Genomic DNA, 115,343 nt, shown 5'->3' with positions numbered 1-115,343 from the left:
CTGCTGAAAGAAGCGGGCATGGCAGACGGCTTCTCAATCGACCTGTGGGCAATGCCGGTTCAGCGTCCTTACAACCCGAATGCGCGCCGCATGGCTGAGATGATCCAGAGCGACTGGGCGAAGATTGGCGTCAAAGCCAAAATCGTCACCTACGAGTGGGGCGAATATCTGAAGCGCGCCAAAGCAGGCGAGCACCAGACCGTCATGATGGGCTGGACCGGCGACAATGGGGATCCGGATAACTTCCTGGCCACCCTGTTCAGCTGTTCAGCGGCAAAAGATGGCTCTAACTACTCGCGCTGGTGTGATAAATCCTTTGAGGATCAGATTCAGCCAGCTCGCGCCACCGCCGATCAGGCGAAGCGCATCGAGTACTACAAGCAGGCACAGGTTGTGATGCATGACCAGGCACCGGCGCTGATGATCGCGCACTCAACGGTATACGAACCGGTCAGCAAGAAAGTCTCCGGGTACAAAGTCGATCCGCTGGGCGGACACTACTTTGCTCAGGTAGACATTAAAGAATAATTGTCGCCTTTTCCGGGGTGGCTGCGCGTCGCCCCGGCTTTATCTCCCTGTTTTACTGGAAACGGTAGAGGCGCAGCCTGTCTGCGTCGCGGTCGGGCCTACCCGATCGTCAGATGTAAGCAATAACTACCCTCGCGGCGACGGTCGCGCGGACAAGAGAGAACCCGGATTATGCTGCAGTTCATACTCCGACGTCTGGGCCTTGTCATCCCAACGTTTATCGGTATTACATTACTCACCTTCGCATTTGTTCACATGATCCCCGGCGATCCGGTACTGATCATGGCGGGCGAACGCGGTATTTCTCCTGAACGCCATGCACAGTTAATGGCGCTGTTAGGTCTGGATCAGCCGCTGTGGAAACAGTACCTGAACTACATTAACGGCGTATTACATGGCGACCTGGGCATTTCACTCAAGAGCCGCATCCCGGTCTGGGATGAGTTTGTTCCGCGCTTCAAAGCGACGCTGGAACTCGGCTTCTGCGCCATGATATTTGCCGTGGCCATTGGTATCCCGGTTGGGGTCATGGCCGCCGTGAAGCGGGGGTCGATTTTCGATCACACCGCCGTGGGGATCTCACTGACCGGCTACTCCATGCCGATCTTCTGGTGGGGCATCATGCTGATCATGCTGGTCTCGGTACAGCTCAACCTGACGCCGGTTTCCGGGCGGGTCGGCGACACCGTTTTCCTGGATGACACCATGCCGCTGACCGGCTTTATGCTGATCGATACCTTCTTCTGGGGTGAGCCGGGCGATTTCCACGATGCGGTGATGCACATGATTCTGCCTGCCATCGTGCTCGGCACCATTCCGCTGGCGGTGATTGTGCGAATGACGCGATCGGCGATGCTCGAAGTGCTGGGTGAAGATTACATCCGTACTGCGCGTGCCAAAGGCCTGACGCGGATGCGCGTGATCGTAGTGCATGCGCTGCGAAACGCCATGCTGCCGGTGGTTACGGTGATCGGCCTGCAGGTCGGCACCTTGCTGGCCGGGGCGATTCTGACCGAAACCATCTTCTCGTGGCCGGGCCTGGGTCGCTGGCTGATTGAAGCGTTGCAGCGCCGTGACTATCCGGTGGTGCAGGGCGGGGTGCTGCTGACAGCAGTACTGATTATTGTGGTCAACCTGCTGGTTGATCTGCTGTATGGCGTGGTTAACCCGCGCATACGTCATAAGAAATAAGGGGGCATCATGTCTGTTGTTGATCCCGGCAGCGTTACCGTTGCACCCAAGCCGATGACCCCGTTTCAGGAATTCTGGCACTACTTTAAACGTAACAAGGGCGCCGTTGTGGGCCTGGTCTACATCATCATTGTGTTGCTGTGCGCCATTTTTGCCGATGTGCTGGCCCCGCATGCCCCTGCTGAGCAGTTCCGCGATGCGCTGCTGCATCCGCCGGTCTGGCAGGAAGGCGGCAGCTGGAGCTACATTCTGGGCACCGACGATGTAGGCCGCGATGTGCTGTCGCGTCTGATGTACGGCGCGCGCCTGTCGCTGCTGGTTGGCTGTCTGGTGGTGGTGCTGTCACTGATTTTTGGCGTGATATTTGGCCTGCTGGCCGGTTATCTCGGCGGCGTGGTCGATGCCATCATCATGCGTGTGGTCGATATCATGCTGGCGCTGCCCAGCCTGCTGCTGGCGCTGGTGCTGGTCGCCATCTTTGGCCCCTCAATCGTTAACGCCTCCATCGCGCTGACCTTTGTGGCGCTGCCGCACTATATCCGTCTGACCCGCGCGGCGGTGCTGGTGGAAGTGAACCGCGACTATGTGACCGCCTCCGGCGTGGCCGGTGCCGGTATGCTGCGCCAGATGTTTGTGAATATTCTGCCTAACTGCCTTGCACCGCTGATCGTGCAGGCTTCATTAGGTTTCTCCAACGCCATTCTCGATATGGCGGCGCTGGGCTTTCTCGGTATGGGTGCGCAACCGCCAACGCCGGAGTGGGGCACGATGCTCTCCGACGTCCTGCAGTATGCGCAAAGTGCCTGGTGGGTAGTGACCTTCCCTGGATTGGTCATTCTGCTTACCGTGCTGGCATTTAACCTGATGGGCGATGGTTTGCGTGATGCACTCGACCCGAAACTCAAGCAGTAAAGAGGCACCGAGATGGCGTTATTAAATGTAGACAAACTATCGGTGCATTTCGGCGACGATAAAGCACCGTTCCGCGCGGTTGACCGCATCAGTTATCAGGTTGAGCAGGGCCAGGTCGTGGGTATCGTGGGCGAGTCCGGCTCCGGTAAATCGGTGAGTTCCCTGGCGATCATGGGGCTGATCGATTTCCCCGGCAAGGTGATGGCTGAGAAGCTGGAGTTCAACCAGCGCGACCTGCAGAACATCTCCGAACGTGAGCGCCGCCAGCTGGTGGGTGCCGAAGTGGCGATGATTTTTCAGGACCCAATGACCAGCATGAATCCCTGCTACACCGTAGGTTTCCAGATCATGGAAGCGATCAAGGTGCATCAGGGCGGTAATAAACGCACCCGGCGTCAGCGGGCGATCGACCTGCTGAATCAGGTTGGTATTCCCGATCCTGCGTCACGGCTCGATGTCTATCCGCACCAGCTGTCGGGCGGCATGAGCCAGCGTGTGATGATTGCCATGGCGATCGCCTGTCGGCCTAAGCTGTTAATCGCCGATGAGCCGACCACGGCGCTCGACGTGACCATTCAGGCGCAGATCATCGAACTGCTGCTGGAGTTGCAGCGGCAGGAGAACATGGCGCTGATCCTGATTACTCACGATCTGGCGTTAGTGGCAGAAGCGGCGCACCACATTATCGTGATGTATGCCGGTCAGGTGGTGGAGAGCGGGAAAGCGACCGATATCTTTAAGGCGCCGCGCCATCCTTATACGCAGGCGCTGCTGCGTGCGCTGCCGGAGTTTGCGGCCGATAAAGCACGCCTGGCCTCGCTGCCTGGCGTGGTTCCGGGCAAGTATGACCGCCCGATTGGCTGTCTGCTTAATCCACGCTGCCCCTATGCGACTGACCTTTGTCGTCAGGAAGAACCTGAACTGCGCACCATTCCAGGACGCCAGTCCAAGTGTCACTATCCGCTGGACGATGCCGGGAGACCAACTTATGAGTCATGAAACCACGAAAGATCAGTTCCTGCTGCAGGCGATTGATCTGAAGAAGCACTACCCGGTGAAGAAGGGGCTGTTTGGTCAGGAGCGTCTGGTCAAAGCGCTGGATGGCGTCTCTTTTAATCTGGAACGCGGCAAAACGCTGGCGGTGGTAGGCGAGTCAGGCTGTGGTAAATCCACGCTGGGCCGCCTGCTGACGATGATTGAAACCCCGACCGAAGGGCAGCTTTACTGGCACGGTCAGGATCTGCTGAAACATGATCCCCAGGCGCAAAAGTTGCGTCGCCAGAAAATCCAGATCGTGTTCCAGAACCCGTACGGCTCACTCAATCCGCGCAAAAAAGTAAGCCAGATTCTGGAAGAGCCGCTGGTGATTAATACCCAACTGACCAGAGCGGAACGCCGCGAGAAAACGCTGGAGATGATGGCAAAAGTCGGTCTGAAAACCGAGCACTACGACCGCTACCCGCACATGTTCTCAGGCGGGCAGCGTCAGCGTATCGCCATCGCGCGTGGGCTGATGCTCGATCCGGACGTACTGATTGCCGATGAGCCGGTTTCGGCGCTCGACGTGTCGGTGCGTGCCCAGGTGCTTAACCTGATGATGGATCTGCAGCAGGATATGGGGCTCTCTTATGTCTTTATCTCGCACGATTTGTCGGTGGTGGAACACATTGCCGATGAGGTGATGGTGATGTATCTCGGCCGGTGCGTAGAGAAGGGCAGCAAAGAGGCGATTTTTGCCAACCCGCGCCATCCTTATACCCAGGCTTTGCTGTCAGCGACGCCGCGTCTGAATCCTGACGACCGTCGTGAGCGCATTAAGCTGACCGGCGAACTGCCCAGCCCGCTTAATCCGCCGCCGGGCTGCGCCTTTAATGCACGCTGCCACCGACGTTTTGGCACCTGCGTGCAGTTGCAGCCGAAGCTGAAAAACTATGGCGGACAGGAGATTGCCTGCTTCGCGGTTGATCAGGATGAAAATCAGCCAGTGGGTGCGGCAGAGAAAGTCAGTTGAGCAATCACCTGGCCCCCAGCCGAAGGCTCCTTTCTGGAGCCTTTTTTTATCTCAACTCAGCTGCAAGCCGCACTGCTGGCAGGTCAGCGAGCACTTTCTGGTTATTCCTCCTCTTTTTCCGTTATCAGTCTTAACCTGTTTTCCTTCTGGCGATATTTGCAGTGAAAAAAGATAAATAGCCTCAATCACTTATGGCAGAAATGCGATTTTTTTGCGCCTGCGGCAGCCTGAACGCTCTTTGAAAGGCTGTTTACAGGAGTCAGCCTGGCAGTGCCAGAGGTTGTAAGAGCGGTATTTTCAGAAAAATTATTAAAACAGTGCTAATGAATTTAACTTAAGTATTACTTATTAATTATCAGCGGCAATGACTCAGAAAAGGCTTTCTTCCGCCACTATTGAATCTTTATGATTAAACAATTTGATTGAAATTGCTTTTTTTGTAATCAGGTTTTTCTGACTGATATTAAAGGGATGTGTTATATTCCAGGAAAATTCCCACCTTGTTGCAGGCCATGGCCAATGAAGAATAATTACGATGATTTGCAGCGTTTTAAAGAGAAAACGCAAACGCTCGACATCGACTTTAAAGATATGTCTGGCCAGACGCAGGAAGCGGCGGAACACAGTAAATGGGCATTGATTCGCCAGCTGGCGAAAGAAGAACATCAGACACCGTTTGGCGGCGGCGAGCGTATTGACCTGCCGCAACCTCAGCCGCTGCGTGGTGATGAGTTTACGGCTCCACCGCCTGGGGCTCCGGCACGACATGCCGCACTCACTGCGCAACCGGCAATTGCAGCCCGCACCTCGATTCTCGATAGCCTGTCAGGCAGTAACCTGCCAGCAACCAGCACGACTGAACGCGGTCCTTCATCACTCTTTCCGCCACCGCCGCCACTGCAAAAAGTGGCCGTGGCTGAGCCTGCGACCACGCTGCGTGCTGAGCCGGTCCGGCCTGCCACCGTGGCGGAGCTTCAGCCCGTCGTCGCACCCACCGCCACCCATTCTGAGCCAGGACGATTTGGTGCGCTGTTCCGCTCGCGCGAGATTAATCTGCCGAAAGAAACCTTACTCAAACCGTTACTGGAGAAGATTGCGCTATGCCATTAGTTTGTGTGTGCTCGCCGAAGGGGGGCGTGGGGAAAACCACGCTGGCGGCGAATCTGGCCTGGAGTCTGGCGCGTTCCGGTAGCAAAGTTCTGGCGATTGATTTTGATGTGCAGAATGCACTGCGTCTTCACTTTGGCGTGCCGCTTCATGATGGCCGCGGATTTGTGGCGCGCTCAGAAGAGCAGGCGGACTGGAGCCAGTCGATTCTTACCACTGGCGGCAATATCTTTGTGCTGCCCTATGGCGACGTCACGGAGCCGCAGCGCGAACGGTTCGAAGAGAACCTGATGAAAGATCCCCACTTTATTAAGCGCGGTCTGGATACGGTGCTCAATTATCCCGGTCTGGTGATCGTGGCTGATTTCCCGCCGGGCCCGGGCCCCGCCCTTAAAGCAATGACGGCGCTGGCCGATATGCATTTAGTAGTGATGTTAGCCGATACCGCATCAGTATCGTTATTACCGCAGATTGAAGAGAACCGGATGATCGGTAAGCCTCTCAATAATAAGCAGGGTCACTATTTCATCCTTAACCAGTGTGACAACCGCCGGAATATCAATCGCGATGTCACCGCGTTTATGCAGCAGCGCCTGGGCGATAATTTACTGGGCGTGGTTCACCGTGATGAAAGTGTGGGTGAAGCCAATGCTTCGCAGCAGTCTGTTTACGATTTCAGTCCCGCCTCCGCAGCGGCATTTGATATTGAACTGATCGCGAAAAGGGTCAGCAGCATTCTGAATATCACCGTGGGTAATGGCGAAGTTCAGGCTCCCATCCGCACAAACCACTTTTAGTCGGCTTCCGCCAGGCGACTGACTTACACAGCTCTTCTCAGGGTGAATCATGAGTAAAATCGGGTTTTACCTGCTGCTGCTGCTGGTGCTTGCACCCGTTGCGGCGGTGATCATCATTACGCCAATGGACAGCCAGAAACAGTATATTTTTGGTCTGATCAGCATCGGCATGATGTTTTTATTGGGTTTCAGCAAGAGCCGCAAAATAACGGTGGTGATGGTGGTTCTCTCTGCGCTGATGTCCAGCCGCTATATCTGGTGGCGGACCACCGAGACGCTGCACTTTAATTCCGAAGTTGAAGCTATCTTAGGCATTGGCTTATATCTGGCGGAGCTGTACGTCTGGCTGATCTTAATTCTTGGCTTCCTGCAAACCACCTGGCCATTAAAACGCACCATCGAACCCTTACCGGACGACACCAGCCTGTGGCCGACGGTCGATATTTATGTGCCTTCCTACAATGAAAGTCTTGATGTGGTGCGCGACACCGTACTCGCGGCGCAGTGTATCGACTACCCGCGTGACAAAATCAGGGTCTATCTGCTGGATGATGGCAAGCGCAGCGAGTTTGCCCGCTTTGCGGCGGATGTCGGCGTGGGTTATATCACCCGTGACGACAACAAACATGCCAAAGCCGGGAACCTCAACCATGCGATGAAAATCACCAAAGGTGAGCTGATTTGCATCTTCGACTGCGACCACGTGGCGACGCGCACCTTCCTGCAGGCGACGGTCGGACCGTTCCTGAAAGATCCAAAGCTGGCGCTGCTACAGACGCCGCACTACTTCTATTCTCCCGATCCCTTTGAGCGTAACCTGCGCGCCGCACGCAGCATTCCAAACGAAGGCTCGCTGTTTTATGGCCCGGTGCAGCAGGGTAACGATAACTGGAATGCCACTTTCTTCTGTGGCTCCTGTGCGGTTATCCGTCGTTCAGCGCTGGAAGAGATTGGCGGTTTTGCCGTTGAAACCGTGACCGAAGATGCACACACCGCCCTGAAAATGCAGCGACTGGGCTGGGGCTCAGCCTTTTTGTCGATCCCGCTGGCTGCCGGTCTGGCAACAGAACGTCTGGGCCTGCATATCATTCAGCGTACCCGCTGGGCGCGTGGCATGACGCAGATTTTCCGCGTCGATAATCCGCTGTTTGGCCGTGGCCTGAAGTGGCAGCAGCGTCTTTGCTATCTCAACGCCATGCTGCATTTCCAGTTTGGCCTGCCACGCGTTGCCTTCCTGACCGCACCGCTGGCTTACCTGCTGTTTAACCTGAATATTATTCACTCATCGGCGTCGCTGATCTTTGCCTATGTGCTGCCCCATCTGGTGATGTCGCTCTACGTTAACTCACGGATGAATGGCCGTTTCCGTTACACCTTCTGGGGTGAGATTTATGAGACGGTGATGTGCTTCCATCTGGTGATCCCGACCATTCTGACCCTGTTGTCGCCAAAACATGGCAAGTTTAACGTGACCGATAAAGGCGGCGTGCTGGATCAGGGCTTCTTCGATTTCCACATCGTGCGTCCGCATGTGATTGTGGCGCTGCTGCTGGGCATTGGCATTGTAGCCGGCGTGGTGCGCGCCGTGATGCATGACTATTTTGGCGTCGATCCTTACGTAATCGCGCTCAACGTCGGCTGGGCGATCTTCAGCCTGATCATTCTGATGGCGGCAATTGCCGTGGCGCGCGAAACCAAGCAGGTGCGTAAAACCATCCGTGTTGAAGTGCAAATCCCGGCGATTATTCATTACGCCAGCGGCATTTCATCGCGCACCCAGACCAGCAACCTTTCGATGGGCGGCGCGCAGCTTGATGCACCTGATGGACGTCATGAAACTGATGAGATTGAAGAGATTGATCTGCTGCTGAAATCCGGCGCGATCACTATCCCGGTCAGTCAGATTTCCGGCGATGATGAGAGCATCCGTCTGCGCTTTGAGGCGATGCCGCTGGCGCGTCGTCGCGAACTGGTCCGTGTGGTGCTGGCTCGTGCTGATGCCTGGATTCAGCCGGAGTATAAGCAGGACAACCCGCTGATTTCGCTAGGCACTATTATCCGTACCGTCTTTGAGCTGTTCTGGCTGACCTGGAAAGGCCGCCACGATAAACGTAAAAATGTCGACCCGGTTGCCGCGGCGGCGAAAGAGGATGGGGCGGCATGAAGATCCTGACGCAAACTCTGCTGGCCAGTTCACTGACCGCAGCGTTATGGCTGACGCCCGCTGGCGCGGAAACGCCGGTTGCTACTGATAACAGCAGTGCTGCGCCGGTAAACAGTTCAGCCCCGACGCCGCCTGATGCTGCTTCCACCACGCAGCCTGCCAGTGCGCCGGTAAACAGTCCGGCTCCGATGCCGTCTGATGCTGCTTCCAGCATGCAGCCTGCCGATGCCACCGTCAGTGCACCCGCGACAAATCAGGCTCCGGCCAGCGATGCCACCGTCAGTGCACCCGCGACAAATCAGGCTCCGGCCAGCGATGCGGCATCTGTGGCACCCATAAATAATGGTTCCACCCAGACGGCTGGTTCAGACCAGGTAGCCGCCCCGGTCAGCGGTGGAGAGTCTGCAATGCCGTCAGTGTCACCTGCGGCAAATGCGCCATCTGCGACACCGTCCGCAGAATCTGCACCGGCATCGGCGCCACAGAGTGCATCACCCAATGCCATGGCACCCCCGGTGAACGCCTCTTACGCCCCAGGTAGCGAGGCGACATCACAAACTCAGCCATCTTCAGTGACCGGTGACGCGACCTCAACGCCTCAGACCGCGTCATCGACCGGTGAGGCGGCGGCTTCTGCCCAGACCACCGCGCCGATGGCCGCCACCGGCGCGGTAACCCAGGACAGCAGCGCGCTGTCCGCGGTGCCCCTGCCGCAGGGCCTGAGCAGTGCCGATCCCGCGCTGGCAGCGGCCGCCAGTGCGCTGCCCTACGCGCCAGGTCAGGTAGCTGCACCGGTTGCAGAAGCGCAGCCGCCGATCGCGGCTGCCATCAATCAGCCAATCAGTAGTGTTATTTCAGTGGCCCAGATGGGCCAGTCGCGCGGCATCACGCTGACCGGCGGCCAGCTTCAGTCGGGCATCACCTTTACCCTGCCCGGCGATGAAGTCATCACCAATGCGCGACTTAATCTGACGCTGCGCGTCTCAGCTGCGCTGGCGGCACGCAATACGTCGCTGCAACTGATGCTGAATGGTCAGCCGCTCGGCACGCTGCCGCTGGGTGCGACGGACAGTGATGTCAGCGACTATGAGCTGGATATTCCGGCGGCGATGGTGGTGTCGGCGAACAATCTGAGTTTTAAAATCAATGATGCGGACAAGTTGCTGTGTGAAAGAGAGAGCGCACAGCAGTATCAGGTCACCATTCTGCCGAACACCTCGCTGCACCTTGAGGGTCAGAAGCTCAATATCGGCACCAGCCTGCGTAATTTCCCGCGCCCCTTCCTGGATCCTCAGCGGATGACGGCGTCCACCGTGACGGTGGGCTTTGCCAGTCATGTTTCAGCCGATGCTGTCAGCGCGGCGGCACTGGTGACATCCTGGCTTGGCATTCAGAGTGATTATCGCGGCATCCGTTTCCCGGTGGTGCGCGGCGAACTGCCGGAACACAACGGCATCCTGTTTGGTCATCCTGGTGACCGGATCGGCACCCTGACTTTCCCGGCCAGTAACGGTCCGATGTTGCAGGTGGTGGATAATCCCAATAATCCGGTTTACAAATTGCTGCTGGTCAGTGGCAACAATGAGGAGCAGTTGCGTCAGGCGGCGAACCGTCTGACGACGCAGCCACTGACGACGGATGAGAGTCATCTGCAGGTCCCCGCACAGACTATTGCAAACCGCAAACCTTACGATGCCCCGCGCTGGATTAACACTGACCGTCCGGTACGACTGAGCGAACTGCTGCGTAAAGATCAGAGTCTGACCAGTAGCGGCATCTGGCATGATGCGCTGCGTGTTAACTTCCGCGCCGCGCCTGATTTGTTCCTGTGGGATGGCGACACAGTGCCGGTCAATCTGCACTATCGCTTCCCGTCCGAAAGCTGGATCGATGAGGATAATTCCTTCCTTAACGTCATGCTCAACGGCACTTTCCTGCGCAATCTGACGGTGAACAAAGTCGGCCTGCTGGAGAACGCCTGGCACCGTCTGGGCGGTGATGCGCGTCAGGAGCAGTATCAGCTTAATCTCGAACCCTACCTGATCTATGGCGATAACCAGCTGGCGCTCTACTTCAATATCAAACCGCGGGCTGATGCGCCCTGCGGTGTGTTACTGAACAACAACATCAAGAGCCGGATTGAAGAGGATTCATGGATCGATCTGAGCCATACCCGTCACTTCAGCATGCTGCCGAACCTCTCTTACTTTGTGGGTGCCTCTTTCCCGTTCTCACGTCTGGCCGATTTCAGCCAGACCACGCTGCTGCTGCCGGAAACGCCCAGCGATGCTGAACTGTCAACGCTGCTGGATCTGGCGGCGCGGGCTGGTAAAGCCACCGGTCTGGCGCTGACACAGAATCAGGTACTGTTTGGCCTGCCGACTGGCGGAACCCATCTGGCGCGCATACAGCAGAGCGATCTGCTGGCGGTGAGCACCACCGGCAACAGCGCCTTTAATCAGGCGATGCTGGCGGCTTCCCCTTATGACGCCACCAGCAGCACTTTTGGGGTGAAAGAGCCTGACACGCTGGAAAAATTACGCGGCTGGCTGACCGGTGACTGGAGCCGTCAGCAGCTGGATGCCGATCGTTACTTCTCCTCCAACGAAGCGTGGCGAGGCTTCCTCAGCTACCGATCGCCATGGAACCGCGATCGGCTGGTGGTGATGACGGTGGCAACCAGCGACGATCAGCTGTTGCGACTGCATAACGATTTGAGTTCAGCGCAGATTAACGCCGGCATTCGTGGCGATACCGCGATTATTACCGATGAAAACGGTATCCGCAGTTTCCGCGTCGGCGCGCAGTTCCCCAGCGGTGAGTTGCCCTGGTACATGATGGTGGTGTGGTATGCCAACCAGCACTCGGTGCTGCTGGCAGTGGCGGCGATGCTGCTCTCTGCGCTGGTGGGCAGTGCGGCCTGGGTGATGCTGAAGCGTCACGCCTGGCGACGTCTGAACCCAAAGCAGGACCGTGATTCCGGCAGGAAGTAAGGATAATAATAATGAAAAAAAATCTGTTAAGTGCCGGTATCCGTAAGGCGTTGCTGCTGGGCAGTGCGCTGGCCCTGTCACAGCCGCTGCTGGCGGCGGAAAGCGCCAACCCGGCGTTGCAGGCGCTGTTCGATCAGGCCTCTTACTGGCATCAGAAAGCGCATGACGACCTGGCGACAGCCTCACTGCAAAAGGTGCTGATGGTTGAACCCAACAACACTCAGGCGCTCTACCTGCTGGCGCTCTATTCACAGCAGGGGGGCGACACTGCGGCGGCGGCGCAGTATCGCGCCCGTCTGAGTCAGGTCTCCCCCAACGATCCGCATCTTGGCGAGCTGGATAACGCGCGCCAGATGCAGACCATTCCGCAGGCGCAGCTTGCGCTGGCGCGTCAGCAGGCGCGCAGCGGCAATATTCCGGCGGCGTTACAGACCTGGCGCAACACCTTCAGCGGCAATGCGCCACCACCCAGCGTCGCGGCAGAATATTATCTCACTATGGCGGGCGACCGTACGCTGCTGCCGCAGGCGGTTGAGGCACTGCGCCAGTTTGCGGCTCAGCATCCGCAGGACACCGGCGCGCGGCTGGCGCTGGGTAAAGCGCTGACCTATCAGGAACCGACCCGTCGCGAAGGCATTGAGGTGCTGAGTTCGCTGGCGAGCGGTAATCAGGATGCCGACCGCTCGCTGCGTCAGGCGCTGCTGTGGCTCGGTCCGCAGCCGTCAGATGCGGCGCTCTATCAGACCTGGCAGCAGCGTCATCCGCAGGACTCCGCCGTCATCGACTACTACCGTAAAAACGTCGGCGGCGCAGAAAAAGGGGCCGGATTCAGCGCGCTGAACAGCGGTGACGTCGGCGGTGCGCAGTCCAGCTTTGAAAAAGTACTGGGCGCCAATCCGCAGGATGCCGATGCGTTAGCGGGCATGGGCTATGTGGCCCAGCGAGCCGGACGTTATCAGGAAGCGGCGGATTATCTGCAGCGGTCTGCTCAGCTCGGCGGCGATCAGGGTTCATCGCGTCAGCAGCAGGCTGACGATGCGCGTTTTTATGCACAGCTGGCCAGCGCCCAGCAGGCACTGAAAAGCGGAGATACGGCGCAGGCGCTGACATTAAGCGAACCGCTGGTGCAGGCTGACGGCGAAAAAGGGCTGGCCGCCAGACTGTTCCGCGCCGACGTGCTGCGCCGCACCAATCAGCCGCAGCAGGCGGAGCAACTCTATCGCACTATTCTGCAAAGCGATGCGGATAACCGCAGCGCCAAAGAGGGGCTGTTCTACGTTCTGCGTCAGCAGAATCGGGGCACCGAAGCTAACACGCTGCTGGGGGCACTGCCGGACAGCGTGCGCCAGAGCGTCACGCCACGCGCCAATGAAGCCGACGCACTGCGTCAGCAGGCGAAGCGTCAGCTTGCAGCCGGTAACAACGCCGCTGCCATCGCGACGCTGCAGCAGGGCATTCAGCGCTATCCTACGGATGGCTGGCTGCGGCTCGATTTAGCCCGGCTCTATCGTCAGCAGGGCGACACGCTGCTGGCGGCTAACGTGATGCAGCCGGTGATGCGCAACGGGGCCAGCACCAGCGAACTGTATGCCGGTGCGCTTAACGCCAGCGAAAGCGGCGGCTGGCAGCAGGCCAGCACGTTGCTGTCGCGCATTCCCGCTAACGCTAAGACGGCGGCGATGCGTGAACTGGCGCAGCGGGTTAATTTCAATCTGCAGATGAGCACGGCCGACCAGTATCTGGCGCAGGGCGCGACGGCTGCCGCCGCCAATACCCTGAAGGCGCTCACGGTTAATCCACCCACCAACCCGGTTGATGCCGGAAACCTGGCGCAGAAGCTGGCGCAGGCGGGCGATCTCACCAGCGCCGTTTCGGTGGTGCGGACTAACCTGCAGCGTGGCGTGCAGGGCAATGCGGGCGATTATGCCGCGCAGATGACGGTACTGAATCAGGCGGGCCTCGGCAGTGAGGCGCAGCGCTTCCTCAGCAACCCGGAACTGCAGGCGCGCAGTACACCAACGCAACTGGCCGGTATTCGCAATGGCTATCTGATTAACGAAGTGGATCGTCTGCGGCAGCAGCGTCAGTACGCGGTGGCGTATGACAAGCTGATTGGTGCACTGCAGCAGGATCCGCAGAACCGCGATCTGATGTTCGCGATGGCCCGTCTCTACCAGGACGGCAAGATGAACCGGGATGCGGGCGTGGTCTATGACTACCTGATGACCCAGGATACGCCGACGCAGGATGCGCGCGTCGGGGCCATCAACGTCGCGCTGGCGCAGAACAATGTGCAGCGCGCTAATGAGCTGAGTCGCGGCCTTAACAGTACGACTCAGACACCGGATCGTCTGCTGCTGCTGGCGCGGGTCGCGGAAGCCAATGGCGAGCATTCTCAGGCGATGGCTTATCTGCGTTCAGCGCGCGGTCAGCTGATTGGCCTGCAGGGCGCGCAGCCTGGCAGCGTGCCGACCGTGGGCGGACTGGCGCTGGCGGATAATCCGTTTATCAACCGTGATACTTCGCCGGTGGGACGTTCACCATCCAGCTACGGCACCGTGCTGCCGTGGCAGGCGGCACCGGCGGGCGTTGCCGCTGGCGTGACAACGCAGGGCGAACCGGCCGCGGGCAGCGAAACCGTTGCTCAACAGTCACAGATTCTGCACGACGTCGACACCATGATAGATTCGCTGCAGGAAAAAACCGGCAGCTGGAGTCAGGGCATGGTGCAGGTGCGCGGGCGTGATGGCGAGTCGGGCCTGAGCAAGCTGACGGAAGCCAAAGCGCCGCTGACCTTCTCTACCGTGCCGTTTGAAACGGCGCGCCTCGACTTTACCGCCACGCCGGTCTCACTTACGGCGGGCAGTGGCGCAGCCGATGCCTGGCGCCGTTTCGGCACCAATGCGCTGAGTCAGGGCAGGGTGGTGGCTGCAGGCGGTGCAACGGTGAATGACCTGCCGAACGCCACCACCGATTCGCAAACCGCTTCGGGCGTGGAGCTGAATCTGGCGCTGAAGGGCGACAGCTATAAAGTGGATATCGGCAGTACGCCGCTGGGCCAGGATCTCAGTACTCTGGTCGGGGGCGTACAGTGGTCACCGAAACTCACCGACTTCCTGACGCTGATCCTGACCGGTGAGCGCCGCGCGATTACCGACAGCCTGCTCTCTTACGTCGGCGCAGAAGATAAAACCAGTGGCAAACGCTGGGGACGCGTCACGAAGAACGGCGCTAACGCCCTGTTAAGCTACGACAATGGCGATGCCGGCTTCTATGCTGGTGCGGGCGCGTACAGCTATCTTGGCGAGAATGTCGCCAGCAACAACAACCTGCAGGCAACTGCCGGTGCCTACGTTCGTCCGTTCCACACTGACGATCGCGAGCTGAAAGTGGGCATGAGCCTGTCGTGGATGGACTTCTCGAAAAACCTCAGCTATTTCAGCTACGGTCAGGGCGGCTACTTCAGCCCGCAGAACTACGCGTCGGTCTCCTTCCCGATAGAGTTCTCACGCAAGTTTGACGATTTAAAAGTCAATATTGGCGGTGCAGCCGGTTATCAGACCTACAGTCAGGATAAGAGCGCGTACTTCCCGTCGGATGCCAGCCTGCAGTCAGAGCTGGAATCCCTTGCCGCCAGCGGCAGCGTGAAAGACGCTTACTACTCCGGCGGCAGTAAAAACGGCATCGGCTACAACCTGCACGCCGGGGCGGACTACAAACTCAATAAAGATGTGACGATTGGCGGCCAGCTGGGTTATGACACCTTTGGTGACTACAACGAAAGCAGCGCACAGCTCTATGTCCGTTACCTGTTCGGAGAGAAGTAATGAGTGAGCATTCGGGGGTATCGCATCCGTATCAGCCGGGCTGGTTTGACCTGGTCAGCGTGCTGATTGACGGGATGATCGCCAACGCCGGTCAGCAGGAGGCGGAAGCCTTTCTCTATAAGATGGGGGAATCGCTGGCGACCCGCTATCCTTTGCCAGAGTCGCGTACCGTGCAGGATCTGGAGCGCGAGTGCAATCTGCAACTGGCGCGGTTTAACTGGGGCTTTGTGCAGCTTCAGCCGGAAGAGAAGGCGCTGCTGATTGCCTGTCACGCCTTACCGGCAGGCGACAACATCCACTCTCCGGCTGACTGGCAGGCGGCGTTTGGTGCGGTGATGGCCGGACTTTTTTCGGGCTGGTTGCAGGGCCAGGGCGGCAGCAGCATTGTGCCGGTTACGCTTGAACTCAACGATGGCAGCACGCTGCACTATCGATATCAATAGGATCGGAAATGAAACGTAATCCACTCTGGCGGGTCTGGCTCTGCTCTGTTTTACTGCTGGCCTGCAGCGCGCAGGCGAGTGCCAGCGGCTGGGAGACTTTTAAAAGTCGCTTTGTGACCTCAGAAGGGCGGATCACTGACACCGCCAATAACAACGTCAGTCATACCGAAGGCCAGGGTTATGGCATGTTGCTGGCGGTGGCCAACGACGATCGCGCCACCTTCGATCGGCTGTGGCAGTGGACGCGCAGCCAGCTGCGTAATCCGCAGACCGAGCTTTTTTACTGGCGCTACGTGCCGGGCAGTGACAACCCGGTCGCCGACAAGAATAACGCCGCGGATGGCGATGTGTTGCTGGCCTGGGCACTACAGCGTGCTGCACAGAAATGGCAGGTGGAGAGCTACCAGCAGGAATCTGACCGTATTCAGCGCGCCATTATCAGGCTGGATGTCACGAGCTTTGGCGGCCACACCGTGATGTTGCCGGGTGCGCAGGGCTTTAACAAAGTCAGTTATGTGGTGCTCAATCCCTCTTACTTCCTGTTTCAGGCGTGGCGCGAGTTTGGTGAACACAGCCATCTTCAGGTCTGGGATAAGCTGATTAACGATGGCTTTGATCTGCTGGGTAAGCTGAGCTTTGGCAAAACCGGGCTGCCAATGGACTGGGTCGCACTGAATGCCGACGGTTCGGTTGCCCCGGCCGTCGGCTACTCGAACCGCTTCAGTTACGATGCGATTCGCGTGCCGCTGAACATCTGGTGGTATGACCCGCACAGTCTGGCACTGGTGCCGTTTCAGCGCGTCTGGCAGGGTTACAGCCGCATGCTGACACCCGCCTGGTTCGACGTGCTGGCGAATGCCCCAGCACCTTACCATCTTGAGGGCGGACTGCTGGCGGTACGTGACCTGACGCTGAATGAAACCGGCTATCTGAGCGATAAGCTGGCTGCGGATCAGAACTACTTTTCTGCCAGTCTGCAGTTGCTGACCTGGCAGGCGTTTCAGGAGAAGCGCTGATAACTGGCAGAATGGCGGCACTGGCCGCTATTCTGCCATCGACAGCCACGCGCTCAACAGGGAGCAGGCGCCGCGCCTGACCCGCCATTAACTGCCGGGTCACGGCTCTGCAACCCGGCGGTTACGCGTTACTGCGGATAGGCGACCCAGTCGCCGCCGTTCAGCCTGATCCAGGGTTTGCCCTGATACATTATCACCACTGCACCGTCATTTTCCGACACCACCGGCGTCTGTGGCAGCTTGTCAGTCAGCACCGACATATTCACATTCGGGGCATTAAATACCTGCCCATCTACGACGCGCGACACAATCTCTGACAAGGCCAGCAGGCTGGTCGGCGCATCAATGTTCAATGGCTGAGCCTGATGCGGCGCCTTCATTCCGACGAACTTAATGCCTACCGGTACGTGAGTAATATCCGGGCTGGGAATATCGCGCAGTCCGGACATCTGCATTTTGTCTCCCTGCAGCGCGGCACCGTGCTCGGGCACTACCAGTACCATGACGCGGCGGCCCGACTTCTCCAGTTGCGTCATAAAGGCATCAAGCTGATCGAATAGTAGTTGCGCGCGCGGTTTCCACGGTGCCGTTTTGGTGCTGCCGAGCTCACGGGTGCCGTCGTGTAGCGGGATCAGATTGTAGAAAGTGGCGCTGCGTGCATCGCTGCTTTTGCTGCGATCGTCCAGCCAGCGCTGCATCAGTTGCGCATCGTTGAATACCGGCGAGCCGTCGAATGATGTCAGTTCTGGTGCGATACCCGCCTGTGACATCAGCGGTGCCTGAATATCGCCGCCCTCGCGCACTTCCTTCAGGTAGTTACCGAATACGCCAGTGTGATCCATCATCAACTGCTCTTTAAAGCCCAGCTTCGCCAGATTGTCGAACAGATAGCAACGCGGATCGGCAGGTTTATAGAGATCGCTATGCGAGGTCTGGCCACAACTGGCACGCAGCAGTCGGATACCCGCCGGTCCGCTGTAGCTGGTCGCGGCGTTGTAATTGCTCAGCATGATGTCGAAATGCTGCCACAGCGGATGGTTACGCAGCTGAGAAGCATCCATATCAGACCAGGCGAGCGAACAGATATTGATCACCAGGATGTCGAAAGGCTGCGAATCGGCGGGCAGATTGTCGGGAAAATGCGTCACGCGCTGGCGTTCACTTTCATGAAAGCGGTTCAGCCAGGCGGTGAGATTCGCGCTGGTCGGCGGCGCAGACTGCTCCAGTCCATCCGGCGTGGCGGCTGGCTGGCCGCCGCTGGGTGTCTGATTCAATACGACCTGTGGCGTAGCCGTCCGGGTCGGCAGCAGCGACATCGCCGGGCCAGCAATCGTCAGCACGTTAAGCCAGATCAGCATCAGGGAAACCAGCACCGTGATGCGAACCCATTGTGAAACAAACAGATAGAGAACCAGCAGTACAAAGGCGGCTCCCACCATTTGCCAGTTAATAAAGCGATCGGCCAGGTCGAGCAGATAGGCCGCAGAGAAGCCCGCCAGCTGATCGCCCTGGCTGAGTATGCTGCTGAGTCCTGGCAGCCAGGTGTCGTGCCAGAACAGCGCGATGCCAACCGGAATCGAGATCAACTGGCGGATGCGATGCAGGCGCGCCGAGGGTAACGGAAAAAGCAGCCAGGCGAGAAACACCAGATTGCTCAGGGCGTGAAAATTGAGATAGCCATACCACAGCAGGCCGAACTTCAGTAAAAAGTAGAAATTCCAGCCGCCCAGTCCGCGCCAGGAGGACCAGAAGCGGGAAGAGGAGGCCGCCGCGGGTTGATCAGTATTCATTAATTTTTTCTATCCGTTTCAGAGGATTGACGCTGCCAGTGACCTTCCGATTTAAGCGCGCGCGCTGGCAACAGACGATTCATGATGCCGTTCCAGCGACGGGGTGGCCATTTTTGATATAATGGCTTTAAAAACAGCAGGATAACCAGAATAAGTAGCGCAATTTGTACCCAGTCCATCAGATTCATCAGGCTTTGTTCTCCGGCAGTAAAGTGATGGGCTGCGGTGCAGCGCGTTCATGTGTTTCAGGCCGGCTCTCAACGGCGGCGCGGGCCGTCTCTGATACCGGAGCCAGATCCTGAATTGCCATCGGCGTCAGTTTCTTAATATTGCTGACTTCCGCGAGGATCTGATTATCTTCAAACCAGACCATCCGGTTAGCAAACAGCTCGTCGTGAGGCAGAGAAAAAATATATTTCAATGCCTTATCAAGGTCGTTATAGCGGCAGGAAGAGAGGAAAAGGATGACACGATCTTCCAGTACCGTGACCAGGTCGCCAAAGCGGCGCGGTTTACAGAGCGTCAGGATTTGCTGAGGCTTAAGCTGTGGCACAGGCCGCAACGCGACCAGCAGGCCCTTATCATTTTCCGGCAGCAGGGTATTGCTGATCAACTGGCCGACTGACTGACAGAAGGCATCGAGACGCAGGTAGCCTTTCTCATGCAGAGGCTGCAACGAAGCGGTTAACGCCTCAAGACTGGCGGGAACGCGACGGTTAAACACCTGTCCCTGAAGGCCCTCCAGCGTGGTCAGAAAGCGCGACATTGTGGCGTTGGTCGGGACGATGGCGTTTACACCGCAGGCCAGCAGCAGACGTTCGTCGCTATAACGCAGGCTGGCACCCATCTCGCGCACCACAATTTTCAATCCGTTGCCGCGTGTACGACGCAGGCTGTGCACCATCTTCGCCAGTTCGTTGATATATTCGCTGCGGGTCAGGCTGAAAATCACCGTTGCGGCATTGGCCTGCTGCGCCCGCAACCAGACCTGCTCATTATCCTCGAACAGTTGCCACTGGCGTGAAAGCGGCGGCGCGCCCTCCAGCACGATGTTGTCCGCAAGATAATGCTGCTCATCGTTGAGGCTCAGTGGTTCCTGCTTTTCATTTAAGGTAAAAAATCGCTCATTTTCACAGCCCAGACGTATTGCCCGATCGGCAAGCAGGCGTTCCGCGGCATACCACCAGTTAATTCGATACTGCCAGATATCCTGCTGAAAGCTCAAATGCGCAACGCCATCCAGCTGACGAAAATAACGCTGAAGATGATTACTCAGATTTATTATTGTGGTGCCGGAGGTCACGATTAAAAGGGTGAGCTTTCTTTTATGCAGCGTCTGACGCATGCCCTTTATCCAGCGGGATAATTCTGCGTCATCAAGCTTATCCCATTGCGCTGCGCTGCTATTAAATATCACCAACCCATTTTTACTGCCGAGCGTGCGCAGAAAATCACTTTCCAGCTGCAACAAACTGCCTTTGCTTTTGGAAAGAGAAAACAGCGGAATACGATCGGGTCCGCCAGGTGGGTCGGGCGTCAGCAAATCACGCGGCGGCTGGTCAGCGCTGATCAGCGTTACGGCCTGCTGATGTGAAATTACCTGTCGAATAAAAGTGCGGGCGTCATCCTGCCGCGCACAGGTCACCCAATAACAGCCAGGCGTTTGCAATGCCGTTAATTCAGGCTGAACATGCAACAGCCCCAGCGAAAAAGAATTTTTCATATTGAATTCGTTATTTTTCCAGTCCAGGCTAGCTTATTATAGACAGGCCGGGATGTAACCTGAGAAATTTAAACATTGCTAATCACAGGCCGGCTCACATTGTTCTGCAATTGCCGCGTTTCTGGAAATATTTTTCAACTTTCCTTTACGCGCAGTCGGTCATCCTGAGTGTGACGTTGTTTTATTTTTGGCGAACAGTAATGAAAAACCACAATCTCTATAACCCTGTTGCCGCTGATGGCGATCGTCAGGATGATATTAGCGCGTTGCGCGATGCGTTTTCTTTGCACTCTTTCCGCTATGTCGACATTGCGCGTGAAGAGCGCCTGAAAGCGATCGTGTCGCGCTGGCCGCTATTAGCGGAAACCCTTGCCAGCCAGTCTGAGACCGATCGCTGATGCCACAGATCGCGCTTCAGGGCGTACGGGGCGGCGTCGGCACGACTTCTCTTTGTGCCGGATTAGGCTGGGCGCTGGCGGCACTCGGCGAACGAGTATTGTTGATCGATGGCTCCCCGGTCAGCCAGCTCGGCGTGCATTTTAATCTGCCCGCTCAGCAGGATAATGGCTGGATGAAAGCACTGTGTGAGGGCGGTGACTGGCAGCACAGCGGGCTTCGCTATCCCGATGGTCCTGATTTGCTGCCTCACGGGGTGCTGTCCCATCAGCATGCTTTGACTATTGCCAGACAGAATGAGGCGATCGCCGCGCCGCTGCTCCAGGCATTGCCGGACCTGCGGGCGCGCTATCAGTGGATTATTTTCGATCTGCCTGCCGATACCCTGCCCTGGCATGAAACGCTCTATCCCACGCTGGACAGCCTGCTGTGCGTCACTCAGCCAGACGCGAATTGCCATTTACGGCTTAGCCAGCGCCAGTTTCCGGCGCGCACTCGTTTTATTATCAATCAGTTTAATGCCAACAGTCGTCTGCAGCAGGATCTGCATCAGCTCTGGATGGCCTCGCTGAATCCGCTGATACCGCTGCTGATCCACCGGGATGAGGCGCTGGCAGAAGCGCTGATGATGAAGCAGCCGGTCGGTGAATACCGGCCACATGCGTTGGTCAGTGAAGAGATCATCACGCTGGCAAGCTGGCTGCTGCTCAATCTGAATGGAGTGAGCTCTTGAATCCGTTGTGCTGGCTGTTAACAGCGCCCGCCTGGCAATCGCTGCACAGGGGCTATACCACCGCGCGAGGCAATGGCGCGTCCCGCTTCGCCAGTGCACTCCATCTGTTCTGGTCGGTGCTGGGCCTGATGCTGCTTCGCTTCGAAACGCCGGGCTGGCAGCGGATTATTCAGCAGCGCCGCCGGCTCTATCCGCACATTTCGCCGGAGCGGCCGCGACCGCTGGATATCCTGCGTTATCTGATCCAGACGCTGTGGCTTTTGGTGATCCTGCCGCAGAGCGATCGCGCTCGTGGCGGTTTCCGTGGCCTCGGTGCGCTGTCTGGCTGGCGCCACCATGGCTACCGCTGGCTGGACAAGGCGGTTGCCCAATCACAGACCCAGGGAATCGATGTGCGCATCGAACACTGGCTGAAGCGGCTGTCGCCGCTGGTGCGACGCAGCCTCTTCGCCGTCACTGCCCTGTTTGCCACGTTGCTGGCGCTGCTCTGTATCAGCCAGCCGTTTGGCCTGATGACGCAGTTTATCTTTGTGGTACTGCTCTGGAGTCTGGCGATGCTGGTACGACGCATCCCGGGGCGTTTCCCGACCATGATGCTGATTGTGCTGTCGCTGACCGTATCGTGCCGCTACCTCTGGTGGCGCTATACCTCGACGCTGAACTGGGACGATCCGCTGAGTCTGGTGTTTGGTCTGCTGCTTATTGCGGCAGAGACCTACGCCTGGGTGGTGCTGGTGCTGGGCTATTTTCAGACGCTCTGGCCGCTTAACCGTCAGCCGGTGTCGATGCCTGTCGATCGGGATCAGTGGCCAGGCATCGATCTGCTGGTGCCAACCTACAACGAACCGCTCAGCGTGGTCAGACCCACCATCTACGCTGCTATGGGGATCGACTGGCCGAAAGACCGCCTGAATATCTATCTGCTCGACGACGGCGACCGGCCGGAATTCCGCGACTTTGCCGCCAGCGTGGGTATCAACTATGTCGTCCGTCCCACCCATGAGCACGCCAAGGCCGGCAATATCAATCACGCGCTGAAAAAGTACTGCCGCAGCGAATTTGTGGTGATTTTCGACTGTGACCATGTGCCGACGCGCGCCTTTTTGCAGATGACCATGGGCTGGTTTATTAAAGATCCCCGGCTGGCGATGATGCAGACGCCACATCACTTCTTCTCGCCTGATCCGTTTGAGCGCAATCTCGGGCGGTTTCGTCGTACGCCCAATGAGGGTTCGCTCTTTTATGGGCTGGTGCAGGACGGTAATGATACCTGGGATGCCACCTTTTTCTGCGGCTCCTGCGCCGTGCTGCGCCGCAGCGCGCTGGATGAAATTGGCGGTATTGCGGTGGAAACCGTTACTGAAGATGCCCATACCTCGCTGCGGCTGCACCGGCGCGGCTACACTTCGGCCTACATCCGCATTCCTCAGGCGGCCGGACTGGCGACCGAAAGTCTGTCAGCGCATATCGGACAGCGCATCCGCTGGGCACGCGGTATGGTGCAGATCTTCCGCCTTGATAATCCGCTGTTTGGTAAGGGGCTGAAGTGGGTACAGCGGCTCTGTTATGCCAACGCCATGCTGCACTTTCTCTCTGGCATTCCGCGGCTGGTCTTCCTGCTGGCGCCGCTGGCGTTTCTGCTCTGTCATGCCTACATCATCTACGCGCCTGCGCTGGCGATCGCCATTTATGTTTTGCCCCATATGCTGCATACCAGCCTCACCAACTCGCGTATTCAGGGACGCTGGCGACACTCTTTCTGGAGCGAGGTCTACGAGACGGTGCTGGCCTGGTATATCGCCCGGCCTACCACCGTGGCGCTGTTCAATCCTCATAAAGGGAAGTTTAACGTCACCGCAAAAGGCGGGCTGGTGGAGGAGGAGCATCTGGACTGGGTGATAACCAAGCCCTATATGCTGCTGGTGCTGCTCAACCTCGCAGGGGTTTTGATGGCGTTCTGGCGCATGCAGCACGGTCCGGCCAATGAGGTACTGACGGTATGGGTGAGCCTGATTTGGGTGCTCTACAACATGATTATTCTTGGCGGTGCGGTAGCGGTTTCGGTTGAAGCACGGCAGATCCGTGAGGCGCACCGGGTGGAGATCGCCATGCCGGCCGCCATTGCACGCGAAGATGGTCATATGCTGCCCTGTACGCTGCGTGACTACTCTGACGGCGGCGTCGGGCTGGAGATGCGCGAGCCGGATGCGCTGCGGGAGAATGAAAAAGTGTGGCTGCTGCTGCGTCGTGGACAGCAGGAGTTCAGCTTCCCGTGCCAGGTGCAGCGTGTCTTTGGCCACCGGGCTGGCGTGCGTCTCCATCAACTGACCACTCAGCAGCATATTGAATTTATCCAGTGTACCTTCGCCCGCGCCGATACCTGGGCGCTGTGGCAGGACGGTTTTCCGGAAGATAAACCGGTCCAGAGCCTCGCCGATATCATGATCCTCGGTTTCAAAGGTTACCTGCGCCTGGCGGAATATGGCCCGCCGCAGTTACGTCGGCTGTTTAACCTGCTTACCGTTGGGGTGAGCTGGCTGGCTTCGCTGTTGCCGCAAGGCATCGGACGTGTGCCAGCTTCAAAAAACGCATTGAGTTGATGATATGACGATACCGAGAGTAAACAGGTGGTTTGCCGCTCTGCTGCTGGGCAGTGCAACGTTAAGCTGTGCCGCCGCGCAGGAGGACGCGCCCGCAAACATCAATGGTGTAACGCCTGTGCAATCTTTACCGCAGGATAACGGCGCACCGCTGCGGAACAGCCAGCTGAGCTTTGCCCAGCTGGCACCGCCGCCTGGCAGCATGACGCTGCGTGGCACCCGCACTACCGGACAGATTGAGTTCGGTGTGCGCAGCGATGAGGTGGTGACGCGCGCGTTGCTGAACCTTAGCTTTCGGCCTTCGCCCGCACTGCTGCCGACGCTGTCGCAGTTGAAGGTTTATCTCAATGATGAGCTGGTCGGTCTGATTACCCTGACGCCGGAACAGCTGGGTAAAGAGATCCAGACGCAGCTGTCGATCGATCCGCGTTACATCGCCGACTTTAACCGCGTGCGTTTCGAGCTGGTGGGCCACTACGCCAACGTCTGTGAAAATCCTGCCAATAGCGCAATCTGGCTGGATATCGGCAAACAGAGCGGCATCGATCTGACGCTGCAAAAACTGCCGCTGAAAAATGACCTCTCCCACTTCCCGGAACCCTTTTTTGATTCGCGGGATACGCGACCGCTGACTCTGCCGATGGTGTTCAGCGCCCAGCCGGATGTCACGCAGCAGCGGGCTGCCGCCATTCTTGCTTCCTGGTTTGGCAGCAAAACGGGCTGGCGCGGGCAGCGTTTCCCGGTGCTGTATAACCAGCTACCGCAACAGCAGCATGCGGTGGTGTTTGCCACCAACGAAGCGCGCCCGGATTTCCTGAAAGATCTGCCGCCGGTGACGAAACCCACAGTAGAGATTGTCAGCCAGCCCGATAATCCGTATGAAAAAATGCTGCTGATTCTGGGACGCAACGATGAGGACCTGCTGACGGCGGTTCAGGGTATCGCCCAGGGTGAGCTGCTGCTGCGCGGCGATACCTCAACCATCGACAGCGTTAAGCTGCTCTCCCCGCGCCAGGCTTATGACGCCCCTAACTGGGTGCGGACCGATCGCCGCACCACTTTCGCCGAACTAACGCAATATGAGAATCAGTTGCAGTCTGATGGGGTGCAGCCTAATCCCGTCAGCCTGACCCTCAATCTGCCGCCCGATCTCTTCCTGGTTCGCGCGCGCGGTATCGACATGGATCTGAGCTATCGCTATACCGCGCCTTTCCAGTCGGATGGCTCACGGCTGGCGGTCAACCTGAATAATCAGTTCATTCAGGATTATCCGCTGCCGCCGAAAAATACGACGGGTCAGCAGCTGCTGCATATTCCGCTGATTCAGGGAATGCTGGACAAGAGCCATGAGCTGCTGATTCCGGCGCTGCGCCTCGGGGTGGTGAATCAGCTGCGCTTCGATTTTGATTACGCCAACATCACCATCAGCGGCAACGCGGATGGACGCTGCGAAACTGCAACGCCGATTACGCATCATGTGGTGGTGGACGACAATTCCAGCATCGATTTTTCCGGCTATCGCCACTACATCGAAATGCCGTCGCTGCGCGCCTGGGCGAATGCGGGCTTTCCGTTCAGCCGCTACGCCGATCTGGCGCAAACCCTGGTACTGATGCCGCCAAAACCCGATGCAGAGCAGGTCAGTACGCTGCTGAATACGTTGGGCAATATGGGTGCGCAAACCGGCTATCCGGCGCTGCGCGTTCAGTTGACCGATGACTGGGCCACGGCGAAGAAGCAGGATGTGGATCTGCTGATGATCGGCGTCATCCCCAAAGATCTTCAGGATGACCAGCGGATCCCCGCGCTGGTCGACGCCACCGCCAGCTGGCTGAAAGAGCCTGTGCGACAGATCACTCCGGAGGTGAACCCGCAAAGTCAGCGCGAGCAGGCGGCAGAAAGCACGACGACTATCAGCTCCCGCGGCCCGCTGGCAACGGTGATTGGCTTCCAGTCACCTTTTTACGATCAGCGCAGCGTTGTCGCGTTGCTCGCCGATGGCACGCCGCGCAGCTGGCAGTTGCTCAACGAGGCGATGGGTGACAGCGGCAAGCGTGGCACGATGTCTGGCTCCACCGTGGTGATCCGTGAGTCAGGGGTTAACAGCCTGCGCGTGGGAGAGAGCTACTACGTTGGTCATCTGCCGTGGTGGGAGCGTCTCTGGTCGCTACTCTCCGTCCATCCCTTCTGGCTGGCACTCTGCGCACTCTTTGTAGTGGTGCTGTTTGCGCTGATGACCTGGCGTCTGATGCGAATTATTACCCGTCGTCGTTTACTGGATGAAGATGAATAACGCACAGGTGCTGCGGGCAGGCATGCTGCTCGGCGCACTGAGTGCGCTGCCGGGGCTGGCTGCACCGGTCGACGGATCGGAGGTGTCGCCGGTCGAATGGTTGCTGTCACAGGTACGCACCGGCGAGTCGACCAACAAATATGATCTGGTGCAGCAATCGCTCTACCGGCTTGAGAAGATCGATCCCGATAATCCGCAGGTGCTGGCGGCTCGCCTGCGGCTGGCGCTGCGTCAGGGCGATATCCCTAAAGCGCAGATGCTGCTGGAGCAGCTGAAAAAGGTTGCGCCCGACTCCGCCGCGACGCGTGAATCCGCCGTCGGCCTGACGCTGATGTCGTCGGATGGGCGTCAGCAGTTGCAGCAGGCGCGCCTGCTCGCCACCTCGGGGCGCCTGGCGGAGGCGAAAAGTGCTTACGATGCGCTGTTCGGAGGGGTTTTTCCGGATGCGAACACGGCGCTGGAATACTGGCGGCTGCTGGCACGCATTCCCGGTCAGGAGAGCGTCGCTTACCAGCAGCTACAGGCGCTGGAGCAGCGCTACCCGGGCAATATCGGGGTTGAGCTGCAAATTGCACGCATGGCATTTGATCAACAGCAGCCGGCGCAGGCGATAGCGCAGTTGAAAAAGCTGGCAAACAGCAATGGCGGACGCGCCGCCGCCGCCGATCTCTGGCTGCAGCAAATCAACGATCAGCCGGTCAGCGACAGCAGCGTGGCGCAGTTGAAGGCTTATCTGGCTGTTTTTACCGACGGCGACGCGCACCAGCAGGGCGCGGATGTGCTGGCGAAGCAGCAGGCGCAGCTCGCCGATCCCGCCTATCGCGAGCGGATGCGTGGCCTGGCGCTGGTCGAGGCTGGCGATGTGAATAATGCGATGGCAGCGCTTAGCCGGGCACTGAAGGATAACCCCAACGACGCCGAATTGATGGGTGCAATGGGGCAGACTCAGGCACGTGCCGGCCATCGTGATGTGGCGGTGCTCTGGCTGGAACGCGCCGTTGAGGCGGGCAAGCAGAGCACGTTGATCGGCAAATGGCAGTCACTGCTGCAGACTAACCGTTACTGGCTGGCGGTCGAACAGGGCGACAAGGCGCTGGCGCAGCATGACGTTGAGGGAGCCGAACGCGCCTACCGCGCCGCACAGAAAATTGATAGCACCGACAGCTATGCCCTGATTGGCCTGGGCGATGTGGCGATGGCGCGCAAAGATGCGGCAGGTGCCGAACTGTTCTGGCAGCATGCGCTGCGGCTGGACGCGACCAACACCACCACCGTGCGTCGCCTGGCCGGGCTTTATCAGGCCGAGTCGCCTGCCCGCGTCATGCAGTTTATCAGTACGCTACCCGCCGGGCAGCAGCGCGAGATGGCGGGAACGTTGCGCGCGCTGCGCAGTGACAGCCTGCGCGCCGAGGCCGATGCGCTCGCCCGGCAGAATAAATGGCCGCAGGCGGCAGAGAAGTATCGGGCGGCGCTGGCGCTGCAGCCGGATGACGTCTGGCTCAGTTATCGGCTGGCGAGCGCGCTACGCGACGGTGGGGCCATCCAACAGGCGGATGCGCAGATCGCGACGCTGCAACAGCAGCATCCCGGCGATGCGACCGCGATCTACGCTGCCGCGCTCTACCTTTCCAGCCGGGATAATGATGACGCCGCACTGGCAACGCTGCATCGCCTGCCTGAAACGCAGTGGAACAGCAATATGCATGAGCTGGCTGACCGGCTCGGGCAGGATAAAATTTTTGCCAGCGCCGAAGCGCTTCGTGCGGCAGGGCAGGAGCGGGCAGCGGTGACGCTGCTTTACCAGCAGCCGGTTTCCAGCCGACGCAACCTGACGCTGGCCGACTGGGCTCTGGCTCGCGGGGACGCGCAGCAGGCACTGGAGATCTATCAGCAGGTGCTGTCAGGTGAAGCTGACAACAGCGACGCAGCGCTGGGACGAATCGAAGCGCTGGTCGCGCTCCAGCGCCACAGCGAAGCACGGCAGGCACTTGAGCAGCAGCCAGCCCAGCCCAATACTCTTAATGCCGATCGCCGCGCCGCGCTGGCATGGCAGGCGGTGGGCGAAACCACGCAGGCTGCCGTGCGCTTTGCCAGCCTGAAGCAGCGCGCTGCGTCACTGCCGCCTTCGCAGGATAAGGCACTGGTGTTTCGTGATGCGGCACGGCTGGAGCGCGCACAGCAGCAGCCAGAGATCGCGCTGGCGGATTATCGTCAGGCGATGACGGCCAGCGGTATCGGCAGCGGCGAAAGTATCAGCCGCGCGACACGCTCTCAGGAACAGGATGACTGGCTGAAGCGCAGTATTCGCAGCGACACCGCAGATCTCTATCGTCAGCGTGAGACCACGCTGACGGTGCAGCAGGATTATTCACGTAATAAGGGTACGGCTGGGGTCTCCGACTTTACTGCCCATACCACCATGCTGCAGGCGGAAAGTCCGTTTGCCGACGGACGCGGCTTTTTCCGTCTCGACCGGGTGGACGTCTCGGCAGGGAGTTTTACCACCCGTAACGGCAGCTTCGACGAGCAGTTTGGTAGCTGCGACGACGCCAGTTCCGGCGGATGCAGCCGCGATGCCAGTCAGCGCGCCGAGGGCACTGCGCTGGGCGTCGGCTGGCATAATGACCGCTGGTCAGCGGATCTGGGTACCACGCCGCTGGGCTTTGAGGTGACCAACTGGACCGGCGGCCTGAGCTGGAAAACTGACGTCAGGGATCTTGGCGTGACGCTGACCGCCTCGCGACGGCCGATCGCCAGTTCGCTGCTTTCCTACGCGGGCGCGCGCGATCCATCAGCCAACGGTGGAAAAAGCTGGGGCGGCGTAGTGGCAACGGGTGGCAGCATCGGGCTGAGTTACGATCAGGGCGGCGCACACGGTGTCTGGGGCGACATCAGCGCGCATCAGATCACCGGTAAAAACGTTGCGGATAACAGTCGCGAGCGCTTAATGGCCGGCTACTACTACAAGCTCATTAATAGCGATAATCGCCGGGCCACCGTCGGACTTAACAGTATGCTCTGGCACTATCAGAAGGATCTCAGCGATTACACCTTCGGTCAGGGCGGCTACTACAGTCCGCAGCAGTATCTCTCCTTTTCCGTGCCGGTCACCTGGCGACAGCGGACAGAAAACTGGTCGTTCGACCTGGGCGGCTCGGTTTCCTGGTCACATTCGAAAACCGATGCGCAGCAGCGCTATCCGGTCAATCCCGGCTTTACCCTGGCCAGCAATCCCGTTTCCGCCAGCAGCACCGGCAGCGGCACGGGGTATACGCTGCAGGGCGTGGTTGAACGTCGTATCACGCCCGACTGGTTTATCGGGGTGGGCGTCGATATTCAACAGGCGAAAGACTATACCCCAAGTCACGGGCTTATCTACGTGCGTTACTCTGCCGCTGGCTGGGAAGGGGATCTGGATATGCCGCCACAGCCGCTGACCCCTTACGCGGATTTCAAATAATCCCGACCGGGAAAAAGCCGGACTTTTCAGACGGTAAAAAAGCCAGTTTATGGGATATACTGGCCGGCATTGTACTGTCTGCTATCTGGGCTTTTTTCATCGTCAGGAGAATATTTTTGCGCGTAAGCCGGTCACTTACGATAAAGCAGATGGCGACAGTTTCGCTGGTTGCGGTTATCACCATCAGCATCTTTATCGTCATCCAACTGTTTCATTTTGTGCAGCAGCGCAGGATTGACTACGCCCAGCAGATGGAGAATATCGCACACACCGTCCGCCAGCCGCTGTCGGAAGCGGTACTGCGCGCCGATATTTCTCAGGCCGAACGCATTCTCCATTCACTGAAACCTGCCGGTATTTTATCGCGCGCCGATGTGGTGCTGCCGAATGCGTTTCAGGCTCTGCATGCCGACTTCGAAACGGAGAAACCGGTGCCGCGTCTGGTGGCGCGACTGTTTGAGCTGCCGGTGCAGATTACCCTGCCGCTCTATTCAGTGGAAAATACCGGGATGCCGAAACCGCTGGCCTATCTGGTGCTGCAGGCTAACTCGACACGCGTCTACCAGTTTATTCTCAGCACGCTCTCGACCATGATTATCACCTATCTGCTGCTGGCACTGATCCTGTCAGTGGCGATCAGCTGGTGTATCAACCGGCTGGTGGTGCATCCGCTGCGCAATCTCTCGCGGGAGCTGCAGGAACTGCCGCCGCAGTCGATTCTGACGCATAAGCTGTCACTGCCGCAGAGCCACCGCGATGATGAAATCGGCATGCTGATCCGCAGCTACAACCGCAATCAGCAGGTGCTGGAGTCGATACATGATGAGATGAGCCGGCTGACCACCCATTTTCCCGTGACCGATCTGCCCAACCGTACCCTGTTTCTGGCGCTGGTCGAGCAGTTCATGAGCAGCCCGGAACAGCCGCTGGGGCTGATGGTGATCCGCATTGAAACCCTGCAGGAAGCCAATGGCGTATTGAGCGATGAGCAGCGCGATACGCTGATGCTGACGCTGGTGGAGAAGATCCGTAATACGCTGGATGACCATACTCTGCTGGCGCAGACCGGGACCAGCGACTTTGTTCTGTTAATGAAGCGCGCCAGTAATCCGTTCCGCGCCCTGCGTCTGGCCCGTAACCTGATGATTCGCCTTAATCAGCCGGTCAACCTTTATCAGCTGCAGCTGCGTCCTAACGTCAGCATTGGTCTGGCGCTGCGCGATGATCAGCCGCTGAGCGCTAGTGATCTGCTTGGCCGCGCGACCTCAGCGATGATGTCGGCCCGTCATCAGGGCAAAAATCAGATCCTGTTCTTTGACGCCGCGTTAACCGAGCGCGCGCAAAAACGTCTGACCCAGGAGCATGATATTCTGCAGGGGTTGCACAATGAGCAGTTCGCCCTCTATCTGCAACCGCAGGTCGATATGCGCACCAGCACGTTAGTCGGCGCGGAAGCGCTGCTGCGTATGCGCCAGCCCGACGGCAGCTACGGTCTGACCGAAGAGTTTATTGCCAGTGCCGAAGAGATTGGCGTGATTAGCGCGATTGGCCGCTGGGTGTTTGAAGAGGCGTGCCGCATTCTGGCAGGCTGGCAGCGACAGGGCATTATGTTGCCGCTGAGTGTGAATATTTCCGCTGTGCAACTGCGTGACACGGGCGTGGTCTCTCATCTGCAATCCCTGCTGACGCGCCACCGCATCGCACCTGGCACCTTCGTGCTGGAAGTGACAGAAACGGCTCAGCTTGATGATGCTGAACAGGCGATATCGATGCTGCGGATGCTGCAGCAGACCGGCGTAGCCGTGGCTCTGGACGATTTCGGCATGGGCTACTCCAACCTTAACTACCTCCATCAGCTGAAAGCGTTGCCGGTTAACAAGCTGAAGATGGATCGCAGCTTCGTGGCGGCGCTGCCGCATGACGACACCATGGTCTGCATCGTGGCGGCCATCGCCGAGATTATCCATCTGGAGGTGATTGCCGAAGGCGTGGAGACAGCGGAACAACGTGACTGGCTGCTGGCGCGCGGCATCTCTATCGGACAGGGCTATCTGTATGCTGAAGCGCTGCCTCTGACCCGATTCAATCAGGCATGGATCGAAAACTCCTCACTACCGCAATAATTGCCTGATTCATTGATTTTGCGAGAATTTTAGTTACAAAACCCCCTGCTGAAGCGTTTCAGTTCAGAATTACGATCCCCGGGTTTCCTGGGCGTTTGTCACCCTGTATTAATCACGTAAACAGAGTGTTATTTTCGGGTTACTGTCAGGCGCCACCTCTGTTGCCCGCCAGTCACAATAACGAATCCGACAACATCACCTCACGGCGTTAGTGGACACCTGTTTATGAAAACCTCACTTTTTAAAAGCCTTTATTTCCAGGTGCTGATGGCGATTGGCATCGGCGTTTTGTTAGGCCATTTTTACCCGGAGTTAGGGACCCAGATGAAGCCGCTGGGAGATGGCTTTGTTAAGTTAATCAAGATGATTATCGCCCCGGTAATTTTCTGTACCGTGGTGACCGGCATCGCTGGCATGGAAAGCATGAAAGCGGTAGGACGGACCGGCGCGGTTGCACTGCTCTATTTTGAAATTGTCAGCACCATCGCGCTGATTATCGGCCTGATCGTGGTGAACGTGGTGCAGCCAGGTGCCGGGATGAACGTTGATCCTGCCACGCTGGATGCCAAAGCCGTGGCGATTTATGCGCAACAGGCAGAACAGCAGGGCATCGTCGCTTTCCTGCTGGATGTTATCCCCAACAGCGTGATTGGCGCCTTTGCCAGCGGCAATATTCTGCAGGTGCTGCTGTTTGCCATTCTGTTTGGTTTTGCCCTGCATCGTCTGGGTAACACTGGCACGCTGATTTTCAACGTGATTGAAAGCTTCTCAAAAGTGATTTTCGGCATCATCAACATGATCATGCGTCTGGCACCGATAGGGGCATTTGGCGCGATGGCGTTCACTATCGGCAAGTATGGCGTGGGCTCACTGGTGCAGCTCGGCCAGCTGATTATCTGCTTCTACATCACCTGTATTCTGTTTGTGGTGATCGTGCTGGGGCTGATTGCACGCCTGTTCGCCGGATTCAGCATCTTTAAGTTCATCGCCTATATCAAAGAAGAGCTGCTGATTGTGCTGGGCACTTCCTCTTCCGAGTCTGCGCTGCCGCGCATGCTGGATAAGATGGAGAAGCTGGGCTGCAAGAAATCGGTGGTAGGGCTGGTGATCCCCACCGGTTACTCCTTTAACCTGGACGGCACCTCGATTTACCTGACCATGGCGGCAGTATTTATCGCTCAGGCGACCAATGCGCACATGGACATTTTCCATCAGATTACGCTGCTGGTGGTGCTGCTGCTCTCCTCCAAAGGAGCGGCGGGGGTAACCGGGAGCGGATTTATCGTGCTGGCGGCGACGCTCTCTGCGGTGGGACATCTGCCGGTGGCGGGTCTGGCGCTAATTCTCGGTATCGACCGCTTTATGTCCGAAGCCCGTGCGCTGACCAACCTGATCGGTAACGGTGTGGCGACCGTGGTGGTGGCGAAGTGGGTCGATCAGCTGGATCATAAACAGCTGACCGACACGCTGGCAGGCCGGAATAAGGAGAATAAAGCGTCTGAATCTTCAATTTAATCATTGAATTTAACTTAAATCCCCACAAATGCCCGCTGTCGCTTGCCCTGACAGCGGGCATTTGCATAATAAACCCCACTTGTTTTTTTTGACGTTTTTCACTTCGTTACGCGACATCCTGAGCTTCCTGTGGTCAAACACTTTGTTGTTGGATAACAGCGCGATTCGGCGCCAGCCGATTCGTTAATAACAGCGGCAATATGCGCCAGTGATAACGATATTTGAATTATTTGAGTAGGGGTTCACATGCAGGGCACCAGAATTCGGCTTTTGGTTGGTGGATTAGTGCTGGCAAGCAGCTTTGGTCTCCAGGCAGAAACGCTGCAACCGGATCCGGCCTGGCAGGAAGGCAAGCTGGATAATGGATTTAACTGGCAGTTACTGGCCACACCGCAACGCCCCAGTGACCGTATTGAACTGCGGCTGGTGGTGAATACCGGCTCGCTGGTGGAGAGTGCGCAACAGGCCGGCTTCAGTCATCTGCTGCCGCGTCTGGCGATGGTGCACAACACCGCGCTTGATAACCATCAGCAGCGCGCGCTATGGCAACAGGCGATGGATCCTCAGCATCCGCTGCCACCTGTGATCACCTCCTATGATTCCACCCAATATAATCTGAGCCTGCCGAATAACCGCCCCGAGTTGCTGAAAGAAGCGCTGAACTGGCTGGCGGCCACGGCGGGCAATATGGCCATCACCGAACAGGTGGTTAATACCGCGCTGGCGGCATCGGATCCGGTAGCGACCTGGCCGAAAGATACCCAGGATGTCTGGTGGCGCTACCGCCTGAAAGGCTCCGCGCTGCTGGCGCATGACCCCGCAGCGCAACCACGCGCGCCGGTTGATTTAACCCAGCTCAATGATTTTTATCATCAGTGGTACACCCCGGATGCGATGACGCTCTACGTGGTGGGGAATGTTGACAGCCGCAACCTCTCTGAGCAGATCAATAAAACCTTCTCGGCGTTAACCGGTAAACGAGAAACGCCTGCACCACTGCCCACCCTGTCGCCGCTGCCGCACGAGCCGGTAAATCTGGTCAGCAGCAACATGACGCAGGATCGCCTCTCGCTGGTGTGGGATACGCCGTGGCAACCGATTCGTGACTCCCAGAATCTGCAGCGTTACTGGCAGGGCGATCTGGCACGTGAAGCGCTGTTCTGGCATGTCCAGCGTGCGCTCAGTGACAGCAAGGCACAGGGCATCCAGGTGGGATTTGATTGCCGTGTGCTTTATCAGCGTGCGCAGTGCTCCATCAACCTGGATGGACGCAACGAAAATCTGGCGCAGAATATGAATCTGGTGGCGCGTGAGCTGGCAAACGTGCGTGACAAAGGCTTGCCGCAGGAGGAGTTTGATGCGCTGATGGCGCAGAAGCTGCTGGAGCTGAACAAGCTGTTTACCACCTATGCCCGCACCGATACGGATGTGCTGATGAGCCAGCGCCTGCGCTCCCAGCAGAACGCCGTAGTCGATATCGCACCTGAGCAGTATCAGAAGCTGCGTCAGACTTTCCTGGCCGGCCTGACCCGCGAACAGTTAAACCAGGAGCTGCGTCAGCAGCTGACGCAGGAACTGATGATGGTACTGATTCAGCCGGAAGGCGAAGCGGAAACCAACGTGAAGAGCCTGCAAAACAACTGGGACAAAGTGATGGCACCCCCAGCGGCACCGGCGACCAGCAATGAAGCCAGTCCGCCGGATAGCAACGTCAAAGACGTTCCGCCAGCCGCATAAAGTCAGGTTTTTGCCCTGAGCCACTCGGTCACTAACATCGGCCAGCTGGCGAGGGGCAAATCTGCCACGCCGCGGATACCAAATCCGTGCCCGCCTTTCTGATAGAAATGCACCTCTGCCGGGACCTTATGCTCACGCAGCGCGCCAAAAAACGCCATGCTGTGATTCACTGATACATCATCATCGTCGGCTGCGTGGATCAACAGCGTTGGCGGCACCAGCGGATGAACCCGGGTTTCCATTGAATAAGCGTCAATGGTTTTCTGATCGGGCCAGGCACCCAGCAGGCGGGTTCTGGCTCCTTCATGGGCGATGCCGTCCCGCATGCTGATTACCGGATAGACCAGGACCATCGCATCCGGACGCGGCGAGAAGTTTTCTGCGCCATCCTGCACCGGATAGAGTTTCTCTGCGAAACGCGTACCCAGACTGGCAGCCACATGGCCTCCCGCCGAAAAGCCCATCATGACGATATATTTACCATTCAGGCCGCGCTGCGCCCGTTCACGCAGGACGCGTACCGCGCGCTGAGCATCGGCCAGCGGCGCGTCGGGCCCTTCGTGATGTCCATCATAGGGCAGGCGATAAGTCATCACCGCCAGGGTGTAACCCATTGAGGTAAAGAATGTCGCCAGGGCGCTGCCTTCCCGATCGATCATCACGCGCTGATAGCCACCGCCCGGTGCGACCAGCAGGGTAATCCCGTTTGATTCGACCGGATGCCAGATCGCCATCTCCGGGCAACGCACGCCGGTAGCGGCCCGATCGTAAGGCTCATACTCTTTTGCCATGTCGACAATCTGCGGCTGTGCGCGCGAATCGCTGGCGCCTGGCGCATCACCGTGTGGCCAGATATTAATAATTTCTGTGTGCATAAATAGATCCTGATGCGGGGAATATTTTAATTGTTTTGTTCGCGGCCGGAGAGAACAGCGTCCTGCTGTCTTTTGATTAAAAGATGGTCTTTTTTCAGGCAGTCGTCCATCCGAAAAGGGGGGATCTGACCAGATTCGGACTATGCCTGGTGGTGGATCTGTTTGTTTAACTTATTAATTTTAATCAATAAATTATAAGAGAGATTGAAGGGGGAGACCGCAGGGGATCTGTTATTAACCACAATTTTTCCGCTTAAGGTAAATAGCTGGCACGGCCCGCTTTATTAGCCGCAATTTACCGGATATCACGCTGTGCGTACTTAAGGTGACATAATGATTTTAGCGTCAGGATCACACCGCAACGCTGCAGGGGCTAACGTGCCAGTCTCATCTGGGAACGGATAGCATCGGTTACAGTCACGCAGCCAGACGTTACCAGCAGCCTAAAAAAATGCGCCCTCGGGCGCATTTTCTGGCATCGGCACGATCAGTGCCTGTATCAACGACACTGGCTGCCGCTCTGTCAGTCAGGCATCGCCTCTGCCGGAATAATCGCGCCGCGATGCTGAATCACGGTGCTGGCAGTCAGGTGTCCGCGCTGCGCGGCGACCTCTGCAGAGGCGCCGGTCAGACGGCGAGCCAGATAACCGGCACTGAACGAATCACCGGCTGCGGTGGTATCGATCACTTTCTCTTTCGCCAGACGTACCGCAGGTACATCAATCAGCGGTGCGTCGCCGGTGACCACCAGGCAGGAGTCTGCACCGCGCTTAATCACGATTTCGCTGGCACCCGCCTGACGGGCACGCGCGATAACATCATCCAGCGGTTCTTCGCCCCAGAGCAGATGTTCATCATCCAGTGTCAGGAAGGCGATATCGGTGCAGTTGAGCATGGCGCGATAAGCGGCCTGCGTGCTGGCCCGATCGGCCCATAAACGCGGGCGGTAGTTGTTATCGAAAATCACCTTGCCGCCATTAGCCCGGCAGCGCGCCAGCAGCACCATCAGCTTTTCACGACTGGCAGGCGGCAGAATCGCCAGGCTGATGCCGCTGAGGTAGAGATAATCGTAGTGCGACAGCTGTTCAGCTATCTCTGCTGATTGCGGGCTGTCGAGCCAGTAACGCGCGGCGGCATCACTGCGCCAGTACCAGAAGGTGCGCTCACCGTCGGCATCGGTTTCAATGAAATACAGGCCCGGCATTTTATTATCGAGCCGCTGAATCAGGTCAGTATTGACCCTCTCCTGCTGCCAGGCCGCGATCATTTGATCGCTGAACGAATCCGTACCCAGCGCAGTGACATAATCGACCCGTAACTGCTGCTCATCAACCTGGCGGGCGAGATAAACGGCCGTATTGAGCGTATCGCCGCCAAAGCCACGTTTAATGTTCTCACCCTTTTCGGACAGCTCAATCATGCATTCGCCGATGATGGCGATTTTTTTCTGCGTCATGGTTTCAGACCTGTAGTGAAATATCGCCTTAGTCTCGCGTCTGGTATGGCAGACGTCAATGGTTTTAAAACGGTGTTTTAATTTACCTTTTAAGGTGGCCATTAGCCCTGGTCTCGGGGATAAACGCCGGGAATGTCGGCTTTTTTTACCGCTTATGCTAACGAAATGGCTGAGAAACCCCTTTTTCTGAATTGAATCATCTTACTATCCCGCTTCCCTGATGCTGTTGCCCGCGGTCTCGACTATCTTTAACGCAGACCGTGAATGTGCAAGGAGAAAGCGTAATGTCGCGTACCGGGAAAATAGTCAGCTGGGTAGCAGGAATTCTGGTGTTGTTGATCGTGGTGATTATCGTCGTCATCGCGACCTTTGACTGGAATCGCCTTAAGCCCACCATCAATCAAAAAGTTTCAACCGAGTTAAACCGTCCGTTTGCGATACGCGGGGATCTGGGTATCGACTGGGCACGAAATCGCGACGAAGCAGGCTGGCGGCGCTGGGTGCCGTGGCCGCAGATCCATGCGGAAGATATCATGCTGGGGAATCCGCCTGACATTGCCGACGTCACCATGGTACATCTGCAGCGGGTCGATGCCACATTGTCACCGCTGTCGCTGCTGCACAAAGAACTGTTCATCCCGTGGATTAAATTGCAGCGGCCGGATGCGCGTCTGATCCAGACCGCGGATAAAAAGAACAACTGGACCTTTACCCTTGCCGATAGCGGCAAGGATGAGAAGAGTGCTGCGCCATCGGCCTGGTCATTCCGTCTGGATAATATTCTGTTCGATCAGGGCCAGATTCGTTATCGCGACGCCATTAACCGCGCAGATGTCACGGTGCAGGTTAATCCGCTGGGTAAACCGGTGCCGTATACGCAGATTGCCGGAGGCAATGATCAGCAGAAGGGCGCAGGCGACTTCGTCTTTGGCTGGCAGGCGAAGGGCACTTATAACAATGAGTCACTCAGCGGCGACGGTAAGATTGGCGGCATGCTGTCACTGCGCAGTCAGAACACACCGTTCCCGATTGAGGCCGATCTGCGCAACGGCAGCACGCGGGTTCAGGTGACCGGCGGTCTGCAGGATCCGATGAACCTCGGCGGGCTTAACGTGCGACTGCGCTTCTCGGGCGATACGCTGGCCAATCTCTATGGCCTGACCGGCGTTCTGCTGCCTGACACGCCACCTTATGAAACCGACGGCCATCTGATTGCTAAATTCAGCGGCGAAAAGGGCGCGGTCTACCGCTATGAGAAATTCAACGGACATATTGGCGACAGCGATATTCATGGCTCGCTGATCTACAGTCAGGTTAAACCCCGCCCGACACTCAGCGGCGAACTGACCTCTGAGCAACTGCGCATGGCCGATCTGGGGCCGCTGATTGGCGTCGACTCTGGCAAAGGCAGTGAAAAAACGGCGCAGGCCAAAGCCCGGCGCGGTGAGAAATCGAATCAGCCCGCAGACCGCGTGCTGCCACACGATAAATTCGACACCAAAAACTGGGACGTGATGGATGCCGACGTGAAGTTCAGCGGCAAACGGATCGAACACAGCAATTCACTGCCGTTAAGCGATCTCTATACCCATTTACAGCTGAAAAACGGTGATCTGCTGCTGGATCCGCTGCGCTTTGGTGTGGCGGGCGGCAATCTCAACAGCACTATCCGGCTGGAGGGCGATCACTCGCCGATGCGTGGTCGGGTTGATCTTCATGTCCGTAAGCTGCAGCTGCGTCAGCTCTTCCCGAATGTGGAGGCGATGAAGAACAGCCGTGGCCAGCTCAATGGCGATGCCAGCTTTACCGGCACCGGTAACTCCGTAGCCGATCTGCTGGCGACCAGCAACGGGCAACTTAAGCTGCTGATGAATGATGGTCTGATCAGCCGCAGCCTGATGGAAATTGCCGGACTCAACGTCGGTAACTACGTGGTGGGCAAACTGTTTGGCGATGACCAGGTGCGCATCAACTGCGCCGCCACCGATCTCAAACTGCAGAACGGTGTGGCGACGCCTAACCTGTTTGTGTTTGATACCGAGAACGCGATTATCAACGTGTCAGGCAACGCGAACTTCGCCAGTGAGCGGCTGGATCTGTCGGTGAATCCGGAGAGTAAGGGCGTCCGCATCGTAACGCTGCGCTCCCCGCTCTACGTGCGTGGCACCTTTAAAAATCCTGATGCGGGCGTGAAAACGGGGCCACTGCTGGCACGTGGTGCTGCTGCAGTGGCACTGGGCGCAGTAGTCGGCCCGGCGGCGGCGCTGCTGGCACTGATCTCTCCTAGTGATAACGAAGACAACCAGTGCAGCACCGTCCTGCAGCAGATGAAGCAGAAGAAGTAACTAGTTGCGATAGAGTACTTTGATAATGTGATAACCAAAGCCGGTCTTTACCGGCCCGTAAGGCGTCAGCAGCGGGCAGGTAAAGACCGCTTTATCAAAGGCCGGCACCATCTGTCCCTGCCGGAACTCGCCCAGATCGCCGCCATTCCGGCCGGAAGGACAGGTTGAGTGCTTCTTTGCCAGCTGCTGGAAATTGCCACCCTTCGCCAGTTTCGCCAGAATCTCTTTTGCCAGCGTTTCCTCTTTGACCAGGATGTGTAAAGCCGCCGCGGTTTTCGCCATGTTGGTATCTCGGTTGTGTATAATTGCCGCCCATTATAAACCCCTTTCTTTTGATTCAATCAGGCGATTTCTCCTATGCGTTTAAACCCCAGCCAACAACGTGCCGTCGAATTTGTTACCGGTCCCTGTCTGGTGCTGGCGGGCGCGGGATCGGGCAAAACCCGCGTGATTACCAATAAAATCGCCCATCTGATCCGTGAATGCGGCTATCAGGCGCGCCACATCGCCGCGGTGACCTTTACCAATAAAGCCTCGCGCGAAATGAAAGAGCGTGTGGCGCAGACGCTGGGCCGCAAAGAGGCGCGCGGCCTGCTGATCTCCACCTTCCATACGCTGGGGCTGGAGATCATCAAACGCGAAACCGCGGCGCTGGGCATGAAGTCAAACTTCTCGCTGTTCGACGATCAGGATCAGCTCGCCCTGCTGAAAGAGCTGACAAAAGAGTGGCTGGAAGAGGATAAGACGCTGCTTCAGCAGCTCATCTCCACCATCTCGAACTGGAAAAATGATCTGATCGATCCGCAGGGCGCCGCCGCGCTGGCGCGATCGCAGCAGGATAATATTTTTGCTCACTGCTACGCCCTCTACAGCCAGCATCTTAAGTCGTGCAACGTGCTCGATTTCGACGATTTGATTCTGCTGCCGACGCTGCTGCTGCAGCGTAATCAGGAGGTGCGTGAACGCTGGCAGCAGCGTATCCGCTATCTGCTGGTGGATGAGTATCAGGATACCAACACCAGCCAGTATGAACTGGTTAAGCTGCTGGTGGGGGCGCGGGCGCGCTTCACGGTGGTGGGCGATGATGATCAGTCTATCTACTCCTGGCGCGGCGCACGCCCGCAGAATCTGGTGCTGCTGAATCAGGATTTCCCGGCGCTGGAGGTGGTGAAGCTGGAGCAGAACTACCGCTCTTCGCAGCGCATACTGAAAGCGGCAAATATCCTGATTGCCAATAATCCTCACGTCTTTGAGAAGCGGCTCTTTTCGGAGCTGGGGCAGGGCAGCGAGCTGAAGGTGCTCACTGCCAACAGCGAAGAGCATGAAGCGGAGCGGGTCACTGGCGAGCTCATCGCGCATCACTTTATCAACCGGACGCAGTACAAAGATTACGCGATTCTTTATCGTGGCAACCATCAGTCCCGAACCTTTGAAAAGTTTCTGATGCAGAACCGCATCCCTTATCGCATCTCTGGCGGTACCTCGTTCTTCTCACGGCCCGAGATTAAAGATCTGCTCGCCTATCTGCGCGTGCTGACCAATCCTGAGGATGACAGCGCGTTTCTGCGCATCGTCAATACACCGCGCCGTGAGATTGGCCCGGCTACGCTGCAGAAGCTCGGTGAGTGGGCCAACCTGCGCAGCAAGAGCCTGTTTAACGCCAGTTTTGATGTCGGTCTGGGGCAGACGCTGAGTGGCCGCGGTCTGGAGCATCTGCAGCGGTTTACCCACTGGCTGAATGAGATTATCCAGCTGACCGAACGTGAGCCGGTAAACGCAGTGCGTGATTTGATTCGCGGCATCGACTACGAAAGCTGGCTGTTCGAAACCTCCGGCAGCCCGAAAGCCGCAGAGATGCGGATGAAGAACGTCAACACGCTGTTTCAGTGGATGACCGAGATGCTGGAGGGCAGCGATATCGATGAGCCGATGACGCTGGCGCAGGTGGTGACGCGCTTTACCCTGCGCGACATGATGGAGCGCGGTGAAAGCGATGAAGAGCTGGATCAGGTGCAGCTGATGACGCTGCACGCCTCCAAAGGGCTGGAGTTCCCCTATGTATTCCTGGTGGGCATGGAGGAGGGGCTGTTACCGCATCAGAGCAGCATCGATGAGAATAATATCGAAGAGGAGCGTCGCCTGGCCTACGTGGGGATCACACGGGCGCAGAAAGAGCTGACCTTTACCCTGTGTCGCGAGCGCCGGCAATATGGCGAATTAATCCGGCCGGAGCCGAGCCGTTTTCTGCTGGAACTGCCGCAGGACGATCTGCAATGGGAAACCGAGCGCAAAGTGGTCAGTGCGGAGGAGCGGATGAAAACCGGTCAGAGCCGCGTGGCCGGTCTGAGAGCGATGCTGGATAAGGCGAAAAAGAGTTAAACCAGTGCAGGAGGCGAAGGAGATTCGCCTCACGCGACGGCAATTACGACAGGGTTAATAACCAGTGGACGTAAGACTGATAATGGCTTTCCTGCTCCAGCAGCTCACTGCGCAACGGATGGGCCTCCAGCCAGCCCGCGGGCAGGGTCAGATGCAAGGCATCATCGTCTGCCTGTAGCCGCACCGCAGGCAGGGTGTCATCGCGACGACGGGTGGAGAAAATAATCGCCAGCCGCAGCAGACGGCACATCCGTTCCGCCAGCCGCGGCGGCAGGGCATTCTGCTGCGTCAGCAAAGCCAGATCGATGCTGCCGCTCTGGTTTTGCAGTAAACAGGCCAGCAGCTTCTTCTGTGCCGGTGTGAAACCAGGAAGATCGAGGTGACGCACCAGATACGCCGCATGCTGCGGCGCATGACGGAAGTCAACGCTCAGGCCGATTTCGTGGATCGCGCAGGCGCTAAGCAGCAACTCACGACAGCGCTGATCCAGCTTCCACAACGTGGAAACCTGACGGAAAAAGCTCTCCGCCAGCTGACGCACGCGATCCGCCTGCTCGACATCAATGCTGAAACGGCGCTGGACGTTGTGTAGCGTGCGGGTTCGGATATCCCGGTCGATGGGCAGATGCAGCATGCCGTAGACCAGTCCTTCGCGCAGTGCGCCGCCCGCCAGCGTCATGCTATCGATACTGAGCTCCTGGAAGATGGCGATCAGAATCGACAGGCCGCTGGGGAACACCAGCGCCCGCTCCAGCGTCAGCCCTTCGATTTCCAGCTCTTCCAGTTTGCCGCACTGAATGGCGCGCTGCTTCAGCTGCTGCAGCTTATTCAGCGTGATGCGCTCATCCATGCCCTGCGCCACCATGATCTCCTGCAGCGCCTGAACCGTGCCTGAAGCACCAACACAGGCCTGCCAGCCCTGCTCACGCAGCTGCGCTGCAATGGGCTGGATCATCTCACGTGCCGCCAGCTCGGCCTGGTCAAAGTTCTCTTTTGCCAGATGACGATCGCTGAAGAAGCGCTCCAGCCACGTCACACAGCCCATCGACAGACTGAACAACACCGACGCGTGCGATCCGTCGCCGGTGGCCAGCTCGGTGCTGCCGCCGCCGATATCGACCACTAAACGCTGGTCGGAACCGCCGGTGGTGTGGGCCACGCCCTGATAAATCAGGCGCGCCTCTTCTTCACCGCTGATGACGTTGATGGTACAGCCAAGGATCTGTTGGGCGGTGTCGAGGAAGGTCTGCGCATTGGCAGCCAGACGCAGCGTGGCGGTCGCCACCACGCGAATCTGATCGGGGGGAATATCCTGCAGTTGTTCAGAGAACAGTCTGAGGCATTGCCAGCCTCGCGACATCGCGTCGGCTGACAACAGGTTATTTTTATCCAGACCGGCAGCAAGGCGAACCTTGCGCTTAATTTTTGCAACGGTCTGGATACTGCCAGAAACCTCGCGCACCACCAACATATGAAAGCTGTTAGACCCTAAATCAATCGCTGCATAAAGTGACGATGCGCTTAGCATGGTGGCCTTAACCTGAACGTTTACGGTTGTTGTTGCGTGGAGCACCGCGACGATTGGCGTTATTCCCTCCGCGACGCGGGCCATTGCCGGAACGGCTGCGTTGCAGACGCTTAGGCGGCGGTAAATCCGTTAACAACGCTTCGCTGCTGTACTTGCTGACCGGGATGCTGTGGCCGATGTACTCTTCAATCGAAGGCAGATTCAGCGCATACTCTTCACAGGCCAGGCTGATTGAATGACCGCTGGCGCCTGCACGACCGGTACGGCCAATACGGTGAACGTAGTCTTCACAGTCGTCTGGCAGATCGTAGTTAAAGACGTGGGTAACAGCCGGGATGTGCAGACCGCGAGCAGCCACGTCAGTGGCGACCAGAATATCCACATCACCTTTGGTAAAGTCATCCAGAATGCGCAGGCGCTTCTTCTGAGCAACGTCGCCGGTCAGCAGGCCGACACGATGTCCATCGGCAGCCAGGTGGCCCCAGATATCTTCACAGCGGTGCTTGGTGTTGGCGAAAATAATGGCGCGATCGGGCCACTCTTCTTCCAGCAGGGTCTGCAACAGGCGCATTTTCTCTTCGTTAGACGGATAGAAAAGCTCTTCCTGAATGCGATGGCCGGTTTTCTGTTCCGGTTCCACTTCCACATATTCAGCACTGTTCATGTGCTCAAACGCCAGTTCACGGACGCGGTAGGAGAGGGTCGCCGAGAACAGCATGCTCAGACGCTGAGTCGCCGGCGGCATGCGACGGAACAGCCAGCGAATATCTTTAATAAAGCCCAGATCGAACATACGATCGGCTTCGTCCAGCACCATGACCTGAATAGCACCGAGGTTGACGTGATTCTGTTTCGCGTAGTCGATCAGGCGACCGGTGGTAGCCACCAGAATATCAACGCCCTGCTCCAGCACTTTAAGCTGTTTGTCATAACCGTCTCCGCCATAGGCGAGACCCAGTTTCAGGCCGGTTGAGGCGGTAAGGGGTTCTGCATCTGCATGAATCTGCACAGCAAGTTCACGCGTCGGCGCAAGAATTAATGCCCGTGGCTGGTTAACCTGACGACCTTCCGCCGCAGGATGAGAGAGAAGATGATGAAACGTTGACGTCAGAAACGCCATCGTTTTGCCGGTACCGGTTTGCGCCTGGCCTGCAACATCACGCCCTGAAAGCGTAAAAGGCAGAGCTAACGCCTGAATCGGCGTGCAGTATTGAAAGCCTTTAGTATCAAGGGCTTCCACCACTTTTGGGTGCAGGGCGAAGTCGGAAAACTTCTGTTCAGTTAAGTGTGTTTTGCTCATAGTGTGGTAGAATATCAGCTTACTATCGCTTTACGAAAGCGTATCCGATGAAATAAAGTCAACCAACATTGGTATATTTTACGCCAATTCGCCAGGCATAATCTTGTGGAGTAAAACATGAGCAGCGATAAAATCGTTCATCTGACTGATGACAGTTTCGACACCGACGTGCTGAAAGCCGACGGCGTTACACTGGTAGATTTCTGGGCTGAATGGTGCGGTCCTTGCAAAATGATCGCGCCAATCCTTGATGAAGTTGCAGAAGAGTATGATGGCAAGCTGACCATCGCTAAGCTGAATATTGATGATAACCCAGGCACGGCACCGAAGTATGGCATTCGTGGTATCCCGACGCTGCTGCTGTTTAAAAATGGCGAAGTCGCCGCGACCAAAGTGGGCGCGCTGTCTAAAGGCCAGCTGAAAGAGTTCCTGAACGCCAATCTGGCGTAATTCAGGGCTGAATGTCCGGCAGTGGTGAATTTATCTCCTGCTGCTGGACGTTCGCTTTCAGGCGTGCTAATTTACCAGCACTGCATTACGAACTTACCTTGTAGTTAGCATCTAAAAGTTTTCCCTTGTTGAACCCTGTCGCCCTGTACCTTATAAAGATAGAACGGTTCAGCAATCTTACGGTTAGCTCCAACTCTGGCATCACATTCGGACATCTCCCTGCATACCGATCGCCATTCCATACGATGATCGTCAGGAAGAGCCGAAAAGAGCCATTAACGGCATGGATTAGTTGCCATACCATTCACGACAAACATTCCGAGTATTACCCCGAGTTTAAGAACCCATCACTATGAATCTTACCGAATTAAAGAATACGCCGGTTGCTGAGCTGGTTACTCTCGGCGAAAATATGGGACTGGAAAACCAGGCTCGTATGCGCAAGCAGGACATTATCTTTTCAATCCTGAAGCAGCACGCGAAAAGCGGCGAAGACATCTTCGGTGATGGCGTGCTGGAGATCCTTCAGGATGGATTTGGATTCCTCCGTTCCGGAGACAGCTCCTACCTCGCCGGCCCTGATGATATCTACGTTTCCCCTAGTCAAATCCGCCGCTTCAACCTCCGCACTGGTGACACCATCTCTGGCAAAATTCGTCCACCGAAAGAGGGTGAACGTTATTTTGCGCTGCTGAAAGTTAACGAAGTTAACTACGACAAGCCGGAAAATGCGCGTAATAAGATTCTGTTCGAAAACCTCACGCCGCTGCACGCAAATAAACGTCTGCGTATGGAGCGGGGTAATGGCTCAACGGAAGATTTAACCGCTCGCGTACTGGATCTGGCATCGCCAATTGGTCGTGGCCAGCGTGGTCTGATTGTTGCACCACCGAAAGCCGGTAAAACCATGCTGCTGCAGAACATCGCGCAGAGCCTGGCGCACAACTATCCGGACTGTACCCTGATGGTACTGCTGATCGATGAGCGCCCGGAAGAAGTCACCGAGATGCAGCGTCTGGTGAAAGGCGAAGTTATCGCCTCAACCTTCGATGAGCCAGCTTCACGCCACGTTCAGGTTGCTGAAATGGTGATTGAAAAGGCCAAGCGTCTGGTTGAGCACAAAAAAGATGTCATCATCCTGCTCGACTCCATTACACGTCTGGCACGTGCTTACAACACCGTGGTTCCTGCTTCAGGTAAAGTCCTGACCGGTGGTGTGGATGCCAACGCCCTGCATCGTCCAAAGCGTTTCTTTGGTGCTGCACGTAACGTGGAAGAGGGCGGTAGCCTGACCATCATCGCGACCGCGCTGGTTGATACCGGTTCGAAGATGGATGAAGTGATTTACGAAGAGTTTAAAGGTACCGGTAACATGGAACTGCATCTCGCCCGTAAAATCGCTGAAAAACGCGTCTTCCCGGCGATTGATTACAACCGCTCTGGTACGCGTAAAGAAGAGCTGCTCACCTCTCAGGAAGAGCTGCAGAAGATGTGGATCCTGCGTAAGATTATTCACCCGATGGGCGAAATCGACGCAATGGAATTCCTCATCAACAAGCTGGCGATGACCAAAACTAATGATGAATTCTTCGATATGATGAAGCGTTCTTAATCCGATACTGCCTGGCCGAACCACAGATTCGGCTTTTTTAGTCCAGATGCGCAGAAAATCGACCTCACGCCACGTCTCAACGTGGCGTTTTTCATTTGTGAGCTATAGGATTGAACACTGGCAGGAGCATTTATAATGACTGTGGTAGCGATGGCGAACTTTTGACCGTTCGTCTGTCTCTTTATGCAGAATTCGGAATCCGACACAGCGATAGGCGCGTTTTTTCGCGTATTGTTGTGCGGGATGTTAGCTGAGAGCGTTTAACGTGAATTTACTCACTATGAGTACTGAGCTTGGTTTAATTATTCTCTTTTCCCTGGCTTTCCTCTTTTTTGCTCGAAAAGCAGCTAAAAAAATTGGTTTAGTTGATAAGCCTAACTCACGTAAACGCCATCATGGCGCGATTCCGTTGGTGGGCGGCATTTCTGTGTTCGCAGGTATCTGCTTCACGTTTGCCATTACCAACTACTATCTGCCTCACGCGCTGCTCTATCTGGGCTGCGCCGGTGTTCTGGTGCTGGTTGGCGCACTGGATGACCGTTTCGATATCAGCGTCAAAATTCGTGCGGTGGTGCAGGCGATTGTCGCGCTGGTGATGATGTTTGGCGCAAAACTCTATCTGCTTAGCCTGGGCTTTATCGTCGGCCCGTTCGAGCTTATAGTGGGGCCCTTCGGCTATGTGCTGACGCTGTTTGCCGTCTGGGCCGCGATCAACGCCTTTAATATGGTGGATGGGATCGACGGTCTGCTGGGCGGACTCTCCTCGGTCACTTTTGCCGCCATGGGGATTATCCTCTACTTCGACGGCCAGACCAGCCTCGCGATGTGGTGTTTTGCGATGATTGCCGCCACGCTGCCCTATATCCTGCTTAACCTCGGCTTCCTTGGCCGTCGCTTCAAAGTCTTTATGGGCGATGCCGGCAGCACCATGATCGGGTTCACCATTATCTGGATTCTGCTGGAAACGACGCAGGGTCTGAGCCACCCCATCACGCCCGTTACCGCACTGTGGCTTATTGCCATTCCTCTGATGGATATGGTGGCGATTATGTATCGTCGCCTGCGTAAAGGCATGAGTCCGTTCTCGGCTGACCGTCAGCACATCCATCATCTGATTATGCGTGCCGGCTTTACCTCCCGTCAGGCCTTTGTGCTGATTACCGTTGCGGCGGCCATTCTCGCCGGTATCGGTGTGCTGGGCGAATATCTGGCATTTATCCCGGAGTGGGTGATGCTGCTGCTATTCCTGGGCGCGTTTATGGTTTACGGCTACTGCCTCAAACATGCATGGCGCGTGGCGCGACGTGTCCGCCGCATTAAGCGCCGTCTGAGCCATCATCGCGAAGCAAAAAACAAATTACCCTGAAAAGAGCTGATAAAGGATACCTCTGCCATGCCTTCTGACGTTGTGGACAACGAACTGGATATTCGCAGCTTTTGCTGCCGTTTATGGCGTGGCAAGCGCTGGATTATCGGGCTGGCGCTGCTGTTTGCTCTGGTCGCCTGGCTGGCCACGCTGCTGCTGAAACAGGTCTGGAGCACCACGGCGATCACCGATCGTCCGACGGTGAACATGCTGGGTTCTTACTATGCGCAGCAGCAATTCCTGACCAATCTGGATGTGCGCAACAACGCCTTAACCCTGGCCGCACCTTCACCTACGGTGATGGATCAGGTTTATCAGGAGTTCACCATGCAACTCGCCTCCTGGGATACGCGTCGTGAGTTCTGGCAGCAAACGGATTATTACAAGAGTCGTAAAACCGGCAATGCGCATAATGATGCCGCGCTGCTCGACGATATGATCGGCAATATCCTGTTCACGCCCGCTGACGCGGCACATAACCTGCCCGATAACGTCAAACTGAAAGCGGAAACCGCTGGCGACGCCAATAATCTGCTGCGTCAGTACATCGCCTATGCCAGTGAGCGCGCCGCGCGTCATCTGAATGATGAGCTAAAAGGTGCCTGGCGGGCACGTACCGACCAGTTGCAGGCGCAGGTGAAACGTCAGGAAGATGTGGCTAACGCGGTGTTTCAGCGCCAGCAGCATCGACTGGAGCAGGCGCTGAAGATCGCCAGCCAGCAGGGCATTAATGAGAAACAGACGCGTGAAGCGGGTGAAAATCTGGCAGACAGCGACCTGTTTCTGCTGGGCCAGCCGGTTTTACAGGGACAACTGGATACGCTGCGCGCTACCGGTCCGGAGTTTGATATCAGCTATGATCAGAACAGAGCAATGCTGACCACGCTGCAGACCGGGCCAAAACTGAACAGCCAGTTCCAGACCTACCGTTATCTGCGTACGCCGGAAGAGCCGGTATCACGTGACAGTCCGCGACGTCTGTTCATGATGATTATGTGGGGTGCCATTGGGGCATTAACAGGCGCGGGAGTGGCGCTGGCACGTCGTCCGCGTCTGATGTCAGACACGCATGAGTGAGAGAAACAGTGTGAAAGTTCTGACGGTATTTGGTACTCGTCCCGAAGCGATCAAAATGGCACCGCTGGTTCAGGCGCTGGCGCAGGATCCCGCTTTCGAATCGCGACTGTGCGTCACCGCACAGCATCGCGAAATGCTCGATCAGGTGCTGCGCCTGTTCAAGCTGCAGCCGGACTATGATCTCAATATTATGCGTCCCGAGCAGGGGCTGACCGAGATCACCTGCCGCATTTTAGAGGGCATGAAAACCGTCCTGCTCGACTTCAAACCGGACATCGTGCTGGTGCATGGTGACACCACCACCACACTGGCGGCGAGCCTGGCGGCATTTTATCATCAGATTCCGGTCGGGCATGTGGAGGCCGGTCTGCGTACCGGCGATCTCGCCTCGCCATGGCCGGAAGAGGGTAACCGTAAACTTACCGGTCATCTTGCCCATCTGCATTTCACCCCCACCTCCCGATCGCGTCAGAATCTGTTGCAGGAAAATCTGCCCGATGCGCGCATTATCGTGACCGGCAATACGGTCATTGATGCGCTGCTGTGGGTTCGCGACAGGGTGCTGGATGACAGCAATCTGAATGCACAACTGGCGGCGCGCTATCCGTTTCTCGACCCGGATAAGAAACTGGTGCTGGTCACCGGACATCGTCGCGAAAGCTTTGGTGGCGGCTTTGAACGTATCTGCAGCGCGCTGGCGCAGATTGCCCGCCAGCATCCCGAGGCGCAGATTGTCTATCCGGTGCACCTTAATCCCAATGTCAGCGAGCCGGTAAACCGGATTCTCAGCGGCATTGAGAATATCATTCTGATTGAACCGCAGGAGTATCTGCCTTTTGTCTGGCTGATGAACCGCGCCTGGCTCATCCTCACTGACTCCGGTGGCATTCAGGAGGAAGCGCCTTCGCTGGGTAAACCGGTGCTGGTGATGCGTGACACCACCGAGCGGCCTGAAGCGGTCGACGCCGGCACCGTCAAACTGGTGGGGACCGATATCGCCCGAATCGTGGCGGAGGTCAGCAGCTTGCTGACTGACGACGCTGCCTGGCAGGCGATGAGCCACGCCCATAATCCGTATGGCGATGGCAAAGCCTGTGGTCGTATTTTACAAGCCTTAAAAGATAACCGAGCCGAATTATGAGTTTTGAAACCATCTCCGTGATTGGACTGGGATACATTGGGCTGCCGACGGCAGCCGTTTTTGCCTCAAAGGGAAAAAAAGTGGTGGGCGTGGATATCAATGCGCGCGCCGTTGAAACCATCAATCGTGGCGCGATCCATATCGTGGAACCCGATTTAGATCAGGTGGTGCATGCGGCCGTTACGCGTGGCGATCTGCGCGCCACCACGCAGCCGGAAGCCGCCGACGCTTTTCTTATCGCCGTACCGACCCCTTTTAAAGATGAGCATCAGCCCGATCTGCGCTTTGTGAAAGCCGCGGCGGAGTCGATTGCGCCGGTACTGAAAAAGGGCGACCTGGTGATTCTGGAGTCGACCTCACCGGTGGGCAGCACCGAACAGATGGCCGACTGGCTGGCGGCGGCGCGTCCCGACCTGCGCTTTCCTCAGCACGGTGATACGCCCGATATTTTTGTGGCCTACTGTCCGGAGCGCGTGCTGCCTGGTCAGGTGATGGTTGAGCTGATTAACAACGACCGGGTGATTGGCGGCATGACGCCAGCCTGTTCCGCCCGCGCCAGCGAGCTTTATCGGCTGTTTTTAAAAGGCGAATGCGTTGAAACCAACGCCCGAACCGCCGAGATGTGTAAGCTGACAGAAAACAGCTTCCGTGACGTGAATATCGCCTTTGCCAATGAGCTGTCGCTGATTTGTGCCGATCAGGGGATTAACGTCTGGGAGCTGATTGCGCTGGCGAATCGCCATCCGCGCGTCAACATTCTGCAGCCGGGCCCAGGCGTCGGCGGTCACTGTATCGCCGTCGATCCCTGGTTCATCGTGGCGCAGAATCCTGAATTAGCCCGCCTGATCCGCACCGCGCGCGAGGTCAATGACGCCAAGCCTCAGTGGGTGCTGGACCAGGTGAAAACCGCGCTGGCGGACTGCCTGACACAGACCGGCAAGCGCGCCAGCGATATCACCATCGCCTGCTTTGGCCTGGCCTTTAAACCCAATATTGACGACCTGCGCGAAAGCCCGGCGGTGGGCGTGGCACAGAAAATTGCAGAGTGGCACAGCGGCACTACCTGGGTGGTTGAACCCCATATTGAGCAGCTTGCTGACGCACTGGCCGACAACGCCGTGCTGGTCTCTGCCGGGCAGGCGCTGGAACAGGCCGATATTCTGGTGATGCTGGTCGATCACCGCGCCTTCCGCGCCATTGATGGTGCCAGCGTTCAGCAGAACTGGATTGTCGACACCAAAGGTGTGTGGCGATGAGGCGTTTTCTGATCACGGGCGGTGCCGGGTTTATCGGTTCTGCACTGGTGCGCTTTCTGATTGCAGAAACCGAACATCAGGTGGTGGTGGTCGATAAACTCAGCTACGCCGGAAATCTGGCGTCACTCGCCAGCGTTGCCGACTCGCCCCGCTTTCATTTTGAGCAGGTCGATATCTGCGATCGCCCGGCACTTGATCAGGTGTTTGCCCGTCATCAGCCAGACTGTTTGATGCATCTTGCGGCTGAAAGCCATGTGGATCGTTCGATTGACGGGCCGGTAGCCTTTATCGCGACCAATATTGTCGGGACTTATCAGTTGCTGGAAGCCGCGCGTTTTTACTGGCAAAACCTGGATGACGCGCGCAAAACCGCCTTTCTGTTCCACCATATCTCGACCGATGAAGTCTTTGGCGATCTGCACGACAGCCAGGCCTATTTTACCGAAACCACACCCTATGCGCCAAGCAGTCCTTACGCCGCCAGCAAGGCCAGCAGCGACCATTTAGTGCGGGCCTGGCTGCGCACTTACGGTCTGCCCACGCTGGTCACCAACTGTTCAAATAACTACGGCCCCTGCCATTTCCCGGAGAAGCTGATCCCGCTGACCATCATCAATGCGCTGGCCGGTAAAGCCTTACCGGTTTACGGCAACGGACAGCAGATTCGTGACTGGCTCTACGTCGAAGATCACGCCCGCGCACTCTATCAGGTGGTCAGCCATGGCAAGCCAGGCGAAACTTATAATATTGGCGGCCATAACGAGCGACGCAATATTGAGGTGGTTGAAACTATCTGCAGCCTGCTTGAAGAGCTGGCCGCAGAGCAGAAACCTGCCGGGCTGGCGCATTACCGCGACCTGATTACCTATGTCACTGACCGCCCCGGTCACGATCAGCGCTATGCCATTGATGCCAGTAAAATTGCGCATGAACTTGGCTGGGTACCGCAGGAAACCTTTGAAAGCGGCATGCGTAAAACCGTGGCATGGTATCTGGCCAATCCCACCTGGTGGCAGGCTATTCTGGATGGCCGCTATCAGGGCGAACGCCTTGGCTTGTCGCAATAAACCTGCGTAAGGAGCAGCGATGAAAGGCATCATTTTAGCGGGAGGGTCGGGCACGCGGTTACACCCGATAACCCGTGCAGTATCAAAGCAACTTCTGCCGGTCTATGACAAACCGATGATCTACTATCCGCTCTCCGTGCTGATGCTGGCGGGTATTCGCGACATCCTGTTAATTACCACGCCGGAAGATCGGGCGCAGTTTGAACGGCTGCTGGGCGATGGCAGTGAATTTGGGATACGCCTCAGCTATGCGGTGCAGCCAAGTCCCGATGGGCTGGCGCAGGCCTTTATCATCGGCGAATCCTTTATCGGCGAGGATAATTGCTGCCTGGTTCTGGGTGATAACCTCTATTTTGGCCAGGGCTTCAGCCCCAAGCTCCGCAAAGTTGTTGAACAGAATCGTGGCGCAACGGTGTTCGGCTATCAGGTCATGGACCCGGAACGTTTCGGCGTGGTGGAGTTTGACGATAACTTCAAGGCGATCTCGATTGAAGAGAAACCACAGCAGCCGAAATCGCGCTGGGCAGTAACCGGGCTCTATTTTTATGACAATCAGGTTATTGAATTCGCGAAACAGGTGAAACCCTCAGCGCGGGGCGAGCTGGAAATCACGGCCATTAACCAGATGTATCTGGAGCGTGGTGAGCTGACGGTCGAACTGCTGGGACGAGGTTTTGCCTGGCTGGATACCGGCACGCACGACAGCCTGGTGGAAGCCAGCATGTTTGTGCAGACGGTGGAAAAACGTCAGGGCTTTAAAATTGCCTGCCTGGAAGAGATTGCCTGGCGCAACAGCTGGCTGAGTGATGACCAGCTGCGGGCCGCGGGTGAAGCGCTGACAAAAACCGGCTACGGCCAATACCTGCTGGATTTATTACATGCCCGTCCACGTCAATATTAATCCCCTTAGCTGGGAGAGCGCATTCTTCGGTGTTGATACCGTGCGGCTGGAGCCGCAAGGTGACATTCCGCTGGAACAGGCGCTGCGTCATCCCTGTGCGCTGATGCAGATAAAAGTCGCTGCCAGCGAGACGGCACTGATTGATACGCTGCAGCAGCATCAGTTCCGGCTGGCAGAAGGCGAAGCAGATCTGACGCTGGCCCTGAAACAGACTGAACGGCAGGCGGGAATTCGCATTGCGCGCGAAGCCCAGATCCCGCTACTGCGCGATGCTGCCTCACAGCTCTTCAGCCAGAGTCGTTTTCGCGCGCCCTGGTATGCGCCGGACGCCAGCGGACGCTTCTATGCGCAGTGGATTGAAAATGCGGTACGCGGGGCGTTTGACGATCAGTGTCTGGTGGCAAGCGATGCCGCGGGTCAGCTGCAGGGATTTGTTTCGCTGCGCGCGGTGGATGGCGATGCCCGCATTGGCCTGCTGGGCGTACTGCCCGACGCGCAGGGCCAGGGGCTGGGTCAGCGACTGATGCTGGCAGCAGCAGACTGGGCGCGGGTACGACAGCTGGCTCAGCTTCGGGTTGCTACCCAGCTCAGCAATCTCACGGCGATGCGCCTCTATTTACGCAGCGGTGCCCGGCTCGACAGCACCGCGTACTGGTTTTACAGGAAAGGTCATGATTCCATTTAATGCGCCCCCGATTGTGGGCACAGAAATTGAGTATATGCAGTCGGCGATGAACAGCGGCAAGCTGTGCGGCGATGGTGGATTTACCCGTCGCTGTCAGCAGTGGATGGAGCAGCGTTTTGGCAGCAAAAAAGTGCTGCTGACCCCCTCCTGTACCGCTTCGCTGGAGATGGCGGCGCTGTTAATCGATCTGCAGCCCGGCGATGAAGTGATTATGCCGAGCTACACCTTTGTCTCTACCGCCAACGCCTTTGTGCTGCGCGGCGCCCGCATTGTGTTTGTCGATGTACGCCCGGACACCATGAACATTGATGAAACGCTGATCGAAGCGGCCATCACTGAAAAAACCCGCGCCATTGTGCCGGTCCATTACGCAGGCGTGGCCTGTGAAATGGACACCATTATGGCGCTGGCGGCAAAGCATAAGCTGTTTGTGATTGAAGATGCGGCGCAGGGCGTGATGTCACGCTACAAAGGTCGTGCGCTCGGCACCATCGGTCATATTGGCTGCTTCAGTTTCCACGAAACCAAGAACTACACCGCCGGCGGCGAAGGTGGCGCGACGCTCATTAACGACGCCAGCCTGGTCGAGCGCGCCGAGATCGTGCGGGAAAAAGGCACCAACCGCAGCCAGTTCTTCCGGGGTCAGGTCGATAAATACACGTGGCGCGATATGGGATCGAGCTATCTGATGGCCGATCTGCAGGCAGCCTATCTCTGGGCGCAGCTGGAAGCCGCTGAACGTATTAACCAGCAGCGGTTACGCATCTGGCAGCGTTATTACGATGCGCTGCAGCCGCTGGCGGCTCAGGGACGCATCAGCCTGCCGGTGATCCCCGCCAGCTGTGAACACAATGCGCACATGTTCTACATCAAACTGCGCGATCAGGACGATCGTCAGGCGCTGATAAACTGGATGAAAGAAGCCGAGATACTGACGGTGTTTCACTATATTCCGCTGCACAGTTCGCCCGCCGGTGAGCGGTTCTCGCAGTTTGTCGGCGACGATCGCTTTACCACGCGGGAAAGTGAACGCCTGCTGCGTCTGCCGCTGTTTTATAACCTGTCGGATAATAACCAGAGCACGGTTATCAGCTCACTGCTGAGCTTCTTTTCCTGATGTCATTAGCCAGAGCCTCAGTGTGGACCGCATCGTCCACGCTGGTAAAAATTGTGGCCGGCCTGCTGGTCGTCAAACTGCTGGCGGTCAGCTTCGGACCCGAGGGTGTCGGCCAGGCGGGGAACTTCCGTCAGTTGATCACCGTGCTGGGTGTGCTGGCGGGCGCAGGCATCTTTAATGGCGTCACCACCTATGTGGCGCAGTATCAGCAGCAGCCCGAGCAATTGCGGGCGATGGTGGGCACGGCATCAACCATGGTACTGGGCTTTTCCGGTGTGCTGGCGCTGCTGTTTCTGCTGGCGGCGGCACCCATCAGCATCGCGCTGTTTGGTCACGACCGCTATCAGGGCGTCATCCGCGTGGTGGCCTTTCTTCAGCTCGGCATCGCCTGGGCCAACTTTACCCTTGCACTGCTGAAGGGCTATCGCGACGCGCGCGGTAATGCGCTGGCGCTGATTCTCGGCAGCCTGATTGGCGTGGCGGGCTATCTGCTCTGCTGGTGGCTGGGCGGCTATCAGGGTGCGCTGACCGGGCTGGCGCTGGTACCGGCTTTGCTGCTGCTGCCTGCACTCCTGATGCTGAAACGCCGTGCGCCGCTGCCGCTTAGCTGGCTGTGTCCGCAATGGCATCCTGAGCTGGCCCGTAATCTGGCAAAATATACGCTGATGGCGCTGATCACTGCCGTGACCCTGCCGGTCGCCTGGGTGCTGATGCGTAATCTGCTGGCGGAGCAGCAGGGCTGGGCACAGGTCGGATTGTGGCAGGGCGTCACCAGCATTTCCGATGCCTATCTGCAGTTTATTACCGCGACGTTTAGCGTCTGGCTGCTGCCGACGCTGGCGCGGCTGGATAACAAACGCGACATCGCGCGCGAGATTGGCCGTGCACTGCGCTTTGTCCTGCCCGCCGTGGCGGTTGCCAGCCTGGGTGTCTGGGTACTGCGCGATTTCGCCATCAGCCTGCTGTTCTCTGAAGCGTTTCGCGGGATGCGCGATCTCTTTGTCTGGCAGCTGTGCGGCGATGTTTTTAAGGTCGGCGCCTATGTTTTCGGATATCTGGTTATCGCCAAAGCCTCGCTGCGCTTTTATGTTCTGACTGAAATCAGCCAGTTCCTGTTGCTGACGCTGTTTTCACGCTGGTTGATCCCGTTACATGGCGCGACGGGTGCGGCGCAGGCCTATATGTTTACCTATATGGCTTACTTTGCCCTGTGTTGTGGCGCTTTTATTGTTTACTGCCGGAAAAAATGACTTTAATTCACGTTTTGGGATCGGACATTCCCCACCACAATCTTACGGTGCTGCGCTTTTTCAACGACGTACTCAGCGTTGAGCAGCCTGCGGCTGCGCCACGCCATTTTATGGTGGTGACGCAGCAGCCCGAGAGCCTGGCGCCGTTCAGTGCGTTGCAGATCGAGTGCTTTACCAGCAAGAAAGCGCTGGCGCAGGCGGTACTGCAGCGGGCCAGAAATCGTCAGCAGCGTTTTTTCTGCCACGGACAGTTTAACCCGTGGATCTGGCTGGCGTTACTCAGCGGTAAGCTGCGTCGTTCACAGCTCTTCTGGCACGTCTGGGGTGCCGATCTTTATGAAGATTCGCGCAGCCTGAAGTTCCGCCTGTTCTATCTGGTCCGCCGGATAGCGCAGGGACGGGTTGCACAAGTTTTTGCGACCCGTGGCGACCTGCATCACTATCAGCAGCGCCATCGGCGCGTACCCGGTTCACTGCTCTATTTTCCCACCAGAATGCCCGCTGCAGCCGTTGAATCTGTCCCTTCGGAGCCTTTTACGCTGTTGCTGGGAAACTCGGGCGATCCGAGTAACCGGCATATCGAAGGCTTAAAAGCGATTCACGCGCAGTTTGGCGAGCAGGTGCGTATCGAGGTCCCTTTGGGCTATCCGCCAGGTAATGAGGCTTATATCAGCCTCATTCAGGCCACTGCCGATGCGCTGTTCCCGAACGGGCAGGTGAATCTGATGCGTGAAAACCTGGCGTTTGATGATTACTTAGCCCTGCTGGTGCGCTGCCATGTCGGCTATTTTATGTTTGAACGTCAGCAAGGGGTGGGAACACTCTGCCTGCTGATCCAGGCCAACGTGCCGTTTGTCCTGACCCGCAAAAATCCATTCTGGCGTGATGTGGCAGAGCAGCAGCTTCCGGTATTGTTCAGCGAAGATACGCTGTCGCCTGCGGTGATCGCCGAGGCACGTCGTCAGCTGATGAGCTGTGATAAACAAGCTATCGCCTTTTTTGCGCCGGGTTATCTGGCGGGCTGGCGAGCCGCGTTACAGCTCAGCGAAGGGGAGTTGTCATGAGTCTTATGCAGTTTGGCGGCCTGCTGGTGGTCTATCTGCTGTCGCTGGTTTTTATTCTGACCCTGACCTGGCGGGAGTTTAAGCGCGTCCGTTTTAACTTTCATCTGTTCTTCACGCTGCTGTTCTTACTGACCTTTTACTTCGGCTTCCCGCTGACCTCCGTGCTGGTGTTTCGCTTTAATGTTGAAGTGGTGCCGGTTGAGAACCTGCTGGAGGCGCTGCTGTCGGCCACGGCGTTTTACGCCATTTATTACGTCAGCTATAAAGTGCGGCTGAAACCCGCCAGCGCGTCTCCGGCGAAGCCCTGGCTGCAGATGAATCGCGTCGAAACCCATCTGACCTGCGTGATACTGGCGCTGGTGGCGCTGGGTACCGTGACGGTGTTCTTCATTCATAACGGTTTTCTGCTGTTCCGCCTGACCGCCTATAACCAGATTTTCTCCAGTGAAGTGTCGGGTGTAGCGCTTAAGCGCTTCTTCTATTTCTTTATTCCGGCGATGCTGATCCCCTACTTTTTGAGCCCGACGCGCCGCAACTGGCTGCTGTTCCTGGTGGTGACCGTTGCCTTTGGTTTACTGACCTACGCGCTGGTGGGTGGTACCCGCGCCAATATCATTATTGCGTTTGCCCTGTTCCTGTTTATCGGGATTACCCGTGGCTGGATCACTTTGTGGATGCTGGCAACGGCGGGCGTGCTGGCGATTGCAGGAATGTTCTGGCTGGCACTGCGCCGCTATAACCTCGACGTTATGGGCGATGAAGCGTTTTATACTTTCCTCTATCTGACGCGTGATACCTTCTCGCCGTGGGAGAATCTCGCCTTGCTGCTGGATAACTACGCCAGAATTGAGTTTCAGGGGCTGGCACCGCTGTGGCGTGATTTCTACGTTTTCATTCCGACCTGGCTCTGGCCGGATCGGCCGCTGGCAGTGTTAAACAGTGCTAACTACTTCACCTGGGAAGTGCTGAACAACCATTCTGGCCTGGCGATTTCACCCACGCTGATAGGGTCGCTGGTGGTGATGGGCGGCGTCTGGGCGATTCCGATCGGTGCGGTCGCGGTAGGGATGATTATAAAAGCCTTTGATGCGATCTATCAGCGTGGCTGCCTTGAGACCAACCGTTACACCGGCGCCATCCTGCAAAGCTTCTGTTTTGGCGCGGTCTTTAACATGATCGTGCTGGCACGCGAAGGCCTTGATGCGTTCGGTTCACGCGTGGTGTTTTTCTGCATCATTTTTGCTGCCTGTCTGGGCATGGCTAAATTACTTTTCTGGTTACTGGATCGCGCAGGTTTGATTCGCGACCGCAGCAGGCGGGTGTTGCACAGCCCGCTCTGAGTAGCCTCTGGGATTGACGGAAGATATGACAAAGTTAACTGAGACGCCGCAGTATCGGATTCGTGGCGTTGAGTTGTATGGCTTCGAAAACATGCCGTCGGCGGTGAATTTTCTGATGCCGCCGCAGAGCGTACGCAGCGGTATTTTAGTGGCGATTAATGCGGAGAAGATCCTGACCGCTGAGCGGGATGAGGGATTACGCACGCTGTTAGCGCAGGCGGAATATGCATACGCCGATGGCATCAGCATTGTGCGCTCGATTCGTAAAAAGTATCCACACGCGTCGGTGCAGCGCATTGCGGGTGCTGATTTATGGGAAGCGCTGATGGAACGCGCCGGGCGGGAAGGGACGCCTGTATTTCTTATCGGCGGTCGTCAGCAGGTGCTGGATGAAACCTGCGATAAGCTACGTCGTCAGTGGAATGTGAATATTGTCGGGGCGCAGGACGGCTATTTTGCGCCAGCCGATCAGGATGCGCTTTTTGCCCGGATTGCGGCCAGCGGCGCGAAGCTGGTGACTGTAGCGCTGGGGTCGCCCCGTCAGGAGCTGTTGATGCTGGCGTGCCGTGCGCACTGGCCTGATGCGCTCTATATGGGCGTGGGTGGAACGTACGATGTTTTCACCGGCCATGTGAAGCGAGCGCCTGAGATCTGGCAGCGGTTGGGGCTGGAGTGGCTCTATCGTCTGATTCGGCAGCCTGGCCGCCTGCGCCGGCAATTAAAACTGCTTAAATATTTGCGCTATCACTGGCGTGGCGATCTCTGATATTGCTGATAAATGCCGCATTTTTACGCGTTGTGAGAGTGGAAATGCACTATTTGTCGACAAAATGCACAAAGCGTAATCAAACGCGTCTTTTTATTTAAAAAGCACTAGACACGATGGGCGCTTATCTCTAGTATGCACATCCGCAACGGCGCTACGCGCCCGTAGCTCAGCTGGATAGAGCGCTGCCCTCCGGAGGCAGAGGTCTCAGGTTCGAATCCTGTCGGGCGCGCCATATCGTTTGTGCGCATGAGCTTCGGTGGTTGATTTACCGCGGTTGGCAGTAGAGATTTAAATGCTGCAGGTTTTTAACTTGTGACATTAAGTATTGTGGTGGCTATAGCTCAGTTGGTAGAGCCCTGGATTGTGATTCCAGTTGTCGTGGGTTCGAGTCCCATTAGCCACCCCAGATTTTGCTGGGAAACGCGAAGGTGGCGGAATTGGTAGACGCGCTAGCTTCAGGTGTTAGTGTCTTAACGGACGTGAGGGTTCAAGTCCCTCTCTTCGCACCAGGCAAAACAGTTAAAAAAATCGGCGAGTAGCGCAGCTTGGTAGCGCAACTGGTTTGGGACCAGTGGGTCGGAGGTTCGAATCCTCTCTCGCCGACCATTTTAGAAACCTGTCTGAAAAGACAGGTTTTTTTTCGTCTGCAGAAAAGAGGATGAGGACCTCCGAAGGAGGTTTGAGCCGAGCGTAGCGAGACAACGTTGCTTCAGCAACGGCCCGAAGGGCGCTGCTCGCAGAGCAGAGTAATCCTCTCTCGCCGACCATTTTAGAAACCTGTCTGAAAAGACAGGTTTTTTTTCGTCTGCAGAAAAGAGGATGAGGACCTCCGAAGGAGGTTTAGGTGGGTACAGCTAAATAAGTTTGCTGTAAATCCGAGCCTGCGAAGGGAACATGGTCAGATCGGAAAGTCGCTTAAGCCATCCATGGCCGCTCGGCCCACGCCGTCCCTGGCGTGGGACGCTTTCCTCTTCTGACCATGCTCCCTGCGCGTTGAGCTTATGCGCTGTGGTCAGATGCATCCGGGTTTAGATCTGTCATTTGTCTGAAGCGTCCTTGTAAGTATCAGATGCGTCTGCCATACGTGAAGCGAAGGGAGCATACGCCTGTAGCAAAGCATCGCGCCGCCCGGATAAAAACGCCGGGAGCGTTTTTGAACAACGCAAAGCGTTGGCCCGACTACGGGCGCACCTCAGGGATGAGGTGCGTAATCGCCCGCGCTGAGGATGGCGTCTTTTGCGTCTTTGCGAAAGGCGTATGCTCCCTGAAGCCCACACAGCAGTGAGAGCGGGCTGCTTGTTAGCTAATCCTTTGATGCCAGCTCACCCTTGATTTCGCCAGTTGTCAGATAAAGTTGCTTAAACAGGAGCAACAGCGTCGTGAATTGCCGACAAATAAGTCATTGTTATTGTTGATTTCACAGAGAGATTTGCCTTGCTGTCTCCATTCAGAGACAGAGAAAATGCCAGCTGTCGCTGGATACCGACATTTCCCGACAGGCCTGTTGAATGAAGCTTTGAGCTAATTCTTTAACATGCTGATTTATTGTGATTTTAAAAATAATCATAAACCTGGCATGGCTTGTGCAATACTTCTGCTGTAGATGCTCATTCCACCTCTTATGTCTGCTGATGCTACATAAACCTGGGAATGATGCAGAGCCAATTTTAGGTACCTGTTGTCTGCCTGCCTGTATCGCGAAAGCCTTACAGGGTTAACAGACACCACGTTGAGTCAGGTACCTCCCGGTTGTCTTACCGACCTGATCTTACACCTGCCACTGGCAGGTGTTTTTTTTTGCCTGCGAAAGCGTGCTGGCAGATTGCGGGCACAAAAAAGCCGGGCAAGCCCGGCTTTATCAGGTATGAAAAGAGGATCAGGCGTTGGGATTGTTCTTCAGTGTGAGCAACAACCCTTCACGACGCATCTTCGCCGCTTCTTCCGGGCGACGCAGACGATCATAAACATCCGCCAGCCATGCATAATCAAACGCGTCAGGACGCTGTGCCAGCGCCTGCTGCAGTGCCTCAGCAGCCTGCTGCCATTCACCATGACGCATCAGCAACTGCCCCAGCGTACTGTGCAGCAGCGGTGTTGCGCCGTGTTGTTTGATTTGCTGGCGCAATACTTTCTCCAGCGCTTCCGGATTACCACTTTTGATGCGAGGCATCAGCAGCACCAGACGATCGTCATAATGACGCTTGAGGCCCTCCAGCACGATCGATTGCGCGGTGTCGTGATCGTTGCATTCAATCAGATGATCCGCCATGGCCACCTGCAGCGTCGTTTCCTGACGGGTTTTGCGGCTCAGATCGTTCCACCAGCGCTTCAGCCCATCGCTGCCCTGGTCAGCCATCGCCTGATTCATCAGACCCAGCCAGGCCTGTTGCTGTAACGCATCGCGATGCAGCTCATCGCCAACCTGCGCCTTCTGCATGGCGGGCAGAATATCCAGCAATGCACTCCAGGCACCAGTACGGACATACGCCTGTTCGGCCAGGCGCAGCACTTCAGGATGACGCGGTGCCACTTCCAGCAGACGGTCAATGCTATGACGCGCAGCATGATCTTCATTACGTGCCAGCTGAATACGTGCGCGGGCAATTTCTACCGGAATGGTGTTGCTCTCCGACAGCTCTGCAGCACGTTCAAGATGCTGATTGGCACGGATTTCATCACCACGCTGTTGCGCAGCTTCTGCTGCCAGCAGGTAGTTCGCCACCGGCACATCAGCGTGATCGGCATCTTTAGAAAGCAGTTTTTCCACCTGACGGTGATCGCCTTCTGCCAGCTTCATCAGCGCCGACTGAGTATGACGCTGGGCGCGACGGCGTTTACGTCCGGTAAACCAGCCACGGGTACGCGCGCCGGTGTGCAGCACACGGCGCAGCAGCCATTCCACGGCCAGAATCACCAGCAGGCTGAGGATGAGGATAATGACCAGGCCGGTGACGCTGGTTTCGATGTTCCAGTTATCGGTCTGAATCAGCACGTAACCCTGATGACCGGCAATCATCGGTCCCAGCACCACGCCAGCAATCAGCAGGATAAAGAGGATAAATACCTTAAGCATGCTTAGCCTCCCTGCTGATTAGCAGCGGCAGAAGGTTGCGCTAACAGGTTCCGGACGCGGGTCTGCATCAGCTGTTCCAGCAACGGCTGACTTTCCAGGTTATCCGGCAGATCCATATTGATGTTCTGCTGGCTCAGCTCATCCAGCTGGGCAAGGAAGGCTTTGGTAGCGGCATCATTGGTGTCGTACCAGGCGCGAACCCACGCGGACACGGTGTCGATAGATTGTTTATAAATCTCATCCTGATGACGCGGTACCGCCTGAGCAGCAATCAGCAGACGCGAGCGGATATTCTCACGCAGGTAAACATCCTGATTAGGTGCCAGCAGCGGCTGGGCGGTGTTATCGCGGCGGCGGATGGTAATAAAATCATCCATAAAGTTATGCCAGCTTTTCACCAGATTCTGACGCCATTCGCGCACGGAACCTGACAGTTCACCGCCATCGCTGTCCATCGGCGCATCATCGCTGTCGTTATCGGCCAGACGCAGATTATCAACGTTGTTCGACAGCTGGTTCAGTTTGAGGATCACGCCGTCATAATCGACCTGCGTAACAGAAGAGAGGTTACTGATATCCTGGGTCAGCGCACGACGCACATTCATGACGCTGGGATCGTTCATGTCGGCCAGGCTGGCATCGGCGCTTTTCAGCAGTGCAGCGGCGGTGGTGACATCCTGGTCGCTCCAGAGTTTGCGGCCAGCCAGTTTCACCAGATAGTCCGCCTGTGCCAGCAACCAGCTGCGCACGTCGTTGCCAGAAATCACGGCCACTTTTTCACGCAGGGTTTCCAGCTCTTTTGCTGACGCGTTTTGCTGTGTCTGGGCTGTCTGCAACGCGGTTTCGGCGCCGCTCAGTTGCTGAGTCAGCTGCTGTTTGTCGCTGCTGGCCTGCTGTTGCAACGCGCTTAATTGTTCGCTCAGCTTCTGATTGGTTTGTGCCTGTAAATCAGCCTGATGTTTCCCGTTAAGGTATAAACCCGCACCAATCGCCAGCGCAATGACAATCGCAACTGCACCCAGCACCATGCCACCATTTTTCGCATTACGCGGTGGTGTGCTGTTGCTGGAAGGAGAGCGGTCGACCGCTGGGGTGGTTTCTTCAACCATGGCGGAGGAGTCTTTTTGTTCCGTCATATGTGGCACATCCCATTGTTAAAGTTCAGCGTAACGCGCGCAGCAGCGCATCGTTATCGGCACCATCGGCTACCTGAATATCCTGCCAACCCAATCCTGCGGCCAGGGTAGCCAAACGTTCACTGACGACAACCAGTCGGCAGTTGAGCAGCCATTCCTCGCGATCAACTGCGGGGAACAGCGAAAAAAGCTGTTGTAACATTTCACCGCTGGTCACCACCAGCACGGAGACACCGCGATCGCGCCAGCGGCGTCCTTCAACGGGTCCATCATAATACTTCTGGCAGCGCTGATAACAGGCTGCAAACGACACCTCAGCACCTCGCCGGGTTAACGTCTGAGCCAGCAACTCGCGTCCGGGATCGCCACGCAGGATCAGCGCACGTTTACCGGCAACCTGCTGAAGAGTATTCAGCTGGATCAATTCTTCACTGGTTTCATGCGCATGAGGCCAGGTCACCTGCTGTCCGCTGGCGGTATGAAACGCCAGGGCGGTGCTGCGACCAATTGCATAATAGTCCAGCTCAGCGGGCCATGCTGTGACGGTGTGTTGTGCGTAATGTATAACCTGCTGAGAAAGGATAAAAACCAGGTCGCCAGGACGAAGTGCGGCGAGCTTTTGTGGCAGAGAGGTGAGATCAGCGCCCGGCGCAAATTCGATCAGCGGCAGGCTCCACGCCTGTTTGCCAAGGGCATGCAGGCGTGACACCAGCTCTGCCGCTGCGGGTTCCGGGCGCGTCACCAGAATGGTCATGCCGGCGGCTGCCCCTGGTAAACTTCTTTCAGGATTTCACGCGCGCCGCCATTGAGCAGTTCATCGGCCAGTGAAATGCCCATCTGTTCAGCCTGAGCGCGGGGACCCCGGCGTTCGCCGCTGACCATGACCCGGCCATCCGGTGCGCCGACCATGCCGCGCAGCCAGAGGTCATCGCCTTCCAGCACCGCGAAACTGCCGATTGGCACCTGGCAGCCACCCTCTAAACGGGTATTCATGGCGCGCTCCGCTCGGACACAGACTTCGGTGTCATCGTGATTCAGCGCCTGCAACAGGCCAATTAAGGTGGTGTCGTCCAGACGGCATTCAATGCCGACCGCACCCTGACCCACGGCGGGCAGGGAAACTTCGGCAGGCATCGCCTGACGAATGCGATCTTCCAGTCCCAGGCGTTTCAGCCCGGCGACAGCAAGAATAATCGCGTCATACTCTCCGGCATCAAGCTTGCCGAGGCGGGTGCCGACATTGCCTCGCAGCGAGCGGATAACCAGGTCCGGACGGCGCGCACTAATCTGGCACTGACGGCGCAGGCTGGATGTGCCGACAATGGCACCCTGTGGCAGCGCGTCGATAGAGTCATAATGATGAGAAACGAACGCATCGCGCGGATCGTCGCGCTCGCAGATGGTTACCAGGCCCAGACCTTCCGGGAAATTGACCGGCACATCCTTCATCGAGTGCACCGCCATATCGGCACGGCCATCCTGCATCGCCAGCTCAAGCTCTTTGACAAACAGCCCTTTGCCCCCCACTTTTGCCAGCGGCGTATCAAGGATGATGTCACCTTTCGTGACCATAGGCACCAGCTCAACGCGCAGTCCCGGATGGGCACTCATGAGTCGTTGCTGTACATAATGCGCCTGCCATAATGCGAGCGGGCTTTGTCTTGTAGCAATTCTGAAAATTTTGTCTAACATGCTGTTAACCATTTTTATCGTTCACTGAATATCCTATCATCTCTGGGTGAAGACTGTCAGTTTCAACGGATTGAAAACGGCCTGCGTGCGGTTTCAGGCCGGTTTATTAAGCCATAACGTGGGAACCAGAGCTGAAAAGGCGGGAAGCTGGTAAGAACGTGCTAAACTGTCAGGTAGCGCAACTTTCTTTACGGTCAATCTGCAGGGTGTTAGATTGATCACGTTTCCAGCAATTATCTGCCCACTTTTTTACTTTATAAGCGGCAGAGTGTGGAAACAGGGTGCTTAAACACTGGGACAATCAGGCGAAACGTCTTGTACCTCTACATTGAGACACTGAAACAGAGACTGGATGCAATCAACCAGCTGCGCGTTGATCGTGCGCTGGCTGCTATGGGACCCGCTTTTCAGCGCGTCTACAGTCTGCTGCCAACCTTATTACATTATCAACATCCGCAGATGCCGGGTTACCTTGAAGGTAGCGTTCCACATGGCATCAGCTTCTTCACGCCTGATGAAAATCAGCGTCAGCTGCTGGCCGATCTCACCGGCGACAGCGATCTGCGTCATGCCGATGCGCCGAAAGGCGAAATGCCGATCACGGCTATCTATTCTATGGGCAGCACCTCATCTGTCGGCCAGAACAGCGTCTCGGATCTCGATATCTGGGTCTGCCATCAATCCTGGCTTGATAATGAAGAGCGTCTGAATCTGCAGCGCAAATGTACGCTGCTGCAGAAGTGGTGCGTTTCAATGGGCGTAGAGGTGAGTTTCTTTCTGATTGATGAGAACCGCTTCCGCCACAACGAAAGCGGCAGTCTGGGCGGTGAAGATTGCGGTTCAACACAACACATTTTACTGCTGGATGAGTTCTACCGTACGGCAGTTCGTATGGCGGGCAAACGCATCCTGTGGAATATGGTGCCGGGCGAAGAAGATCACAATTACGATGACTATGTGATGTCGCTCTATGCCAAAGGCGTGCTGACCCCTAATGAGTGGCTCGATCTTGGCGGCCTCGGCACGCTGTCGGCGGAAGAGTATTTCGGTGCCAGCCTGTGGCAGCTCTATAAAAGCATCGACTCCCCGTATAAAGCCGTACTGAAAACGCTGCTGCTGGAAGCCTACAGCTGGGAATACCCAAACACGCAACTGCTGGCGATGGATATTAAACAGCGCCTGCATGACGGTGAAATCATCTGCTTCGGGCTTGATCCTTACTGCATGATGCTGGAGCGCGTTACGCACTATCTGACCAGCGTTGACGATCAGCCGCGTCTTGACCTGGTGCGTCGCTGCTTCTACCTCAAAGTGTGTGAAAAGCTCAGCACCGAAGATCATCAGCACCGCACCGGCTGGCGTCGCGAAATTTTATCGCAGCTGGTCAAAGAGTGGGGCTGGAACGAAGAGAAGATTGCCATTCTGGACAACCGCGCTGAGTGGAAAATCGAGCGGGTGCGCGAAGCCCACAATGAATTGCTGGATGCGATGATGCAGAGTTATCGCAACCTGATCCGCTTTGCCCGCCGCAATAACTTAAGCGTCAGCGCCAGCCCGCAGGATATCGGTGTGTTGACCCGTAAACTGTATGCCGCGTTTGAAGCGCTGCCGGGCAAAGTGACGCTGGTGAATCCGCAAATTTCGCCCGATCTCTCCGAGCCCAATCTGACCTTTATTCATGTGCCGCCTGGACGCGCCAACCGTTCCGGCTGGTATCTCTATAACCAGGCGCCGGACATGGATTCGATTATCAGCCATCAGCCGCTGGAATATAACCGCTACCTGAACAAGCTGGTGGCGTGGGCGTGGTTCAATGGACTGCTGACCCGTAAAACCCGGCTGCATATTAAAGGCAATGAGGTTTGCGATCTGGCGCGTCTGCAGGAGCTGGTTAACGATGTTTCCAGCCACTTCCCGCTGCGTCTGCCTTCGCCGACGCCAAAAGCGCTCTACAGTCCATGTGAAATCCGGCACCTTGCGATTATTGTTAACCTTGAACACGATCCGACGGCGGCCTTCCGCAATCAGGTGGTGCACTTCGACTTCCGTAAGCTGGATGTCTTTAGTTTTGGTCAGCAGCAGCAGTGCCTGATTGGCAGCATCGATCTGCTCTATCGCAACTCCTGGAATGAGGTGCGTACGCTGCACTTCAGCGGCGAACAGGCAATGATCGAAGGGCTGAAAACCATTCTCGGCAAGATGCATCAGGATGCTGCACCGCCCGATACGGTGGAAGTGTTCTGCTACAGCCAGCATCTGCGCGGTCTGATTCGGACGCGGGTACAGCAACTGGTCTCAGAATGCATTGAGTTGCGCCTCTCCAGCACACGTCAGGAGCCGGGTCGCTTTAAAGCGCTGCGTATGGCGGGCGAGACCTGGGGCCTGTTCTTTGAACGCATGAGCGTTTCGGTGCAGAAGCTGGAAAACGCGGTTGAGTTTTATGGCGCGATCTCCAACAACAAGCTGCACGGACTGTCGATCAAAGTCGAAACGAATCAGACGCCGCTGCCACCCGTGGTCAACGGTTATGCAAGCGAAGGCATTATTCAGTTCTTCTTTGAAAACACCACCGATGAGCGCGGCTTCAATATCTACATCCTCGATGAGACCAATCGGGTTGAGGTTTATCATCACTGTGAAGGCAGTAAAGAGGAGCTGGTGCGCGATGTCAGCCGGTTCTACTCCTCATCGCACGATCGCTTTACCTATGGTTCAAGCTTTATCAACTTCAACCTGCCGCAGTTCTACCAGATTGTGAACACCGGTGAGCGATTCCAGGTGATTCCGTTCCGTAGCCAGACGCTGACGCAGCTGTGTACCTCGCAGCCTGACAACGACAACAGCGACTATCAGCCACGCTATCAGGTGCACTGATGCTGACGGGCTGCCTGCGCTCTGCAGGTGGCCGCTATCTTCCCGGCTTGTCACCCGCTTCACGCTATTTGCGGGCATTTCCTGTTGCTTTTCCACCTTCAACTGCGATGATAAGCATCCAGGTAAAGGACATGAAGAGCATAAAGAATGAAGAAAGTAATAAGCCTGTTGGCCATGACACTGGCAGTAATCAGCCTTGCAGGTTGTGGTCTGAAAGGACCGCTCTACTTCCCGCCGAAGGATCAGCCGAAGAAACAACAAGCCCCAACCGACCGCCAGAAAGCGGATGCCTCTAAAGCCGATGTCGGCGGGCTGGTTACCGGCAATTCAGGCGTAAAAGCGAACTAATCTGATGGCTTATCCGGCGGAGCAAAAAATGCAGTTCTCCAAAATGCACGGTCTCGGCAACGATTTTATGGTTGTGGATGCGGTGACACAAAACGTCTTCTTTTCGCCGGAATTGATCCGCCGGCTGGCCGATCGTCATCTGGGGATCGGTTTTGATCAACTGCTGATTGTTGAACCGCCTTACGATCCCGATCTTGATTTCCACTATCGCATTTTCAACGCCGACGGCAGTGAAGTCGCACAGTGCGGCAACGGTGCGCGCTGCTTTGCCCGCTTTGTTCAGCTGAAAGGACTGACCAACAAAAGTGACATCCGGGTCAGTACGCAGAATGGCCGCATGGTGTTGACCGTCACGCCTGACGACCAGGTGCGCGTGAACATGGGCGAGCCAAACTTTGAGCCTCAGCAGGTGCCGTTCCGCGCCAACAAGGCCGAAAATCTCTATCTGCTGCGCGTGGCCGAACAGACGGTGATGCTGGGTGCGGTGTCGATGGGCAACCCGCACTGCGTTATCCAGGTCGAAAGTGTCAAAACCGCGCAGGTTGAACTGCTGGGTCCGATTCTGGAGAGTCATGAACGCTTCCCGGATCGCGTCAATGTCGGTTTTATGGAGATCATCAATCCCGAACATATCCGCCTGCGCGTCTACGAACGCGGAGCGGGTGAAACGCAGGCGTGCGGCAGCGGCGCCTGTGCTGCCGTTGCATGTGGCATTCAGCAGGGCATTCTGGCACCCAAAGTGCGTGTCGACCTGCCTGGCGGAACGCTGCACATCACCTGGAAAGGCGCCGGTCAGCCGCTCTATATGACCGGGCCTGCGACACACGTCTACGATGGGTTTATTCATCTATGAAAAATATCGAAGAGCAGGCTGACAGTTCGGTTCTGCTGGACGATCAGGCCGTCAGTGATTATCTGCGGCAGAATCCCGATTTCTTTATCCGCAATGCCCGTGCAGTTGAACAGATGGCCGTGCCGCATCCGGTGCGTGGCAGCGTCTCTCTGGTCGAATGGCATATGGCACGGCAACGCAACCATATTCAGCGGCTGGAAGAAGAGATCACGCTGCTGATGGAGCAGGCCAGCGCTAACCACGAACTGTTTGATCGTCTGCTGTCGCTGGAGAGCCATCTGGCCGCGGCTGACTCGCTGCAGGATATGCTCAACCGTCTGCATCGCTGGGCGCGTGAGCTGGGCCTGGCGGGTGCCAATGTGCGGCTGTTCAGTGATAAATGGCTGCTGGGCGCGCCCTCCGATTTCTTTCAGCTGAGCCTCTCGCGTCAGGCGTTTGAACCGCTGCGTATTCAGCGCTTCGGTAACCAGCATCACTATCTTGGCAACATTAATGGGCCGGAACTGCTGCTGCTGTTGCCGCAGGCCAAAGCGATCGGGTCGGTTGCCATGTCGCTAATGGGTGAGGAGGGCGATCTCGGCGTGCTGGTGTTCAGCAGTCGTGACAGCCAGCACTATCAATCGGGCATGGGGACACTGCTGTTGCAGCATCTGTCGCAGATGATGCCTGATCTGCTCTCCCGCTGGGTTGAACGCGCATGAGCAGCGCGCTGCAGGAGGCCGTCGACGGATTTCTGCGCTACCTGAAAGTGGAGCGCCAGCTCAGTCCGTTAACCCAGAGCAGCTATGCGCGCCAGCTTGCCGCGCTGGTGGCGATTGCTGATGAGATGAAGCTCAGCAGCTGGGCACAGCTGGAACCGGCACAGGTGCGCAGCATGGCGGCGCGCAGCCGTCGCGCCGGACTGGCCGCCAGCAGCCTCGCGCTGCGGCTCTCCGCCCTGCGCAGTTTTCTCGACTGGCAGGTGAGCCAGGGTTTGCTTTCTGCCAACCCGGCCAAAGGGGTGATGACGCCGCGTAAAGCGCGCCATCTGCCTAAAAACATTGATGTTGATGAAGTAAACCAGCTGCTGGAGATCGACCTTAGCGATCCGCTGGCGGTGCGCGATCGGGCGATGCTGGAAGTGATGTATGGCGGCGGTTTGCGTCTCTCTGAACTGGTGAATATGGATTGTCGCCACGTCGATCTCGATTCAGGCGAAGTGTGGGTAGTCGGTAAGGGCAGCAAAGAGCGCCGGATACCGATTGGTCGCACGGCGGTCGCCTGGATCCAGCACTGGCTGCCGCTGCGTGAAACCTTTGGCGGCCAGGATGATGCGCTGTTTCTTTCGACGCGCGGCAACCGCATCTCGCCACGGAACGTGCAGAAACGCTTTGCCGAATGGGGCATCAGACAGGGCGTGGCCAGCCATATCCATCCGCATAAGCTACGACACTCATTTGCCACGCATCTGCTGGAATCCAGCGGTGACCTGCGCGCCGTGCAGGAGTTGCTGGGTCATGCAAACCTGTCGACGACCCAGATCTACACCCATCTCGACTTCCAGCATCTGGCTTCGGTGTATGACGCTGCGCATCCCCGCGCCAAACGAGGAAAGAACGAATGAAGTTTTATCGTCCGCTGTCGGCCATAAAAGCCATGACCTTCGACCTTGATGACACTCTCTACGATAACTACCCGGTCATCCGTCGTACCACGCTGGAGTCCCATGCCGCGTTGCAGGCTTTTCATCCGGCGCTGCGTGATTTCACGCCGCAGGATTATCAGCAGTTGCGCGATGAGCTGCTGCAGCGCGAACCTGATATCTATCATGATGTTTCGGAGTGGCGACGCCGTTCGGTTGAGCTGGCGATGCTGAATATCGGCCTCTCTGCCGCTGAAGCCTCCGCGGGTGCGGCAGAAGTGATGGCGGTCTTCCATCAGTGGCGGAGTCAGGTCGAGATGCCGGATGAGACGCACCAGACGCTGAAAGCCCTGGCGGAGAAAATCCCGCTGGTGGCGGTCACCAACGGCAACGCCTGCCCGGAAAAAATGGGCATTGCAGAATACTTCCGCTTCACGCTGCGGGCCGGGCCAGACGGGCGCGCCAAGCCATGGCAGGATATGTATCAGCTTGCCGCGCAACGCCTTGATATCGCGCCACACCATATTCTGCACGTGGGTGATGACCTGACCACCGACGTGGCGGGCTCACTGCGCTGCGGGCTGCAGGCCTGCTGGATTAACCTGCGGCAGGGTAACCTGATGCATATCCCGGATGCGCGCCTGTTGCCGCATGTCGAAATTTCGCGGTTGGCATCACTCACCTCACTGCTATAATGGCTGTAAATTTATCCAGTCGTCTCCTCTTTTCTGTTTTGCTGCCGTCCCTTATCCGGCACCTGTATCGCCGCCTGACTGGCAGCGATAATGCCTTACGGCAGGCGGAATAATCAGTGTGACGACGGCGTTTTTTTCTTTGGTAATCGGTGCTTATGGACGTTTCTGAACTGCTCGATGGTTTGAATGACAATCAGCGCGCTGCCGTTGCGGCACCGCGCAGTAACCTGCTGGTGCTGGCAGGCGCGGGCAGTGGTAAAACGCGGGTGCTGGTGCATCGCATTGCCTGGCTGATGTCGGTGGAGAACTGCTCACCCTATTCGATTATGGCGGTGACCTTTACCAACAAAGCGGCAGCGGAGATGCGTCACCGTATCGAGCATCTGATCGGCACCAGTCAGGGCGGGATGTGGATCGGAACCTTCCACGGTCTGGCGCACCGCTTACTGCGCGCCCATCATCTTGACGCCGGTCTGCCACAGGATTTTCAGATCCTCGACAGCGAAGATCAGCTACGTCTGCTCAAGCGTCTGATCAAATCAATGAACCTTGATGACAAACAGTGGCCTGCGCGTCAGGGCATGTGGTACATCAATGGCAAAAAAGATGAAGGCCTGCGGCCAAAGCATATCGAAAGCTACGGCAATCCGATTGAGCAGACCTGGCTGCGCATCTATCAGGCCTATCAGGAAGCCTGTGATCGCGCCGGTTTAGTCGACTTTGCCGAGCTGTTGCTGCGCGCCCATGAGTTATGGCTCAACAAGCCACACATTCTTAATCACTACCGCGAACGCTTTACCAACGTGCTGGTGGATGAGTTCCAGGATACCAACAACATTCAGTATGCCTGGATTCGGATGCTGGCGGGCGACAGTGGCCGGGTGATCATCGTGGGCGATGATGACCAGTCGATCTACGGCTGGCGCGGCGCACAGGTCGAGAATATTCAGCGCTTTCTGCAGGATTTCCCCGGCGCGGAAACGATCCGTCTGGAGCAGAACTACCGCTCAACCAATAACATCCTGAAAGCCGCCAACGCCCTGATCGCTAACAACAATGGTCGCCTGGGTAAAGAGCTGTGGACCGAAGGCAGCGATGGCGAACCGATCTCGATCTACTGCGCCTTTAATGAGCTGGATGAAGCACGCTTCGTGGTCAACCGCATCAAAGTCTGGATGGAGAACGGCGGCGCGCTCAACGACTGCGCCATTCTCTATCGCAGCAACGCCCAGTCGCGTGTGCTGGAAGAGGCGCTGCTGCAAAGCAGCATGCCGTACCGTATTTATGGCGGCATGCGCTTCTTCGAACGTCAGGAGATCAAAGATGCGCTCTCCTATCTGCGTCTGATGGCGAACCGCAATGACGACGCGGCATTTGAACGCGTGGTGAATACCCCGACGCGCGGCGTGGGCGATCGCACGCTCGACGTGGTGCGTCAGACGGCCCGTGAACGTCAGATGACGCTGTGGCAGGCAACGCGTGAACTGCTGCAAAGCCGTGCGCTGGCTGGCCGGGCCGCGTCTGCGCTGCAACGCTTCTGTGAACTGGTTGATTCACTGGCAACCGAAACCGCCGAGTTACCGCTGCATGTTCAGACCGACCGGGTCATCAAAGACTCTGGCCTGTGGCTGATGTATGAGCAGGAAAAAGGTGAGAAGGGTCAGGCGCGTATCGAAAACCTTGAGGAGCTGGTGACCGCTACGCGGCAATTCAGCTATCAGGATGAAGATGAAGATCTGATGCCACTGCAGGCCTTTTTATCCCACGCCGCGCTGGAAGCGGGCGAAGGCCAGGCAGACAAATGGCAGGATGCGGTTCAGCTGATGACGCTCCACTCGGCAAAAGGGCTGGAGTTCAGCCAGGTGTTTATTGTCGGCATGGAAGAGGGCATGTTCCCGAGCCAGATGTCACTGGATGAAGGTGGCCGGCTGGAGGAGGAACGTCGTCTGGCTTATGTCGGCGTGACCCGTGCGATGCTCAAGCTGACGCTGACCTACGCCGAAACCCGCCGACTCTATGGTAAGGAAGTGTATCACCGGCCGTCCCGTTTTATCGGCGAACTGCCCGAAGCGTGCATAGAAGAAGTGCGTCTGCGCGCCAGCGTCAGCCGTCCGGTAAACCATCAGCGGATGGGTGCCCCGGTGACCAAAAATGACAGTGGATTCGCGCTGGGTCAGCGTGTTCATCACGCAAAATTTGGCGAAGGCACCATCATTAATCTGGAAGGCAGCGGCGAGCATAGCCGTCTTCAGGTGGCGTTTCAGGGGCAGGGAATCAAGTGGCTGGTGGCGGCTTACGCGAAGCTTGAAACGCTTTAGCGTGCGGTTGACGGCTTTTTCGTCTCAGCGTAACATGCGCCCACTATTATCATGAGAGGACAATGCCTTGGACACGCCCAGTCGATGCTGGCTCAATGACCTGGATTCCAGGAATAACATCTAAGGCTACCTCTTTACGCGGGTAGCCTTAGCGGTTATCAGCGACCTCCCTTTTTGATTCCGTCGCGAGTCAGCACTGATTTATCTCTGAAACTCTGTTTCCGTGTTCAGGCTGCCCGTTCCATGTTGAGGAACGGCGGACTGCCTTGTCCCATTTAGTCTGCAATGGGGAGTATTGCTATGCTGAGCGCATTTAAACTGGATCACAGCCGCCTGACGCGACTGGAGCTGGAAGACGAAAACGACAAACTGACGACCTCTGTCTGGGTCGATCTGATCGAGCCGGAAGAGGGCGAACGTGATCGCGTGCAATCTGAGCTAGGCCAGAGTCTGGCAACACGGCCTGAGCTGGAGGATATCGAGGCCTCGGCACGCTTCTTCGAAGATGAAGATGGTCTGCATATCCACTCCTTCTTCTTCTATGAAGATGCTGACGATCACGCCGGTAACTCCACCGTGGCGTTCACCATCCGTGAAGGCCGTCTCTACACGCTGCGCGAACGTGAGCTGCCTGCGTTCCGTCTCTATCGCATGCGCGCCCGTAATCAGACCCTGATCGACGGCAATGCCTTTGAGCTGCTGCTCGACCTGTTTGAAACCAAAATCGAGCAGCTGGCGGACGAAATCGAGAACATCTACAGCGCACTGGAGAAACTCAGCCGGGTGATCATGGAAGGTCAGCAGGGCGAAGAGTACGATCAGGCGCTGTCGCGATTAGCGGAACTGGAAGATATCGGCTGGAAGGTGCGTCTCTGTCTGATGGATACCCAGCGCGCCCTGAACTTCCTGGTACGCAAAGCACGTTTGCCGGGCAATCAGCTGGAGCAGGCGCGTGAAATTCTGCGCGATATCGAATCGCTGCTGCCACATAACGAATCACTGTTCCAGAAGGTCAACTTCCTGATGCAGGCGGCGATGGGTTTCATCAACATCGAGCAGAACCGCATCATCAAGATCTTCTCGGTGGTCTCCGTGGTGTTTCTGCCGCCAACGCTGGTGGCCTCCAGCTATGGGATGAACTTTGAGTTTATGCCGGAACTGAAGTGGAGCTTTGGTTATCCGGCCGCGATCGGCCTGATGATTCTGGCCGGACTGGCGCCTTATCTCTATTTCAAGCGTAAAAACTGGCTTTAAAATAAGAACGGGCCATCTGAGATGGCCCGTTCTGCTGGCTCCTGTCTCCATTTCTGCGTAATCTTACCCTCCTGTTTTTACAAATTATTAACTTCTTATGGACGCTTTTTCGTTGCGCGCGCAGTGGACGCTGCTGCTGCTGATCTCGGTATTGCTTGGCGCGGTGCTGCACTATTTTCATGTGCCCGCTGCGCTGTTACTGGGACCGATGATTGTGGGTGTAGTGATGGGGCTGTCGGGTGCCACGCTGCGAATTGATAAACGGCTGTTCCTGCTCGCTCAGGCCGTACTGGGCTGCATGATTGCGCAGAGTCTGTCGCCTTCGATTCTGGCCCCGCTGATTCAGGACTGGCCGATCGTGCTGACGGTGCTGCTGCTGACGCTGGCGGCCAGCGGCCTGTCAGGTTTTCTGCTGGTGCGCTTCAGTCATCTGCCTGGCCCGACCGGCGCATGGGGATCGTCGCCGGGGGGTGCATCGGCCATGGTGGCGATGGCGGGTGACTTTGGCGCTGACGTGCGGCTGGTCGCATTTATGCAGTATCTGCGGGTGCTGTTTGTCGCCTCGGCGGCCGCGCTGGTGGCGCGCATCGGACTGGGCGATGAGGCGCACAGCGTCTCGCTGCTCTGGTTTCCACCGCTGAATCATGGCTTTGTTATCACCCTGGTGGTGATGCTGACGGGCGCGTGGCTGGGCACCCGACTGCGCATTCCTTCTGGCGCGCTGCTGCTGCCTGCGCTGGCGGGCGCAGCACTGCACAGTAGCGACATCGCGGTGTTACAGGTGCCGGAATGGCTGCTGGCCGTGGCCTATGCACTGATTGGCTGGAGCGTGGGATTACGTTTCACCCGCCCGATTTTTCTGCTGGCACTGCGCACGCTGCCGCAGATGCTGGCCTCGATCTTCGGGCTGATGCTGTTGTGTGGCGGGCTGGCGTGGATGCTGACGCGAATGCTGGATATCGATCTGATGACGGCCTATCTCGCCACCAGTCCAGGCGGGCTGGACACGGTGGCGATCATTGCGGCGGGAACCCAGGTCAACATGGCGTTTGTAATGGCGTTGCAGACGTTGCGTCTGTTTACCATCCTGCTGACCGGCCCGGCTTTAGCGCGCTTTATTTCACGCTATGCGCGAACGGGAACGGAATGAAAACGCCACCGCATCGCAGACAAATACCAGCAGCGCCAGCCAGATAAAGCCAAAAGTCACCATCTTGTCTGGCGTGATGGTCTCACCGTAAAACGCGACCGCCAGCACAAACATCAGCGTCGGGCCGAGATACTGAAAGAAGCCTACGGTGGAAAGTCGCAGACGGCTGCAGGCTGACGCAAACAGCATCAGCGGAATGGTGGTCACAATGCCCGCCGCTATCAGTTTCAGGTTGAGACTCAGTGGGTTGGCGGATAAGTGGCTGGTGGCGCTGTCGGCAAAACCAAACAGGTAAATCGCCGCCAGTGGAAACAGCCACAGTGTTTCAATCAGCATGCCGCTCTGCGCATCGACCTGAATCTTTTTGCGCACCAGGCCATACAGGGCGAAGCTCAGCGCCAGGCCCAGCGCGATAATCGGTAACGAGCCAAACTGCCACAGCTGCACCAGTACGCCGACGGTGGCCAGCAGCACGGCGAGCCACTGCAAGCGGCGAAACCGTTCGCGCAAAAACAGCATGCCGAACACCACGTTGATCAGCGGGTTAATAAAGTAGCCCAGGCTGGCTTCCAGCATATGCTGATTGTTGACTGCCCAGATAAACAGCAGCCAGTTGCCGCCGATAGTCACGGCCGTCAGCGCCAGCAGCAGCACTTTTTTAGGCTGGCGCAACACGCTGCGAACGCCGGGCCAGCTGCGGCTCAGGGTAATCAGTAACAGCATAAACAGTGCAGACCAGATCACCCGGTGCGTCATGATTTCCGTGGCGGGAACCTGCTTTACCAGTTTGAAATAAGCGGGCGCAATGCCCCAGATAAAGTAAGCGCCCAGTGCAAAGCCAACGCCCTGGCGGGTTTGTTGCGTATCCATATGCGTTCCATTCAATGGCGTGGTTAGCCGATAAGATAGGTGGCGGTAGCCGTGGCGATATAATCGCCCTGTTGATTGTGCAGTTCCACACGCGCCACGGCGACTTTGTTACCGGCGCGCAGCAGGCTGCTGGTGGCGGTGAAGCGTTCGCCGCGTCCGGGACGCAGATAGTCGACGCGCATATCAATGGTGCCCATGCGTGACAGACGCTGGCGCAGATCCGCTTCGCTGATGCTTTCCTGACGGGTTAACGCATTACTGACGCAGACCATGCCCGCCGCCACATCCAGTACCGACGCGATAACGCCGCCGTGCAGAATCTGCTGCGCCTGGTTGCCCACCAGCATGGTTTTGTTATTGAAACTGATCTCTGCGTAGTCTGCGTCAAGGCGCATCAGTTCCAGGCCCAGCGCCTGATTAAACGGCATGTGATAAACGAAAATTTCGCCGACCAGCTGGCGAGCGTCCTGCTGTGTCAGCACGGGTGATGACATGATGATGTGTCCTGAAAAAATCGGGCCAGAGGGGCGCGGAATATGAATGAGTTGTGTATTCTATGCCGCCTGCGAGGGTGTTTCCAGTTTAAGAAATCAGCACTCATGCTCACTGCCATTTGCGTGTAGAATGGCCTGCTTTTTACGACACCCTTTCAGTTACTTTGATACGCAGCTGCTCACCGGAGAATTTTATGCGTAAGCATCGCGCCTTGCTGGCGGCAATGTTGATATTTCCTGCGCTGGCGCAGGCGGATGAAGCCCATATTAAAGAGGTTCATGACGCGCCACAGGTTCAGGGCAGCATTATTGCTAACCTGCTGGAGAAGCATGACAACCCGTTTGTTCTCTATCCTTACGAGAACAACTATCTGCTTTATACCTATACCAGCGACCTCAATAAAGAGGCGATCTCCTCCTATAACTGGGGAGAGAATGCCCGCAAAGATGAAGTGAAATTCCAGCTCAGCCTGGCGTTTCCGCTGTGGCGCGGTATTCTGGGCGACAACTCGGTGCTGGCAGCCTCTTACACCCAGCGTTCCTGGTGGCAGCTGTCGAATAGCGCTGAGTCATCGCCATTCCGTGAGACCAACTATGAGCCGCAGATTTTCCTGGGCTGGGCGACCGACTATTCGCTGGCGGGCTGGACACTGCGTGATGTCGAAGTGGGTCTGAATCACCAATCCAACGGACGAAGCGATCCCACCTCGCGCAGCTGGAACCGCGTCTATGCGCGTCTGATGGCAGAGAATGGTAACTTCCTGGCGGAAATCAAACCCTGGTATCGCATCCCTGAAGGGGCGAACAGCGATGATAATCCTGATATCACCAAATACATGGGTTACTACCGCACCCGTCTGGGCTATAAGCTCGGCGACAATATCTTCAGCGTTGAGGGCAACTATAACTGGAACAGCGGTTATGGCGGCGCGACCCTGGGCTGGAGCTACCCTATCACTGAGCACGTTCGCTTCTATACTCAGGTATTTAGCGGTTACGGTGAATCACTGATCGATTACAACCATCGCCAGACGCGTCTGGGTGTGGGTGTAACACTTAACGACTTGTTCTAATCCATAACGAAAGACAGGAATCGCGTGGCAACCTCGGCAGTTCTTAATCAGGAAGCGCTGGCGCAGCAGGTATTACAGGATACCTTCGGCTACCAGCATTTTCGTCCCGGTCAGCAGACGATCATCAATGAGGCGCTGAGCGGGCGCGATTGTCTGGTGGTGATGCCCACCGGCGGTGGTAAATCGCTCTGTTATCAGATCCCTGCGCTGGTGCGCGAGGGGCTGACGCTGGTGGTGTCGCCGCTGATCTCGCTGATGAAAGATCAGGTCGATCAGCTGCTGGCGAACGGTGTGGCGGCGGCGTATCTCAACTCCACCATGACGCGCGATCAGCAGCAGACGGTGATGGCCGACTGCCGTACCGGTCGGGTTAAGCTGCTCTACATCGCCCCGGAACGCCTGATGATGGATAACTTCCTGGACAGTCTGGCGCACTGGCAACCGGCGATGCTGGCGGTGGATGAAGCGCACTGTATTTCCCAGTGGGGTCACGATTTCCGCCCGGAATATGGCGCACTCGGCAAGATGCGTCAGCGCTTCCCGGAATTACCGGTAATGGCGCTGACCGCGACCGCGGATGAAACCACCCGCAACGACATCGTTAACCTGCTGCATATGCAGGATCCGCTGATCCAGATCAGCAGTTTTGACCGCCCCAATATTCGCTACACGCTGGTGGAAAAATTTAAACCCACCGATCAGCTGCTGCGTTACGTTCAGGATCAGCGCGGCAAGTGCGGCATTATCTACTGCAACAGCCGGGCGAAGGTGGAAGACACCGCCGCGCGACTGCAAAGCCGGGGGTTCAGCGTCGGAGCCTACCACGCCGGTATCGACAGCGAGCAGCGTGGCCGGGTGCAGGAAGCGTTTCAGCGTGACGATCTGCAAATCGTGGTGGCGACGGTGGCCTTTGGCATGGGCATCAACAAGCCCAACGTCCGTTTTGTGGTCCACTTCGATATTCCGCGCAACATCGAGTCCTATTATCAGGAAACCGGGCGAGCCGGACGTGATGGTCTGCCTGCCGAAGCGATGATGCTTTACGACCCGGCCGATATGGCCTGGCTGCGTAAATGTCTGGAAGAGAAAGTGCCCGGGCCGCTGCAGGATATTGAGCGTCACAAACTCAACGCCATGGGCGCGTTTGCTGAAGCGCAGACCTGCCGCCGTCTGGTATTGCTGAACTATTTTGGCGAGGGCCGCCAGCAGCCGTGCGATAACTGCGATATCTGTCTCGACCCACCTAAACGTTATGACGGCCTGGTTGAAGCGCAAAAAGCGCTCTCCGGCATCTACCGCGTGGGTCAGCGTTTTGGTATGGGCTATATCGTTGAGGTGCTGCGCGGGTCCAACAATCAGCGTATCCGTGAGCAGGGTCATGACAAACTGCCGGTCTATGGACTGGGCAAAGATCAGAGCCACGAACATTGGGTGAGCGTGTTACGTCAGCTAATCCATCTGGGGCTGGTGACGCAGAACATCGCTATGCATTCGGCTCTGCAGCTCACCGAAGCGGCGCGCCCGGTGCTGCGCGGTGAAGTGCCACTGATGCTGGCGGTGCCGCGTTTGATCACCGCAAAAACAAAAAGCAGCAGTCCGGCGAAGTTTCACGGTGGCAACTACGATCGCAAACTGTTCGCCAAGCTGCGTAAGCTGCGAAAAGCGATCGCCGATGAAGAGAATATTCCGCCTTACGTGGTGTTCAATGACGCCACACTGATAGAGATGGCAGAACAGATGCCGGTCAGCGCGTCAGAGATGCTCAGCGTCAACGGCGTGGGTCACCGCAAACTGGAGCGCTTTGGCAAACCTTTCCTGGTGATGATCAAAGAGCATCTTGATGATGAAGAGTAAAGGACACTGATTATGCTGATGTTATTCGCCACTGTGGCGCTGGTGCATCTGGTGGCGCTGATGAGCCCCGGCCCCGATTTCTTTTTCGTGTCACAGACTGCCGCCAGCCGCTCGCGCAAAGAGGCGATGATGGGTGTACTGGGCATTACGCTGGGCATTGTGGTCTGGGCGGGTGTGGCGCTGATGGGGCTGCATCTGATTCTGGAAAAAATGGCCTGGCTGCATCAGATCATCATGGTCGGCGGTGGACTTTATCTGTTGTGGATGGGCTGGCAGCTGATGTGCTCGGCACGTCAGCGTCATAAACAGCCGCAGCAGGATGAGCCGGTGGTTGCGTTGCCGAAACGCGGCATGAGCTTTCTCAAAGGCCTGCTGACGAATCTGTCGAATCCTAAAGCCATTATCTATTTCGGCAGCGTCTTCTCGCTATTTGTTGGCGACGATGTCGGTTCGGCGGAGCGCTGGGGTCTGTTCCTGCTGATTGTCGGTGAAACTTTTGCCTGGTTTACCCTGGTGGCGGCGATTTTTGCGCTGCCGTGGATCCGCGCTAAGTATCAGCGACTGGCGAAATGGGTCGATGGCATGGCCGGCGTACTGTTTGCCGGTTTTGGTATCCACCTGATTCTTTCGCGTTAAACACCGTTTCAGTCCTTATGCCGGCGTGCGCGTTGCGCCTCCGGCAGAAACCTCCCTTGCTGTCGCTTCCTCCAGAGAGTTCGCTTGTGTGACGGATGTCACATTCCAGGGCTCAGGGAGTTTTGCTGTTGCAACCGCAGATAAATCGTCACTCTTTATTAATCATTCATATCCATATCTCCATTAAAGTCGGGAAGCAGGCGCAACGTTTATGGAGAGGATGATGAGAGTGAAGTTCATATTACTGGTGTTGATGACGGCCTGTATCAGCGCCTGCGCCTCGCCTGATGCCGCCCGCAACCCTGCGCCAGAGCCGGGCCAGACCGATGAGGTCACCTCGATCCTGATGCAGACGCTGTCCGATGTCGATCAGACGCAGGGCGAAAGGATTAGCCGGATCTCTGCGACGTTTCTCGGAACATCCTATGAAGCGGATACGCTGATCGGTTCTCCCACGCGTCCGGAAGCGCTGGTGATCAATTTCAACGGTGTGGATTGTTACACGCTGCTTGATTACGTGCAGGCGCTGAGCCGCAGCCACGATCGTGCCAGCTTTGAGGCTAACCTGATTCGGACCCGCTACGCTGGCGGTGAGGTCAGCTACCGGAATCGTCGCCACTTTTTTTCCGACTGGTTTGCCGATAGCCCGCGCAATGCCGATGACGTGACCCGCACTCTTAGCCCGGATACGGTGACGGTGGTGAAGCACCTGAATCGTCAGGCCAGCGGAGCAGAACAGGTGCCCGGTCTGGGTGTGATTGCACGTCCTGTCACTTACATTCCGGCCCGGGCGATCACACCGCAGGTGCTGAAGCAAATTCAGACCGGCGATTACGTGGGGGTTTACGCCACCAGTCAGAGCCTGGATGTTACGCATGTGGGGATTGCTGTCCGGCATGATGGCCGCTTGTGGTTCAGGAACGCCTCTTCGCTGGCCGTTAATCGAAAAGTTGTCGATGCGCCGTTCAGGGAATATATGCGTTCGAAGCCGGGCATCATTGTGTTGCGTGCGGTTCCACTGGCAGCGCCGTAGCGGGGCCAGGGAATAAGGGATAATCTTCCGCGCCGAATTCGGCGCGAAAGACGTTAAGCGATTTTTCTGGCGCTGGCCAGCAGTGCGCCTACCGCCATAAACAGCCCGCCAAAAATGCGGTTCATTAACTTCATCTGTTTTGGTCCCTTAATCCAGCCCGCAATCCGCGTTGCCAGCGTGGCGTAGCCAATCATCACGATGATATCGACCACAACGGTGGTGACGCCGAGCACCAGATACTGCATAAATAGCGGCTGATGCGGCTGAATAAATTGCGGGAACAGGGCGGCGAGAAAGACGATACTTTTCGGGTTGGTCAGGTTAACCAGCACGGCGCGTTTGAACAGGCGACGACGCGGCATCGCTCTGGCGACTGCATCCAGATCAATGCCACCCGCTGAGCGCCACTGCTGAATACCCAGCCAGACCAGATAGGCCGCACCGGCCCATTTCAGAATCTCAAACGCCAGCAGCGACTGAGAAAACAGCGCGCCCAGACCGATGCCGACCAGCACGATATGCAGCGCCAGGCCGACCTGCAAACCGGAGATAGAGGCCACCGTGCCGCGATAGCCGTGGCTGATACCGGTACTCATGGTGTTGATTGCGCCGGAACCGGGCGACAGGCTGAGAATTGTAGTGGTAAGCAGATAGGTCAGCCACCATTCGATGGTCATGGGTCAGGCTCTCTTTAGTAGCGGAATTGTGACACAATACGCCAGAAATAAGCGCGGCGCTACGGCCTGCGCATGGCATTCAGGACTCTGTATCCGGTCATCAGGAGGGCGAATGAATCAACACAAAGCCAGCTGGCTGCGACGAGAAAAAGCCTTTGCTGCCTTCGCTACCGGGCCACTGCTCGATTTCTGGCACAGCCGCGAAGAGCTTGAGTTTACCGGCGTGGGTAATCTGACGCTGCGCTACGTCCGCTTCACATCACCGCAACACAAGCGTGTGATCCTGATTGTGCCGGGACGCATCGAGAGTTACATAAAATATCCTGAGCTGGCGTACGATCTGTTTCACTGCGGATTTGATGTGGTAATCCTTGACCATCGCGGCCAGGGGCGTTCCGATCGCCTGCTGGAAGATTCACATCGCGGTCACGTGGCGGAATTTACCCATTATGTCGACGACCTTGAAACGCTCTATCTGAAAGAGATTATCAGCGGTCACTACCAGCAGCGCTATGCGCTGGCTCACTCTATGGGCGGCGCAATCTTAACGCTGTTTCTGGCGCGTCAGCCGCAGGCGTTTCATGCGGTCGCGCTGGTGGCGCCGATGTTTGGCATTGCTTTACCGTTGCCCTCTTTTCTGGCCCATCGGATCCTGGACTGGGCGGAGAAGCGTCCGGCGATGCGCGATGGCTATGCGCTCGGCACCGGCCGCTGGCGTGCGCATCCGTTTGGCATTAACCGGCTGACGCACAGCACCGAGCGTTACCGGCGAAATCTGCGCTTTTATGCGGACGATCCGGCGATTCGCGTTGGCGGGCCAACCTACCATTGGGTACGTGAAGGCATCCATGCAGGTCGCAACATCATCAGTCAGGTCGATAAGATCACCACGCCACTGCTACTGTTACAGGCCAGCGATGATCGGGTGGTCGACAATCGTTCGCAGGACCTTTTTTGTGCTGCGATGGCGGCGGCGGGTCATCCGTGTGAGGGCAATAAGCCACGGGTGATCGACGGTGCGCGTCATGAGATCCTGTTTGAAAAGGATGAGATGCGCGCCGAAGCACTCAATGCAGTGGTCGACTTCTTTTCCTCGCACCACTGACGTTATTTATCCGACCGGTTAAGGCCGGCAGAACCAGATACCCGAGGTTTTCATGTATCACATCGTTGCATCCGATCTGGATGGCACGCTGCTTTCTCCCGAACATCGTCTGACCCCTTTTGCGCGTGAAACGCTGCAGCAGCTGGTCGCGAAAGATATTCACTTTATATTCGCCACCGGCCGTCATCATATCGATGTCGGACAGATGCGCGACAGCCTGGCGATTCCGGCCTATATGATCACCTCAAACGGCGCGCGCGTGCACAACGCAGAGGGCGAACTGGTGTTCAGTCATAATCTGGATGAGGATATCGCCAGCGATCTGTTTGGCCTGCAATATCATCACAGCGATATTCTGACCCACGTTTACCGCGACGATGAGTGGTTTGTCAGCCGCTCAAGCCCGGCTGAGCAGGACTATTTCCGCGAGTCGGTGTTCAACTATCAGGTCTATGAGCCGGGTCTGCTGCCAACCGATAATATCAGCAAGGTCTTTTTCACCTGCGAAAATCCCGAGCATCTGATCCCGATGGAACAGGCGATTGAAGCGCGCTGGGGCGATCGGGTTAACGTCAGTTTCTCACTGCCTACCTGTCTGGAAGTGATGGCGGGCGGCGTGTCGAAAGGGCATGCGCTGGAAGCGGTAGCGAAAACGCTGGGCCATTCACTGGAAAGCTGTATCGCCTTTGGCGACGGCATGAACGATGTGGAGATGCTGAGCATGGCGGGTAAGGGCTTTATCATGCAGAACGCCCATCAGCGGTTGAAAGATACGCTGCCGGAGCTGGATGTGATCGGTTCAAATGCCGATGATGCCGTGCCGCAGACGCTGCGCACGCTCTATCTTGCTTAAGCCGTCAGCGCCAAAAAAGGGCCGGATATCCGGCCCTTTTTTTATTGCCGTCAGGCAGGGGTCTTTTTGTGTTTGTGTTCGCTGACCATGGTCAGTAACAGCAGGATAACCGCCAGCACACAGCCAGCAATCATCACCATGAAGCCGCCGTCCCAGCCGAAGTAATCGACGGTGTAACCGACAATGGCGCTGGCCGCCACCGATCCACCCAGATAGCCGAACAGGCCGGTGAAGCCCGCCGCTGTCCCCGCCGCTTTTTTCGGGGCCAGCTCCAGCGCGTGCAGACCAATCAGCATCACCGGACCGTAGATCAGGAAGCCAATCACAATCATACAGGCCATATCGACGCCAGGATTGCCCGCCGGGTTAAGCCAGTAGATCACGGTCGCGATGGTTACCAGCGTCATAAAGAACACCCCGGTCGCACCGCGATTACCGCGGAACACTTTGTCCGACATCCAGCCGCACAGCAGCGTTCCGGGGATCCCCGCATACTCATACAGGAAGTAAGCCCACGACGATTTATCCAGCGTGAAGTGTTTTACTTCTCTGAGATAGGTCGGCGACCAGTCGAGAATGCCGTAGCGCAGCAGATAAACAAACACGTTGGCCAGCGCGATGTACCACAGCAGCTTGTTCGGCAGCACATATTTCATGAAGATCTGTTTAGCCGTCAGCTCCTCTTCGTGGCTGGCATCATAGTCGGGCGGATAGTCGTTTTTGTACTCTTCAATCGGTGGCAGACCACAGGATTGCGGCGTATCACGCATCAGCGCAAAGGCCAGAATCGCAATGGCGATGGCGCCAAACGCCGGCATATAGAGTGCCGCTTTCCAGTCGTTGAACCACGCCATACCGAGCAGGAACAGCAGAGGCGGAATACCGCCGCCGACATTATGGGCGCAGTTCCAGACCGAAACGATCCTGCCGCGCTCTTTCTGCGACCACCAGTGAACCATGGTACGTCCACAAGGTGGCCAGCCCATGCCCTGGAACCAGCCGCAGATAAACAGCAGCACGAACATCACCATAATGCTGGAGGTGGCCCAGGGAACGAATCCCATGATCAGCATCACTGTCGCAGCCAGAATCAGGCCTGCCGGTAAGAAGACGCGCGGGTTTGAGCGGTCAGAGACCGATCCCATGATGAATTTTGAAAAGCCGTAGGCGATGGATATGCCGGATAAGGCAAAACCGAGATCGCCACGTGAAAAACCCTGCTCTACCAGGTAGGGCATGGCGAGTGCGAAGTTTTTTCTGACCAGATAGTAGGCGGCGTAACCAAAGAAGATCCCGATGAAAATTTGCCAGCGCAGACGACGGTAGAGCGGATCAACGTGATCCTCCGCCACCTGCGGCTGACGTGGTGCAGGTTTAAAAATGCTCAGCATCAGTGAGGCCCTCCAGGGCACATTATGGTTTTTAATTCCCAGCAGGTTGGGGCAGGAAAAGAGCAGAAGAAAATGGACGCAGAATGTTCCATTTCGCGCAAAGAATAGTGTTAGTTGCGCAACGTTACTGTGATGAATGACACATTTGTTACACTTTTATTACATTCTGGAGCGGAAGTGATCATGCGATGGATCATTTCGCGCATTTTATCTGGCTGAAAGATCTTTATGCAGACAGTTATGTCAGGAAGCGAAAGCCCTTTTCCGATGGCTATTCTGATCGCCTGGTTTGTAATCAGATGTCAACCAGATTTCACAGCCTGATGGCAGCACATTGTTTACACTGACGGCCTGTTAATTTCGGGGTCGTCACCGTGTTTTTATTGATTATTACCACCATTCTGTGGGCCTTTTCGTTCAGTCTGATTGGCGAATACCTTGCCGGGCAGGTGGACAGCTGGTTCTCTGTACTGATGCGACTGGCGCTGGCTGCGCTGGTATTTTTACCTTTCCTGCGCTGGCGTGGTCATCGCCCTTCAACGCTGTTGCTTTACATGCTGGTCGGGATGCTGCAGCTGGGCGTGATGTATCTGCTGAGTTTCGAAGCCTATCTCTACCTTAGCGTGTCGGAATTCCTGCTGTTCACGGTGATGACGCCGCTTTATGTGACGCTGATTTACGATCTGATCAGCCGTCGTCCACTGCGCATGGGTTATATCTTCAGTGCACTGCTGGCTGTGGCAGGTGCGGCCATTATTCGCTATGACAAAGTCAGCGATCATTTCTGGTTTGGTCTGCTGTTAGTGCAACTGGCAAATATCTGCTTTGCGGCGGGAATGGTGGGCTATAAGCGTCTGCAGGAGACCCGCCCGATGCCGCAGCACACGGCCTTCTCCTGGTTCTATCTGGGTGCAGTGTTGATTGCGGTGATCGCCTGGTGTGCCTGGGGCAATCCACAGAAGTTGCCGACCACCTCATTGCAGTGGGGCATTCTGGTCTGGCTGGGCATTGCGGCTTCCGGTCTCGGCTATTTTATGTGGAATTATGGTGCGACCCAGGTCGATGCCGGCACGCTGGGCATTATGAATAACATGCACGTTCCTGCCGGGCTGCTGGTGAATCTGGCTATCTGGCAGGAGAAACCGCACTGGCCAAGCTTTATAGCGGGCGCAATGGTGATCCTCGCCTCGCTGTGGGTGCATAAGCGCTGGGTGGTGGGGCGCAGTGACCGATCATAAACAGGGCTGTTGCATGGGTGCGGCCTCCCGGGCTGGCGCGTCCGATCGCGAAGGAATCTCACATCCCTGTGGATCGGCCGGGCCATCCCTGGCCCGGACGCTTCGCTCTTCAGACGCGCCAGCCCTGGAGACTTAACAGCATCATCGCAGTTGAACCAGGGGCTCAGAGCGAATATGAAGGAGGGGATGGCGCGCTGAAACGTAGAGCATTCGCGATGGAGCTGGCGTGTGCGATCGCGAAGGAATCTTCCAGGATGGTTCAGAAATGCTCCCGGCGCTTTTTTTCCCTGCGACGAAGGCTCTAACGATGACCCGCTTTCACTCCCCAGGGCTGGCCTGGTGTTGCTGATTAAAAAGCCATGAAGAAGCTTAAGGGAAGAGGTGGCGCAACTGAGGAGCAAAGCGTCCGAGCCAGGGATGGCGAGGCCGTGCTGCATGGATGCAGGCTTTCTTTGCGATCAGATGCGCCACTTCTGACCACGCAGGTACCCGAAGCGATCAGCCACAGACGTTAAGCAGGCTTTTCACTCTTAGGACGCTGAATCATCGCCAGCCCTTTCAGGAAGTTACGCAGAATCTGATCGCCGCATTCGCGATAGTTCTTATGATCAGGTTTGCGGAAAATCGCACCAATCTCAGCCTGTGAAACGGTAAAATTCACGCGTTTCAGTACATCAGGAATGTCGGTGGTTTTCAGATCAAAAGCGATACGCAGCTTTCTCATGAAGATGTTATTGGTCATCTTGCGCTCAATCGACGGCGCGGGCGCATCTTCACTTTTGCCGCGACGGTAGAAGATCAGGCCATTCAGGAAATAACCCATCAGCACATCGGGGCAGGGGCGGAACGCAGCATCGTCATCTTTTTTCAGCCACGCCTGAATATCCGCCAGCGGCACGTCACATTGCGCCAGCGCAAAAATCTCCACCATTTTGGCATCGCTCAGGTTGAGCATATAGCGCACGCTGCGCAGAATATCATTGTTAGTCATGGTGAAATCTTCTCGTGGTCAGTCGACAGGCTGCGCATTATAGGGGATTTTGCCCGCCTTCGCGCAGGTTTGTGCCCGCCAGATTATCGCTGCAACACCGCACCGGGCAGCGCGGCGTCGCGCACAAAAGGCAGATGCTCACAGGCGTGCTGACGGGCAAAGCGGATAAACGCTTCCAGCACCGGCTGACGTTGCTCCCCTTCGCGCACGGCCGCATAAAGACGGCTCCACAGGCCATCGCCCAGCGTGCGGGTGACCACCAGACCCTGCTTCTCAAAACTCTCCACCACCCAGTGCGGCAGCGCGGCAATCCCCATACGTGCCGAGACCATCTGAATCATCAGCAGGGTGTTATCCACACTTTTCAGTGCCGGACTGACGCCTGCGGGCTGCAGGAAGTGACGCCAGATATCCAGACGCTGACGCTGCACCGGATAGATCATCAACACCTCATCGGCTAGATCTTCCGGCGAAATCTGCTCAACCTGCGCCAGCGGGTGATCCGTTGCCAGCACCAGCCGCACTTCATAATCAAACATCGGGGAGTAGAACAGACCCGAGCGCGCCAGGATATCGGAGGTCAGCACCACATCCAGCTCACCCTGTTGCAGTGCGGGTTGAGGATCAAAGGTCACGCCCGATTTGAAATCCATTACCACCTGCGGCCAGCTCTGGCGGAATTTATCCAGCGCGGGGGTCAGCCACTGGATGCAGCTATGACACTCTATCGCCACCCGCAGCGTGGTCTGATGCGGCTCATGGCAGGCCTGCAATGCCTGCTGAATCTGAGGCAGCACCTGCTCTGCCAGCTGCAGCAGAATATCGCCCTGCGGCGTAAAGCGCAGCGGCTGACTTTTACGCACGAACAGGCGGAATCCCAGCCGCTGCTCCAGATCGCTGAACTGATGAGACAACGCCGATTGCGTCTGATGAAGCTGGGCCGCCGCCGCCGCCAGCGATCCCGTATTGCGCAGAGCCTGAAGCGTCCGCAGGTGCTTGAGTTCGATCATGAGAGTCCTTCACATCGAAAATGAACATATTGCGCTTGAGCAATATACAGTACCCGCAGAGTATAGCAGTGTAAACATCTGGACGGCTAAACATCTTTGGCTGCCCATTTAAGCCAAAGTGAAAGATTATCTGGAGAACAGCACATGACTATCCTGAACCATACCCTCGGCTTTCCCCGTATTGGCCTGCGCCGTGAACTGAAAAAAGCGCTGGAGAGCTACTGGGCTGGCGACAGCACGCAGCAGGCATTACTGGCGACGGGCCGTGAGCTGCGTGCGCGACACTGGCAACAACAGAAAGAGGCGGGTGTCGATCTGCTGCCGGTCGGCGATTTCGCCTGGTATGACCATGTGCTGACCACCAGCCTGATGCTGGGCAACGTGCCCGCGCGTCATCAGAACAAAGCCGGCACCGTGGACCTCGACACCCTGTTCCGCCTGGGACGCGGTCGTGCGCCGACCGGCGAGCCTGCGGCGGCGGCAGAAATGACCAAATGGTTTAACACCAACTATCACTACATGGTGCCGGAATTTACCCAGGGTCAGACGTTTAAACTGACCTGGACCCAGCTGCTGGACGAGGTGGATGAGGCACTGGCGCTGGGACACAACATCAAGCCAGTGCTGCTGGGGCCGGTGACGTATCTGTGGCTGGGTAAAGTGAAGGGTGAGCCGTTTGAACGTCTGTCGCTGCTGGAGGGAATTCTGCCGGTCTATCAGCAGGTGCTGGCGGAACTGGCTAAGCGCGGCATCGAATGGGTACAGATTGATGAACCCGCTCTGGCACTGGAGCTGCCGCAGACGTGGCGCGAAGCCTTCCAGCCGGCGTATGACGCACTGCAGGGTCACAGCAAACTGCTGCTGACCACCTATTTTGACAGCATCGGCCAGAACATTGATGTGATTCGTTCGCTGCCGGTGCAGGGGCTGCATGTCGATCTGGTCCATGGTCGTGATGATATTCAGCAACTGAATCAGCAACTGCCCGCCAGCTGGCTGCTGTCGCTCGGCGTGATCAACGGACGCAACGTCTGGCGCGCCGATCTGAGCCGCTGGTTCAGCCGCTTGCAACCGCTGACAAGAGCGCGTGAACAGGTGTGGATCGGCTCCTCCTGCTCGCTGCTGCATAGCCCTATCGACCTGAGCGTCGAGACCCGTGTGGATGATGAAGTCAAAAGCTGGTTCGCCTTTGCGCTGCAGAAATGTGCCGAGCTCTCGCTGCTGAGTCAGGCACTCAACAACAACGATGCGACGGCGCTGGAAGCCTGGAGCGCACCGGTACACGCCCGCGCTCACTCCCGCCGCGTGCATAATGCGGCGGTGGGCCAGCGTATTAAGGCCATTACCCCACAGCACAGTGAACGCCAGAGCGCTTATCCGGTGCGGGCGGTCCTGCAGCGTCAGCGTTTCAATCTGCCAGCCTGGCCTACCACTACCATCGGCTCTTTTCCGCAGACCACTGAAATTCGCGGCCTGCGCCTCGACTTTAAACAGGGCCGGCTCGACAGTAACCATTACCGCACCGGCATCGCGGAGAACATTAAGCAGGCGATTCTCGAACAGGAGCGGCTGGGGCTGGATGTGCTGGTGCACGGTGAAGCGGAACGTAACGACATGGTTGAGTACTTCGGCGAACATCTGGAGGGGTTTGTCTTCACACAGAATGGCTGGGTTCAGAGCTACGGTTCACGCTGTGTGAAACCGCCTGTCATTATTGGCGATGTCAGTCGTCCGGAGGCGATCACCGTTGAGTGGGCCAGATATGCCCAGTCGCTGACCAACAAGCCGGTAAAAGGGATGCTGACCGGTCCGGTAACCATCCTCTGCTGGTCATTCCCGCGTGAAGATGTGTCACGCGAAACCATCGCGAAACAAATCGCGCTGGCGCTGCGTGATGAAGTCGAAGACCTGGAGAAGGCGGGCATCGGGATTATCCAGATTGATGAGCCTGCGCTGCGTGAAGGTCTGCCACTGCACCAGTCTGAATGGGCTGCCTACCTGAACTGGGCGGTGGAGGCCTTCCGACTGAATGCGGCGGTGGCGCGGGATGAAACCCAGATTCATACCCATATGTGTTACTGCGAATTTAACGACATTATGGATGCTATCGCGGCGCTGGATGCCGATGTGATCACCATCGAAACCTCGCGATCTAACATGGACCTGCTGGAGGCGTTTGAGAACTTCGACTACCCGAATGAAATCGGTCCCGGCGTCTACGACATCCATTCGCCTAACGTCCCCAGCGTGGAGTGGATAGAAGAACTGTTGCTGAAGGCGGCGAAACGTATTCCGGAAGCGCGTCTGTGGGTGAACCCGGACTGCGGTTTGAAAACACGGGGCTGGACGGAAACGCGTCAGGCGCTGGCGAACATGGTGACGGCAGCGAAGAAATTGCGTGGAGAAACGGCGTAGGGAATCGGGTCTGGTGGGCGAAAAAATCAGGGGCGCATAAGCGCCCCTTTTTTATTTACTGCGATGCAACACCATACTGCCTGAACCAGGCCAGCATCCGCTGCCAGCCATCATTGGCAGATTCAGCATGATAGCTTGCACGATAGTCAGCATTAAAGGCATGACCCGCTTCGGGATAGACGATGATCTCTGCGGTTGCATTGGCGGCATGCAGTGCCTGACGCATCTGCTCGACGCTCTCCAGCGGGATACCCTCATCCTGGCCACCATACAAACCTAATACCGGCGCATTCAGATCGACTGCAATATCAATAGGATGCTTCTGCTGCTTCAGCGTACGCTCACCGGTCAGTCGTCCATACCACGCCACGGCAGCGCGCAGTTGCGGGTTATGCGCGGCGTAGAGCCAGCTGATTCGGCCACCCCAGCAAAAACCGGTGATGCCCATGCGACGAATATCGCCGCCGTTGCGTGCGGCCCAGTTGGCGGCATGATCGAGATCGGCCAGCACCTGGCTGTCAGGCACTTTGCTGACCAGCTCGCTGAACAGCGTCGGGATATCATTATACTCAGCGGGATCGCCCTCGCGGAAATAGAGCTCAGGCGCAATCGCCAGATAGCCTTCCAGCGCCAGGCGGCGGCAGATATCCCGGATGTGTTCATGCACACCAAAGATCTCCTGCACGACCAGTACGACAGGCCACGGGCCTTCCGCTGACTGGGGTTTTGCAAAGAATGCCGGCATGTTTTCGCCCTGACTGGGCACTGAGGTTTCACCCGCGTGAATCGCCGGGCTGTCGGTAATGATGGTGGTGGAGGCGGTGGGCTGCACGGCAGGGGCAAAGCCGCCCGTCGCCGGTTTTTGTGCCATATTATCACTGGGTTTCATTATTCTCTCCGTGCAAGCATTTGCGCAATCACGTAACTATAGCCTGGCCGGAAAGCGTATGCGCCAGGTGTCGGGTCACAGAATCAGCAGCGAATAAAATCATCCTCCTCTTTAACATTGCGCTGACCCTGACACAGCCCCACTGAGAGCTATCCGCACCCGGAAGATGCTATTGTGTGATTGTCGTCACAATTTATCTTTCGGGAAATGTAACTTTCATTTTCTTAAGTGAATGTTGTCACATATTTATTGGGCGTGCTGGCGTAGAGTGGCGCGCTACCTTCCCTTAACAGGAGTCTGAAAATGACACAGTCTGACGTTTTCCATCTTGGCCTGACCAAAGCCGATCTGCAGGGCGCCACCCTGGCGATTGTGCCGGGCGATCCGGAGCGCGTGAAGAAAATTGCCGGACTGATGGAAGATGCCACGCATCTCGCCTCACACCGTGAATTTACCTCCTGGCTGGCAAAAATTGATGGTAAGCCGGTCGTGGTCTGCTCAACCGGCATTGGCGGTCCGTCTACCTCGATTGCGGTCGAAGAGCTGGCACAGCTTGGCGTACGTACCTTCCTGCGTGTCGGTACCACGGGCGCTATCCAGCCGCATATCAATGTCGGCGATGTGCTGGTGACCACTGCGTCTGTTCGCCTGGACGGGGCCAGCCTGCATTTTGCGCCGATGGAGTTCCCGGCAGTGGCTGATTTCGCCTGCACCACCGCGCTGGTTGCCGCCGCAGAAGCTTGTGGCGCGAAAACGCATATCGGCATCACCGCCTCTTCTGACACCTTCTATCCGGGTCAGGAGCGCTACGACACCGTCTCGGGCCGCGTAGTCAGTCGCTTCAGGGGATCGATGAAAGAGTGGCAGGAGATGGGCGTTCTCAACTATGAGATGGAATCCGCTACACTGTTAACCATGTGCGCCAGCCAGGGTCTGCGAGCCGGCATGGTGGCGGGCGTGATTGTGAACCGCACTCAGAAAGAGATCCCGGATGCGGTCACCATGAAACAGACAGAAAGTGACGCAGTGAAGATTGTGGTCGAAGCGGCGCGTCGCTTACTATAACGACCGCGTCTGGCAGCAGGTTTTTTGTCCAGACTCAAAACCTGCTGCCGGTAGTTAACGGCGCGTAACATCAGTGAAACCTGAGAGTTTTTATGCGCAATACGATTCCCGTCCGACGTCCTGCCCCTGGTGCTAATCCGGCCGCACTCAAAGCCATGCTGGAACGCAGTGCCGAACGTTTCCGTGCCGCCATGCAACAGGGCGACTATGCGCTGGCCGCTCAATGCTGTGAAGAGGTATTGCGCACGATGCCCAATCAGATGCAGGTGCTGAGCGACTACGCGCTCTGCCTGCTGCGTCTGGGTCAGTACAATAAATCGTACAAAATCTACCAGAAAATTTATCAGTCACCGCCCGCTGTACAGGCTACCGCCTCTGAAACCTGGCTGGATGGTCTGACCGAAGTGTGTGGCTGGCTGGATAAAAAGGATGAGGTGGCGCGTCATGGGCTGGCCTCGCTGATGCGCTCTGATGCGCGTTTCAGTCAGGGGCAGCGCGCCGCGTTTCCCGCTCCGCAACCGGAGCCTGTCGATCTCACTCATCCGCACCAGAATGTCATCGCTTTCTGCCTCTATGGCGATCAGCCGCGCTACTGTGAAACCTTAATCAAAAACGTTGAAGTGGCGCCTGAGCTCTATCCCGGCTGGGTCTGCCGCATCTACCTCGATGACAGCGTGCCGCAGCATGTCTGGCAGCGCCTTGACCAGCCGCACGTCCAGCTGATCGATATGTCTCACGAGAAAACGCTGTTTCCGACCCTGTGGCGTTTCCTGGTAATGGACGATCCGGGCGTGAAGCGTTTTATCGTGCGTGATGCCGACTCGCTGCTCTCGGAGCGCGAAGCGGCAGCGGTTAACGCCTGGCTGGCGTCGCCTTACTGGTTCCACCATATGCGTGACTACTTCTCCCATACTGAGCTGCTGCTGGCAGGGATGTGGGGCGGCTGTCACGGCGTCTTCCGGGATGTGGAACAGGCGATGCGCGATTTCATTGCGCAGTATCAGGGCAGCCAGCGCTTCACCGATCAATATTTCCTCAAGGTGGCGTTGTGGCCGACGGTGCGTGAAAGCCTCCTGAGCCACGATGATTTGTTTCATTTTCATCAGGCCAAGCCGTGGCCTGACCATGCCCCCGTGCGCTGGCAGACGCCGCATTTCCATGTGGGCAGCAATGCCGGTTTTGCCAGTATGACCGGCAAATCCAGCGCCGCTGAGGGAAGCAGACAGCGCGTCGCGATCACCTCAGGCGGGACAACCTGGCACTATCTGGCGCAGGTTAAAAAGGGTGAATGGCTATTGCCCATGCCGTTTTTCCTGATTGATGAGTGGCAGGCTGGCAAGCTTACGGTAACGGCGCTGTAAGGCGCTGAATCCTGCTAAAATTATCTGGACATTCATACAGTGCGACTCTACCTTTCCCTCAGCAGCCTGAGTCGCGGGGGAAATCATGGATCAGCACATCATTATCAGCGCCTGTCTGGCGCTTGCCGGGTTAGGGATTGGCTGGATGCTGGCACAGTTACGTGCCGGCCATCAGGTCGCCAGTTTCCAGACCGAGCGCCGTCTGCAGGAAGAGGCGCAACAGCGTCAGCAGCAGCAAATCGAACAGCTTCAGCAGCAGACGCAGCAGCGTGAGCAGGAGCTTCGTCAGCTGCACGGCGCGCTGAGCGGCGCCAATGAGCGACTGCAACAGCTTGATTACTGGCGTAATGAAAGTGAGCAGCTTAATCGTGAACTGCGCAATCAGCTGGAGGTCAACAGCGCACAGGAAGCGGAGCTGCGTGAGGTGACCATTCGCCTTGAAGAGACCCGTTTCGCCGCAGAAGAGAAACAGCGCCTGCTGACCAACAGCGAACAACGCCTTAGCGCCCAGTTTGAAAACCTCGCCAACCGTATTTTCGAAAACAGCGGCCGTCGCGTCGATGAACAGAACCGGCAAAGTCTGGACGGGCTGATTGGTCCGTTGCGTGAACAGCTTGATGGCTTCCGTCGTCAGGTTCATGAAAGCTTTGGCGCAGAAGCGCGTGAGCGACATACCCTGACCCATGAAATCCGGCAGTTACAGCAGCTGAATGCGCAGATGGCGCAGGAGGCGCTTAACCTGACCAAAGCGCTGAAGGGCGATAATAAAATCCAGGGTAACTGGGGTGAAGTGGTGCTGAGCCGGGTACTGGAAGCTTCCGGACTGCGTGAAGGCTACGAATATGAAACCCAGGTGAGCATTCAGTCAGAACAGCAGGGCAGGATGCAGCCGGATGTGATTGTGCGCCTGCCGCAGGGCAAAGATGTGGTGGTGGACGCCAAAATGACGCTGGTGGCCTATGAGCGCTACTTCAATGCGGATGATGAGATCGTACGAGAGCAGGCTATTCAGGAACATGTCGCTGCCATGCGGGCGCACATCCGCCTGCTGGGACGAAAAGATTATCAACAATTGCCCGGCTTACGATCGCTGGATTATGTGCTGATGTTTATCCCGGTGGAGCCCGCCTTTTTGCTGGCCATTGACCGCCAGCCTGAGCTGATTGGTGAGGCGCTGCAGCAGAACATCATGCTGGTCAGCCCCACCACGCTGCTGGTGGCGTTGCGTACCATTAATAATCTGTGGCGCTATGAGCATCAGAGCCGCAATGCACAGCGTATTGCCGATCGGGCAACGCGGCTCTATGACAAGATGCGGCTGTTTGTCGATGACATGAGCGGCATTGGTCACAGCCTGGACAAGGCGCAGAACAGCTATCGCGAGGCGATGAAAAAGCTGTCAGAAGGGCGCGGCAACCTGATTGCGCAGACTGAAGGATTTCGTGCGCTGGGTGTGGAGATCAAACGACCAATTAATCCTCAGCTGGCCGAACGAGCCATGCCGGAAAACCGGGCGGCTGATGACGCAGATGATGACAGTGATGCGGATGAGAGTGAGATGCATGTGAGGCGCCTCCACGAATAGTATGGGCGCAGCGTGCCTGACTTCCGTGACTCTGATACACTTCGGGAAGTATTGTTTGTGGAGCAGGTAAAACCGATGGCAGATGAATCACAGCAGGAAACTACCCATTTTGGCTTTCAGACGGTCGCCAAAAGCGAAAAAGCTGACAAAGTCGCGGACGTGTTTCACTCCGTAGCGGCAAAATATGACCTGATGAACGATTTGATGTCGTTTGGCGTCCATCGTATCTGGAAGCGTTTTACCATTGACAGCAGCGGCGTACGTCGCGGTCAGCGCGTGTTGGATCTGGCGGGGGGTACCGGCGATCTGACGGCTAAATTTTCTCGCCTGGTGGGCGAAACGGGTCAGGTTGTACTGGCCGATATCAACAGTTCCATGCTGAAGATGGGCCGCGAAAAGCTGCGCAATCAGGGCGTGGTCGGCAACGTGAGTTACGTACAGGCCAATGCCGAAGCCCTGCCTTTCCCCGATAACTATTTCGACTGCATTACCATCTCTTTTGGCCTGCGTAACGTTACGGAAAAAGAGAAGGCGCTGGCCTCTATGTTCCGGGTACTCAAGCCGGGCGGACGCCTGCTGGTGCTGGAGTTCTCTAAACCCGTCCTGGATCCGCTGAGCAAAGCGTATGACGCCTACTCGTTCCATATTCTGCCGCGTATCGGACAGCTGGTGGCGCAGGATGCAGAGAGCTATCGCTATCTGGCCGAATCGATCCGCATGCATCCCGATCAGGAGACCCTGAAAGCGATGATGAACGATGTCGGTTTTGAAAATACCACTTACTCCAATATGACCGGCGGCATTGTGGCGCTGCATCGTGGATTTAAGTTCTGAGTGAGATGGTAATGAACCTGACGCCCTTGATTACCGCGGGCCTGGAAACGGCGCTGAACCGTATTCTCTATCGCGATCGTGGCCTGAAACCGGCGCGGCAACGCCTGAATGGCAAAGTGCTGACGCTGCGCCTGAATGAGCTCTCTCATCCGCTGGTGCTGGTCTTCAGTGAACAGCAGGTCGATGTGTTGGCTGACTGGCAGGATCGCAGTGACTGCACGGTGATCACCTCGCTGAAAACCCTGCCGAAGCTGCGCGATCGCCAGCAGCTGACGCCGCTGATCCGTAGCGGTGAACTGCAGGTTGAAGGTGACCTGCAGGTGGTGCAGCAGTTCTCTGCGCTGATGGATCTGGCTGAGCTGGATCCGGCAGAATATCTGGCTCCCTGGGTCGGCGATATCGCCGCACAGGGGATCAGCCAGCGCTCACAACAGGCATTACGCTTTTTCAAAGGTGAAGTGCAGCGTCGCCAGGATTATCTCGGACAGGCCATAACCGAAGAGTGGCGTGTTGCGCCTGGCTCGCTGGAATTAGCCTGGTTTTCTGAGGAGGTCGACGCGATGGAACGTTCGCTTGAGGCGCTTGATGCGCGTCTGGCGCAGCTGGAGGCAAAATGAGTTTTGGAGAGATCCGCCGCTTATATCTGATCATGAAGGTGTTTCTGACCTATGGCCTTGATGAACTGATTCCTCAGACACGCCTCACTTTCCTGTTCCGCCTGTGGCGTCGCTCTGTTTTCTGGATCCCTAATCTGCATCAGCATGAACCGATCGGCGCACGTATGCGCATGGCGATGGAGCAGCTGGGTCCGGTCTGGATCAAGTTTGGCCAGATGCTGTCGACCCGTCGTGATCTCTTCCCGCCGCTGATTGCCGATCAACTGGCGATCCTGCAGGACCGTGTTGCGCCGTTCGATGGCGTCAAAGCCAAAGCGCAGATTGAAGCTTCAATGGGCGCGCCGATTGAAACCTGGTTTGATGATTTTGATATCAAGCCACTGGCTTCGGCATCCATTGCGCAGGTGCACACCGCCACGCTGAAATCAACTGGCAAGAAAGTGGTGATCAAAGTGATTCGCCCCGATATTTTGCCGGTGATTCGGGCGGACATGAAGCTGATCTATCGCCTGGCCCGCTGGGTCCCGCGCCTGTTGCCGGATGGCCGTCGTCTGCGTCCGGTCGAGGTGGTGCGCGATTATGAGAAAACCCTGCTTGATGAGCTGAATCTGTTACGTGAAGCGGCCAACGCCATTCAGTTGCGCCGGAATTTTGAAGATAGCCGCATGCTCTATGTGCCGGAAGTCTATTCCGACTACTGCAGCGAAACCATGATGGTGATGGAGCGCATCTACGGCATTCCGATTTCAGATGTTGCCACGCTGGAGCGTCATGGCGTTAATATGAAGCTGCTGGCAGAACGTGGCGTGCAGGTCTTCTTCACCCAGGTCTTCCGCGACAGCTTCTTCCATGCGGATATGCATCCTGGCAATATTTTTGTCAGCTATGAACATCCGGAAGATCCACAATATATCGGCATCGATTGCGGTATCGTGGGTTCACTGAACAAAGAAGATAAGCGCTATCTGGCTGAAAACTTTATCGCTTTTTTCAACCGTGACTACCGTAAGGTCGCGGAGTTGCACGTTGACTCAGGCTGGGTGCCGCCCGATACCAACGTAGAGGATTTCGAGTTTGCGATTCGTACGGTCTGCGAGCCGATTTTTGAAAAACCGCTGGCTGAAATCTCCTTCGGGCATGTGCTGCTGAACCTGTTCAACACCGCACGCCGCTTTAATATGGAAGTGCAGCCGCAGCTGGTCCTGCTGCAAAAAACGCTGCTCTATGTTGAAGGCATCGGCCGTCAGCTCTATCCGCAGCTCGACCTGTGGAAGACAGCCAAGCCCTTCCTGGAAGAGTGGATCAAAGATCAGGTGGGATTACCGGCTATTATCCGTGCGGTAAAAGAGAAAGCGCCATTCTGGGCTGAGAAGCTCCCTGAGCTGCCGGAGCTGTTTTACGACAGCATGCGCCAGCACAAACTTTTACGGCACAGCGTCGATAAATTAGTAGGCGATATGAATGCGCAGCGCGTCCGGCACCATCAGGCGCGTTACCTGTTCGGCGTTGGTGCAACGTTGCTGTTAAGCGGAACGGCTGTGCTGCTCACCCGACCGGATTGGGACTTTTTCCCGGCGGTTTTGATGGCCGCAGGAATTGTCTCCTGGTTAATCGGCTGGCGTAAGACAAACTGATTGTCACGTCCGTCTAAAAAAAGGTAATGTCGCTGGCTCAGGCCCGGTTGAAAAGGGCACTCTGTGGTGCATTACCTCATCGTTTTCACAGAATATTAGAGGCTATCTCATGGGCGGTATCAGTATCTGGCAATTGTTAATCATTGCCGTGATTGTTGTACTTCTGTTCGGTACCAACAAATTACGTAATCTGGGTTCAGATTTGGGTTCTTCGATTCGTGGCTTCAAAAAAGCCATGGGTGACGAGGACGACAAAAAGGATCAACCGAAAGAGCAGGACGCTGACTTCGCTGCCAAAACGCTGGCGGACAAACAGCAAACTTCGGCTAACAAAGAAGAAGCCAAGAACGACAAGCAGGTGTAAACCGTGTTTGATATTGGTTTTAGTGAACTGGTATTGGTGTTCGTGATCGGGCTGATTGTACTCGGCCCGCAACGTTTACCGGTTGCGGTGAAAACCGTGGTCGGCTGGATCAGGGCGATTCGTTCGCTGGCAGCCAATGTACAACATGAACTGGCGCAGGAGCTCAAGCTGCAGGAGTTGCAGGAGAGCCTGAAAAAGGTGGAAGAAGCGGGCCGTGGCACGCTCTCACCAGAGCTGAAAGAGTCGATGGAAGAGCTGCGTAAAACTGCGGATTCAATGAAACGCTCGGTCAGTCAGAGCATCGACATTGAAAAAGAGGAAGACGAGGCAAACACCATCCATTCGGCTCAGCACAGGCCCGCGCCTGCTCCGGCTGAGCCTTCGGCGACACCGGCTACAGCAGAACATCAGGCCAGTGCCCCGGCACAGACACCGTCTGCGGTTTCAGACTCAGGCCCGGCGGTGCAGCCCTCTGCCGCACCTTCTGCCGTCGCCAATGCTCCTGCACCGGCTTCTTCAGCGGTTTCATCAGGTCCGGCGGCGCAATGCTCTGCCGCACCAACCGCTGTGGCCAGCGCACCGGCACAGGCACCCACTGGCGACGTCGCCAGGCCGGCCGATCCTGCGCGTCAGTCCGCTACCCCCTCTTCTGCAAGTGATGAACGATAATGGCCGTTGAAGATACCCAACCGCTCATCAGTCATCTGATTGAGCTGCGTAAGCGACTACTGAACTGCATCATCGCCGTATTAGCGATTTTCCTGGTGCTGGTTTATTTCGCCAACGACATCTACCAGCTGGTTGCGGCACCGCTAATCAGCCAGATGCCGGTGGGCTCCAGCATGATCGCGACCGATGTGGCCTCACCGTTTTTCACCCCGATTAAGCTGACCATTATAGTGTCGGTGTTTCTTGCGGTGCCGGTGATCCTCTATCAGGTCTGGGCATTTGTCGCCCCGGCGCTTTACCGTCATGAGCGCAGGCTGGTTATGCCGCTGCTGTTTTCCAGCACCTTCCTTTTCTACTTCGGCGTGGCCTTTGCCTATTTCGTGGTCTTCCCGCTGGCATTTGGTTTTTTCACCAAGACAGCGCCGATCGGCGTGACTGTAGCAACGGATATCTCCAAATACCTCGATTTTGTCATGACGCTGTTTATGGCATTTGGCGTGGCGTTTGAAGTGCCGGTGGCGATTGTGTTGCTGTGCTGGACCGGTATCACCAGCCCGGAAGAGTTGAAGAAGAAACGTCCCTATATTCTGGTGGGCGCCTTCGTGGTCGGGATGTTGCTCACACCGCCGGATGTTTTTTCCCAAACTTTGCTCGCTATTCCGATGTACTGCCTGTTTGAAGTCGGCGTATTCTTTTCCCGTTACTATGTGGGTAAAGGCCGCCGGTTACAGGATGAAGAAGAGAATACCGACTCCTGATGCGGACAGCTTTACCCGCACTGGCGGGAAGCGATCAATCCAAACCGCCCTGATGGGCGGTTTTTGTTTATAAACTGTGGGAAAAATTATGTTTGATATCGGTGTAAACCTGACCAGCACGCAATTCGCCTCCGACCGGCAAAAGGTGGTTAAACGCGCGCGTGATGCGGGCGTCACCGGCATGCTTATTACCGGCACTAACGCGCTGGAGAGCCAGCAGGCTCAGCGACTGGCTGAAGATCAAGCGGGCTTCTGTTGGTCTACCGCGGGCGTCCATCCTCATCATGCCAGCGAATGGTCAACGGAAATTGCCAGCACCCTGCGTCGCCTGGCTGAAAAACCGGAAGTGGTTGCCATCGGTGAATGCGGACTCGATTTCAATCGCAATCTGTCGGCTCATGAGCAGCAGGAGTATGCGTTTGATGCGCAGCTGGCTCTGGCGGCGGAACTCAATATGCCGGTCTTTCTGCACTGCCGCGAAGCCCATGCGCGTTTCGCTGCAGTGCTGGCGCCCTGGCTGCCAAAACTGCCTGGCGCGGTAATCCACTGCTTTACCGGCACGCGTGACGAACTGGAAGCCTGTCTGGGCATGGGATTATCGGTAGGGATTACGGGCTGGGTATGCGATGAGCGCCGTGGTCTGGAGTTGCGCGAGCTGCTGCCACTGATTCCGGCCGATCGCCTGCTGCTGGAAACGGATGCCCCATATCTGCTGCCGCGCGACATGCGTCCACGCCCGACTTCGCGCCGTAATGAACCCTGCTTTTTACCGCATATTGTGCACCAGGTGGCGACATGGCGTGGTGAGAGTGCTGAGGAACTGGCGACCCGCATCGACCATAATGCGCGGACGTTATTCAGACTGGCTTAAATCTTGCGGAACTGCTTGTTGTCGACGCTGCGCATTACCTGCTTGTTCAGCAAATTAAGCAACAGAATTGAGCGCGTTTCACCATCCGGCTCGGCAAAGATAGCGCGCAGCCCTTCAAACGTCCCGTCGGTGATGACCACTTCATCACCGCTTTGCGGCGTTTCAGGGTCAAGCAGGATTTGCGGGACGTCTGTTTCCAGCGCTTCAATCACGGCTGAAGGCACTGTCGCGGGCGTCGTGCCAAAGCGCACGAAGTGGCTGACGCCACGGGTGCTGCTGATCGTCGTGGTGTGAATGGCTTCCGGATCAAACTCGATAAACAGATAATTCGGGAACAGTGGCTCACTCACGGTGGTGCGTTTACCGCGCACGATCTTTTCCAGAGCGATCATCGGGCTGAGGCAATGCACTTCCTGCCGCTCCAGATGCTCCTTCGCGCGCAGTAGCTGTCCACGTTTGCAATAGAGTAAGTACCAGGATTCCATAACTGCTCCCATTGAATGGACGCTAAGAATAGCAAACCTGTTGCCAGAGTTATAGCGCAGGGGCAGGGTAAAGCGTCCCGCAAAGAAAATAAACTGAGACTTTTCTTAAGATGCCCGATGGCAGCAGAAAAGGTGACTGAAAATTGACGTCTGCTATTGCTCTGTATCAGACTCAATGACCATCACATCTGCAAAAGGATCCTCTGATGGAACTCTTTCTGTTGAGCAACGGCAAGCTGGCGGATGATGCGCCGCTGCTGGGCTATGCGCAGCCGCAGCTGCACGCCATGATCGCCCGACGCGCTATCCGCTCGGCGGTACTGATCCCCTATGCGATTATTCGTGGCGATCAGCAGCAACGCGCCGCCGAACTCAGTGCCTCACTGGGCATTCAGGTTGAGCGGGTTCAGGCATTCGCCTCACCGGCTGAAGCGATTGCGCAGGCAGAGCTGATTTTAGTCAGCGGCGGCAACACGTGGTTCCTGAATCAGATGCTGCATGAGCAGGGTCTGATCGGGGCGATTCAGCGCGCGGTGCGGGAGCGGCAGGTACCTTATGTCGGCTGGAGCGCAGGCTGCAACGTGGCGACGCCCTCAATCCGTACCACGAACGATATGCCGGTGCGCAGCAGCGTGGTGCTGCCTGCGCTGGGACTCTTTCCGGTGCAGATTAATCCCCACTATCTGGATGCCAGCGTCAGCAGTCATATGGGCGAAACCCGTGACGAACGGCTGGCAGAGTTCTGTGCAGTTAATCCGACTGAGTCGGTGATTGCACTGCGTGAAGGCAGTTTTCTGCACGTTCACGACAATCAGCTGCGCTATCACAGCGTGCGAAACGAAGATTTTAAACTGTTTCGCCACGGCGAGCCGATTCAGGGGTATCACGATGCCCGCGCGTTACAACCGCTGGTTCCCTTTCAGTGCGTATGACGCTGCCATATAAACCTCAGCATAACCGCTTAATCAGACCTATAATGGCCGATTCACTCTGTCCGGAAAGCTAAAGCCGCATGAAATATCACGATTTAAGAGACTTTCTCGCGCTGCTCGAACAGCGCGGTGAGCTAAAGCGCATTACCCAGTCGATCGATCCTGAACTGGAAATGACCGAAATCGCCGACCGCACCCTGCGTGCCGGTGGCCCGGCTCTGCTGTTTGAAAACCCGAAAGGGTACGACATGCCGGTGCTGTGCAATCTGTTCGGCACACCAAAGCGTGTGGCAATGGGCATGGGCCAGGAAGAGGTCAGCGCACTGCGTGAAGTGGGTAAACTGCTGGCCTTCCTGAAAGAGCCGGAGCCGCCAAAAGGCTTCCGCGATCTGTTCGATAAGATGCCGCAGTTTAAGCAGGTCCTGAACATGCCGACCAAACGCCTGCGCAATGCACCCTGTCAGGAAGAGGTGTTCAGCGGCGATGAAGTCGATCTGACGAGCATTCCGGTGATGAAGTGCTGGCCGGGCGATGCGGCACCGCTGATTACCTGGGGGCTGACCGTAACGCGCGGCCCGCACAAAGAGCGGCAGAATCTTGGGATCTACCGGCAGCAGGTGATCGGCAAAAATCGTCTGATCATGCGCTGGCTGTCGCACCGTGGCGGCGCGCTCGACTATCTGGAGTGGACGAAAGCGCATCCGGGTGAGCGTTTTCCTGTCTCGGTGGCGCTGGGTGCCGATCCTGCCACTATCCTTGGGGCCGTAACGCCGGTGCCTGATACGCTGTCAGAATATGCGTTTGCCGGTTTACTGCGCGGCAATAAAACCGAAGTAGTGAAATGCCTCTCGAACGATCTCGAAGTTCCCGCCAGCGCGGAAATCGTGCTGGAAGGGTATATCGAAGCGGGCGATATGGCGCCGGAAGGACCTTACGGCGACCACACCGGCTACTACAATGAAGTAGATAGCTTCCCGGTGTTTACCGTTACGCATATTACGCAGCGCCATAAGCCTATCTATCACTCCACCTATACCGGCCGTCCGCCAGATGAACCTGCGGTGCTGGGGGTGGCGCTGAATGAAGTGCTGGTGCCGATTCTGGTGAAGCAGTTCCCGGAGATCGTGGACTTCTATCTGCCCCCAGAAGGGTGTTCATACCGGCTGGCGGTCGTGACGATTAAAAAGCAGTACGCGGGGCATGCCAAACGTGTCATGTTTGGCGTCTGGTCGTTTCTGCGTCAGTTCATGTACACCAAATTTGTTATTGTGTGTGACGATGACGTTAATGCGCGTGACTGGAACGACGTGATCTGGGCGATCACCACGCGTATGGATCCGGCCCGCGATACGGTATTAGTGGAAAATACCCCAATCGATTATCTCGATTTCGCTTCGCCCGTTTCCGGGCTGGGATCGAAGATGGGGATGGATGCGACCAATAAGTGGCCAGGTGAAACGCAGCGCGAATGGGGTACACCTATCGTCAAAGATCCTGCGGTCACCGCGCGCATTGATGCCATCTGGGATGAGCTAGGTATTTTTGATCAGCCGCCACAGCGTTGATGGCGAGCACAACCATAAAGACGACCCGACAGAGGGAACGCATGACAACGTTAAGCTGTAAAGTAACTTCGGTTGAGGCGATTACCGACACGGTCTATCGCGTTCGCCTGATCCCTGAAGCGGAATTCAGTTTTCGCGCGGGACAGTATCTGATGGTAGTGATGGACGAGCGTGACAAGCGTCCGTTCTCACTGGCCTCAACGCCGATGGAAAAAGATATCATTGAGCTGCATATCGGCGCGTCCGATCTGAACCTCTATGCCATGGCCGTCATGGATCGCATCCGTAACGATCGCCAGATTACGGTTGATATGCCGCACGGCGATGCCTGGCTGCGTGAAGAGAGCAGCAAGCCGCTGATCCTGATTGCAGGCGGCACCGGTTTCTCCTATGCCCGTTCGATTCTGCTCACTGCACTGGCGGAACAGCCAGAGCGCGATATCGCCATTTACTGGGGCGGACGTGAGCTCAAGCATTTGTACGATCTGGAAGAGCTGGATGCGCTGGCGGTGAAGCACCCGAACCTGAAGGTGATTCCGGTTGTCGAGCAACCTGAAGCGGGCTGGCAGGGCCGTTCAGGCACGGTATTGACGGCAGTAATGCAGGACTTCAGTACGCTGAGCGAGCATGAGATCTACATCGCCGGACGTTTTGAGATGGCGAAGATTGCCCGCGATCGTTTCTGTGCCGAGCGTGGCGCGGTGGAGTCACAGATGTACGGCGATGCGTTTGCCTTTATCTGATTCCCTGTAGCAGCCTGTAGCAGACAGAAAAAACCCGCCGGTTTACGGCGGGTAAATCTGACAAAGTAAGACTCAACGTATTACAGACGCTCGAATACGGTCGCAATGCCCTGACCCAGTCCGATACACATGGTGGCGAGGCCAAAACGGGCATCGCGTCGCTCCATAATATTCAGCAATGTCGTGCTGATGCGTGCGCCGGAGCAGCCCAGCGGATGGCCTAACGCAATCGCGCCGCCATTCAGATTGACCTTATCATCCATCCGTTCCAGCAAACCTAAGTCCTTGATGCAGGGCAGCGTCTGCGCGGCAAAGGCTTCGTTCAGCTCAAACACATCGATATTACTGACGCTCAGTCCCGCCCGTTTCAATGCCAGTTTGCTGGCCGGTACCGGTCCATAGCCCATTATCGAAGGATCACAGCCCACCACCGCCATGCTGCGGATGCGCGCGCGCGGTGTCAGCCCCAGCTCACGGGCGCGTGATTCACTCATGACCAGCATGGCGGCCGCGCCATCTGACAACGCCGACGATGTACCCGCCGTGACGGTGCCGTTTACCGGATCGAAGGCGGGTTTGAGTGCCGCCAGTCCTTCGGCGCTGGTCTCCTCGCGAATCACCTCATCGAAGTCATAGCGTTTAAGAATGCCGTCGCTGTCGTGACCATAGGTGGCGACAATCTCTGTTGCAAAGTCCCCACGCTGGGTGGCCTGCCAGGCCCGCTGGTGTGAACGCAGGGCAAATGCATCCTGCTGCTCACGGCTGATATGATGCATTCGCGCCAGCATTTCAGCCGTTAAGCCCATCATGCCTGCTGCTTTTGCCACAGTACGGCCCAGACCGGGATGAAAGTCGACGCCGTGATTCATCGGCACATGTCCCATATGCTCCACGCCACCGATCAGACAGCATTGCGCATCACCGACCATAATGGCGCGGGCCGCATCATGCAGCGCCTGCATTGAAGAGCCACACAGTCGGTTGACGGTGGTGGCCGGCACTGAATGCGGGATTTCGGCCAGCAGCGCGGCGTTACGCGCGATATTAAATCCCTGTTCCAGCGTCTGCTGTACGCAGCCCCAGACGATATCGTCCAGTGATGTCGAGTTCACCGCCGGGTTGCGGCTCAGGAGTTCGCGCATCAGGTGCGCAGAGAGATCTTCAGCGCGCACGTGACGAAAGGCGCCGCCTTTTGAACGTCCCATTGGCGTGCGCACCGCATCAATAATCACCACATTTTCCATCTTTTTGCCCTCAGGCGCTTTTCAGCGCGGCTTCATCAATCGGTTTGGCGGCGGGATACCAGCTTTCATGCTGATGGGCTTTCTGCACCAGCAGCGCAGGCAGGGCATATAAGCCTCCGAGCGCGCTATAACGCCGGGCCTGATCCACCACGTTGCTGTTGCCCAGGGTATCGAGATAGCGGAAAGCGCCGCCACGGAAAGGCGGGAAGCCGAGACCATAGACCAGCGCCATATCCGCTTCAGCTGGCGAGGCAATAATCTTCTCTTCCAGGCAGCGCACTACTTCATTCAGCATTGGCAGCATCATGCGATTCAGAATCTCTTCATCGCTGAAGACCCGCTTAGGCTGGCAGACCTGCTCCAGCAGCATATCCACTTCGGTATCAGCCACTTTTGTCAGCTTGCCCTTTTTATCTTCTTCCCAGCGCCAGAAGCCTTTGCCATTTTTCTGGCCAAAACGACCGGCATCAAACAGCAGATCGATCGCATCACGATAGTCATGCTTCATACGATCCGGGAAACCGTCAGCCATGACGCTTTGCGCGTGGTGCGCGGTATCGATGCCGACCACATCCAGCAGCCATGAGGGGCCCATCGGCCAGCCAAACTGTTTTTCCATCACTTTATCAATCTGACGGAAATCGGCGCCGTCGCGCAGCAGCAGGCTGAAAGCGGCGAAGTAAGGGAACAGCACCCGGTTAACAAAGAAGCCCGGACAGTCATTCACTACGATCGGGGTTTTGCCCATTTTGCTGGCCCAGGCCACCACTTTGCTCAGGGTCGCTTCACTGGTTTTCTCGCCACGAACCACCTCTACCAGCGGCATACGCGGTACCGGATTGAAGAAGTGCATGCCGCAGAAGTTTTCCGGACGCTGCAACGCCTGCGCCAGCTGGCTGATGGGAATGGTCGAGGTATTGGAGGCCAGAATCGCATCTTCACGCAGATGCTGTTCGGTTTCCGCCAGCACTTTTGCCTTGATCAGCGGATTCTCTACCACCGCTTCAACCACCACATCAGCCTGTTCAAAACCGGCGTAATCCAGCGTGGGCTGGATAGTGGCGATCACACTGGCGAGTTTGTTGCCGTCGATTTTGCCGCGTTCCAGCAGCTTATTTAGCAGCTTGCTGGCTTCGTTCATCCCCAGCGTTAACGCCTGTGGATTAATATCTTTCATTCTGACCGGCACGCCTTTCCACGCAGACTGGTAGCTGATGCCGCCACCCATGATGCCTGCGCCCAGTACCGCTGCCTGAGCGGGTGCGCCGCTTTCGCTGCCGCGCTTTTTCGCCAGACCTTTCACATACTGGTCGTTGAGGAAGATGCCGACCAGCGCGCGTGCTTCATCAGACTGGGCCAGCGGCACAAACGCTGCGGTTTCAAGCTTCAGCGCGTCATCGCGGCCAAGGCTGGCTGCGGCTTCAATGGTTTTTACTGCCATCAGCGGAGCGGGATAATGTTTACCTGCGGTTTGCAGCACCATGGTTTTCGCGATAGTGAAGCTCATGGCCGCTTCAATCGGGCTGAGTTTCAGCGGAGCCAGCTTAGGGGCCCGGCGGGCGCGCCAGCTGCCATCAGTGGCAGCGGCTTTGAGCATGGTGATTCCCGCCTCACGCAGTTTCTCGCGAGACACCACCGCATCGACCAGACCGAGTTTAAGAGCGGCATTGCCATCGACATCTTTTCCCGCCGCAATAATTTCCAGCGCACTGTCGGCGCCCAGCAGGCGCGGCAATCGCACGCTGCCGCCAAATCCCGGCATGATGCCGAGTTTGGTTTCCGGCAGGCCAATACGGGCGTCCGCAGTAGCGATACGCAGATCGGTTGCCAGTACGCATTCACATCCGCCGCCCAGTGCATAGCCGTCAATGGCGGCCAGAGTCGGTACCGGCAAATCTTCCAGACGATTGAAGATGCTGTTGGCGTAACTCAGCCACTGGCTCAGTTTTTCGGTGGGTGCATCAAACAGTGAAAGGAACTCGGTGATATCTGCCCCTACAATAAATGCAGGTTTAGCGGAGCTCAGCAGCAGGCCGCGCAGTTCTGGCTGCTGCTCCAGCACAGCTATTGCCTCGCCCAGGCTGGCGACAGTTTGCGTATCGAGCTTGTTGACCGAGCCCGTAGCGTCAAAAACCAGCTCGGCGATGCCATCGTCCAGCCAGTGAAGAGTAAGGTTAGCGCCTTGGTAGAGCATGTGCGTCTCCTGAAACCGCGAAAGGTGATCTGGTCATACCAGATGATCGTGAGTGTGGGAGTGATGTTAATTTTTTGCAAACTGGTCTTTGCTTATTTGCTAACAAGATCACAGCTGCGCCGACTTCGGCATCTGCGCAAGGGGTATGCTAAACTGCGGCCATTTCGCGACACTGGAGAGACGTCAATGGATTCACTGAAGACCTTGTATCACGCGCACATCGCCACGTTGCAACAACGGGCGCAGCAGGTGCTGGCACGCAATAAACTGGATGCGATGTTGATCCATTCCGGTGAGTTGTTGACGGTGTTTCTGGATGATCACACTTATCCGTTTAAGGTGAATCCGCAGTTCAAGGCCTGGGTGCCGGTGACGCAGGTGCCCAACTGCTGGCTCTGGATTGATGGGGTGAACAAACCGAAACTGTGGTTCTACTCTCCGGTGGATTACTGGCATAACGTTGAACCGTTGCCGGATAGCTTCTGGACCGGGGATGTCGACGTTATCGGCCTGAAAAATGCGGATGAGATAGCGCAGTTGCTGCCTGCACAGCGTGATAACGTCGCCTATATCGGCCCGGTTAACGCGCGTGCATCTCAGCTCGGCATCGCCTCTGGCAATATTAATCCCAAAGCGGTAATCGACTTCCTGCACTTCCATCGCAGCATCAAAACTGATTATGAACTCGCCTGTCTGCGCCAGGCGCAGAAGCTGGCGGTTGCCGGTCATCGCGCGGCGAAAGAGGCGTTCTCGGCGGGCTTAAGTGAGTTCGATATCAATCAGGCGTATCTGACCGCTACCGGTCATCGCGACACCGATGTACCTTACGGCAATATCATTGCGCTGAATGAGCACGCTGCGGTGCTGCACTACACCCGGCTGGATCATCAGCCACCGGCGAAACGCCATAGCTTTTTGATTGATGCGGGTGCCGAGTATCTTGGCTATGCCGCTGATTTGACCCGCAGCTATGCGGCGCAGAGCAGTTCGCTCTATGCCAGAATGGTTGAGGCGATGAACACTGAAGAGCTGGCCCTGATAGCCACGCTGAAACCGGGCGTACGCTACACCGATTACCACCTTCAGATGCATCAGCGTATTGCGAAGATGTTGCTGAAGTTTGAGCTGGTTCAGGGAATCAGCGAAGAAGCGCTGGTGGCTGAAGATCTGACCGGTCCGTTTATGCCACATGGCCTGGGGCATCCGCTGGGTCTGCAGGTCCATGACGTTGCCGGTTTTATGCAGGATGAGCAGGGCACCCATCTCGCCGCGCCAGCGCAATATCCTTATCTTCGCTGCACCCGCGTGCTGCAACCGGGCATGGTATTAACCATTGAGCCGGGCTTCTATATTATTGATTCGTTACTGAAGCCGCTGCGTGAAGGTCGTTTCAGTCAGCACTTTAACTGGCAGGTCATTGATGCGCTTCGGCCTTATGGCGGGATTCGTATCGAGGATAACGTGGTGATCCATGCGCATCGCGTTGAGAACATGACCCGCGATCTGCATCTGGCCTGATGGAGGCCTTTGATATTCCCGCTGTGCCAGTAAGCAGCAGTGAGGAGACAATCAAAAAGAGTCGCTTCATTACGCTACTGGCGCACACCGAGGGTGCAGAGGCAGCGCGCGCGTTTGTCCAGCAGGTTAAAAGCGAGCATCCCACTGCCCGGCATCACTGCTGGGCCTGGGTAGCGGGCGCGCCGAATGATTCTCAGCAACTCGGTTTCTCTGATGATGGTGAACCTTCGGGTACGGCAGGGAAACCGATGCTGGCGCAACTGATGGGCGCGGATATTGGCGAGATTACCGCTGTGGTGGTGCGTTACTACGGTGGCATCATGCTGGGAACCGGCGGCTTAGTGAAAGCATATGGTGGTGGCGTCCAGCAGGGGCTTAAGCAGCTGCCACGGCAGCGCAAAGTGCCGATGAAGCTGTTCACTTTGCAATGTGACTATGCACAGCTCAGTGATATTGAACGGCTGGTACAGCGTTTTGAAGGTAAGGTGACCGACAGCCAGTTTCAGGATCGTATTGCGTTGACGCTGGCTGTACCTTACGGACAGATCGACGGGTTCAAAAAAAATCTGTCAGACTTTAGTCGGGGCGCGTTATCGCTGATCCCGCTCACACCATGATGTTCATCTCTTTTATTTAAAGGAACGGCTGAATGCACTTTCGCGCCATTACCCGCATAGTCGGTCTGCTGGTGATCCTCTTTTCAGTGACGATGATTTTGCCCGGCCTGGTCGCCTTAATTTATCGCGATGGCGCAGGGCGGGCGTTTAGCCAGACTTTTATGATGGCGCTGGTGATCGGCTCGCTGCTGTGGTGGCCGAATCGCAAAAAGAAAACCGAACTCAAACCGCGGGAAGGGTTTCTGATTGTGGTCCTGTTCTGGACGGTGCTGGGCAGCGTAGGGGCGATGCCCTTTATCTTTGCCGAACAGCCGCATCTTTCGGTGACGGATGCGTTCTTTGAATCTTTCTCTGGCCTGACAACCACCGGTGCCACCACGCTGGTGGGGCTGGACTCGTTGCCTAAGGCGATTCTCTTCTATCGGCAGATGCTGCAGTGGCTGGGCGGTATGGGGATCATCGTATTAGCCGTGGCGATACTGCCGATTCTGGGCGTCGGGGGCATGCAGCTCTATCGCGCTGAAATGCCGGGGCCGCTGAAAGATAATAAAATGCGACCGCGTATCGCCGAGACGGCTAAAACACTCTGGCTGATCTACGTCCTGCTGACGATAGCCTGTGCGCTGGCATTGTGGCTGGCGGGAATGCCAGCGTTTGATGCTATTGGCCACAGTTTCTCGACTATCGCCATTGGCGGCTTCTCAACCCATGATGCCAGTATCGGCTATTTTAACAGTGGCACCATCAATACCATCGTGGCGGTGTTTCTGCTGATCTCAGGCTGTAACTACGGCCTGCACTTTGCCATGTTAAGCGGACGCAATCTGCGTGTGTACTGGCGCGACCCTGAGTTCCGCATGTTTATTGGCGTTCAGCTGACGCTGGTGTTGATCTGTACCCTGGTGCTCTGGTTCCATAATGTCTATGAAAGTGGCTGGCAGACGCTGAACCAGGCCTTTTTCCAGGTGGTCTCCATGGCGACGACTGCGGGATTCACGACCGACAGCATCGCACGCTGGCCATTGTTCCTGCCGGTACTGCTGTTGTGCTCCGCCTTTATCGGCGGCTGTGCCGGTTCAACCGGCGGTGGTCTGAAGGTGATTCGCATACTGCTGTTATGCAAGCAGGGTAACCGTGAGCTTAAGCGTCTGGTTCACCCCAATGCGGTCTACACCATTAAGCTGGGCAACCGGGCGCTGCCGGAACGTATCCTTGAAGCCGTATGGGGATTCTTCTCGGCTTATGCGCTGGTGTTCCTGATCAGCATGCTGGCGATCATCGCTACCGGTGTTGATGACTTCTCGGCTTTTGCTGCCGTTGCCGCGACGCTCAATAACCTCGGCCCTGGCTTGGGGGTCGTAGCTGATAACTTCACTTCAATGAATGACGTGGCGAAATGGATTCTTATTTCCACCATGTTGTTCGGGCGTCTCGAGGTATTCACCTTGCTGGTGCTGTTCACGCCTACTTTCTGGCGTGAATAATTAATAAGGATGCTGACATGAAAGCGCTGATTCTCTATTCCACTCGCGACGGACAAACCAAGAAGATTGCCTCTTCTATTGCTGATGTGATCCGCCAGCAGCAGCAGTGTGATGTACTGAACATTCAGGATGCCACTCTGCCTGACTGGGCACAGTATGATCGTGTGTTAATTGGCGCATCTATCCGCTATGGCCATTTTCAGCCGGTCGTCGATAAGTTCGTTAAACAACACCTTCATGAGTTGCAGCAGCGAACCAGCGGTTTCTTTTCGGTGAACCTGACGGCGCGCAAACCTGAGAAGCGCTCTCCTGAAACCAATGCCTATACGCAGAAGTTCCTGGCACACTCGCCGTGGCAGCCTGATTGCTGTGACGTGTTCGCAGGCGCGCTCTATTATCCGCGCTATCGCTGGTTCGATCGCGTCATGATCCAGTTGATTATGCGCATGACCGGTGGTGAGACAGATTCGACGAAAGAAGTGGAGTATACGGACTGGCAGCAGGTAAGCACTTTTGCCAATGATTTTGCACAGTTACCAGGCAAATCGTAGCGAAATAGCGCGATTTGATGAAAATTACTGCGAACGATAATCTTTTCGTAATAAACACTTGTCAGCCCGCGCGAACTCCCTATAATGCGCCTCCATCGACACGGAACACCGGCAACGGGAAGCGGGTTGAAAGGCACAGGAGACTGCGCCGCCGGAGAAAAACTTCTGAAATAGAGGTTGACTCTGCAGGAGGAAAGCGTAATATACGCCACCTCGCGACAGGACGCTAACGCACTGTTCGCACTGCTCTTTAACAATTTATCAGACAATCTGTGTGGGCACTCGCAGGATTGATATCAGCGTCTCCGGACGTAAAAAAATATCAAGCCTCACGAGTGAACACATAATGAAATTCATTATGACGTTTTACAG

General features: G+C 56.7%; 93 protein-coding genes, 4 tRNA genes and 1 other RNA gene (1 of these 98 running past the window's edge). 76 read left to right on the top strand and 22 right to left on the bottom strand.

The features are described 5' to 3' along the window. The 12 genes from dppA to GVJ63_RS18755 all read left to right on the top strand — a co-directional run. Positions 1-528, top strand: the end of a protein-coding gene (gene dppA, locus GVJ63_RS18810) for a dipeptide ABC transporter periplasmic-binding protein DppA (protein ID WP_031590340.1). 1,083 nt of this gene lie to the left of the window's left edge; 528 of the gene's 1,611 nt are visible here — the last part of the coding sequence; the start codon falls outside the window, past its left edge; it ends in the stop codon at positions 526-528. 171 nt (positions 529-699) lie between these two features. Then, positions 700-1,719: a dipeptide ABC transporter permease DppB gene (dppB, locus tag GVJ63_RS18805; RefSeq protein WP_022624833.1), complete on the top strand. Its 1,020-nt coding sequence runs from the start codon at positions 700-702 to the stop codon at positions 1,717-1,719. A gap of 9 nt (positions 1,720-1,728) precedes the next feature. Then, complete coding sequence (gene dppC, locus GVJ63_RS18800) at positions 1,729-2,631, top strand: dipeptide ABC transporter permease DppC (RefSeq protein WP_010671643.1); 903 nt, start codon at positions 1,729-1,731, stop codon at positions 2,629-2,631. Positions 2,632-2,643: 12 nt separating this feature from the next. After that, complete coding sequence (gene dppD, locus GVJ63_RS18795; protein ID WP_159227224.1) at positions 2,644-3,630, top strand: dipeptide ABC transporter ATP-binding protein; 987 nt, start codon at positions 2,644-2,646, stop codon at positions 3,628-3,630. Further along, positions 3,620-4,642, top strand: a complete 1,023-nt coding sequence (gene dppF, locus GVJ63_RS18790) for a dipeptide ABC transporter ATP-binding subunit DppF (protein WP_158149689.1) — start codon at positions 3,620-3,622, stop codon at positions 4,640-4,642. Before dppD ends, dppF begins: the two co-directional genes overlap by 11 nt. Positions 4,643-5,161: 519 nt before the next feature. After that, complete coding sequence (gene bcsO, locus GVJ63_RS18785) at positions 5,162-5,752, top strand: cellulose biosynthesis protein BcsO (RefSeq protein WP_159227223.1); 591 nt, start codon at positions 5,162-5,164, stop codon at positions 5,750-5,752. After that, complete coding sequence (gene bcsQ / locus GVJ63_RS18780) at positions 5,743-6,546, top strand: cellulose biosynthesis protein BcsQ (protein ID WP_010671647.1); 804 nt, start codon at positions 5,743-5,745, stop codon at positions 6,544-6,546. The genes bcsO and bcsQ (GVJ63_RS18780) overlap by 10 nt, the downstream gene beginning before the upstream one ends. Positions 6,547-6,595: 49 nt before the next feature. Beyond that, complete coding sequence (gene bcsA / locus GVJ63_RS18775) at positions 6,596-8,710, top strand: UDP-forming cellulose synthase catalytic subunit (protein ID WP_159227222.1); 2,115 nt, start codon at positions 6,596-6,598, stop codon at positions 8,708-8,710. Further along, a complete protein-coding gene (gene bcsB, locus GVJ63_RS18770) occupies positions 8,707-11,703 on the top strand; it encodes a cellulose biosynthesis cyclic di-GMP-binding regulatory protein BcsB (protein WP_159227221.1) in 2,997 nt (998 codons plus the stop codon). The genes bcsA (GVJ63_RS18775) and bcsB (GVJ63_RS18770) overlap by 4 nt, the downstream gene beginning before the upstream one ends. An 11-nt stretch (positions 11,704-11,714) precedes the next feature. Then, positions 11,715-15,530: a cellulose biosynthesis protein BcsC gene (locus tag GVJ63_RS18765; protein WP_159227220.1), complete on the top strand. Its 3,816-nt coding sequence runs from the start codon at positions 11,715-11,717 to the stop codon at positions 15,528-15,530. Continuing rightward, a complete protein-coding gene (gene bcsD, locus GVJ63_RS18760) occupies positions 15,530-15,973 on the top strand; it encodes a cellulose biosynthesis protein BcsD (protein ID WP_033767602.1) in 444 nt (147 codons plus the stop codon). The genes GVJ63_RS18765 and bcsD overlap by 1 nt, the downstream gene beginning before the upstream one ends. Positions 15,974-15,981: 8 nt before the next feature. After that, positions 15,982-16,989 carry a glycosyl hydrolase family 8 gene (locus GVJ63_RS18755; RefSeq protein WP_031590334.1) on the top strand — a complete coding sequence of 336 codons (1,008 nt, stop codon included), beginning with the start codon at positions 15,982-15,984 and terminating at the stop codon, positions 16,987-16,989. Positions 16,990-17,117: 128 nt separating this feature from the next. On the opposite strand, the gene bcsG is transcribed toward GVJ63_RS18755, so the two are convergent. Genes bcsG through bcsE form a run of 3 tightly spaced genes read right to left on the bottom strand, consistent with a single transcriptional unit; the run spans position 17,118 to position 20,502 of the window. Continuing rightward, entirely contained in the window at positions 17,118-18,779 is a 1,662-nt protein-coding gene (gene bcsG / locus GVJ63_RS18750; protein WP_031590333.1) for a cellulose biosynthesis protein BcsG, read from the bottom strand. Continuing rightward, positions 18,779-18,967 (bottom strand): cellulose biosynthesis protein BcsF, encoded by a 189-nt coding sequence (gene bcsF / locus GVJ63_RS18745; protein ID WP_159227219.1) that lies wholly within the window; start codon positions 18,965-18,967, stop codon positions 18,779-18,781. The genes bcsG and bcsF overlap by 1 nt, the downstream gene beginning before the upstream one ends. Next, entirely contained in the window at positions 18,967-20,502 is a 1,536-nt protein-coding gene (gene bcsE, locus GVJ63_RS18740; protein ID WP_159227218.1) for a cellulose biosynthesis protein BcsE, read from the bottom strand. The genes bcsF and bcsE overlap by 1 nt, the downstream gene beginning before the upstream one ends. A gap of 200 nt (positions 20,503-20,702) precedes the next feature. On the opposite strand from bcsE, the gene bcsR reads away from it, so the two are divergent. The 8 genes from bcsR to GVJ63_RS18700 all read left to right on the top strand — a co-directional run bounded on the left by bcsR (position 20,703) and on the right by GVJ63_RS18700 (position 35,359). After that, entirely contained in the window at positions 20,703-20,900 is a 198-nt protein-coding gene (bcsR, locus tag GVJ63_RS18735) for a cellulose biosynthesis protein BcsR (protein WP_010257416.1), read from the top strand. Continuing rightward, positions 20,900-21,631, top strand: coding sequence for a cellulose biosynthesis protein BcsQ (gene bcsQ / locus GVJ63_RS18730; protein ID WP_010257415.1), 732 nt, complete (start codon positions 20,900-20,902; stop codon positions 21,629-21,631). Before bcsR ends, bcsQ (GVJ63_RS18730) begins: the two co-directional genes overlap by 1 nt. After that, positions 21,628-24,231, top strand: coding sequence for a UDP-forming cellulose synthase catalytic subunit (gene bcsA, locus GVJ63_RS18725; RefSeq protein ID WP_033759432.1), 2,604 nt, complete (start codon positions 21,628-21,630; stop codon positions 24,229-24,231). Before bcsQ (GVJ63_RS18730) ends, bcsA (GVJ63_RS18725) begins: the two co-directional genes overlap by 4 nt. Positions 24,232-24,235: 4 nt before the next feature. After that, positions 24,236-26,524, top strand: coding sequence for a cellulose biosynthesis cyclic di-GMP-binding regulatory protein BcsB (bcsB, locus tag GVJ63_RS18720; RefSeq protein WP_159227217.1), 2,289 nt, complete (start codon positions 24,236-24,238; stop codon positions 26,522-26,524). Continuing rightward, positions 26,517-29,984: a cellulose synthase complex outer membrane protein BcsC gene (gene bcsC / locus GVJ63_RS18715; RefSeq protein ID WP_159227216.1), complete on the top strand. Its 3,468-nt coding sequence runs from the start codon at positions 26,517-26,519 to the stop codon at positions 29,982-29,984. Before bcsB (GVJ63_RS18720) ends, bcsC begins: the two co-directional genes overlap by 8 nt. A 116-nt stretch (positions 29,985-30,100) precedes the next feature. Next, positions 30,101-32,107, top strand: a complete 2,007-nt coding sequence (gene hmsP, locus GVJ63_RS18710) for a biofilm formation regulator HmsP (RefSeq protein WP_033767592.1) — start codon at positions 30,101-30,103, stop codon at positions 32,105-32,107. 225 nt (positions 32,108-32,332) lie between these two features. Continuing rightward, positions 32,333-33,622 carry a dicarboxylate/amino acid:cation symporter gene (locus tag GVJ63_RS18705; RefSeq protein ID WP_010257403.1) on the top strand — a complete coding sequence of 430 codons (1,290 nt, stop codon included), beginning with the start codon at positions 32,333-32,335 and terminating at the stop codon, positions 33,620-33,622. A 246-nt stretch (positions 33,623-33,868) separates the two neighbouring features. After that, a complete protein-coding gene (locus GVJ63_RS18700; RefSeq protein WP_010257399.1) occupies positions 33,869-35,359 on the top strand; it encodes a pitrilysin family protein in 1,491 nt (496 codons plus the stop codon). Between the two features lie 2 nt (positions 35,360-35,361). Here GVJ63_RS18700 and GVJ63_RS18695 read toward each other — a convergent pair whose 3' ends face one another. Then, positions 35,362-36,234, bottom strand: coding sequence for an alpha/beta hydrolase (locus GVJ63_RS18695; RefSeq protein ID WP_010671660.1), 873 nt, complete (start codon positions 36,232-36,234; stop codon positions 35,362-35,364). 523 nt (positions 36,235-36,757) lie between these two features. Continuing rightward, positions 36,758-37,690 carry a sugar kinase gene (locus GVJ63_RS18690; RefSeq protein ID WP_031292606.1) on the bottom strand — a complete coding sequence of 311 codons (933 nt, stop codon included), beginning with the start codon at positions 37,688-37,690 and terminating at the stop codon, positions 36,758-36,760. A 284-nt stretch (positions 37,691-37,974) separates the two neighbouring features. On the opposite strand from GVJ63_RS18690, the gene GVJ63_RS18685 reads away from it, so the two are divergent. Next, on the top strand, positions 37,975-40,035 hold the full coding sequence (locus tag GVJ63_RS18685; protein ID WP_031590316.1) for an AsmA family protein: 2,061 nt from the start codon (positions 37,975-37,977) through the stop codon (positions 40,033-40,035). On the opposite strand, the gene ppiC is transcribed toward GVJ63_RS18685, so the two are convergent. Further along, positions 40,036-40,317, bottom strand: a complete 282-nt coding sequence (ppiC, locus tag GVJ63_RS18680; protein WP_033780849.1) for a peptidylprolyl isomerase PpiC — start codon at positions 40,315-40,317, stop codon at positions 40,036-40,038. A gap of 75 nt (positions 40,318-40,392) precedes the next feature. On the opposite strand from ppiC, the gene rep reads away from it, so the two are divergent. Beyond that, positions 40,393-42,414: a DNA helicase Rep gene (gene rep / locus GVJ63_RS18675; RefSeq protein WP_010257384.1), complete on the top strand. Its 2,022-nt coding sequence runs from the start codon at positions 40,393-40,395 to the stop codon at positions 42,412-42,414. A gap of 43 nt (positions 42,415-42,457) precedes the next feature. Here rep and gppA read toward each other — a convergent pair whose 3' ends face one another. Both gppA and rhlB read right to left on the bottom strand, forming a co-directional pair. Continuing rightward, positions 42,458-43,942 (bottom strand): guanosine-5'-triphosphate,3'-diphosphate diphosphatase, encoded by a 1,485-nt coding sequence (gppA, locus tag GVJ63_RS18670; protein ID WP_010671664.1) that lies wholly within the window; start codon positions 43,940-43,942, stop codon positions 42,458-42,460. A gap of 7 nt (positions 43,943-43,949) precedes the next feature. Beyond that, complete coding sequence (gene rhlB, locus GVJ63_RS18665; RefSeq protein WP_022624852.1) at positions 43,950-45,242, bottom strand: ATP-dependent RNA helicase RhlB; 1,293 nt, start codon at positions 45,240-45,242, stop codon at positions 43,950-43,952. Positions 45,243-45,359: 117 nt separating this feature from the next. On the opposite strand from rhlB, the gene trxA reads away from it, so the two are divergent. From trxA to GVJ63_RS18570, 19 genes are all read left to right on the top strand, one after another. Then, positions 45,360-45,692, top strand: coding sequence for a thioredoxin TrxA (trxA, locus tag GVJ63_RS18660; RefSeq protein WP_003851963.1), 333 nt, complete (start codon positions 45,360-45,362; stop codon positions 45,690-45,692). 352 nt (positions 45,693-46,044) lie between these two features. Then, positions 46,045-47,304: a transcription termination factor Rho gene (gene rho / locus GVJ63_RS18655; protein WP_010257369.1), complete on the top strand. Its 1,260-nt coding sequence runs from the start codon at positions 46,045-46,047 to the stop codon at positions 47,302-47,304. 280 nt (positions 47,305-47,584) lie between these two features. Next, positions 47,585-48,670 carry a UDP-N-acetylglucosamine--undecaprenyl-phosphate N-acetylglucosaminephosphotransferase gene (gene wecA, locus GVJ63_RS18650; protein WP_159227215.1) on the top strand — a complete coding sequence of 362 codons (1,086 nt, stop codon included), beginning with the start codon at positions 47,585-47,587 and terminating at the stop codon, positions 48,668-48,670. A 27-nt stretch (positions 48,671-48,697) separates the two neighbouring features. Then, entirely contained in the window at positions 48,698-49,747 is a 1,050-nt protein-coding gene (gene wzzE, locus GVJ63_RS18645) for an ECA polysaccharide chain length modulation protein (protein WP_010257365.1), read from the top strand. A gap of 10 nt (positions 49,748-49,757) precedes the next feature. Then, positions 49,758-50,888, top strand: a complete 1,131-nt coding sequence (gene wecB, locus GVJ63_RS18640) for a non-hydrolyzing UDP-N-acetylglucosamine 2-epimerase (protein WP_010257363.1) — start codon at positions 49,758-49,760, stop codon at positions 50,886-50,888. After that, a complete protein-coding gene (gene wecC / locus GVJ63_RS18635) occupies positions 50,885-52,144 on the top strand; it encodes a UDP-N-acetyl-D-mannosamine dehydrogenase (protein WP_159227214.1) in 1,260 nt (419 codons plus the stop codon). The genes wecB and wecC overlap by 4 nt, the downstream gene beginning before the upstream one ends. After that, positions 52,141-53,211 carry a dTDP-glucose 4,6-dehydratase gene (rfbB, locus tag GVJ63_RS18630; RefSeq protein WP_159227213.1) on the top strand — a complete coding sequence of 357 codons (1,071 nt, stop codon included), beginning with the start codon at positions 52,141-52,143 and terminating at the stop codon, positions 53,209-53,211. The genes wecC and rfbB overlap by 4 nt, the downstream gene beginning before the upstream one ends. Before the next feature lie 19 nt (positions 53,212-53,230). Next, positions 53,231-54,112, top strand: coding sequence for a glucose-1-phosphate thymidylyltransferase RfbA (rfbA, locus tag GVJ63_RS18625; protein WP_010257356.1), 882 nt, complete (start codon positions 53,231-53,233; stop codon positions 54,110-54,112). Then, on the top strand, positions 54,090-54,797 hold the full coding sequence (gene rffC, locus GVJ63_RS18620) for a dTDP-4-amino-4,6-dideoxy-D-galactose acyltransferase (protein WP_010257353.1): 708 nt from the start codon (positions 54,090-54,092) through the stop codon (positions 54,795-54,797). Before rfbA ends, rffC begins: the two co-directional genes overlap by 23 nt. Then, positions 54,784-55,914, top strand: coding sequence for a dTDP-4-amino-4,6-dideoxygalactose transaminase (rffA, locus tag GVJ63_RS18615; protein WP_010671668.1), 1,131 nt, complete (start codon positions 54,784-54,786; stop codon positions 55,912-55,914). The genes rffC and rffA overlap by 14 nt, the downstream gene beginning before the upstream one ends. Continuing rightward, complete coding sequence (gene wzxE, locus GVJ63_RS18610) at positions 55,914-57,164, top strand: lipid III flippase WzxE (protein WP_159227212.1); 1,251 nt, start codon at positions 55,914-55,916, stop codon at positions 57,162-57,164. Before rffA ends, wzxE begins: the two co-directional genes overlap by 1 nt. Beyond that, positions 57,161-58,228: a TDP-N-acetylfucosamine:lipid II N-acetylfucosaminyltransferase gene (locus GVJ63_RS18605; protein ID WP_159227211.1), complete on the top strand. Its 1,068-nt coding sequence runs from the start codon at positions 57,161-57,163 to the stop codon at positions 58,226-58,228. The genes wzxE and GVJ63_RS18605 overlap by 4 nt, the downstream gene beginning before the upstream one ends. After that, the gene (wzyE, locus tag GVJ63_RS18600; RefSeq protein ID WP_033767575.1) at positions 58,225-59,568 is read left to right on the top strand and encodes an ECA oligosaccharide polymerase; all 1,344 of its coding nucleotides are present in this window, start codon (positions 58,225-58,227) and stop codon (positions 59,566-59,568) included. Before GVJ63_RS18605 ends, wzyE begins: the two co-directional genes overlap by 4 nt. A 25-nt stretch (positions 59,569-59,593) precedes the next feature. Continuing rightward, positions 59,594-60,334 (top strand): lipopolysaccharide N-acetylmannosaminouronosyltransferase, encoded by a 741-nt coding sequence (gene wecG, locus GVJ63_RS18595; RefSeq protein ID WP_031292610.1) that lies wholly within the window; start codon positions 59,594-59,596, stop codon positions 60,332-60,334. Between the two features lie 158 nt (positions 60,335-60,492). Further along, positions 60,493-60,569, top strand: a tRNA-Arg gene (locus GVJ63_RS18590). Between the two features lie 98 nt (positions 60,570-60,667). Further along, positions 60,668-60,743: transfer RNA gene (locus GVJ63_RS18585), tRNA-His, on the top strand. 16 nt (positions 60,744-60,759) lie between these two features. Next, positions 60,760-60,846 (top strand) — tRNA-Leu (locus GVJ63_RS18580). 20 nt (positions 60,847-60,866) lie between these two features. Further along, a tRNA-Pro gene (locus tag GVJ63_RS18575) sits at positions 60,867-60,943 on the top strand. A 31-nt stretch (positions 60,944-60,974) separates the two neighbouring features. Then, a non-coding RNA gene (locus GVJ63_RS18570) (RtT sRNA) lies at positions 60,975-61,104 on the top strand. A gap of 1,109 nt (positions 61,105-62,213) precedes the next feature. Here GVJ63_RS18570 and hemY read toward each other — a convergent pair. Genes hemY through hemC form a run of 4 tightly spaced genes read right to left on the bottom strand, consistent with a single transcriptional unit; the run spans position 62,214 to position 66,238 of the window. Further along, positions 62,214-63,410 (bottom strand): protoheme IX biogenesis protein HemY, encoded by a 1,197-nt coding sequence (gene hemY, locus GVJ63_RS18565; protein WP_010257339.1) that lies wholly within the window; start codon positions 63,408-63,410, stop codon positions 62,214-62,216. 2 nt (positions 63,411-63,412) lie between these two features. After that, positions 63,413-64,546 carry a uroporphyrinogen-III C-methyltransferase gene (gene hemX / locus GVJ63_RS18560; RefSeq protein ID WP_010257336.1) on the bottom strand — a complete coding sequence of 378 codons (1,134 nt, stop codon included), beginning with the start codon at positions 64,544-64,546 and terminating at the stop codon, positions 63,413-63,415. A gap of 25 nt (positions 64,547-64,571) precedes the next feature. Further along, on the bottom strand, positions 64,572-65,300 hold the full coding sequence (gene hemD, locus GVJ63_RS18555; protein WP_010671672.1) for a uroporphyrinogen-III synthase: 729 nt from the start codon (positions 65,298-65,300) through the stop codon (positions 64,572-64,574). After that, a complete protein-coding gene (gene hemC / locus GVJ63_RS18550; RefSeq protein ID WP_033780891.1) occupies positions 65,297-66,238 on the bottom strand; it encodes a hydroxymethylbilane synthase in 942 nt (313 codons plus the stop codon). Before hemC ends, hemD begins: the two co-directional genes overlap by 4 nt. Before the next feature lie 315 nt (positions 66,239-66,553). Here hemC and GVJ63_RS18545 point away from each other — a divergent pair, with 315 nt between their 5' ends. The 10 genes from GVJ63_RS18545 to GVJ63_RS18505 all read left to right on the top strand — a co-directional run bounded on the left by GVJ63_RS18545 (position 66,554) and on the right by GVJ63_RS18505 (position 77,351). Then, on the top strand, positions 66,554-69,112 hold the full coding sequence (locus GVJ63_RS18545; RefSeq protein WP_159227210.1) for a class I adenylate cyclase: 2,559 nt from the start codon (positions 66,554-66,556) through the stop codon (positions 69,110-69,112). Positions 69,113-69,259: 147 nt separating this feature from the next. Beyond that, positions 69,260-69,460 (top strand): lipoprotein, encoded by a 201-nt coding sequence (locus GVJ63_RS18540; RefSeq protein WP_010257328.1) that lies wholly within the window; start codon positions 69,260-69,262, stop codon positions 69,458-69,460. 28 nt (positions 69,461-69,488) lie between these two features. Then, positions 69,489-70,313: a diaminopimelate epimerase gene (gene dapF, locus GVJ63_RS18535; protein WP_010257326.1), complete on the top strand. Its 825-nt coding sequence runs from the start codon at positions 69,489-69,491 to the stop codon at positions 70,311-70,313. Further along, positions 70,310-71,014 (top strand): DUF484 domain-containing protein, encoded by a 705-nt coding sequence (locus GVJ63_RS18530; protein WP_010257324.1) that lies wholly within the window; start codon positions 70,310-70,312, stop codon positions 71,012-71,014. Before dapF ends, GVJ63_RS18530 begins: the two co-directional genes overlap by 4 nt. After that, positions 71,011-71,916 carry a tyrosine recombinase XerC gene (xerC, locus tag GVJ63_RS18525; protein ID WP_010671674.1) on the top strand — a complete coding sequence of 302 codons (906 nt, stop codon included), beginning with the start codon at positions 71,011-71,013 and terminating at the stop codon, positions 71,914-71,916. Before GVJ63_RS18530 ends, xerC begins: the two co-directional genes overlap by 4 nt. Beyond that, positions 71,913-72,629 (top strand): 5-amino-6-(5-phospho-D-ribitylamino)uracil phosphatase YigB, encoded by a 717-nt coding sequence (gene yigB / locus GVJ63_RS18520; RefSeq protein WP_033785783.1) that lies wholly within the window; start codon positions 71,913-71,915, stop codon positions 72,627-72,629. Before xerC ends, yigB begins: the two co-directional genes overlap by 4 nt. Positions 72,630-72,784: 155 nt before the next feature. Beyond that, on the top strand, positions 72,785-74,947 hold the full coding sequence (uvrD, locus tag GVJ63_RS18515) for a DNA helicase II (protein ID WP_010257313.1): 2,163 nt from the start codon (positions 72,785-72,787) through the stop codon (positions 74,945-74,947). Between the two features lie 67 nt (positions 74,948-75,014). Further along, positions 75,015-75,071 carry a YsgD/CorL family protein gene (gene ysgD / locus GVJ63_RS22575; protein ID WP_353748370.1) on the top strand — a complete coding sequence of 19 codons (57 nt, stop codon included), beginning with the start codon at positions 75,015-75,017 and terminating at the stop codon, positions 75,069-75,071. A 176-nt stretch (positions 75,072-75,247) separates the two neighbouring features. Continuing rightward, positions 75,248-76,201 carry a magnesium/cobalt transporter CorA gene (gene corA, locus GVJ63_RS18510; RefSeq protein WP_003854370.1) on the top strand — a complete coding sequence of 318 codons (954 nt, stop codon included), beginning with the start codon at positions 75,248-75,250 and terminating at the stop codon, positions 76,199-76,201. Positions 76,202-76,298: 97 nt separating this feature from the next. Beyond that, complete coding sequence (locus GVJ63_RS18505; RefSeq protein ID WP_029519697.1) at positions 76,299-77,351, top strand: AbrB family transcriptional regulator; 1,053 nt, start codon at positions 76,299-76,301, stop codon at positions 77,349-77,351. Here GVJ63_RS18505 and rarD read toward each other — a convergent pair. Together rarD and GVJ63_RS18495 are read right to left on the bottom strand one after the other, a co-directional pair. Continuing rightward, positions 77,322-78,221: an EamA family transporter RarD gene (gene rarD / locus GVJ63_RS18500; RefSeq protein ID WP_159227209.1), complete on the bottom strand. Its 900-nt coding sequence runs from the start codon at positions 78,219-78,221 to the stop codon at positions 77,322-77,324. The two genes, GVJ63_RS18505 and rarD, sit on opposite strands and share 30 nt — an antisense overlap. Positions 78,222-78,244: 23 nt before the next feature. Beyond that, a complete protein-coding gene (locus tag GVJ63_RS18495) occupies positions 78,245-78,715 on the bottom strand; it encodes a thioesterase family protein (RefSeq protein WP_010257304.1) in 471 nt (156 codons plus the stop codon). A gap of 194 nt (positions 78,716-78,909) precedes the next feature. Between GVJ63_RS18495 and pldA the strand changes: the two genes are divergently transcribed. From pldA to GVJ63_RS18475, 4 genes are all read left to right on the top strand, one after another. Beyond that, entirely contained in the window at positions 78,910-79,788 is an 879-nt protein-coding gene (pldA, locus tag GVJ63_RS18490) for a phospholipase A (protein WP_010257301.1), read from the top strand. A 24-nt stretch (positions 79,789-79,812) separates the two neighbouring features. Further along, positions 79,813-81,642, top strand: coding sequence for an ATP-dependent DNA helicase RecQ (gene recQ, locus GVJ63_RS18485; RefSeq protein WP_010257299.1), 1,830 nt, complete (start codon positions 79,813-79,815; stop codon positions 81,640-81,642). Positions 81,643-81,654: 12 nt separating this feature from the next. Next, a complete protein-coding gene (gene rhtC, locus GVJ63_RS18480) occupies positions 81,655-82,278 on the top strand; it encodes a threonine export protein RhtC (RefSeq protein WP_010257296.1) in 624 nt (207 codons plus the stop codon). Between the two features lie 223 nt (positions 82,279-82,501). After that, on the top strand, positions 82,502-83,311 hold the full coding sequence (locus GVJ63_RS18475; protein ID WP_200843125.1) for a DUF1460 domain-containing protein: 810 nt from the start codon (positions 82,502-82,504) through the stop codon (positions 83,309-83,311). Between the two features lie 53 nt (positions 83,312-83,364). Here the strand turns inward: GVJ63_RS18475 and rhtB are convergent, their stop codons facing one another. Continuing rightward, a complete protein-coding gene (gene rhtB, locus GVJ63_RS18470; protein ID WP_010257290.1) occupies positions 83,365-83,988 on the bottom strand; it encodes a homoserine/homoserine lactone efflux protein in 624 nt (207 codons plus the stop codon). 112 nt (positions 83,989-84,100) lie between these two features. Between rhtB and pldB the strand changes: the two genes are divergently transcribed. Further along, positions 84,101-85,093, top strand: coding sequence for a lysophospholipase L2 (gene pldB / locus GVJ63_RS18465; protein WP_010257288.1), 993 nt, complete (start codon positions 84,101-84,103; stop codon positions 85,091-85,093). Between the two features lie 52 nt (positions 85,094-85,145). Continuing rightward, positions 85,146-85,946, top strand: a complete 801-nt coding sequence (gene yigL, locus GVJ63_RS18460; RefSeq protein ID WP_010257286.1) for a sugar/pyridoxal phosphate phosphatase YigL — start codon at positions 85,146-85,148, stop codon at positions 85,944-85,946. 50 nt (positions 85,947-85,996) lie between these two features. Here yigL and glpT read toward each other — a convergent pair whose 3' ends face one another. Continuing rightward, positions 85,997-87,337, bottom strand: coding sequence for a glycerol-3-phosphate transporter (gene glpT / locus GVJ63_RS18455; protein ID WP_010257284.1), 1,341 nt, complete (start codon positions 87,335-87,337; stop codon positions 85,997-85,999). 374 nt (positions 87,338-87,711) lie between these two features. Here glpT and GVJ63_RS18450 point away from each other — a divergent pair, with 374 nt between their 5' ends. Further along, positions 87,712-88,575, top strand: coding sequence for a carboxylate/amino acid/amine transporter (locus GVJ63_RS18450; RefSeq protein WP_159227207.1), 864 nt, complete (start codon positions 87,712-87,714; stop codon positions 88,573-88,575). Between the two features lie 511 nt (positions 88,576-89,086). Here GVJ63_RS18450 and GVJ63_RS18445 read toward each other — a convergent pair. Together GVJ63_RS18445 and metR are read right to left on the bottom strand one after the other, a co-directional pair. Continuing rightward, complete coding sequence (locus tag GVJ63_RS18445) at positions 89,087-89,566, bottom strand: DUF1456 family protein (RefSeq protein WP_010257278.1); 480 nt, start codon at positions 89,564-89,566, stop codon at positions 89,087-89,089. 83 nt (positions 89,567-89,649) lie between these two features. Next, entirely contained in the window at positions 89,650-90,576 is a 927-nt protein-coding gene (gene metR, locus GVJ63_RS18440; RefSeq protein WP_003854400.1) for an HTH-type transcriptional regulator MetR, read from the bottom strand. 144 nt (positions 90,577-90,720) lie between these two features. On the opposite strand from metR, the gene metE reads away from it, so the two are divergent. After that, positions 90,721-92,991: a 5-methyltetrahydropteroyltriglutamate--homocysteine S-methyltransferase gene (gene metE, locus GVJ63_RS18435; protein WP_159227206.1), complete on the top strand. Its 2,271-nt coding sequence runs from the start codon at positions 90,721-90,723 to the stop codon at positions 92,989-92,991. A 55-nt stretch (positions 92,992-93,046) separates the two neighbouring features. On the opposite strand, the gene GVJ63_RS18430 is transcribed toward metE, so the two are convergent. Next, on the bottom strand, positions 93,047-93,880 hold the full coding sequence (locus tag GVJ63_RS18430) for a dienelactone hydrolase family protein (RefSeq protein WP_010671680.1): 834 nt from the start codon (positions 93,878-93,880) through the stop codon (positions 93,047-93,049). Between the two features lie 303 nt (positions 93,881-94,183). On the opposite strand from GVJ63_RS18430, the gene udp reads away from it, so the two are divergent. The 10 genes from udp to tatD all read left to right on the top strand — a co-directional run bounded on the left by udp (position 94,184) and on the right by tatD (position 103,638). Next, the gene (gene udp / locus GVJ63_RS18425; RefSeq protein WP_010257266.1) at positions 94,184-94,945 is read left to right on the top strand and encodes a uridine phosphorylase; all 762 of its coding nucleotides are present in this window, start codon (positions 94,184-94,186) and stop codon (positions 94,943-94,945) included. Between the two features lie 92 nt (positions 94,946-95,037). After that, positions 95,038-96,306, top strand: a complete 1,269-nt coding sequence (locus GVJ63_RS18420; RefSeq protein ID WP_159227205.1) for a tetratricopeptide repeat protein — start codon at positions 95,038-95,040, stop codon at positions 96,304-96,306. Positions 96,307-96,391: 85 nt separating this feature from the next. Further along, positions 96,392-97,891, top strand: a complete 1,500-nt coding sequence (rmuC, locus tag GVJ63_RS18415) for a DNA recombination protein RmuC (RefSeq protein ID WP_060681469.1) — start codon at positions 96,392-96,394, stop codon at positions 97,889-97,891. 75 nt (positions 97,892-97,966) lie between these two features. Further along, positions 97,967-98,725: a bifunctional demethylmenaquinone methyltransferase/2-methoxy-6-polyprenyl-1,4-benzoquinol methylase UbiE gene (ubiE, locus tag GVJ63_RS18410; RefSeq protein WP_008926452.1), complete on the top strand. Its 759-nt coding sequence runs from the start codon at positions 97,967-97,969 to the stop codon at positions 98,723-98,725. Between the two features lie 11 nt (positions 98,726-98,736). Beyond that, positions 98,737-99,342, top strand: a complete 606-nt coding sequence (locus tag GVJ63_RS18405; protein ID WP_033785768.1) for an SCP2 domain-containing protein — start codon at positions 98,737-98,739, stop codon at positions 99,340-99,342. Continuing rightward, positions 99,339-100,976, top strand: a complete 1,638-nt coding sequence (gene ubiB, locus GVJ63_RS18400; protein ID WP_010257248.1) for a ubiquinone biosynthesis regulatory protein kinase UbiB — start codon at positions 99,339-99,341, stop codon at positions 100,974-100,976. The genes GVJ63_RS18405 and ubiB overlap by 4 nt, the downstream gene beginning before the upstream one ends. A 109-nt stretch (positions 100,977-101,085) precedes the next feature. Continuing rightward, the gene (tatA, locus tag GVJ63_RS18395; RefSeq protein ID WP_010257244.1) at positions 101,086-101,340 is read left to right on the top strand and encodes a Sec-independent protein translocase subunit TatA; all 255 of its coding nucleotides are present in this window, start codon (positions 101,086-101,088) and stop codon (positions 101,338-101,340) included. Between the two features lie 3 nt (positions 101,341-101,343). Continuing rightward, the gene (gene tatB / locus GVJ63_RS18390) at positions 101,344-102,009 is read left to right on the top strand and encodes a Sec-independent protein translocase protein TatB (protein ID WP_064690481.1); all 666 of its coding nucleotides are present in this window, start codon (positions 101,344-101,346) and stop codon (positions 102,007-102,009) included. After that, positions 102,009-102,767 (top strand): Sec-independent protein translocase subunit TatC, encoded by a 759-nt coding sequence (tatC, locus tag GVJ63_RS18385; RefSeq protein ID WP_010257238.1) that lies wholly within the window; start codon positions 102,009-102,011, stop codon positions 102,765-102,767. Before tatB ends, tatC begins: the two co-directional genes overlap by 1 nt. Before the next feature lie 88 nt (positions 102,768-102,855). Further along, positions 102,856-103,638, top strand: coding sequence for a 3'-5' ssDNA/RNA exonuclease TatD (gene tatD / locus GVJ63_RS18380; protein ID WP_010257234.1), 783 nt, complete (start codon positions 102,856-102,858; stop codon positions 103,636-103,638). Here the strand turns inward: tatD and rfaH are convergent. Further along, positions 103,635-104,123: a transcription/translation regulatory transformer protein RfaH gene (gene rfaH, locus GVJ63_RS18375; RefSeq protein WP_010257230.1), complete on the bottom strand. Its 489-nt coding sequence runs from the start codon at positions 104,121-104,123 to the stop codon at positions 103,635-103,637. The two genes, tatD and rfaH, sit on opposite strands and share 4 nt — an antisense overlap. 206 nt (positions 104,124-104,329) lie before the next feature. Between rfaH and pepE the strand changes: the two genes are divergently transcribed. The 3 genes from pepE (at position 104,330) to fre (ending at position 107,363) form a co-directional block, all read left to right on the top strand. After that, the gene (gene pepE, locus GVJ63_RS18370; protein WP_022624874.1) at positions 104,330-105,055 is read left to right on the top strand and encodes a dipeptidase PepE; all 726 of its coding nucleotides are present in this window, start codon (positions 104,330-104,332) and stop codon (positions 105,053-105,055) included. Positions 105,056-105,135: 80 nt separating this feature from the next. Continuing rightward, complete coding sequence (ubiD, locus tag GVJ63_RS18365) at positions 105,136-106,620, top strand: 4-hydroxy-3-polyprenylbenzoate decarboxylase (protein ID WP_159227204.1); 1,485 nt, start codon at positions 105,136-105,138, stop codon at positions 106,618-106,620. A gap of 41 nt (positions 106,621-106,661) precedes the next feature. Beyond that, positions 106,662-107,363: an NAD(P)H-flavin reductase gene (gene fre / locus GVJ63_RS18360; RefSeq protein ID WP_010257219.1), complete on the top strand. Its 702-nt coding sequence runs from the start codon at positions 106,662-106,664 to the stop codon at positions 107,361-107,363. 80 nt (positions 107,364-107,443) lie between these two features. Here the strand turns inward: fre and fadA are convergent, their stop codons facing one another. Together fadA and fadB are read right to left on the bottom strand one after the other, a co-directional pair. Continuing rightward, the gene (gene fadA / locus GVJ63_RS18355; protein WP_159227203.1) at positions 107,444-108,607 is read right to left on the bottom strand and encodes an acetyl-CoA C-acyltransferase FadA; all 1,164 of its coding nucleotides are present in this window, start codon (positions 108,605-108,607) and stop codon (positions 107,444-107,446) included. Positions 108,608-108,617: 10 nt separating this feature from the next. Next, complete coding sequence (gene fadB, locus GVJ63_RS18350) at positions 108,618-110,801, bottom strand: fatty acid oxidation complex subunit alpha FadB (protein ID WP_159227202.1); 2,184 nt, start codon at positions 110,799-110,801, stop codon at positions 108,618-108,620. A gap of 186 nt (positions 110,802-110,987) precedes the next feature. Between fadB and pepQ the strand changes: the two genes are divergently transcribed. The 4 genes from pepQ to hemG are packed head-to-tail and all read left to right on the top strand — an operon-like array spanning position 110,988 to position 114,971. Further along, positions 110,988-112,319 carry a Xaa-Pro dipeptidase gene (gene pepQ, locus GVJ63_RS18345; protein ID WP_122889811.1) on the top strand — a complete coding sequence of 444 codons (1,332 nt, stop codon included), beginning with the start codon at positions 110,988-110,990 and terminating at the stop codon, positions 112,317-112,319. Continuing rightward, complete coding sequence (locus GVJ63_RS18340) at positions 112,319-112,936, top strand: IMPACT family protein (RefSeq protein WP_010257205.1); 618 nt, start codon at positions 112,319-112,321, stop codon at positions 112,934-112,936. The genes pepQ and GVJ63_RS18340 overlap by 1 nt, the downstream gene beginning before the upstream one ends. A 32-nt stretch (positions 112,937-112,968) precedes the next feature. After that, positions 112,969-114,420 carry a Trk system potassium transporter TrkH gene (gene trkH, locus GVJ63_RS18335; protein WP_010257200.1) on the top strand — a complete coding sequence of 484 codons (1,452 nt, stop codon included), beginning with the start codon at positions 112,969-112,971 and terminating at the stop codon, positions 114,418-114,420. A gap of 17 nt (positions 114,421-114,437) precedes the next feature. Continuing rightward, positions 114,438-114,971, top strand: coding sequence for a menaquinone-dependent protoporphyrinogen IX dehydrogenase (gene hemG / locus GVJ63_RS18330; RefSeq protein ID WP_159227201.1), 534 nt, complete (start codon positions 114,438-114,440; stop codon positions 114,969-114,971). Positions 114,972-115,343 lie beyond the last annotated feature (372 nt).

It is taken from the genome of Pantoea sp. 18059, from assembly GCF_902706165.1.
GTDB classification, from domain to species: Bacteria; Pseudomonadota; Gammaproteobacteria; order Enterobacterales; family Enterobacteriaceae; genus Pantoea; species Pantoea agglomerans.
This window is presented reverse-complemented; position numbering and strand designations above follow the sequence as displayed.

Bases quoted from the DNA above. Each gene is read 5' to 3' on its own strand.
- dppB (WP_022624833.1), top strand. From the start codon at position 700: ATGCTGCAGTTCATACTCCGACGTCTGGGCCTTGTCATCCCAACGTTT.
- dppC (WP_010671643.1), top strand. From the start codon at position 1,729: ATGTCTGTTGTTGATCCCGGCAGCGTTACCGTTGCACCCAAGCCGATG.
- dppD (WP_159227224.1), top strand. From the start codon at position 2,644: ATGGCGTTATTAAATGTAGACAAACTATCGGTGCATTTCGGCGACGAT.
- dppF (WP_158149689.1), top strand. From the start codon at position 3,620: ATGAGTCATGAAACCACGAAAGATCAGTTCCTGCTGCAGGCGATTGAT.
- bcsO (WP_159227223.1), top strand. From the start codon at position 5,162: ATGAAGAATAATTACGATGATTTGCAGCGTTTTAAAGAGAAAACGCAA.
- bcsQ (WP_010671647.1), top strand. From the start codon at position 5,743: ATGCCATTAGTTTGTGTGTGCTCGCCGAAGGGGGGCGTGGGGAAAACC.
- bcsA (WP_159227222.1), top strand. From the start codon at position 6,596: ATGAGTAAAATCGGGTTTTACCTGCTGCTGCTGCTGGTGCTTGCACCC.
- bcsB (WP_159227221.1), top strand. From the start codon at position 8,707: ATGAAGATCCTGACGCAAACTCTGCTGGCCAGTTCACTGACCGCAGCG.
- GVJ63_RS18765 (WP_159227220.1), top strand. From the start codon at position 11,715: ATGAAAAAAAATCTGTTAAGTGCCGGTATCCGTAAGGCGTTGCTGCTG.
- bcsD (WP_033767602.1), top strand. From the start codon at position 15,530: ATGAGTGAGCATTCGGGGGTATCGCATCCGTATCAGCCGGGCTGGTTT.
- GVJ63_RS18755 (WP_031590334.1), top strand. From the start codon at position 15,982: ATGAAACGTAATCCACTCTGGCGGGTCTGGCTCTGCTCTGTTTTACTG.
- bcsG (WP_031590333.1), bottom strand. From the start codon at position 18,779: ATGAATACTGATCAACCCGCGGCGGCCTCCTCTTCCCGCTTCTGGTCC.
- bcsF (WP_159227219.1), bottom strand. From the start codon at position 18,967: ATGAATCTGATGGACTGGGTACAAATTGCGCTACTTATTCTGGTTATC.
- bcsE (WP_159227218.1), bottom strand. From the start codon at position 20,502: ATGAAAAATTCTTTTTCGCTGGGGCTGTTGCATGTTCAGCCTGAATTA.
- bcsR (WP_010257416.1), top strand. From the start codon at position 20,703: ATGAAAAACCACAATCTCTATAACCCTGTTGCCGCTGATGGCGATCGT.
- bcsQ (WP_010257415.1), top strand. From the start codon at position 20,900: ATGCCACAGATCGCGCTTCAGGGCGTACGGGGCGGCGTCGGCACGACT.
- bcsB (WP_159227217.1), top strand. From the start codon at position 24,236: ATGACGATACCGAGAGTAAACAGGTGGTTTGCCGCTCTGCTGCTGGGC.
- bcsC (WP_159227216.1), top strand. From the start codon at position 26,517: ATGAATAACGCACAGGTGCTGCGGGCAGGCATGCTGCTCGGCGCACTG.
- GVJ63_RS18705 (WP_010257403.1), top strand. From the start codon at position 32,333: ATGAAAACCTCACTTTTTAAAAGCCTTTATTTCCAGGTGCTGATGGCG.
- GVJ63_RS18700 (WP_010257399.1), top strand. From the start codon at position 33,869: ATGCAGGGCACCAGAATTCGGCTTTTGGTTGGTGGATTAGTGCTGGCA.
- GVJ63_RS18695 (WP_010671660.1), bottom strand. From the start codon at position 36,234: ATGCACACAGAAATTATTAATATCTGGCCACACGGTGATGCGCCAGGC.
- GVJ63_RS18690 (WP_031292606.1), bottom strand. From the start codon at position 37,690: ATGACGCAGAAAAAAATCGCCATCATCGGCGAATGCATGATTGAGCTG.
- GVJ63_RS18685 (WP_031590316.1), top strand. From the start codon at position 37,975: ATGTCGCGTACCGGGAAAATAGTCAGCTGGGTAGCAGGAATTCTGGTG.
- ppiC (WP_033780849.1), bottom strand. From the start codon at position 40,317: ATGGCGAAAACCGCGGCGGCTTTACACATCCTGGTCAAAGAGGAAACG.
- rep (WP_010257384.1), top strand. From the start codon at position 40,393: ATGCGTTTAAACCCCAGCCAACAACGTGCCGTCGAATTTGTTACCGGT.
- gppA (WP_010671664.1), bottom strand. From the start codon at position 43,942: ATGCTAAGCGCATCGTCACTTTATGCAGCGATTGATTTAGGGTCTAAC.
- rhlB (WP_022624852.1), bottom strand. From the start codon at position 45,242: ATGAGCAAAACACACTTAACTGAACAGAAGTTTTCCGACTTCGCCCTG.
- trxA (WP_003851963.1), top strand. From the start codon at position 45,360: ATGAGCAGCGATAAAATCGTTCATCTGACTGATGACAGTTTCGACACC.
- rho (WP_010257369.1), top strand. From the start codon at position 46,045: ATGAATCTTACCGAATTAAAGAATACGCCGGTTGCTGAGCTGGTTACT.
- wecA (WP_159227215.1), top strand. From the start codon at position 47,585: ATGAGTACTGAGCTTGGTTTAATTATTCTCTTTTCCCTGGCTTTCCTC.
- wzzE (WP_010257365.1), top strand. From the start codon at position 48,698: ATGCCTTCTGACGTTGTGGACAACGAACTGGATATTCGCAGCTTTTGC.
- wecC (WP_159227214.1), top strand. From the start codon at position 50,885: ATGAGTTTTGAAACCATCTCCGTGATTGGACTGGGATACATTGGGCTG.
- rfbB (WP_159227213.1), top strand. From the start codon at position 52,141: ATGAGGCGTTTTCTGATCACGGGCGGTGCCGGGTTTATCGGTTCTGCA.
- rfbA (WP_010257356.1), top strand. From the start codon at position 53,231: ATGAAAGGCATCATTTTAGCGGGAGGGTCGGGCACGCGGTTACACCCG.
- rffC (WP_010257353.1), top strand. From the start codon at position 54,090: ATGCCCGTCCACGTCAATATTAATCCCCTTAGCTGGGAGAGCGCATTC.
- rffA (WP_010671668.1), top strand. From the start codon at position 54,784: ATGATTCCATTTAATGCGCCCCCGATTGTGGGCACAGAAATTGAGTAT.
- wzxE (WP_159227212.1), top strand. From the start codon at position 55,914: ATGTCATTAGCCAGAGCCTCAGTGTGGACCGCATCGTCCACGCTGGTA.
- GVJ63_RS18605 (WP_159227211.1), top strand. From the start codon at position 57,161: ATGACTTTAATTCACGTTTTGGGATCGGACATTCCCCACCACAATCTT.
- wzyE (WP_033767575.1), top strand. From the start codon at position 58,225: ATGAGTCTTATGCAGTTTGGCGGCCTGCTGGTGGTCTATCTGCTGTCG.
- wecG (WP_031292610.1), top strand. From the start codon at position 59,594: ATGACAAAGTTAACTGAGACGCCGCAGTATCGGATTCGTGGCGTTGAG.
- hemY (WP_010257339.1), bottom strand. From the start codon at position 63,410: ATGCTTAAGGTATTTATCCTCTTTATCCTGCTGATTGCTGGCGTGGTG.
- hemX (WP_010257336.1), bottom strand. From the start codon at position 64,546: ATGACGGAACAAAAAGACTCCTCCGCCATGGTTGAAGAAACCACCCCA.
- hemD (WP_010671672.1), bottom strand. From the start codon at position 65,300: ATGACCATTCTGGTGACGCGCCCGGAACCCGCAGCGGCAGAGCTGGTG.
- hemC (WP_033780891.1), bottom strand. From the start codon at position 66,238: ATGTTAGACAAAATTTTCAGAATTGCTACAAGACAAAGCCCGCTCGCA.
- GVJ63_RS18540 (WP_010257328.1), top strand. From the start codon at position 69,260: ATGAAGAAAGTAATAAGCCTGTTGGCCATGACACTGGCAGTAATCAGC.
- dapF (WP_010257326.1), top strand. From the start codon at position 69,489: ATGCAGTTCTCCAAAATGCACGGTCTCGGCAACGATTTTATGGTTGTG.
- GVJ63_RS18530 (WP_010257324.1), top strand. From the start codon at position 70,310: ATGAAAAATATCGAAGAGCAGGCTGACAGTTCGGTTCTGCTGGACGAT.
- xerC (WP_010671674.1), top strand. From the start codon at position 71,011: ATGAGCAGCGCGCTGCAGGAGGCCGTCGACGGATTTCTGCGCTACCTG.
- yigB (WP_033785783.1), top strand. From the start codon at position 71,913: ATGAAGTTTTATCGTCCGCTGTCGGCCATAAAAGCCATGACCTTCGAC.
- uvrD (WP_010257313.1), top strand. From the start codon at position 72,785: ATGGACGTTTCTGAACTGCTCGATGGTTTGAATGACAATCAGCGCGCT.
- corA (WP_003854370.1), top strand. From the start codon at position 75,248: ATGCTGAGCGCATTTAAACTGGATCACAGCCGCCTGACGCGACTGGAG.
- GVJ63_RS18505 (WP_029519697.1), top strand. From the start codon at position 76,299: ATGGACGCTTTTTCGTTGCGCGCGCAGTGGACGCTGCTGCTGCTGATC.
- rarD (WP_159227209.1), bottom strand. From the start codon at position 78,221: ATGGATACGCAACAAACCCGCCAGGGCGTTGGCTTTGCACTGGGCGCT.
- GVJ63_RS18495 (WP_010257304.1), bottom strand. From the start codon at position 78,715: ATGTCATCACCCGTGCTGACACAGCAGGACGCTCGCCAGCTGGTCGGC.
- pldA (WP_010257301.1), top strand. From the start codon at position 78,910: ATGCGTAAGCATCGCGCCTTGCTGGCGGCAATGTTGATATTTCCTGCG.
- rhtC (WP_010257296.1), top strand. From the start codon at position 81,655: ATGCTGATGTTATTCGCCACTGTGGCGCTGGTGCATCTGGTGGCGCTG.
- GVJ63_RS18475 (WP_200843125.1), top strand. From the start codon at position 82,502: ATGAGAGTGAAGTTCATATTACTGGTGTTGATGACGGCCTGTATCAGC.
- rhtB (WP_010257290.1), bottom strand. From the start codon at position 83,988: ATGACCATCGAATGGTGGCTGACCTATCTGCTTACCACTACAATTCTC.
- pldB (WP_010257288.1), top strand. From the start codon at position 84,101: ATGAATCAACACAAAGCCAGCTGGCTGCGACGAGAAAAAGCCTTTGCT.
- yigL (WP_010257286.1), top strand. From the start codon at position 85,146: ATGTATCACATCGTTGCATCCGATCTGGATGGCACGCTGCTTTCTCCC.
- glpT (WP_010257284.1), bottom strand. From the start codon at position 87,337: ATGCTGAGCATTTTTAAACCTGCACCACGTCAGCCGCAGGTGGCGGAG.
- GVJ63_RS18445 (WP_010257278.1), bottom strand. From the start codon at position 89,566: ATGACTAACAATGATATTCTGCGCAGCGTGCGCTATATGCTCAACCTG.
- metR (WP_003854400.1), bottom strand. From the start codon at position 90,576: ATGATCGAACTCAAGCACCTGCGGACGCTTCAGGCTCTGCGCAATACG.
- metE (WP_159227206.1), top strand. From the start codon at position 90,721: ATGACTATCCTGAACCATACCCTCGGCTTTCCCCGTATTGGCCTGCGC.
- GVJ63_RS18430 (WP_010671680.1), bottom strand. From the start codon at position 93,880: ATGAAACCCAGTGATAATATGGCACAAAAACCGGCGACGGGCGGCTTT.
- udp (WP_010257266.1), top strand. From the start codon at position 94,184: ATGACACAGTCTGACGTTTTCCATCTTGGCCTGACCAAAGCCGATCTG.
- GVJ63_RS18420 (WP_159227205.1), top strand. From the start codon at position 95,038: ATGCGCAATACGATTCCCGTCCGACGTCCTGCCCCTGGTGCTAATCCG.
- rmuC (WP_060681469.1), top strand. From the start codon at position 96,392: ATGGATCAGCACATCATTATCAGCGCCTGTCTGGCGCTTGCCGGGTTA.
- ubiE (WP_008926452.1), top strand. From the start codon at position 97,967: ATGGCAGATGAATCACAGCAGGAAACTACCCATTTTGGCTTTCAGACG.
- GVJ63_RS18405 (WP_033785768.1), top strand. From the start codon at position 98,737: ATGAACCTGACGCCCTTGATTACCGCGGGCCTGGAAACGGCGCTGAAC.
- ubiB (WP_010257248.1), top strand. From the start codon at position 99,339: ATGAGTTTTGGAGAGATCCGCCGCTTATATCTGATCATGAAGGTGTTT.
- tatA (WP_010257244.1), top strand. From the start codon at position 101,086: ATGGGCGGTATCAGTATCTGGCAATTGTTAATCATTGCCGTGATTGTT.
- tatC (WP_010257238.1), top strand. From the start codon at position 102,009: ATGGCCGTTGAAGATACCCAACCGCTCATCAGTCATCTGATTGAGCTG.
- tatD (WP_010257234.1), top strand. From the start codon at position 102,856: ATGTTTGATATCGGTGTAAACCTGACCAGCACGCAATTCGCCTCCGAC.
- rfaH (WP_010257230.1), bottom strand. From the start codon at position 104,123: ATGGAATCCTGGTACTTACTCTATTGCAAACGTGGACAGCTACTGCGC.
- pepE (WP_022624874.1), top strand. From the start codon at position 104,330: ATGGAACTCTTTCTGTTGAGCAACGGCAAGCTGGCGGATGATGCGCCG.
- ubiD (WP_159227204.1), top strand. From the start codon at position 105,136: ATGAAATATCACGATTTAAGAGACTTTCTCGCGCTGCTCGAACAGCGC.
- fre (WP_010257219.1), top strand. From the start codon at position 106,662: ATGACAACGTTAAGCTGTAAAGTAACTTCGGTTGAGGCGATTACCGAC.
- fadA (WP_159227203.1), bottom strand. From the start codon at position 108,607: ATGGAAAATGTGGTGATTATTGATGCGGTGCGCACGCCAATGGGACGT.
- fadB (WP_159227202.1), bottom strand. From the start codon at position 110,801: ATGCTCTACCAAGGCGCTAACCTTACTCTTCACTGGCTGGACGATGGC.
- pepQ (WP_122889811.1), top strand. From the start codon at position 110,988: ATGGATTCACTGAAGACCTTGTATCACGCGCACATCGCCACGTTGCAA.
- GVJ63_RS18340 (WP_010257205.1), top strand. From the start codon at position 112,319: ATGGAGGCCTTTGATATTCCCGCTGTGCCAGTAAGCAGCAGTGAGGAG.
- trkH (WP_010257200.1), top strand. From the start codon at position 112,969: ATGCACTTTCGCGCCATTACCCGCATAGTCGGTCTGCTGGTGATCCTC.
- hemG (WP_159227201.1), top strand. From the start codon at position 114,438: ATGAAAGCGCTGATTCTCTATTCCACTCGCGACGGACAAACCAAGAAG.